The organism is Streptomyces sp. NBC_01446, assembly GCF_026340095.1.
GTDB lineage: Bacteria > Actinomycetota > Actinomycetes > Streptomycetales > Streptomycetaceae > Streptomyces > Streptomyces aureus.
In genome coordinates this window covers 3,914,636-4,028,104 of the sequence record NZ_JAPEPO010000001.1, presented here as the reverse complement: position 1 = coordinate 4,028,104, position 113,469 = coordinate 3,914,636, and the positions used below count along the sequence as shown (strand labels likewise).

Sequence of the window (113,469 nt, the reverse complement as noted above, 5' to 3'; positions counted from 1 at the left end):
CGTTGTGCGCCCAGGGCACGCCGGTCTGGGTGCCGTCGAGGATCCAGCTGCCGGTGCCGGTGCCGGTGCCGGTGCCGGTGCCGGTGTCGGTGCCGGTGTCGGTGTCGCGGCGTGCGCTGACGGCGAGTTGGGCCGGGTCGTGGCCGGTGCGGCCTGCGGAGGCGGCGGTGAGGACGAGTTCACCGCGGGCTGCCCGGGGGAGAATCTGCTCCTTCAACTCGTCGCTGCCGTAGGTCTGTACGGCGACGGCGGTCGCGGTGTGCTCCAGGAGCGGGACGCGGGCGAGTGCCTTGGCGGATTCCCTTAGGACCAGGCAGAGCGTGATGGCGTCCAGGCCCGCGCCGCCGTGTTCGGGGGCGAGCAGGAGGCTGAGCAGGTCGGCGTCGGCGACTTTCGACCAGAGAGCTCGGTCGAAGTCGTCGGCGACCGCGCCGGGGGTGAGGGCCGGGCTCGGCACGCTGTCGGGCGCGACCGGGCCGAACACGGCCTTGGCCGCTTCGACGGCCGCCTGCTGTTCTTCGGTGAAGGTGAAGTCCACTGCCCTGTCCCTCCGTGCACCGGTTCGTCGTGGCGACCGCCAGGATCTGACGGTGCGTCAAGGTAGAACAAGTTCTACGAGAAGGGAATGCACGGAGGGAATGCGAGGGCAGTAGGAGCGTGCTCAGCCGTCAGCCGTCAGCCGTCAGCGGTCAGCGGTCGAAGTCCAGCTCCACCGTCTCCGTGGCCGGGTGGGACTGGCAGGCGAGTACGTAGCCGGCGTCGGTCTCCTCGGGTTCGAGTGCGAAGTTCCGGTCCATGCGCACCTCACCCGAGACGAGGAACGCGCGGCAGGTTCCGCAGACGCCGCCCTTGCACGCGTACGGCGCGTCGGGGCGGTTGCGCAGCACTGTCTCCAAGAGTGATTCGCCGTCGTCGACGGGCCAGGTGCCGGAGCGGCCGTCGAGCTGGGCGGTGACCGTGGAGTGCGCGAGGGCCGGTGTGGGGCGGGCGGGTGCCGCTCCGTCGTCGACGTGGAAGATCTCCTCGTGGATGCGGGCTCTTCGTACGCCGAGGGCGCGCAGTGTGCGCTCCGCTTCTTGTACGAGTCCGAAGGGCCCACACAGGTACCAGCCGGCTACCTCGTCTACGGGGAGCAGCGCGGGCAGGAGGGTCGTCAGGCGGTCCTGGTCGAGGCGGCCGGAGTCGAGGCCGGCCTGCTGTTCTTCCCGGGACAGGACCGTGACCAGCTGGAACCGGTCGGGGTAGCGGTCCTTCAGGTCGGCCACCTCCTCCAGGAACATCGTCGACGCGGCGGTGCGGTCGCTGCGGATGAGGCAGAAGCGGGCGTGCGGTTCGCGGGCGAGCAGGGTGGCGGCGATCGACAGGACCGGGGTGATGCCGCTGCCGCCGACCACGGCGGCGTAGAGCCCGGGGATGGGCTCGAGGATGAAGCGGCCGGCGGGGGTCATGACCTCAAGAGCGTCGCCGACGGTGATCTCCTTGAGGGCGTACGTCGAGAAGGACCCGCCTTCGACGAGGCGGACGCCGACGCGAAGGGTCCGGGGGCCTTCGGGGCCCGGGGCGGGTGAGCAGATCGAGTACGTGCGCCGGATCTCGCCGTCGTCGGCCGGGCGGCGCAGGGCGAGGTGCTGGCCCGGTGCGTGGCGGAATTCCTCGCGAAGGGTTTCGGGGACCTCGAAGGTGAGGGCCACGGAGTCGTCGGTGAGCCGGTCGACCGCGGCTACGCGGAGCTGGTGGAAGCGGGCCATCACAACTCCTTGAAGTGGTCGAAGGGTTCGCGGCAGTCGAGGCAGCGTCGCAGGGCCTTGCAGGCGGTGGAGGAGAAGCGGCTCAGCAGTTCGGTGTCCGTGGATCCGCAGTGCGGGCAGCGCAGAGGGGCGTCGCCTGCCTCGGGGGCGCCGAGGAGCGTGGCGGCGGCCGCGTCTGCAGCTGTGTGCGTGGGTGGTGTGGTGCGGGTGGGGCTCAGGGTGACGGTCACCGGTCCCTGGTGCTCCCGGACGGCGCGGGGTGGAGCTATGCCGAACTCCCGGAGCTTGCGGCGGCCCTCGTCCGTGATGTCGTCCGTGGTCCAGGCCGGTGCGAGCACCCGCCGGACGGTGACGTCCGGTATTCCGCGCTCGTGCAGGACGCGCTCGATGTCCGTGGACATGGCCTCGACGGCCGGGCAGCCCGTGTAGGTGGGGGTCAGCTCCACCTCGACGCTGCCGGGGTTGAGGCAGTGGACGGCGCGGAGCACGCCCAGCTCCTCCAGGGTGAGTACGGGCAGTTCGGGGTCGGGCACGGAGCCGGCGAGGCGGCGCAGCTCAGCTTCGAGCGGCGTCTCCGGTCGGTCGGCGGTGTCCTGGGGGGAGGCCTCGGGGGCTTTGGTCACCATGACGCCCCCGGGTGGCTGCGGTGGAGGTGCTGCATCTCGGCGAGCATCCGTCCGAACGGTTCCGTGTGCAGGCCCTGGCGCCCGGCGCCGGCGCTCCAGGCCCCGGTCCGCGGTCCCTCCGGGACGGCCAGGGTCGCCCGCTCCAGGACGGCGGTGACCGATGCGGTCCAACTGGCTTCGATCTCCGGCCAGTCGATGTCGATGCCGTCGACGGGCTGGAACATCTCTCCCGTGTGGCGCCAGAGTGCGTCGCAGCCTTGCTGCATCCGGTCGTGGCTTTCGGCGGTGCCGTCCCCGAGGCGTACGGTCCACTGCTCGGCGTGGTCCTGGTGGTACGCGACCTCCTTGACCGCCTTGGCGGCGAGACCGGCGAGCGGTCCGTCGGTCTCGGCGAGACGGCCGTACAGGAGGCGCTGGTACGTGGAGAAGTACAGCTGTCGGGCGATGGTGTGGGCGAAGTCGCCGTTGGGCTGTTCGACCAACTGGACGTTGCGGAAGGCGCGTTCCTCTCGCAGGTAGGCCAGCTCGTCCTCGTCGCCGACGAGGGAGAGCAGGACCCGGGCCTGGCCGAGGAGGTCGAGCGCGATGTTGGCCAGGGCGACTTCTTCTTCGAGGACCGGGGCGTGTCCGGCCCACTCCCCCAGTCGGTGCGACAGCACGAGCGCGTCGTCGCCCAGGGCCAGCGCCGCGGCGGCGGTGACGGCGTCGGCGTCGGCGGAAGAGGCGGGGTTCAGGGACGTGGTCACAGGTGCTTCACCCCTTCCGGGATCTCGTAGAACGTCGGGTGCCGGTACGGCTTGTCGGCGGCGGGCTCGAAGAAGGGGTCCTTCTCGTCGGGCGAGGAGGCGGTGATCGAGGTGGACGGGACGACCCAGATCGAGACGCCTTCGCCGCGGCGGGTGTACAGATCGCGTGCGTTACGCAGGGCGAGCTCGGCGTCCGGCGCGTGCAGGCTTCCCGCGTGGGTGTGCGACAGTCCGCGCCGGGAGCGTACGAATACCTCCCACAGCGGCCAGTCCTTCGCGTCGCTCATGCCGTCGCCTTCCCGTTCGCCCCGGAGTCCTGTGCCTCGGCGTGCTTCGCCTCGGAGTGTTTCGCCGCGTGGGTCGCGGCCGCTTCCCTGACCCAGGCGCCCTCGTCGTGCGCCTGCCTGCGCTGGGTGATCCGCTGTTCGTTGCACGGTCCGTTGCCCTTGAGGACCTCCCAGAACTCCGTCCAGTCGATGGCTCCGAAGTCGTGGTGCCCGCGCTCCTCGTTCCACACGAGGTCCGGGTCGGGGAGGGTGAGCCCGAGGGATTCGGCCTGCGGAACGCAGATGTCTACGAAGCGCTGGCGCAGCTCGTCGTTCGAATGGCGCTTGATCTTCCACTCCATCGACTGCGCGGAGTGCGACGACTCGTCGTCCGGAGGGCCGAACATCATCAGGGACGGCCACCACCAGCGGTCGACGGCGTCCTGCGCCATCGCGTGCTGGGCCTCGGTGCCGCGGCTCAGCGCGAGGAGCAGCTCGTAGCCCTGGCGCTGATGGAAGGACTCCTCCTTGCAGATCCGCACCATGGCGCGCGCGTACGGCCCGTACGAGCAGCGGCACAGGGGGACCTGGTTCGTGATGGCCGCGCCGTCCACGAGCCAGCCGATGGCGCCGACGTCCGCCCAGGTCAGTGTCGGGTAGTTGAAGATCGACGAGTACTTCTGACGGCCGCTGTGCAGCTTGTCGAGGAGTTCGTCGCGGCCCGTGCCGAGGGTTTCGGCGGCGCTGTACAGGTACAGGCCGTGGCCGGCCTCGTCCTGGACCTTGGCCATCAGGATCGCCTTGCGGCGCAGCGAAGGGGCGCGCGTGATCCAGTTGGCCTCCGGCTGCATGCCGATGATCTCGGAGTGGGCGTGCTGCGCGATCTGGCGCACGAGCGTCGCGCGATAGGCGTCCGGCATCCAGTCGCGAGGCTCGATGCGCTCCTCCGCCGCGACGGCGGTGTCGAACGCTGTCTGGTACGCGGCGGTGCCCGGCGCTTGGCCCGGGGCGGTGCCGGTGGCGTCGGACGTGGCGTGGGCCGCCTGTGTCCGCGCCGCTTGGTGCGCAGCTGCTGTCGCCATCCCGGTCTCCCTCGACCTTGAGCGAATCTCCCGACCGATCGTTCGGTTCGTTGGATTCAATGGTGGGACGTGGCGCCGTAGGGTGTCAACCCTGCGAGGTCCGGCCTGTGGATAAGTCCCGTGCCTCTGTGCCTCGCGTGCGCGGCTGAGTACCGTGCCGGTGCGGCGGCGGGAGCGGGCCGCGGGGCGAGGAATCGGTTCGGCAAAAGCGCGGACCGGAGGCATCGGGAGACTCGGGGAAACGGGGCGGCATGGACGCGTACGACAAGGGCCCGACCGCCCGGCGTTCCGACCCGGAGCCGCGGCCGGATCGTTTGCGGAGCCCTTCTCCGGACGAGGTACCTGGGGTCGGCCATGTACCCGAGGCCGGCCAGGTGCCTGAGCCGGATCTCCCGTCCCCATCCCTCCCGTCCCCATCCCTCACACCCTCACCACCCCTCACACCCTCGCCCCCCTCCGCCGCACCCCGCATAGGCCTGTCGGCCCTCTCCCTCCGCTACCAGATCGCCGCCGCCTGCGCGCTCGTCGTGGTCGCTCTCGTGGCGTGTGTGCACGTCACGATGGTGTTTCTGCACGTCGCTCCGTCCAACACCGTCTCCAAGCAGTACGGCCGGGCCGTCGACGGCTGGATCTATCCGGAGTTCGAGCAGAACTGGAAGCTGTTCGCGCCGAACCCGCTCCAGCAGAACATCGCGGTGCAGGCCCGCGCGGAGGTCCGCACGGCCGACGGCGGTACGCGTACGACCGGCTGGTACGACCTGTCCGCACGGGACGGCGCCGACATCGACGGGAATCTGCTGCCCAGCCATACGCAGCAGAACGAGTTGCGCCGGGCCTGGGACTTCTATGTGTCCGCGCACGACAGTGAGAACCGCCCGAACGGTCTGCGCGGCCAGCTCTCCGAGCGCTACATCCGCCGCATCGCCGTCCTGCGGCTGTCCCACGAGGACGGGCTGACGGCCGACGGCAAGACGGCCGCCGGTAAGCAGCCCACCATCGCCCGCGTCCAGGTCCGCTCGCGGACCACCAACGTGGCGCCGCCCCCGTGGAGCGACGAGAAAGTGGATCCCAAGCCCCTCTACCGGGAGGTTCCCTGGTGGACGGTGACGGTCGCGGACAGGGCACTCGACAGCAACAGCAACAGCAACAGCAACAGCAACAGCCAGAGCCAGGGCCAGGGCCAAAACGGCAACAGCACGCGCGCGCGTGCTGCCGCTGACGGGACGGATGCCCGGTGAACCGCATCGACCGCGTCACCGGGTCCGCCCTCGGGCCCTACCAGAGCGCAGTGATCCGAATCGGCTTCTCCGCGACCTGGCTGCTGTTCCTGCTGCGCGAGTTCCCCAACCGCCACGAGCTGTACGGGCCCGACGGGCCGTGGAGCTGGGACATGGCACAGCAGCTCATCGCCGGTAACGGCGCCTTCACCGCTCTGATGTGGTCGGACGGCCGCGTCTGGTTCGAGATCGTCTACGCCGCCGCGGTCGTGACCAGCGCGCTTCTGATGCTGGGCTGGCGCACCCGGACCATGTCCGTCCTGTTCATGATCGGCGTGCTCTCACTGCAGAACCGCAGCATCTTCATGGGCGACGGCGGCGACAACGTCATCCATCTGATGTCGATCTATCTGGTGTTCACACGGTGCGGGCAGGTCTGGTCGCTGGACGCGCGGCGAGCGGCACGCGCGCGTGAGCACTTTGCGCGTGAGGACGACATCGGGCCGACCGACGTCGTGGGTCCGTTGCTGTGGTGGCTCGCGGGGCTCGGGCTCTCCGTGATCACGTTCATGGGGGTCGTGAGTGGGGGCTGGCTGGTCGTGTTCTGGGGGCTGTGGGCCGTGCAGGGCCTGTGGTGGGCGGTGAACCGGAGGGACCCGTACAGCGAGCTCCGGCAGCTGCTCGACGTGATCGCGAACCTCGCGCACAACGCCGCGCTTCTCGTGATCATGGCGGAGGCATGTCTGATCTACGCGACCGCCGGCTGGTACAAGATCCAGGGCAGTCGCTGGCAGGACGGGACGGCGGTCTACTACCCGCTCCACCTGGACTACTTCTCGCCCTGGCCGGCCCTCGGTGATCTGCTCGCCTCGCACGGGCTGATGGTGATGCTCGTGTCGTACGGGACGGTCGCCGTACAGGTCGCCTTCCCGTTCACGCTGTTCAACCGGCGCGTCAAGAACGTCCTGCTGATCGCCATGATGTGTGAGCACGCGGCGATCGCCGTGCTGCTCGGGCTGCCGTTCTTCTCGCTCGCGATGATCGCCGCCGACGTGGTGTTCCTGCCGACGGCGTTCCTGAGGCGACTGGGTGGATGGGTGGCACGCACGCGTGGAGGTGTGTTTTCCCGTACGGTCGGCGCCTCTACGGTTCCGGGGCCTCGCGCCGCGGAGAGCCCCGACCAGGCCCACGTAGGCTTCACGCCATGAGCGGGGAGAACGGCGTGCACAAGCACAAAGCGTGAACAGGCAAGCAGCATGAGCAGGCAAGCAGCATGAGCGGGCACACAGCATGAGCAGGGCGCACGGCATGAACGGGCGAGCAGCATGAGCAGGGCAGATAGCGCAGGCGTCGACGAATGGCGCGCCCGTGCCGAGTCGTCCGTCCTCCTCGACGGGTTCCACGCGCTCAAGCACGCCCTGCGTTTCGGTGCGCGCGTGCCCGTGGCTCTGGCGGCCAGCCGTGCCGCCGCGCTCGGCCTGGCCGAGGAGCTCGCCCCGGACGTGCGGGATGCCCTTGACGGGCTTTTGGTGGAGGTGCCGGAGGAGACGCTGCGCGCCCTCGTGCCGCGTCTGCATCCCACGGGGGTGGCCGCGCTGGCGGTGCGGCCCGACCGGGCGGCGAACCTGGCTGCCGTGGCGCACCTGCCGAGGGCCGCCCCCGTCGTCGTCCTCGACAACCCCCGCAACCTCGGCAACGCGGGCGCCGTCATCCGGCTTGCCGCGGGCTTCGGGGCGACGGGCGTCGTCATGACCGGCAGCCTCGACCCCTGGCATCCGACTGTCGTACGCGGTGGTGCGGGCCTGCACTTCGCGACGGCGGTCGAGCGCCTGGCGGTGGAGGAGCTGCCGCCGGGGCCCCTGTACGCGCTTGATCCGGAGGGTGAGGACATCCGGGGGACTGCGCTGCCGGACGACGCGCTGCTCGCCTTCGGCTCGGAGCGCAGCGGCCTGTCGCCCGAACTGCGCGCCCGTGCCGACCACTTGGTGTCGCTGCCGATGCGGGCGCAGGTCTCCAGCTACAACCTGGCGACGAGCGTCGGTATGACGCTCTTCCACTGGAGCACCTGTGGCACGCCGGGCGGTCCCGCGGGCCGCCCGGCTGCCTGAGCTGACGCCGGTCGGAGGCCTCAGGCCTCCTTGCGCACCTCCACCACCCGGAAGCGGTTCGACACGAACGCTCCGTCGCACAGCGCCGCGTTGGCCGCGGGGTTGCCGCCGGAACCGTGGAAGTCCGAGAACGCCGCCGTCTGGTTCACGTACACCCCGCCCGTGAGGTTGATGGACAGCTGGGCGCACTCTTCGAGGCAGACCTCTTCGACGGCTTCGGCGACCTCGTCGGAGGTCGTGTACGCGCCGACCGTCATCGCCCCCTTGTCGCGCACCGTGCGCCGCAGCAGGTCCAGCGCGTCCGTCGTGGAGTCGACGGCGACGGCGAAGGAGACCGGGCCGAAGCACTCGCTGAGGTAGGCGGACTCGGAGTCGGCGCCGTCCCAGAACTTCCGCGCACCGTCCTGCTTGACGATCATCGGCGTACGGACGACGGCGCCCGGGAACTCCGGGTTGCTGATCTCCCGTGAGGCGAGGGCGACTTCACCGAGGCCGGAGGCGGCCTCCAGGCGGGACTTCACGTCCGGGTTCACCAGGGCGCCGAGCAGCGCGTTCGCCCGGGCGTCGTCGCCGAGGAGACCGCCGACCGCGGCGGCGATGTCGGTGACCACCTCGTCGTACGTCTTGGGGCCCTCGTCCGTGCTGATGCCGTCGCGCGGGATGAGCAGGTTCTGCGGGGTGGTGCACATCTGGCCGCTGTACAGGGACAGGGAGAACGCGAGGTTCGCCAGCATTCCCTTGTAGCGGTCGGTCGAGTCGATGACGACCGTGTTGACGCCGGCCTTCTCCGTGTAGACCTGTGCCTGCCGGGCGTGCGTCTCCAGCCAGTCGCCGAACGCCGTCGAGCCCGTGTAGTCGATGATCTTGATTTCGGGGCGCAGGGCGATCGTCTTGGCGATGCCTTCGCCGGGCTTCTCGGCGGCCAGTGCCACCAGATTCGGGTCGAAGCCGGCCTCGGCGAGGACCTCGCGAGAGACCTGGACGGTGAGGGCGAGGGGCAGCACGGCGCGCGGGTGAGGCTTCACCAGGACGGGGTTGCCGGTGGCGAGGGAGGCGAAGAGGCCCGGATATCCGTTCCACGTGGGGAACGTGTTGCAGCCGATGAGGAGCGCGATGCCGCGCCCGACCGGCGTGAACTGCTTGCCGAGGACGAGGGGGTCGCGCTTGCCCTGCGGCTTGGTCCACTCCGCCGCGTCCGGTGTGCGCACCTGCTCGACGTACGCGTACGCCACCGCTTCGAGTCCGCGGTCCTGCGCGTGCGGGCCGCCCGCCTGGAACGCCATCATGAAGGCCTGGCCGCTGGTGTGCATCACGGCGTGCGCGAACTCGTGCGTACGCGCGCTGATCCGGGCCAGGATCTCCAGGCAGACGGCGGCGCGTGCCTCGGCGCCCGCCTCGCGCCACGTGCGCATGCCCGCGCGCATCGCGGGGAGCAGGACATCGAGGTCGGGGTGCGGGTAGGTCACGCCCAACTCGACTCCGTACGGCGAGATTTCGCCGCCCACCCAGTCGTCCGTGCCGGGCTGGCCGAGGTCGATCCGGGTGCCGGAGAGCGCGTCGAAGGCGGCCTTGCCCTCGGGCATGCTCAGGCTTCCGTGCTCTCCGTAGGCCTTGGGGTGCTCGGGGTGCGGCGACCAGTACGCGCGCGTGCGGATCGCTTCCAGCGCTTGGTCAAGGGTGGGCCGGTGCTTGGCGATCAGGTCGTGCGCGGTGACTTCGGCGGCCATGGCGGACCAACTCCTCGTCGAGACGGCTCTTCGTCGAGCCGGCGAGCTGGGCAGGAACAGCTGGGCAGGAACAGGCAGACACGGCTAGAGTAACCGAACGATCGGTCGGGACAAGGGGGTCCGTCGAACCTGTGGAAAACTTCGCGCCCGCCGCTGCGCCCCGACCCCCGGGCCTCCGGCCGTCGTTCCGTGCGGGAGGATCGCGACCATGACAGCACTCGAGCTCGGCAGCCCCGAACGCCTTGTCGGCGTGGTGGGCACCGGCACCATGGGCCAGGGCATCGCCCAGGTCGCCCTGACCGCCGGCCACCCCGTCCGGCTCTACGACGCCGTGCCGGGACGCGCCCAGGAAGCTGCGGACGCCATCGCCGCGCGCCTGGACCGCCTGGTCGACAAGGGCAGGCTCGACGCGGCCGAGCGCGACGCCGCCCGCGCGCGTCTGAGCCCCGCCGAGTCCCTAGAGGAGTTCGCGGGGGCGGCGCTCGTCGTCGAGGCCGTACTGGAGCGGCTCGACGTGAAACAGCAGCTGTTCACCGATCTGGAGGAGATCGTCGGGGACGACTGTCTGCTCGCGACCAACACCTCGTCCCTGTCCGTCACGGCCGTCGGCGGCGCGCTGCGCCTGCCGGGCCGCCTCGTCGGCCTGCACTTCTTCAACCCCGCGCCCCTGATGCCCCTGGTCGAGGTGGTCTCCGGCGCGGCGACCGACGTCACGGCGGCCACACGCGCGTACGAGACGGCCCGCGCCTGGGGCAAGACGCCCGTCGTGTGCGCCGACACCCCCGGATTCATCGTCAACCGCATCGCGCGCCCCTTCTACGCCGAGGCGTTCGCGGTCTACGAGGAGCAGGGCGCCCAGCCCGCCACCATCGACGCCGTCCTGCGCGAGTGCGGCGGCTTCAAGATGGGCGCCTTCGAACTGACGGACCTCATCGGGCAGGACGTCAACGAAGCAGTCACCCGCTCCGTGTGGGAGGCCTTCTTCCAGGACGTGAAGTTCCGGCCGTCCCTCGCCCAGCGGCGCCTGGTCGAGGCCGGCATGCACGGCCGCAAGTCAGGCCGCGGCTGGTACGCGTACGCGGACGGCGAGGAGCGCCCGGAGCCGCACACGGCGCAGCCCGCCCAGGCGCCCGCCTACGTCGTCGCCGAGGGCGACCTGGGGCCTGCCGCCGAGCTCCTCACGCTGATCCGCGAGGCGGGCATCCCGGTGCGCGAGGAGGACGAGGACAACGGCACGCGCCTGGTCCTTCCCAGCGGTGGCCAGCTCGCTCTCGCGGACGGCCAGACGTCCGTCGAGTACCGGGACGTCATCTACTTCGATCTGGCGTTCGACTACCGAGCCGCCACCCGCCTCGCTCTCGCGACCTCTCAGCAAGCGTCGCCGCAGACCCTGCGCGAGGCCACCGGGCTCTTCCAGGCCATCGGCAAGGACGTCAGTGTCATCGGGGACGTACCCGGCATGATCGTCGCCCGCACGGTCGCGCGGCTCATCGACCTGGCGCACGACGCCGTCGCCAAGGGAGTGGCCACTCCGGAGGACATCGACACGGCGATGCGCCTGGGTGTCAACTACCCGCTGGGGCCTGTCGAGTGGAGCAGGAAGCTCGGCAAGAACTGGGCGTACTCCCTCCTCGACGATCTGCACCTGCGCGACCCGTCCGGCCGTTACGCGCCCTCGCTCGCGCTCTACCGCCACTCGTACGCCTCCGACAAGCGGGAGGGCTCCGCATGACCACCGCAAGGCGCGACACCTACACGCCCGAGACCCTCCTGTCCGTCGCCGTGCAGGTCTTCAACGAGCGTGGCTACGACGGCACTTCCATGGAACATCTCTCCAAGGCGGCCGGTATCTCCAAGTCGTCGATCTACCACCACGTCGCCGGCAAGGAGGAACTGCTGCGCCGCGCCGTCAGTCGCGCGCTCGACGGCCTCTTCGGGATCCTGGGCGAGGAGCACGCGCGCGTGGGGCGCGCCGTCGAGCGCCTGGAGTACGTCACCCGGCGCATGGTCCAGGTACTGATATCCGAGCTTCCGTACGTGACCCTGCTGCTGCGTGTGCGCGGGAACACCGACACGGAGCGCTGGGCGATGGAGCGGCGCAGGGAGTTCGACCACCAGGTGGCCGAGCTCCTGAAGGCGGCCGCGGCCGACGGTGACGTGCGGGGCGACATCGAGGTGCGGCTCGCGACCCGCCTCGTGTTCGGCATGATCAACTCGATCGTGGAGTGGTACCGGCCGGGCGGCCGGGGCATGGACGACCGCGAAGTCGCCAACGCCGTCGTGCAGTTGATCTTCGGAGGGCTGCGCAAGGAGGGCTGACGGCCCCCAGGGGCGGGCGCGTCAGGCGTCCGGCTCCAGGTCCTCCTCCTCGAACACCAGCAGCGTCCTCGTGCTCAGCACCTCCGGCATGGCCTGGAGCTTGGTGAGCACCAGTTCCCGCAGCGACCTGTTGTCCTGCGTGTGCACCATCAGGAGCACATCGAAGTCGCCGCTGACCAGCGCGATGTGCGAGGCCTCCGGGAGCCGGCGCAGCTGCTCGCGCACGGTGCGCCAGGAGTTCTGGACGATCTTGAGCGTGATGTACGCCGAGGCGCCCTGCCCGGCCCGCTCGTGGTTGACGCGGGCGCCGAAGCCGCGGATGACGCCGTCGTCGATGAGCCGGTTGATGCGCGCGTAGGCGTTGGCCCGTGACACATGGACGCGCTCGGCGACGGAGCGTATCGAGGCGCGGCCGTCCATCTGGAGCATCTGCAGGATGTCGCGGTCGATCGCGTCCAGCGGGCGCGGCTGGTACTCGGGGCGGCCGTCGGGCGGCCGGCGCGGGGAGTCCGGACGGCCGGCGGGGCCGGTGTCGGGCGCTCGGGGCGAGGATTCGGGGCCATCGCCTCCCGGGCCGTCGGCCATTCGTTCAGATGCCATGTCCCCCCGCCTCCCTACCATGGACGTACTGCGTCCATCCCAGGCTGTGGAGAACCGTTTGTCCACAGCCTGGAGGTGCCTGTAGCCAAAATGTGCCGACGACCGAACAATCGGTAGGTGAGGCGCATCACACCGTCGCGTCTCTCAGCCGCTTCCAACGAGGAGGTGCCGTCATGACGGTCATGGAGCAGCGGGACGCCTACCGGCCCACCCCGCCGCCCGCCTGGCAGCCGCGCACGGATCCCGCGCCGCTGCTGCCCGACGCCGAGCCGTTCCGGGTTCTCGGCACCGACGCCGCGGCCAAGGCCGACGCCCGGCTTCTGCACCAGCTGTACGCGGAGGTGGTGCGCGGGCGCAGGTACAACGCGCAGGCGACCGCCCTGACGAAGCAGGGCCGGCTCGCGGTCTACCCCTCCAGCACCGGACAGGAGGCCTGCGAGGTCGCGGCCGCCCTCGTCCTGGAGGAGCGCGACTGGCTCTTCCCCAGCTACCGGGACACCCTCGCCGCCGTCGCCCGCGGCCTCGACCCCGTACAGGCCCTGACCCTGCTGCGGGGCGACTGGCACACCGGGTACGACCCGCGCGAGCACCGCGTCGCCCCCCTGTGCACGCCGCTCGCGACCCAGCTCCCGCACGCCGTGGGACTCGCGCACGCCGCCCGCCTCAAGGGTGACGACGTGGTCGCGCTCGCCATGGTCGGCGACGGAGGCACCAGCGAGGGCGACTTCCACGAGGCGCTGAACTTCGCCGCGGTGTGGCAGGCCCCGGTCGTCTTCCTCGTCCAGAACAACGGCTTCGCGATCTCCGTACCGCTCGCCAAGCAGACCGCCGCCCCGTCCCTGGCCCACAAGGCCGTCGGTTACGGGATGCCCGGTCGCCTGGTGGACGGCAACGACGCGGCGGCCGTGCACGAGGTCCTCGCCGAAGCCGTGCGCCACGCGCGCGAAGGGGGCGGCCCGACCCTCGTCGAGGCGATCACCTACCGCATGGAGGCGCACACGAACGCGGACGACGCCACGCGCTACCGCGTCGACGCCGAGGTCGACGCCTGGCGCGACCACGACCCGATCCTGCTCCTGGAGCGGGAGTTGACGGAGCGCGGACTCCTCGACGAGGAAGGCATACGGGCCGTGCGCGACGACGCCGAGAAGATGGCCGCCGACCTGCGCGAGCGCATGAACCAGGACCCGGTGCTCGACCCCATGGACCTCTTCCGCGATGTCTACGCCGAGCAGACGACGCAACTGCGCGAGCAAGCAGCCCAGTTGCGTGCCGAGCTCGACGCCGAGGCGGACGGGGCGGACCGATGACGACTGTCGCCGCCAAGCCGGCCACCATGGCGCAGGCCTTCGGCCGCGCCCTGCGCGACGCCATGGCCGCCGACCCTTCCGTGCACGTCCTCGGTGAGGACGTCGGCACGCTGGGCGGCGTCTTCAGGGTCACCGACGGACTGGCCAAGGAGTTCGGTGACGCCCGCTGCACGGACACGCCGCTCGCCGAGGCGGGCATCCTCGGCACCGCGGTCGGCATGGCCATGTACGGCCTGCGGCCCGTCGTCGAGATGCAGTTCGACGCGTTCGCCTACCCGGGCTTCGAGCAGCTGATCTCGCACGTCGCGAAGATGCGCAACCGCACCAGGGGCGCGATGCCGATGCCCCTCACCGTACGCGTGCCCTACGGCGGCGGCATCGGTGGCGTAGAGCACCACAGCGACTCCTCCGAGGCCTACTACATGGCCACCCCGGGCCTCCATGTCGTCACGCCCGCGACCGTCGCCGACGCCTACGGCATGATGCGCGCCGCCATCGCCTCCGACGACCCCGTCGTCGTCCTCGAGCCCAAGCGGCTGTACTGGTCGAAGGACTCCTGGAACCCCGAGCACCCGACGGACGTGGAACCCATCGGGCGGGCCGTGGTCAGGCGGCCCGGCAGCAGCGCCACCCTCATCACGTACGGGCCGTCGGTGCCGGTCTGCATGGAGGCGGCCGAGGCCGCGCGCGCCGAGGGCTGGGACCTGGAAGTCGTCGATCTGCGCTCCCTGGTGCCGTTCGACGACGAGACGGTCAGCGCATCCGTGCGCCGCACCGGGCGAGCCGTTGTCGTGCACGAGTCGGGCGGTTTCGGCGGGCCCGGCGGTGAGATCGCCGCGCGGGTCACCGAGCGCTGCTTCCACCACCTGGAGGCGCCGGTCCTGCGGGTGGCCGGGTTCGACATCCCGTATCCGCCGCCGATGCTGGAGCGGCACCATCTGCCGGGGGTCGACCGGATCCTGGACGCGGTCGCCCGGCTTCAGTGGGAGGCGGGCAGCTGATGGCACAGGTCCTCGAGTTCAAGCTGCCCGACCTGGGCGAAGGCCTCACCGAGGCGTCGATCGTCACCTGGCTCGTCCAGGTCGGCGACGTCGTGGCGGTGGACCAGCCGGTCGTCGAGGTGGAGACCGCGAAGGCGATGGTCGAGGTGCCGTGTCCCTACGGGGGCGTGGTGACAGCCCGCTTCGGCGAGGAAGGCAGCGAACTCCCCGTCGGCTCCCCCCTCCTGACGGTCGCCGTGGGCACACCGGCCGAGGGGGAGGGCGACGACGAGGGATCCGGGAACGTCCTGGTGGGTTACGGCACCGCAGCCGCGCCTGCGCGCCGGCGCCGGGTCCGCCGACAGGACGCCGTCCCTGCGGCTGCGCCCGCGGCACCCATGGAGGCGGCTCCTTCCGTCTCCCCCGCACCGGCTCCGGAGGCGACACCGCGGAGCGGACCCGTGCCGGTCATCTCCCCTCTCGTGCGCAAGCTCGCCCGTGAACACGGCGTCGATCTGCGTGAGTTGCCCGGGTCGGGGCCGGACGGCCTCATCCTGCGGGCCGATGTCGAGAGCGCCATGCGGGAGACGGTGCAGGTACGGACCCACGTGGCCGAAGCGGACGCCGTGGCGCCGGCCGCGTCCCCGACCCAGGCCCCCGCCCAGGCTCCGACCCCGTCGGACACGAGCGCGGACGGCATCCGTGTCCCCCTGCGCGGCATACGAGGCGCCGTAGCCGACAAGCTCACCCGCAGCCGCCGAGAGATCCCCGACGCGACCTGCTGGGTGGACGCCGACGCCACGGAGTTCATGCACGCGCGCGTGGCCATGAACGCGGCCGGCGGGGAGAAGATCTCCGTGCTCGCCCTGCTCGCCCGCATCTGCACCGCCGCCCTGGCCCGCTACCCGGAGCTCAACTCCCGGGTCGACCTGGCGGCCCGCGAGGTCGTGCAGCTCGACACCGTGCACCTCGGGTTCGCCGCCCAGACCGAGCGCGGGCTCGTCGTCCCCGTCGTGAAGGACGCGCACGTGCGCGACGCCGAGTCCCTCAGCGCCGAGTTCGGCCGCCTCACGGAGGCGGCGCGGGCCGGGCGGCTCACGCCCGGGGAACTCACCGGCGGCACGTTCACGTTGAACAACTACGGCGTCTTCGGCGTCGACGGTTCGACGCCGATCATCAACCACCCCGAGGCCGCCATGCTCGGCGTGGGCCGGATCATCCCCAAACCCTGGGTCCACCAGGGGGAGTTGGCGGTGCGACAGGTCGTCCAGCTGTCGCTCACCTTCGACCACCGGGTGTGCGACGGCGGCACGGCGGGCGGCTTCCTGCGCTACGTGGCGGACTGCGTCGAACAGCCGGCGGTGCTCCTGCGCACCCTGTGAGGACGAGCGGCCCGCCCCCGCCCACCCCGATGTGACGTAAATCCTCGCGGGTGCGGGCCGTTTCCGGGGGTCTCAATGATCCTTCGTGCGCCCATACTCGGGGGATGAACGCTGCTCCCGCGCCGAGCCGCCCCGCCCACGACGCCGTCGTGCTCGCCGGCGGCGCCGCCAGACGGCTCGGCGGCACGGACAAACCCGCGGTCCGCGTCGGCGGCAGGCCGCTGCTCGACCGGGTCCTGGCCGCCTGCGCCACGGCCGGCACCACGGTCGTCGTCGCCGAACCCAGACCCACCGCGCGCCCCGTGCGCTGGTCCCGCGAGGACCCGCCGGGCGGCGGGCCGGTGGCCGCGCTCGACGCCGGCCTGCGCGCCACCACGGCCGACCAGGTCCTCGTCCTCTCCGCCGACCTGCCCTTCCTCAGCGAGCAGACCGTACGGCGCCTCCTCGACACCCTGAACGCGGGAACGGCGGACGGGGTCCTGCTCACCGACGCCGACGGACGGGACCAGCCGCTCGTCGCGGCCTACCGCAGCGCACCCCTGCGCCAACACCTCGCCGAACTCACCGCCGCTCACGACGACGGCCTCTCCGGGCTGCCCCTGCGGCTGCTCGTCGGCCGGCTCGAACTCACTCGTATCACCGACCCCGTCGCGTCTTTCGACTGCGACACCTGGGACGACATCGCCGCCGCCCGGTCACGTATCAGGGAGCATGGGCACGTGTTGGATGAATGGATCTCCGCAGCCAAGGACGAACTGGGCATCGAGCTCGACGTCGACACCGGCCTCCTGCTCGACCTCGCCCGCGACGCCGCGCACGGTGTGGCCAGGCCGGCCGCTCCCCTGACGACGTTCCTCGTCGGATACGCGGCCGCTACCGCCGGGGGAGGCCGCGAGGCCGTCGCCGAGGCCTGCGCGAAGGCCGCCGCGCTCGCTGACCGCTGGGCGAAGGAAGCCGCGGACGAGGAAGCGTCGGCGAGCGGCACTACGGGTGCCTCCTCTGACGGTGCCTCCCCTGACGGCACCTCACCCGGTGGCTCCGCCGGCGCGCGGCCGGACGCGGGATGAGCGGTCAGAGCGCCGAGTCGCTGGCCGCGCAGGCCCGCGCGGCCGAGGACGGCGCCGTCGACGAGGCGCTCGCCCTGGTCAACGAGGCTCGGGCAGCGGACGGCCGCGGCGCAGGCGGCGCGGGGGTTCCCGGCGCGGCGGGCTCCGGTGACGGACGCTCCGGCGGGGCAGGCTCCGGCACGGGACGCCCCGGCCCGGAACGCGGTTCGGCAGAGCGCTCCCGGCGCACCGAACCCGCCACCTCCACCTGCCACACGGATCACCCGGACCAGCCGGACCCCACGCGCCACAGCGCCCCTTCCGACCAGCGAACCGGCTCCCGGCACCAGGCTGTCTCCTGGTCCGCCGCGCGAGCCGTCGCCGGGCGGGCCGGGCGCGCGGCCGCCGCACGCCGGGGAACTGCGGCGGAGCGCCGCGTGCCGCTCGACCGGGCGCTCGGTCTGACGCTGGCCGAGCCCCTCGCCGCGCTCTCCGACCTCCCCTCCTTCGACACCTCCGCCATGGACGGCTGGGTCGTCGCCGGGCCGGGCCCCTGGGACGTACGGGCCGAGGGGATACTCGCCGGGCAGGACCGGCCCGAGCCGTTGTCCGACGGTGAGGCCGTCCAGATCGCCACCGGCGCCCGGGTCCCGCGGGACGCGACCGCCGTCATCCGCAGTGAGCACGGCCGCACCGACGACAAGGGCCGGCTGTTCGCCCTCGGGGACGTCGGCCACGGCCAGGACATCCGCCCCCGAGGCCAGGAGTGCCGCTCCGGCGACCAACTCCTGCCCGCCGGAGCCCTGGTGACTCCGGCGGTGCTCGGGCTCGCCGCGGCCGCCGGGTACGACGAGCTGCTGACGGTGGCGCGCCCGAGGGTCGAGGTGTTCATCCTGGGCGACGAGTTGCTGACCGAGGGCCTCCCCCGTGAGGGCCTCATCCGTGACGCGCTCGGCCCGATGCTGCCGGCCTGGCTGAGGGCGCTCGGCGCGGAGGTCACCTCCGTACGACGTCTGGGCGACGATCCGAAGGCGCTGCTCAAGGCCGTACGGGCGTCGGACGCCGACCTCATCGTGACGACCGGCGGCACCGCGTCGGGCCCGGTCGACCATGTGCACCCGACGCTGAGCCGCGTCGACGCCGAGCTGCTCGTCGACGGAGTCGCGGTGCGGCCCGGGCACCCGATGCTGCTCGCCCGCACCAAGGAGGGGCAGCACCTCGTCGGCCTGCCGGGCAACCCTCTCGCGGCCGTCTCCGGGCTCCTCACGCTTGCCGAGCCGCTACTGCGGATGCTCGCGGGACGGCCGGAGCAGGAGCCGTACACCGTGCCGCTCCAGGGGGCTGTGCACGGGCATCCGCACGACACGCGGCTCGTCCCCGTCGTGGTGCGGGGGGAGGACGCCGTGCCGCTGCGCTACAACGGTCCGGCCATGCTGCGCGGGATCGCGGCCGCCGACGGGCTCGCCGTCGTCGCGCCCGGCGGAGCGAAGGCCGGGCGGGAAGTGGAGATCCTCGACCTGCCGTGGTCGTGGAACCCGGCGGGTGACGACGGAGGCGACGCCCCCACCGAGAGGCGTTTCACGTGAAACTTCCCGGCCATGACGCGATGGCCCGCCAGGACGACGAGAAGGTCGTCACCCGTCAGGTGAAGCTGCCCAAACGGGTCGTCGAGCGGCCGCTGCGGCAGGTGGCCGGGCGGCTGCTGATGGCGCTCACCGTGCTGGTCGCGACGGCGATCATCGTCTGGGCCGACCGCTCCGGCTACAACGACAACTCCGACGGCAGCGTCGACCTGCTGGACGCGTTCTACTACGCGACCGTCACCCTCTCCACAACCGGGTACGGCGACATCACGCCCGTCAGTGACGGCGCCCGGATCGTCAACATCTTCGTCATCACGCCGCTGCGTGTGCTGTTCCTGATCATCCTGGTCGGCACCACCCTCGAAGTGCTCACCGAGCGCACGCGGGATGAGTGGCGACTGAACCGCTGGAGGTCCAACTTGCGTGACCACACCGTGGTCGTCGGATTCGGCACGAAGGGCCGGTCGGCGATCCAGACCGTCTGCGCGACGGGGCTGAAGGCGGATCAGGTCGTGGTCGTCGACCCCAGCAGCAAGGTCATCGAGGCGGCCACGGCGATCGGGTTCGCCGGAGTCGTCGGCGATGCCACGCGCAGTGATGTGCTGCTGCGGGCCGAGGTGCAGAGGGCGCGCCAGATCATCGTCGCGACCCAGCGCGACGACACCGCGGTCCTGGTCACCCTCACCGCCCGCCAGCTCAACCGCGCGGCGAAGATCGTGGCGGCCGTCCGTGAGGAGGAGAACGCCCCCTTGCTGCGGCAGTCGGGCGCCGACGCCGTCATCACCAGCGCCAGCGCGGCGGGCCGGCTGCTCGGACTCTCCGTGCTCAGCCCGAGCGCGGGCATGGTCATGGAGGACCTCATCCAGCAGGGCAGCGGCCTCGACCTCGTCGAACGACCGGTCATAAAGGCCGAGGTGGGGCTGAAGGTCCGGGAGACCGAGGACCTGATCGTGAGCGTGGTGCGCGGGCACCGGGTGCTGGGTTACGACGACCGGGCCATCGGCACGCTCCAGTTGACGGACCGCCTGATCACGATCGTCCGCGCCACCCCCAGCACCCGGTCCGTCCCGGACACGCGACGGCTGCCGCAGGACTGACAGTCGGGGGCACCACAGGACTGACTGTTGGGGCGTGCCCGGACGGTGAGTCGGGGCGCCGCGAACTGGCGGCGTGGCACGTGCCGTCCCGCCGTCCGGATCACCGCGAGGAGTAGCCTCGCCGGCATGTATGCGATCACGATTCCGGAACCCGGTGGACCTGAGGCGCTCGTCTGGGCGGAGGTTCCCGATCCCGTACCCGGTGACGGCGAAGTGCTGGTCGAGGTGGCGGCCGGGGCCGTCAACCGCGCCGATCTGCTCCAGCGCCAGGGCCTCTACAACCCGCCGCCCGGCGCGACCGCCATCCCCGGCCTCGAGTGCGCGGGACGCATCGTCGCCCTCGGCGCCGGAGTGTCCGGCTGGTCCGTCGGCGACGAGGTGTGCGCGCTGCTCTCGGGCGGCGGTTACGCCGAGAAGGTCGCCGTCCCGGCCGGCCAGCTCCTGCCCGTACCCGAGAACACCGACCTCGTCACGGCGGCCGCGCTGCCCGAGGTGACCGCGACCGTCTGGTCGAACGTCTTCATGATCGCCCACCTGCGCCCCGGCGAGACCTTCCTCGTCCACGGCGGCTCCAGCGGCATCGGCACGATGGCCATCCAGCTGGCCAAGGCGATCGGCGCCAGGGTGGCGGTGACGGCGGGTAGCAAGGAGAAGCTCGACTACTGCGCCGAGCTCGGCGCCGACATCCTGATCAACTACCGCGAGCAGGACTTCGTGGAGGAGATCAAGCGGGCCACGGACGGCGCGGGCGCCGACGTCATCCTCGACAACATGGGCGCCAAGTACCTGGACCGCAACGTCCAGACGCTGGCCACCAACGGCCGCCTCGCGATCATCGGCATGCAGGGCGGCATCCAGGGCGAACTGAACATCGCCATGCTCCTCAACAAGCGCGGCGCCATCACCGCGACCTCGCTGCGTGCGCGCCCGCTGTCCGAGAAGGCAGCGATCGTCGCGGCGGTACGGGAGCACATCTGGCCGCTGATCGACTCGGGCCGCGTCCGGCCCATCGTCGACCGGAAGCTGCCGATGAGCGACGCGGCGCAGGCGCACCGTGTCCTGGAGGAGAGCGGGCACATCGGGAAGGTGCTGCTCACCGTGGAGTAGGCCGGGCGGCGGGCGGCGGCGTGGCCGGAGTGAGCGGAGTGGCACCAAGGTGCCGGAATTGTTGCGTCATGTGACGCTGATTCCGGGATTCCTCTGATCTTGGTGACTCGATTCCGGGAGGGGCGCGCGGAATGACTCCACGCCTCCGCACCACCGGCCGCCCGCTGCCGCCGCTGCTGTGGCCACTGCTGTTCCTGGCCCTCCTCTCCGGAGCGGCCACCACCGGCACCTACGCGTACGCCGCCGAACCCTCGCCCACGCGCGCCCCCGCCTCTGCCGATGACGAGGCGAAGGCCGGCAGCCGCCCCGGCGAGGGCCGCACGCCGCCGGGGCGGGCCGAGTCGAAGCCGCCGGTCCACGACCGCCCCGAAGAGGCCCCGCCCACGCACCGGCCGCGCCGTAAGCCCTCCGCGGCCGCACCGTCCGCGCCCGACACCGAGAAGCCCTCGGCCAGTGCTTCCCCCGGACGGCCCAGCGCATCCCCCGCCCATCCGAAGGCCCCCTTCGCGGCACCCTCCACGGCCTCCTCCCGCAAGGGCCACTCCGCCCGGAAGAGCCACTCCGCCTCGGCGTCCGCGGCCTCGGACGTGCCGAAGCGCTCCCACGCTCCCTCGGCCTCGGCGGAGCCGTCGCGCACCCGCTCGGCCCACGCCGCGATACCCGTGCCCCCGGAAGAACCGCAGGCCTGGGAGGAAGACCCCGACGAGCAGCAGGTCCAGCCGTCGGTCCGGCCCACAGACGTCCCCGCGGACAACGTCGGCCGCACCCCGCAGCAGGCCGTCGCCGAACCCGTGATCCCCGGCGTGGGCGTCCTGCCGCTGGGCTCCGGCCTCGTCCTGGTCGGCCTCGGCGTCGGATTCCTGGCCCTGCGCCTGCGCCGCACATGAATCGCTGCCGCACATCGCTGCCGCCCATGAGATACGTGCCGCCCATGAAATCCGCCCCGAACCCGAAATCTCCACTGCTCATGACATCCGCGCCGCCCAGGAACTCCACCCCGAACCGGAAATCGCTGCCGCCCATGACATACGCGCCGCCCATGACATACGCCGCCACGGCATCCGCCCCGAAGACATCCGCCCCAAAGACATCCGCCCCGAAGACATCCGCCCTCACGGCACACGCCTCCCGCTCCTTTCAAGCCCGAGGCCGTCCTTCACGACCGGCCCGTGGCCCGCGTTCGTCGCCCCGCCCGCCCCGCAAACCGCCGCCGCCCTCGCTCAGGCCCGTACGCGCCGGGAACGCCGTCGCTCACGGTGGGAACACGCCCGAACACGGTGGATCACTCTCGTATGGGGGCACTACCCAGGTGTGATGGTGCGGTACGAGAGAATGGCGGCATGGAGATGCCGAGGAACGAAAGGTCGCCGGAGAGCCCCCAGGTCCTGGTCGTGGGCCAGGACGGAATGGCGCTCGGTGGCGGTGGAGACGACGACTCCCGCGAGGTCCCGGTGACGGAGATGGTGGAACAACCCGCCAAGGTGATGCGCATCGGCAGCATGATCAAGCAGCTGCTCGAGGAGGTGCGGGCGGCTCCTCTGGACGAGGCGAGCCGGGTGCGGCTCAAGGAGATCCACGCGAGCTCCGTGAAGGAGCTCGAGGACGGTCTCGCGCCGGAGCTGGTCGAGGAGCTGGAGCGCCTCTCCCTGCCGTTCACCGACGAGGTGATCCCGAGCGACGCCGAACTGCGGATCGCGCAGGCTCAGTTGGTTGGCTGGCTCGAGGGACTCTTCCACGGGATCCAGACGACACTGTTCGCGCAGCAGATGGCCGCGCGGGCCCAGTTGGAGCAGATGCGTCGCGCGCTGCCGCCCGGCGTGGGCGGAGAGGATGACGACGACCCGCGGGTGGCCGGCCGCTCCGGAGGCCCGTACTTGTAGAGGTGCCGGGCGCCCCCTACCTGGAACGCCCAGCCCGGTACCTGCAGAGACCCGAATCGAACCCTTAACGCGAAGGCGCCCGGCCGGTCATGGTGACCGGCCGGGCGCCTTCGTATGTCTTGTGCTGGGAGGGTGGCGGCTCAGGCCCCGCCGTCGGTGCCGCCCGGGTCGTTCCCGCCCGGGTCCCCGATGGCGCCACCCGTGGACGGGCCCCCCGTGGGCGGGGTGGGATCGCCCGTGGGCGGCTCCTCGGACGTCGGCTGGGTCTTGGACGGCGTCGGGTCGGACGGCTCGTCGCTCGGCTCGGGCGCGCTGTCGGACGGCGTGACGTCACCCGTGCTGGGCTCCTCCGACGGCGTGTAGTCGGAGCCCCCGCCGGTCCCGGCGCCCGGGTCCGTCGTGGCGCCCTCGGTGGCCGTGTCGTCGGAGCCCCGGGTGGGCTCCTTCTCCTTCTGGGAGTGCGACTGCGTGGGCGACTGGGTGGTGCCGGTGCCGCCCTTGTGATCGCCGCCGCCGGCCATCGCCCAGGCCGCGCCGCCCGCGATGGCGATCACGGCGAGGACCGCGAGGATCCACATCTTGCCGCGGCCGCTGCCGCCGCCTGAGCGGTGCCCGCCGTCGAAGCCGCCGTCGTCGCTGCCCGGGGGCCGCAGCATCGGCTGGGCCGCCGTACCGCCGTCGGACGGGTGCGGCAGCGCTGTCGTGCCCGCGACGCCCATGGCCGGGGTGTTGCCGCCGCTGTGCATGTCCGCGGCGACCGGACCGGTGTTCCAGGTGTTGGTGTGGCCGCCCTGGTCGTACAGCATCTGCAGCCCGTACTGGACGAGGCCGCGCATCTCCTCGGCGGTCTGGAACCGGTCGTCCGGGTCCTTGGCCAGCGAGCGCATGACGAGCCCGTCGAGCTCCGGCGGCGCCACGTCCGAGACCTCGGAGGGCGGTACCGGGGTGTCCTGGACGTGCTGGTAGACGACGGACAGCGGGGTCTCGCCGGTGAACGGGGGCCGCAGCGCGAGGAGTTCGTAGAGCAGGCAGCCGGTCGCGTACAGGTCGGAGCGGTGGTCGACGGCCTTGCCGAGGGCCTGCTCGGGCGACAGGTACTGGGGCGTGCCCATGACCATGCCGGTCTGCGTCATGGTCGACTGCGCGCCGTGCAGGGCGCGCGCGATGCCGAAGTCCATCACCTTCACCGCACCGGTGTGGGTGATGATCACGTTCGCCGGCTTGATGTCGCGGTGCACGATGCCGTGCTGGTGCGAGTAGGCGAGGGCCTCCAGGACGCCGGAGACGATGATCAGGGCCTGCTCGGGTCCGGGCGCCTCGGCGTTCAGGAGGAGGTCGCGGATCGTGCGGCCCTCGACGATCTCCATCACGATGTAGGGGACGACCGAGTGGCCGACGGCGTCCTCGCCGGAGTCGTACACGGCGACGACGGCGTGGTGGTTGAGGCCCGCGACCGACTGGGCCTCGCGCGTGAAGCGGGCCTTGGAGACCGGGTCCTCGGCGAGGTCGGAGCGCAGGAGCTTGACCGCTACGGTGCGTCCGAGTCGGACGTCCTCCGCGGCGAAGACCTCCGCCATGCCGCCCCGGCCGAGTCTGTGGGTCAGCCGGTACCGGCCGTCGCCGACTAGCCCGCCGTTTCCCCACAACTCCGGCGCATCTGACATACCGCCGCCAGCCGCCTCGGGGTCGGACGGGCCCTGAGCGCGCTGCGTCTGTGCCATCAGTCCTCGCCGTCGTTTCTGTCCGCGTTCGTGTCCGCACTGTCGGATGTACGCGCGGTGGTCGTTACGGTCTCCGTCGGGCCACGCTACAGGCTCCGCCCGGCGCCCCGTCCCGAGATGGACCGGCCATCAAACCTTCTGAGGGCAATGCGATGCAAATCGTCTGGGCGGTTCCTGTAACGCTTCCGCGACGCTTCTTGCCCGTACGGTCACGGAACGGGCACCGAGCTTGACGTGCCGGTGCCACGGGGCAGACTTGGCCGGGAATAGTGGTGATCGATCACCGGCCGCGCCGATGGGGGACGTAGAAACATGAGCCAGGACGGCGCACAAGGCCGGTACGCAGGGCGTGCTGTCGCCGGCGGTCGCTACCAGCTGCGTGATCTGCTCGGCGAGGGCGGCATGGCCTCGGTCCACCTCGCGTACGACGCCGTGCTCGACCGCCAGGTGGCGATCAAGACGCTGCACACCGAGCTCGGGCGTGAGCAGGCGTTCCGTGAGCGCTTCCGCCGTGAGGCCCAGTCCGTGGCGAAGCTCACGCACACGAACATCGTCTCGGTCTTCGACACCGGCGAGGACGACCTCGACGGGATGACCACCCCGTACATCGTCATGGAGTACGTCGAGGGCCAGCCCCTCGGCTCCGTGCTCGACGCGGATGTCGCGCACTACGGCGCGATGCCGACCGACAAGGCCCTGAAGATCACGGCCGATGTGCTCGCGGCGCTGGAGATCAGCCACGAGATGGGTCTGGTCCACCGCGACATCAAGCCGGGCAACGTCATGATGACGAAGCGGAACGTCGTCAAGGTCATGGACTTCGGTATCGCCCGCGCCATGCAGTCCGGTGTCACGTCGATGACGCAGACCGGCATGGTCGTCGGTACCCCTCAGTACCTCTCGCCCGAGCAGGCCCTGGGCCGTGGCGTGGACGCCCGCTCCGACCTGTACTCGGTCGGCATCATGCTGTTCCAACTGGTCACCGGGCGGCTGCCGTTCGAGGCGGACTCGCCGCTGGCCATAGCGTATGCGCACGTCCAGGAGGAGCCGGTGGCTCCTTCGTCGATCAACCGGTCGGTGCCCCCGGCGGTGGACGCGCTGGTCGCCCGCGCGCTGAAGAAGAACCCGAACGAGCGCTTCCCGAGCGCCGAGGCGATGCGCGACGAGTGCCTGCGGGTCGCCCAGTCGCTGCAGGCCGCGGCGCCCAGCATCGTGCCGGGCGCGCAGACGTCCAGCGGTGCGGGTGTCGCTTCCGCGGTGTTCCCGCCGGTCGACCAGTCGACGCAGGCGCCGACCGGTCCGGTGCAGACGCCGTACCAGCCGGGCCCCTACGGGAGCCCGGCGCCGGCCACTCCGGGCTACGGATATCCGCAGCAGGGCTACCAGACCCCGCCGCCCACCTCTCCATACGCGCCTCAGCAGCACCAGCAGCACCAGCCGCTGCACCAGCAGACGCCACCGCCGTACACCATCTCGCCCCAGACGACGCCGAGTTCGGCGGTCTCCGGTGGCGGTGGCGGCAAGCGGAACACCGGGGTGATCGTCGGTTCGGTCGTCGTCGCGCTGATCGCGGTCGGCGGTCTGATCACGGCCCTGACGATGAACGGCAATGACGAGAAGGGCGGCGGCGACGCGAAGAAGTCGCCGTCGGCCGTCGCCGGTCACAAGGGTCCCGATCTGACGAAGACGATCGAAGAGGACGAGTGCAAGGAGCCTGACACGGGTTACAACGACCCGGACAAGGTCATGCTCCCGGACTTCACGTACAAGAACATCACGTCGGTCAAGGCCTGTCTGCAGGCCGCCGGTTGGAAGTTCGACATCAGGGACGTCGACGAGAACACCTTCGGTGAGGGCACGGTCATCGTGCAGTACCCCAAGGCGCGCACGGAGATCGACCCGAAGAACCCCGAGTCGATCCAGCTCCAGGTCTCCACGGGCGACCCGGCGACGGGCTGACCCGACCGATCCGGCCGACCCGACCGATCCGGCCGACCCGACCGATCCGGCCGCCGACCGACCCGGCTCACTGGCGGCCGGTCACTCGGCGAACGCGTCCCGCACCGCCCCATACTCGTTTGTCCACCACACGGCGAGCGCCGACGCCGCGGGGAACTGGGGGTCGGCGCGGTGGTCGCCGCGTTCGTAGCGCCAGCGCAGTATCCAGAAGTCGTTGAGCCGCTCCCACCACACGCGGTGGACGGCGGCCGCGAGTTCGTCCGCCCCGGCTCCCGAGGCGCGGCGGTACGCGCGTGCGTAGGCCCGCACCTTCGGCAGGTCGAGGGTGCCGACGGGACGCACGAAGAAGATCACGGCGGCGCGTACGGCCTCCTCGGCGCGCGGCTGCACCCCGAGCCGGTCCCAGTCGACGATCGCGGCCGGTACGCCCCCTTGGTAGAGCAGGTTGAACGGGTGGAAGTCCCCGTGCACCCAGCCGGTCGCCGAGGCCTGCGGAGGTCGGCGCCCCGCGCAGGACTCCAGGAGTGCGCGGCGCTCCACGAGGCGGTGCCGCGCCAGCTCGTCGAACGCGTCGTGCGGCCGATGGCGGCGCACCCGCGCCAGCAGCGTGTCGATGAGCTCAAGAGTGTCCGCGGGATCGGCGCTGGCCCGCCCGCGCGCAGGCGCGGCCCCCATGACCTGCTCCAGACACGCGTGTACGAGTCCCAGGAGCGCCCCGAGCGTGCGGCACTGGGCCGCCGTGAGCTGGGCGCCGCTGCGGTGGCGGCCCTCGACCCAGGGGTGCAGGGCGTAGCTGGCGCCGCTGATGACGGTGACGGTGCGGCCGTCGGCGGCGGGCAGGGGCGGGGCGACGGGGACGCCGAGTGCGGCCAGGCGCTCGGTGGCGCGGTGCTGGCGGGCGATGGCGGCCGGGTCGGCGGTCTCCGGGTCGAAGTGGTGCTTGAGGAAGTAGCGGCCGTGCGTGGTGGCGAGCCGGTAGCCGCGGTTGAGCAGGCCCTGGTCGACGGGTTCGCAGGCCAGCGGTGAGCCGGCGTCGTACTGCCGCAGCAGGGCGCGGAGAGGTGGGGCGGAGTGAGCAGATGAGCGCGGCACGCGCCAGATGTTAGGGCACCCTGGGTAGTGGGTGGCTACAGAACGTGGTGAAAGGGCCGCTTCGGATGACGGGCGCCGGCCGTCGGTTCGTGCGCGGTGACGAACTGGGGCTCGATCCGCGGATGGACGAGGTCGAAGGGCTCCCCGTCGACGAAGCGGGGCGTGGGGCCGAACAGGTCGAGTTCGCCGGGGGCCGGTTCGACGGCCTCGCAGGTGCCGGCGAACTGGACCGACCAGTGGCCGTCGGCGGGGCCGCCGTGGTTCAGGTTGTCGGCGCCGTACGCGACGACGCTGCCGGCGCAGGCCCGGTGGTAGCCGTAGCCCTTGTGCAGCCGCAGGACGACCCGGCCGTCCGCCACGATGTGGCGGGCCGGGGCGAGGAAGGGGAGCGCGCGCATGCTGGTCGCCACCCGGCCGTGGTCCACGCTGTCGATCAGCTCGACGGCGCGCTTCTCCCGGGCACGGTCTTCCTGGAATTCGGAGGGCATGTTTCCAGGTGCGCCGGCGGAAGCGTCCCGCAAAGAGGCCCCGGCCCCGTGTGAAAGGGACGGAGGTCCCGAATTCAGTGGTGCTTCTCGGCCTGCAGCCGTGCCACATACGCGGCGGCCTGCGAGCGGCGTTTCATGCCCAGTTTCGACAGCAGGCTGGACACGTAATTCTTGATCGTTTTCTCGGCGAGGTGGAGGCGCTCCCCGATGACCCGGTTGGTCAGGCCCTCGCCGATCAGGTCGAGGATCTTGCGCTCCTGGTCGGTCAGGTTCGCGAGCCGGTCGTCCTCCTTGCCGCGGCCGCCGTCGCGGAGCCTTTCGAGGACGCGGGCGGTGGCGACGGGGTCGAGCAGGGACTTCCCGGCGGCGACGTCGCGGACCGCGTTCAGGAGTTCGTTCCCCCTGATGGCCTTCAGTACGTAGCCGGATGCGCCCGCCATGATCGCGTCGAAGAGTGCCTCGTCGTCGGCGAACGAGGTCAGCATCAGGCACTTGATCGACTCGTCCTGGGACCGGATCTCGCGGCACACCTCGACGCCGCTGCCGTCCGGGAGCCGCACATCCAGGACGGCGACGTCGGGGCGCGTGGCGGGGATGCGGACCATGGCGTCGGCTGCCGTGCCGGCCTCTCCGACGACCTCGATGTCCGCCTCCGTGGAGAGCATCTCGTGCACTCCACGGCGTACGACTTCATGGTCGTCGAGTAGAAATACGCGAATTTTTCCGTCTTCGGACACGCGGCCAGTCTCACATACTGGCTCTTCCCGTGCCCGAGGTGACCGGGATAACGTGCCCGTGTTCCGGCCGCTTGCCAGGCTTGTGACCGGTGCTCCGAACAGTGCTTTGACCGCGTCTGACCAGCGAGTGTTCCGCAGTTGCTCGATTTACTTGGATATCCAAGCAAAATCGCAGGTCAGATGGGGTTTCGCAGATATGTGGGGCACTGGGTAACGTGCAGGGTGCAGGGCGCTCGCCGGGACACCTGTCACGCCTTTACCCGGCCGAGTCGCACCCACCCCGTGCGCAGGACGGATCAGGCGAGCCTTCCCCAGGCCCTCAAAAGGCCGGGGGGAGACCCCCAGGCTTTCCCGGCGAACCCGGGGGCCGGACCGACGGAGGAGCACACGTGACCGTGGACAGCAATGCCGCCGCGCGTACGCCGCGCAAGCGCACCGCTGCGAAAAAGTCTGCGAAGAAGTCCCCGGGGGCGGGAGCGCCCGACCTCGTTCAGCTGTTGAGCCCCGAGGGCCGGCGCGTGGAGGACCCCGCGCACGCCGAGTACGCCGCGTTCGTCGAGGACATCACGGCCGACGAGCTGCGCGGCCTGTACCGCGACATGGTCCTCACCCGCCGCTTCGACGCGGAGGCCACGTCGCTGCAGCGACAGGGCGAGCTGGGCCTGTGGGCCTCGCTGCTCGGCCAGGAGGCCGCGCAGATCGGCTCGGGCCGCGCCACGCGCGACGACGACTACGTCTTCCCCACCTACCGCGAGCACGGCGTCGCCTGGTGCAGGGGCGTCGATCCGACGAACCTGCTCGGCATGTTCCGCGGCGTGAACAACGGAGGCTGGGACCCGAACAGCAACAACTTCCACCTGTACACGATCGTCATCGGCTCGCAGACGCTGCACGCCACGGGCTACGCCATGGGCGTCGCCAAGGACGGCGCGGACAGTGCGGTGATCGCGTACTTCGGTGACGGCGCCTCCAGCCAGGGCGACGTCGCCGAGTCGTTCACGTTCTCCGCGGTCTACAACGCGCCCGTCGTGTTCTTCTGCCAGAACAACCAGTGGGCGATCTCGGAGCCGACCGAGAAGCAGACCCGGGTGCCGCTCTACCAGCGCGCGCAGGGCTACGGCTTCCCCGGCGTCCGCGTCGACGGCAACGACGTGCTGGCCTGCCTGGCCGTCACCAAGTGGGCCCTGGAGCGGGCCCGCAGGGGTGAGGGGCCGACGCTGGTCGAGGCGTTCACGTACCGCATGGGCGCGCACACCACCTCCGACGACCCGTCGAAGTACCGGGCCGACGAGGAGCGCGAGGCGTGGGAGGCGAAGGACCCGATCCTGCGCCTGCGCGCGTATCTCGAGTCCGAAACTGACACGGACGAGGGATTCTTCGCGGAACTCGAGGCCGAGAGCGAAGCGTTGGGTCTTCGAGTGCGCGAGGTCGTGCGGGCCATGCCGGACCCGGACCGGATGGCCATCTTCGAGAACGCGTACGCGGACGGGCACTCGCTCGTCGACGAGGAGCGTGCCCAGTTCGCCGCCTACCAGGCGTCGTTCTCCGATGCCGAGGGAGGCAACTGATCATGGCGGTACAGAAGCTTCCGCTCGCGAAAGCGATCAACGAGTCGCTGCGCGTGGCGCTCGACACCGACCCCAAGGTCCTCATCATGGGTGAGGACGTCGGCAAGCTCGGCGGCGTCTTCCGCGTCACGGACGGGCTGCAGAAGGACTTCGGCGAGGACCGGGTCATCGACACCCCGCTTGCCGAGTCCGGCATCGTCGGCACGGCGATCGGCCTCGCGCTGCGCGGGTACCGGCCGGTCGTGGAGATCCAGTTCGACGGTTTCGTCTTCCCCGCGTACGACCAGATCGTCACGCAGCTCGCGAAGATGCACGCCCGCGCGCTCGGCAAGATCAAGCTGCCGGTCGTCGTGCGGATCCCGTACGGCGGCGGCATCGGCGCGGTCGAGCACCACTCGGAGTCGCCGGAGGCGCTGTTCGCGCACGTGGCGGGCCTGAAGGTGGTCTCCCCGTCGAACTCGTCGGACGCGTACTGGATGATGCAGCAGGCCATCCAGAGCGACGACCCGGTGATCTTCTTCGAGCCGAAGCGGCGCTACTGGGACAAGGGCGAGGTCGACACCGAGGCGATCCCCGGGCCCCTGCACGGCGCGCGCACGGTGCGCGAGGGCACGGATCTGACGCTCGTCGCGTACGGGCCGATGGTGAAGGTCTGCCTGGAGGTGGCCGCGGCCGCCCAGGAGGAGGGCAAGTCCCTGGAGGTCCTCGACCTGCGCTCCATGTCGCCGATCGACTTCGACGCGGTGCAGAAGTCCGTCGAGAAGACCCGCCGGCTCGTCGTGGTGCACGAGGCCCCGGTCTTCCTCGGTACGGGCGCGGAGATCGCCGCGCGGATCACCGAGCGCTGCTTCTACCATCTGGAGGCGCCCGTGCTGCGGGTCGGCGGCTATCACGTGCCGTACCCGCCGGCGCGCCTCGAGGATGAGTACCTGCCGGGCCTCGACCGGGTGCTCGATGCCGTCGACCGCTCGCTGGCGTACTGAGGAGAGGGCCGTGACGACGATGACAGACGCTGCGCTGGCCGAGTTCAAGATGCCCGACGTGGGCGAGGGACTCACCGAGGCCGAGATCCTCAAGTGGTACGTCCAGCCGGGTGACGCGGTCACCGACGGGCAGGTCGTGTGCGAGGTGGAGACGGCGAAGGCGGCCGTCGAGCTGCCGATCCCGTTCAACGGTGTGGTGCGCGAGCTGCGCTTCCCCGAGGGGACGACGGTGGATGTGGGGCAGGTGATCATCGCGGTGGACGTCGCGGGCGGATCCGGTTCCGCGGCCGCTGCCCCCGCGCCCGTTTCGCTGCCGGAGCCCACGGCGCCCGAGCCCGAGCCCGCGCCTCAGAGGCGGCAGCCGGTGCTTGTGGGGTACGGGGTTTCCGAGGCGTCGACGAAGCGCCGCCCGCGCAAGGGCGACGTGGTGGCGGCCCCCCCGGCGGTCACGCAGCCCGCGCCCGCGCCCGCGCCGGAAGCTCTGGCGAAGGGGAACGGGCGCCCGCTCGCCAAGCCGCCCGTGCGCAAGCTGGCCAAGGATCTGGGTGTCGACCTCGCCTCGCTCACGCCGTCCGGTCCTGACGGCGTCATCACCCGCGAGGACGTGCACGCGGCCGTCGCCCCGGCTCCCGAGCCGGTCGTGACGCAGGTACAGGCACAGGTTCAGGTCCAGGCACAGTCGCAGGAGCCGGTCGCCGCCGCGTCGGCCGGCGTCCAGGACGGCGTCCGCGAGACCCGCATCCCCGTCAAGGGCGTACGCAAGGCGACCGCGGCCGCGATGGTGGGCTCCGCCTTCACCGCGCCGCACGTCACCGAGTTCGTGACGGTCGACGTGACGCGGACGATGAAGCTCGTCGAGGAGCTCAAGGCCGACAAGGAGATGCAGGGGCTGCGGGTCAACCCGCTGCTGCTCGTCGCCAAGGCCCTGCTCGTCGCGATCAAGCGGAACCCCGAGATCAGCGCCGCCTGGGACGAGGCCGCCCAGGAGATCGTCCGGAAGCACTACGTGAACCTGGGCATCGCCGCCGCCACACCGCGCGGTCTGATCGTGCCGAACATCAAGGACGCGCACGCCAAAACCCTGCCCGAACTGGCGACGGCACTGGGCGAGTTGGTGTCGACGGCCCGCGAGGGCAAGACATCGCCGGGTGCCATGCAGGGCGGCACGGTGACGATCACGAACGTCGGAGTCTTCGGTGTCGACACGGGCACCCCGATCCTGAACCCGGGCGAGCCCGCGATCCTCGCCGTAGGCGCGATCAAGCTCCAGCCCTGGGTCCACAAGGGCAAGGTGAAGCCCCGCCAGGTCACCACCCTGGCCCTCTCCTTCGACCACCGCCTGGTGGACGGGGAACTGGGCTCGAAGGTGCTGGCGGACGTAGCGGCGATTCTTGAGCAGCCGAAGCGATTGATCACCTGGGCGTGAGCGAACGACACGGGGCCGCCCCTGAGGGGTGCGGCCCCGTGTCGCGTACCCCTGGGGCTAGCCGCCCGGCCGGGGCCGCGCTCACCGGGTGGCTTGCCGAGCGCGGTTCGGCGCACAGACCTTGGTGCCCACCTGCCTGATCACCCATTTGGGCCGTTCCCCCCGCGCCACGTTGGCAACGTGGTTGTCATGGTGCGGCCGTTCGGCACGTGGGCAGGGGTGCCGTTACGGGCTCAACGCATCTGTGGGCGTGTTCTGCGTCGGGGGCGGGAACGACAAAGGGGGCCTGCCGCGAATCCGCGGCAGGCCCCCTTTGGTATGCGGGTTACTTCTTGAAGCCGTAGTCCATGAGCTTCTTCGCGTCCGCCGTGCGGTTCGTGACGGAGGAGGAGGCGAGGACGGTGCCGATGACCGTCTTGCCGTTGCGGGTGGCGGCGAAGACCAGGCAGTACTTGGCCTCGGGGCCCGAGCCGGTCTTCACGCCGATGGTGCCGGAGTAGCTGCCGAGCAGGTTGTTCGTGTTGGACCACGACATGTAGCGGTAGCCGCCGCTCTTCGTGGTGACCTTCTGCTTCGTCGACGTCGTCTTGACGACCGAGCGGAACGTGGAGTTCTTCATCGCCGAGGACGCGATCTTCGTCAGGTCGCGCGGCGTCGAGTAGTTCGAGCCGCTGCCGATGCCGTCGAACGAGTCGAAGTGCGTGTTCTTCAGGCCCATGTCGGTGGCGGCCTTGTTCATCTTGCCGATGAAGGACTTCACGCGGGCGGCGCGCGTGCTGCCGGAGCCGAATTTGTCGGCCAGCGCGTACGCGGCGTCGCAGCCGGACGGGAGCATGAGCCCGTACAGGAGCTGGCGGACGGTGACCTTGTCGCCGACGATCAGGCGGGCCGACGACGCGCTCTTCGCGACGATGTAGTCGCTGTACGCCTTCTGGATGGTGACCTTGGAGTCCAGGTTCAGGTTCGACTGCGCCAGGACGACCTTCGCGGTCATGATCTTGGTGGTGGAGCCGGTGGAACGGCGGGTGTCGGCGGCCTTGGTGAACAGGCTCGTACCGGTCCCGTTGTTCATCACGTAGCCGCCCTTGGCGACGATCGTGGGGGTGGGCAGCGTGGCCGCCTGCGCGGAGGTGGCGAAGACCCCGCTCGCCAGGACCGCACCGGCGGTCACGGTGGCGGCGGCGGATACGCGGCGAATGCGCTTAATGCGGGTTTTCAAGTTGAACGCTCCAAATGCCCCTGGAATGCGGCCACATGAGGGTGCCGCTCGGTGAAGAGACTCATGAGCGTGCCAGATGGATGTGCCGGGATGCGGAGTATTTGTGGCGAGAGCGCGGCGACCGTCGTTTCGGGGTGCTGCGTCCGCATCCTGGACGGCCTCCGGTGATGCGTACGTGTTGTATCTATGATGTGCGCATGTCTTCAGTGCCCCCGTCCCCCACCGCCGTCAAGCGACCACCAGCGGCCGACCGCGTCTACGACCACGTCAAGCGCAGCGTCCTCGAACGCCGCTACGAGGGCGGGACGTTGCTCACCGAGGGCGAGCTCGCCGAGGCGGTAGGGGTGTCCCGCACCCCGGTGCGCGAGGCGCTGCTCAAGCTGGAGGTCGAGGGGCTGCTCAAGCTCTACCCGAAGAAGGGCGCCCTGGTCCTGGCCGTCTCCGCGCAGGAGATCGCGGACGTCGTCGAGACCCGCCTCCTCGTCGAGGAGCACTCCGTACGCAAGGCGGTCCCCGCGCCCGCGAGCCTGATCGCCCGCCTGGAGGAGCTGCTCTCGCTCCAGCAGGCCCAGGCCGCCGCCGGCGAGTTCGCGGACGCGGCCAGCACCGACCGCTGCTTCCACGCCGAGATCGTGCGCAGCGGAGGCAACGCGATCCTCTCCCGCCTCTACGACCAGCTGCGTGACCGCCAGCTGAGAATGGGCGTCGCCGTGATGCACTCGCACCCGGACCGGATCGCCAAGACGCTCACCGAGCACGAGGAGATCCTCGACGCGCTGCGCGCGGGCGACGCCGAGGCGGCCGTCGCCGTCGTCCGCCGCCACGTCGGCTGGTTCTCGAACCTGGCGCGGGGCGAGGTCCGATGAGCAGCTCCGCCGGCACCGCGTCGCTGCCCGGGGATCCGCCCGGCGGCCGCAGGGCCATGGGCGTCTGGTCCATCGGCGTCGCCGTCTACTTCGTCGCCGTCATCTTCCGGACCTCGCTGGGCGTCGCGGGCCTCGACGCCGTCGAGCGTTTCCACATCAACGCCTCGGCGCTGTCCACGTTCTCGATCCTCCAGCTGCTCGTCTACGCGGGCATGCAGATACCCGTCGGCCTGATGGTCGACCGGCTCGGCACCAAGCGCGTCCTGACGATCGGTGTCGTCCTCTTCACCATCGGCCAGCTCGGCTTCGCGTTCTCGCCCTCGTACGGGACGGCCCTCGTCTCGCGCGCACTGCTCGGCTGCGGCGACGCGATGACGTTCATCAGCGTGCTGCGGCTCGGCACGCGCTGGTTCCCCGCCCGGCGCGGGCCGCTGGTCGCGCAGCTCGCGGGCCTCGTCGGCATGGCAGGCAACCTCGTGTCGACCCTCGTGATCGCGCGGCTGCTGCACGGCGTCGGCTGGGAAGCCGCGTTCGCCGGCAGCGCGCTCGCCGGAGTCGTCGTGCTCGTCCTGATGCTGCTCTTCCTCAAGGACCACCCCGAAGGCTTCGAGCCGGAGCCCGTGCGGCACACCGGCGGGGCCTTCGTGCGCGGACAGATCCTCGCGTCCTGGCGTGAGCCGGGCACACGGCTCGGCCTGTGGGTCCACTTCACGACGCAGTTCCCGGCGATGGTGTTCCTGTTGCTGTGGGGCCTGCCGTTCCTGGTCGAGGCGCAGGGCCTCTCGCGCGGGACCGCCGGTGAACTGCTCACCCTCGTCGTGCTGTCCAACATGCTGATCGGGCTCGTCTACGGGCAGATCGTGGCCCGGCACCACACGGCCCGGCTGCCGCTCGCGCTCGGGACGGTCGCCGGAACGGCGCTGATGTGGGCCGTGACGATCGCCTACCCGGGGGAACACGCGCCGATTTGGCTGCTCGTCATGCTGTGTGTCGTGCTCGGGGCGTGCGGGCCCGCGTCCATGCTCGGGTTCGACTTCGCGCGTCCGGCGAACCCGCCGGAGCGGCAGGGGACCGCGTCGGGGATCGTCAACATGGGCGGGTTCGTCGCGTCGATGACGACGCTGTTCGCGGTCGGGGTTCTGCTGGATGCGACCGGCGACAACTACCGCATCGCGTTCTCCGCGGTGTTCGTCCTGGAGGCGCTCGGGGTGAGTCAGATCCTGCGGCTGCGCCGGCGCGCGGACCGCAGGGAGCGGGAGCGCCTGGTGGCGAGCCGGGTGGAGACGGTGCACGTGCCCGCGTAAGCGGTTCCCGCGTGAGGCTTCTCCGCTGAGACGTGACCGGTCTGAGGCGTACCCGTCCTGAGCCGTACCTGCGTAAGCCGTACCCGCGTATGACGTACCCGCGTAAGTCGTACCCGCGTAAGCGACGGGCCCCGGTTGCCGTCTCCGGCACCGGGGCCTTTCCCGTCCGCTCCGCGGTCCTGGCCCCCGTAAGGGCTACGGCGTTGTGGCCAGCGAGTTCAGGATCGCCTGGGCGAGGTCCAGGTCGCCCTCCGTCTTGATCCGGTCGGACACCGCGTCGGGCGTCACGCGGCCGCAGGCCAGCTTGACGTAGGTCTCCCAGTCGAGGGAGAGCGTCGCGGCCGGACCCAGCGACGGGGCGCCGTCGATCGTGCCGCGCCCGTCCGCGTCGACACGCACCGTGCGCAGGAACTCGACCGGTCCGTGCACGTCGAAGACCACCGCCGAGTTCGCGGGCGCGGACGCGTCCTTCGCGACGACCTTCGGCAGAACGGCGAGCAGCATGTCGCGCGTGACGTACGCGCCCGGGGAGTCGAGGTTGCCCGGCCGGCCGACGGCCACGCGCAGGTCCTGCTCGTGTACCCACACGTCGAACGCCCGCTTGCGCATGGCGAATTCGAGGGTCTCCTCCGTGCCGAGCGGCCCGCGCACCATCGCGCCCGGCTCACGCGACTCGTTGCGCAGCTGCCGGGAGCGCCGGATGATCGTGTACTCCAGCTCGGACGTCATCTCGGGCGCCGTGTGGTGGCGCCGCACGTCGACCTGCATCTCCATGTACCGCTGGTGATCGTTCTGTACGTGGTACAGGTCGCGCGGCAGGGTGTGGATGGGCCGCGGGTCGCCGAGCATCTCGCAGTCGAGGCCGATGACATGGGACACGATGTCCCGCACCGACCAGCCGGGGCATGGCGTGGCCCGGTTCCATTCGCCCTCCACCAGGGGCGTCACCAGCTCGGATATCGCTTCGATGGAATGGGTCCAGGCATCGGCGTAGGACTGAAGACTGGGGTGGAGACTCACGGAACGGGACCCCTCGGGCGGTTGTGGCGCGGGCATTGGGTGTCTTGGAACGCGTCTGCGGGGGTCCGGGGGGAACCCCCGGAAATGCACAGTACGCTGCTGGCAGTCACCCCGGCAGTGCTTTCGTGTGACGATCGTAGGCCTGTGTAGACGGCTCGAATGCCAGGACGGTGGTAGTGTGCGCGCCTCGCTCATCCAGATCCGTGTAGATGATGACGAATCGCCCAATTCCCGTCGGCTGCGGGCCGCTTCGATGGTGCGGGAACAAGCCGGGTCCGCCGACCTCGTCGTCCTCCCCGAGCTGTGGACCACCGGCGCCTTCGCCTACGAGGCCTTCGCGGCCGAGGCGGAGCCCCTGGAGGGCCCGACGTACGAGGCGATGGCGAAGGCCGCGAGCGACGCCGGCGTCTGGCTGCACGCGGGCACGATCCCTGAACGCGACCCGGACGGGCCGCTCTACAACACCGCGCTCGTCTTCTCCCCGGACGGCGAACTCGCCGCCGCCTACCGCAAGATCCACCGCTTCGGCTTCGACAAGGGCGAGGCCGTGCTGATGGGCGCGGGCGAAGAACTCGTCACCGTACGCCTGCCGGAAACCGTCCTCGGCGTCACCACCTGCTACGACCTGCGCTTCCCCGAGCTGTACCGGGGCCTCGTCGACCGGGGCGCCGAGACGCTCCTCGTGTCCGCCGGCTGGCCCGAGCGGCGCCGCGCGCACTGGACGCTGCTCGCCCAGGCGCGCGCCGTCGAGAACCAGGCGTACGTACTGGCCTGCGGCACCGCCGGTACGCACGCGGGGGTGCCACAGGCCGGACACAGCGTCGTCGTCGATCCGTGGGGCCAGATCGTCGCGGAGGCGGGCGCCGACGAGGAGGTCCTCACCGTCGAGTTCGACGCGGCGGGCGTCGCCGCGACCCGCGAGCGGTTCCCGGCGCTCAAGGACCGGCGACTGGGGCTGGAGCCGCCTCGGCGGTGAGGGACCGCATGCCTCTGCCGTCTGCCGCCCGTCGCTCGCCGTCATCTGTCAGCCGTCAGCCGTCACTTGTCAGTCGTCGCCCCGCTCCTTCTCCGCCAGATGGATCACGCACACCGCGATGGCGATGAGCAGCGCCGGGTCCGCGTCCTCACGGATGACGTCGACGCCGTACGTGTCACGGACCCGGAGCCAGCGGCGCGAGATGTGGGCGAGCATCTCGCCGTCGTACTCGACGACGAACTCGCGGTCCAGGATCTTTCCGCTGACGTCGAGCTCGGTGCCGTCGGCCAGTTCGACCCGGTAGTGGTTGCGCAGCAGCGACAGGCGCTTGCGCTTGATCTTGGCGAGGGCCTCGTCGCCGCGCTCGATGACCATCGTGTCGCGCAGGGCGAACATCTTCTCGTGGATGTCGATGAGCACCCGCCCGTCGGGCCCCTTCAGCTCGAAGGTGTCCCGCAGGCGCATCGCCTTTCCGTCGACGAGGAAGGCCTTGTGGCCCTGCTCGTCCTCGATCCAGTAGTCCTCGCCCACCGCGAAGAGCCGCTCTCGAACTTCGTATCTCATACGTCGAAGGGTGCCCAGCCCGGGCGTGAGGACTCGCGCCGGTCACCCGGGCGGCGGTGTCCCGAGCCGGCGTGCGAGGGGCCGTTCATGGGCGAGGACGTATCCCGTGGCGATCCCCACGCAGACGACCGTGAACAGCACGATGAGCCACGACAGCACGGTGAACACCATGCCGAGGGGGCCGAACGCGGCCAGGGAACGGTTCAGCGTGCGCGGCATGTAGAAGCGCGACGCCCAGGCCAGGACGACCACGCCGACGCCGGTCAGGACGGCGCCCGGCAGCAGTGGGAGCCACGCCACCCGGCTGCCGAGCAGCAGATGCTGCGTCCACCACCACAGCAGGATGCTCGACACGCACGACAGGGGCAGGCCGAGCCAGGCACCCGCTCCGAACCCGTCGCGCACCAGCCCCTGGACCACGAGGGCGGCCAGCCACACCAGGAGCCACACCACCCACCGCCACGCGATGAGGCGCAGGCCCGCCGGAGGCAGGTGCCAGGAGCGCTCGCACACGCGTTGCAGGGCGCGGCTGCACGCGGTCGCCGACACCAGCGTGATGACGATGCCGATGCTCCCGGAGGTCTCGCGAGTGGGGTCGTCGGTCGTCCCGAACGCCAGCCGGACCTCGTCGAGGGACGCCCCGGAGAGCCCGAGCGCGTAGGTGGCCGAGTCGACGAGCTGGTCGCGTACGGACGGCGGGGCGAACGCGGCGATGGCGATGAACACCGGGATCGCCGTCAGAAAAGCCTGTGCGGCGAGCCGGGTCGAGGAGTCCAGGAGGCTCACGTCGACCATCTGCCGGGTCAGGTTTGTGATGAACGGCAGCCGTTCGCGCAGTTCGGCGGCCCGCCCGGCGCCCCACCGCGCGACCCTGGTCAGCTTGCCGGGGGGGTCGCTTCGTGAACTGTCGTCCGTCATAGCTGCCAAGCGTCGGCCACGCGCCACCCGCTCCGCCCGCAGACGCGCCGCCGGGGCCCGTGGCGGCTACCGGGATGCGGTCCCGGGGTGCGCCGGCGCGGGCTCCGCGGGGCTCCGGCCGAACCTTCTGCGGTACGCCGACGGGCTCAGGCCCGTTTCCCGGCGGAGCCGGGCGCGCAGGTTCGCGGCGGTGCCCAGGCCGCTGCGGGCGGCCACCACGTCGAGGCGTTCCTCGCCGCGTTCGATGAGGCGGCAGGCCAGGGCGACCCGTTCGCCGGTGAGCCAGGCCAGCGGGGTCGTGCCGAGTTCGGCGCGGAAGCGGCGGTGCAGGGTGGCGGGGCTGACCGCGGCGTGCGCGGCGAGGTCGGCCACGCTCAGCGGCTCACCGATCCGCTCCTGCGCCCACGCGAGCAGCGGCGCGAGGGACTCGTCCGGCACCGCGGGCACGGGCCGCTCCACGAACTGCCGCTGGCCGCCGTCCCGGTGGGCGGCGAACACGAGCCGCCGGGACACCGCGTTGGCGATCTCGGCGCCGTGGTCACGGCGTACGACGTGCAGTCCGAGATCGAGCGCGGACGCGCTGCCGGACGCGGTGAGGATGTCCCCGTCGTCCACGAACAGCACGTCGGGCTCGAGGCGCACCTCGGGGAAGCGGGAGCGGAAGGAGTCCGCCCACATCCAGTGGCAGGCGGCCCGCCGCCCGTCGAGGAGCCCGGCCTCGGCGATGGTGAACGCGCCTGAGCAGAACCCGATGAGCCGGGCGCCCCGCGCGTGCGCTCGGCGCACGGCATCGAGGACGGCGGGCCGCCTCGGCACGTCGGTGTCGGGCCGGTTGGGCACGATGAGCGTGTCCGCGGACTCGACGGTGTCGAGACCGGCCACATCGGTCAGCGTGAAGAACCCGTCCCGCATCACCGTCCGCGCCTGGGGCGAGCAGAGCTGGAAGTCGTACAGCTCACGGCCGAGTTCGGGCCGGCGCAGGCCGAAGACCTCGATGGCGCAGGACAGCTCGAAGGGGTTGGAGTTCTCGTCGACGATCACCACGACGCGGTGCGGCGGGCGCTGCGCCAGGTCCTGTGAGGGGCGCTGCGAGGATTCTTTCGCCATATGCGATTTCTAGCACTCGCCGCGGATCGGTGCCGGGCGCAGGATCGGCGTATGGCCACCCGCGAGAACACGCCGATCGCCCTCGACGAGGCCCTGGCCTCCTTCGACGCCCTGTGGAGCCCCCGCATCGTCACCCGCGTCAACGACTACGACGTCCGCGTCGCGAAGGTCGAGGGGGATCACGTCTGGCACGTACACGACGACACGGACGAGTTCTTCCTGGTCGTCGACGGCGAGCTGACCATCGCCCTGCGCGAGCCGGCGGGCGAGCGGGATGTCGTCCTGCCCCGGGGGTCGGTCTTCACCGTTCTGCGCGGGACGTGGCACAAGCCGCGCTCCCCGAAGGGCGCCTCGATCCTCCTCCTGGAGCCCACCGGCACCCCCACGGTCGGGGACCACCACGACGACGTCCCTGATCATGTGGATGCCACTACGGGGCATGCGCTCGCTTAGTGGCACCCTTGACCCATGAACGATGTCGACCCCGCGCCCCGTCGCGCCCGTGTCCGTGCCCCCGAGCTCATCGGCAAGGGCGGCTGGCTCAATACGGGCGGTAAGCAGTACAGCCTGGCCGATCTGCGGGGACGCATCGTCATTCTGGATTTCTGGACCTTCTGTTGTGTGAATTGTCTGCATGTCCTCGACGAGCTGCGTGAGCTCGAGGAGAAGCACCGGGACACCGTCGTGATCGTCGGGGTGCACTCGCCGAAGTTCGTGCACGAGGCCGAGCACGCCGCCGTGGTCGACGCCGTCGAGCGATACAACGTCGAGCACCCCGTCCTCGACGACCCCGAGCTGGCGACCTGGAAGCAGTACGCCGTGCGGGCCTGGCCCACGCTCGCGGTGATCGACCCCGAGGGGTACGTCGTCGCGCAGCACGCCGGTGAGGGGCACGCCCACGCCATCGAGAAGCTGGTCGAGCAGCTGGAGGCGGAGCACGGCGCGAAGGGGACGCTGCGCCGCGGCGACGGGCCGTATGTCGCCCCCGAGCCGGTCGCGACGGATCTGCGCTTCCCCGGCAAGGCGCTCGTGCTGCCGTCCGGGAACTTCCTGGTCTCCGACACGACCCGGCACCAGCTCGTCGAGCTGGCCCAGGACGGCGAGAGCGTCGTACGGCGGATCGGCTCGCCCGGCCACTTCAACGAGCCGCAGGGCCTCGCGCTCCTCGACGACGCGACCGTCGTCGTGGCCGACACGGTGCACCACTCGCTGAAGGCCGTGGACCTCGTGAGCGGGGACATCACGACGCTCGCGGGTACCGGCCGGCAGTGGTGGCAGGGCGCGCCGACCAGCGGCCCCGCCCTCGAGGTGTCGCTGTCCTCGCCGTGGGACGTCGCCGTCTTCGGCGGCAAGGTGTGGATCGCCATGGCGGGCGTGCACCAGCTGTGGACGTACGACCCGGAGACGAGGAGTGTCGCCGTCGCGGCGGGCACGACGAATGAGGGGCTCGTCGACGGGCCGGGAGCCGAGGCGTGGTTCGCGCAGCCGTCCGGGCTCGCGGCGACCGGCGAGCGGCTGTGGGTGGCCGACTCGGAGACGTCCGCGCTGCGGTACGTCGACCTGGACGGCGCCGTGCACACGGCGGTCGGTACGGGTCTCTTCGACTTCGGGCACCGGGACGGCGCCGCCGAACAGGCGTTGTTCCAGCACCCGTTGGGCGTGACGGCCCTGCCGGACGGCTCGGTCGCGGTCTCGGACACGTACAACCACGCCCTGCGCCGCTACGACCCGGCGACCGGTGAGGTCACCACCCTGGCGACGGATCTGCGGGAGCCCAGTGACGCGGTGCTCGTGGGTGGGGACTCCCCGGACATCGTCGTGGTGGAGTCGGCGCGGCACCGGCTGACGCGGCTGCGGCTTCCGGAGGAGGCCGTGCGGGTCGAGGCGGTCGCGCACCGGACGCAGCGCGCGGCGACCGAGGTCGCCGCGGGCAAGCTGCGGTTGGACGTGATCTTCCAGGCTCCCGCGGGTCAGAAGCTCGATGTGCGGTACGGGCCCTCGACCCGGCTCCTGGTCTCCTCCACCCCGCCCGAGCTGCTGGTCGCGGGGGACGGGGCGGACACGGACCTGTCGCGCGAGCTGGTCCTGAACCCGGAGGTGGCGGAGGGCGTCCTGCACGTGTCGGCGATGGCCGCCTCGTGCGACGACGACCCGGCCAACGAGTACCCGGCCTGCCACGTCCACCAGCAGGACTGGGGCGTGCCGGTCCGGCTCACCGAGGGCGGCGCGGACCGGCTGCCGCTGGTGCTGGCGGGGATGGACGACCGGGGATGACCGGGACTGTCAGGGCTGACCGGGGCTGACGGAGTGCCGGTCAGCCGGCGTACGGGCGCTTGGTGTTCCAGGACAGCACCTCGATGCCGTCGGCGCGCTTGCCGGCGTACTCCACCTCGCCGGGCGTGACCAGCTTCACGGACTCGCTCGAGTCGTCGGGGTTGTTCCTGACCAGGGACAGGCGGATCGACGTGAAGTAGTCGTCCTCGGCCTTCGTCTCCTGGTAGACGTTGATCGCGGAGTAGACCGTGCCGCCGGGCTGGACGACGATCGGCTGGGCGGGCTGCTGGTCGTCCTTGGCGAGCGGCGCGTCGCCGTTGGCCTCGCCCGGGGTCACGACGGGGAACTTCCGCACGGTGCAGGCCGTGGCGGAGCGGTTGACGGCCGTGATGAGCAGGTGGTCGCCCTGCTGCTCGGGGTTCTCGCGCTTGAGGGAGTAGTCGAGGTAGCCGACCTTGCACTCGGGGGTGTTCTTCGCCGCCGTGCCGCCGGTCGTGCCGGTGCCGCCGGCGGTGCTCTTGCCGGTGCCGGTGCCGGTCTGCTTCGCGCCGGCCGCGGCGGCGTCCGTGCCGCCGGAAGCCTTCGACGAGTCGCTGCCCGAGCCGCTGTCGGAGCCGGTGTTGTCGGCGCCGGAACCGGCGGAGTCGGTGGCCGCCTTGTCCGTGGAGGCGGCGCCCGAGTCCTTGGTGCCCTCGCCGCTGTTGCAGGCGGTGAGGGACAGACTCAGGGCCGCGAGGGCGGCGACGGCGAGGACGGTGCGGGAACGGTTGCGGTGGGCGTTCATGGTGGGCTCCCCCGTGTGAATGGTCCGTGCGAAAGCCGCGCGAAAGACCCGTGTGAAGACGGTCCGTGCGTGCGGTCTGCTGGGTGGTCGGCACCGTTGTCTCGGCGCTGACTTCAGCTTCGGGGGCGCCTCTCTCGATCGGCTTGCGTGCCGCTAACGATCCGCTGGCAGCCCGTCCAGGGCCTTCCGCGCGGCCACCACGCCGTCCTCGAAACCCGCCGACTCGGCTGTCCGCAGGGCCTGTCCGAGCAGGTCGGCGGCGTCGTCGGGGCGTCCGAGCGCGGCCAGCGCCTCGCCGCACGCGGTCTGCAGCAGCACGCGCCGGGCGGCCTCGTCGGACGAGGTCATGTCGAGGGCCCGTACGGCGTGCGAGAGGGCCGCCTCGTGGGCGCCGGTGTCGAGGCAGTGCCGGGCCAGGTGGTGCAGCGCGAGCGCCTCCGTCGGCGGGTGCTGGGCCTGTACGGCGAGGGTGACGGCGCGGGACAGGAGGAGCCCGGCGCGGTCGTGCTCGCCGGTGCCGTTGAGCGCGACGGCGAGGTTGACGCAGGCGATGGCCTCGCTGGTGACGTCGCCGGCGCGGGCCGCGAGTCCGGGGGCCTGTTCGAGGTGGACGAGGGCCTCGTCGTCCCTGCCTTCCTCGTGGAGGATCCAGCCGAGCAGGGCGCGGGCCCGCGACTGGGCGTCCGGGTCGTCCTCATGCTCCGCGGAGGCGAGGCACTGTTCGAGCAGTGGGACCCAGCCGTCGCCGACCCGCAGAAGGATCACGGGCCACAGGAGGAGGGCGATCCGCCAGGCCCGGTCGTGCAGTTCTGCGCCGGCGGCCGCGGCGACGGCGCCTTCCAGGCCGGACCGCTCGGCCTCGAACCAGTCGAGTGCGGCGGCGCGGTCGTGGAACTCCCTTACGGCGACGGCCGGCCGGATGTCCGCGGGCAGGTCGCAGCAGGGGCGGCTCTCGGGGTGGGCGGCGGCGGCCGCGGCGAGGGCGGTGCGCAGGTAGTGGTCGAGGAGGCGGCCGAGTGGTTCGGCGGCGGGCTCGGGTGCGAGGGTGCGCGCGTAGAGACGTACGAGGTCGTGGGGTGTGCGGCGGCCTCCGGCCGATTCGGCGACCAGGTGGGCGGCGGCGAGCCGGCCGAGCGCGGTGTCCGCCTCGTCGGGGGTGGTGCCGGTGAGCGCGGCGGCCGTGAAGCGGTCGAGGTCGGATCCGGTGTGCAGCCCGATGAGTCCGAAGAGTTCGGCGGCGGGTGCGGGCAGGTGCCGGACGGTGAGCCGCAGCGCGGCCGATACGCCGGTGTCCTCGATGTCGAGCAGGCTCAGCCGGCGCTGTTCGTCGGCGAGTTCACCGGCCATCGCGGCCAGGGTGCCGTCGGGGCGCTCGGCGAGGCGGGCCGCGGTGACGCGCAGGGCGAGCGGCAGTCCGTCGCACAGGCCCGCGAGGCGTTCGACGGCCGCGGGTTCGGCGGACACGCGCTCGTCACCGAGTACAGCGGCGAGGAGTCCGGCCGCGTCGCCGGGCGGCAGGGGGTGCAGGGGTACGGGGGTCGCGGCGTCGGAGGCGATGAGGCCGCCGAGCCGGTCCCGGCTGGTGATGAGGGTGGCGCAGTGGTCGCCGCCGGGGAGCAGGGGGCGGACCTGGGCGGAGGTGCGGGCGTTGTCGAGGACGACGAGGAGGCGACGGTGTGCGGCGAGGGAGCGGTAGAGGGCGCCCATCGCGGCGGTGGTCTCGGGGATCCGCCGGGCCGGGACGCCGAGCGCGAGGAGGAACTCCCTCAGCACGGTGGGTGCTTCGGGGGCGGGCGTGTCGCTGAAGCCGCGCAGGTCGGCGAAGAGGACGCCGTCGGGGAACCGGTCGTGGCGCGCGTGGCGGCGGTGGGCCCAGTGCACGGCCAGCGCGGTCTTGCCGACGCCGGCGGGCCCGGCCAGCAGACAGACGGGCGCGTCGTCGCCGGCCAGCACCTGGTCGAGGGCGCCGAGCTCGGCCTCGCGCCCGGAGAAGCCACGCGGGAGGCGGGGCAGCAGGTTGGGCGGGGGCGCGGGGGGTTCGGCGGGGGTGTGTACGGGGGTGCGGGCGGCGGGGTGTTCGGGGTAGGGGTCGACGGCGGGACCGGATGCGGTGTCGGTCCGGGGTTTCCGGTCGGACCCGCTGTCGGGGGCGCTCTGGGTTCCCGTCCCGGCGTCGGGCGGCGAGGCCGCTTCCAGGGACGGGGACAGGGACGGTGACAGGGCCGAGGACAGAGACAGGGACGGTGACGGGTCGGGCTCGGTGCCGTCGGCTGCCGGCTCGTCGGACACGGGCCGCGACGGCGGGACGGTGTCCACGGGACCGGCCGACGGCTTCGGTTGCGCCTGCGCCTGCGTCCGCGGCTGTGACGCGAACGCGGCCTGGGGCGGCGCCTGCACCGAAGGCGTCCCCAGGATCGTCCGGTACGCCGCCGCGAGGACCGGCCCGGGATCGACGCCGAGCTCGTCGGCGAGGAGCCGCCGTGTGCGGTGGTAGTGGTCGAGGGCGTCGGACTGCCGCCCGGAGCGGCCGAGCGCGAGGACCAGCGCGGCGGCGAGCGACTCGCGCAGGGGGTGGGCCACCGACTCGGGGCGCAGGACGGCTGCCGCCCGCGCGTGCTCGCCGAGCTGCCCGTACGCCTCCGAGAGTCCTTCCACGGAGGCTATGCGCAGCTCCTCCAGGGCGAGCGCGGCGGCTTCCAGGGGTGCGCTGCGCACGGTGCCGGTGAGTGCAGGGCCCTGCCACAGGGAGAGGGCCTCGCGGAGCATCTGGACGGTGTCGGCGGGCCGGTGCTGGAGCCGGGCGAGGGCGACCAGTTCCTCGAAGCGGTGGGCGTCGAGGAGGGTCTCCGGGAGCTGGAGCGCGTAGGCGGAGCCCTGGGTGGTGAGGCGGACCCCGTACATCTCGGCGTCGTGCGCGGTGAGCAGGGCCCGTAGGCGTGAGACGTGGCTCTGGAGGACGGCCTTGGCGTGGAGGGGCGGTTCGTCCTCCCACAGGGCGGCGATCAGCTGCTCGACGCGGACGACGCTGTTGGGCCGCAGCAGCAGCATCGCGAGGAGGCCGGAGCGTTTGGCGGGGCCCAGCGGCAGTTCACCGGTCTCCGTCGCGACCGCGACGGTGCCGAGAATCCTGAACTCCACGCCCGGTGTCCTCCCTTGGCCCCCCGCACGGCAAAGGTCGAGTTTACCGCCGGGGGGTCTGCGGGCTGCGCGGCACCGGCTGCCGGGGAGGTCAGCCCTCCAGGAACGCGGCGAGGGCGTTCGCGAGGAGGAACGGGTCGTCGGCGGCACACAGTTCGCGGACGCTGTGCATGGAGAGGATCGCGACGCCGATGTCGACGGTCTTGATGCCGTGGCGGGCCGCCGTGATCGGGCCGATCGTGGTGCCGCAGGGCATGGCGTTGTTGGAGACGAACGACTGGAAGGGCACGCCGGCCTTCTCGCACGCGGCGGCGAACACGGCGCGGCCCGAACCGTCGGTGGCGTAGCGGTTGTTGACGTTGACCTTGAGGATGGGGCCGCCGCCGGCGCGCGGGTGGTGGGTGGGGTCGTGGCGCTCGGCGTAGTTGGGGTGCACGGCGTGCCCGGTGTCGGACGACAGGCACACCGTCCCGGCGAAGGCGCGGGCCTTGTCCTCGTAGCTGCCTCCGCGCGCGAACACCGAACGCTCCAGGACGCCGCCGAGCAGCGGTCCGTCGGCGCCGGTGTCGGACTGCGACCCGTTCTCCTCGTGGTCGAAGGCGGCGAGGACCGGGATGCAGGGGAGGTCGCCCGAGGCGGACACGGCGGCGAGGGCGGCCGTTCCCGCGTGCACGGACAGGAGGTTGTCCATGCGGGGTCCGGCGACGAGCTCCTTGTCGCGGCCGAGGTAGGCGGGCGCCTCGACGGGGTGCGTCATCAGGTCCCACCCGGTGACGTCGCCCTCGGCGAGGCCGTGCTCCTCCTCCAGGAACCGGATGAGGCCGCCCTCGTGGACGTCGTCGCCGAGGCCCCAGATGGGCTGCATGTGCTTCTGCTTGTCGAGCTTGAGGCCGTCGGTGTGGACGGAGCGGTCCATGTGGATGGCGAGCTGCGGCACGCGCAGCAGCGCCCGGTCGATGTTCACGAGCCGCGTCGAGCCGTCCCGCAGGGTGAGCCGTCCCGCGAGTCCGAGGTCCCGGTCGAGCCAGGAGTTGAGGAGCGGGCCGCCGTAGATCTCGACGGCGACCTGCCGCCAGCCCTGCGAGCCCATGTCGGGCAGCGGCTTGACGCGCAGGTTCGGCGAGTCGGTGTGCGCCCCGACGATGCGGAAGGGGGTGTGCGGCGCGGCGCCCTCGGGGACGTACCACGCCACGATCGCGCCGCCGCGCGTCACGTACTTGCCGCCCGTCGTCCCGTCCCACGCGTCGGTCTCGGCGACCTGGCGGAATCCGGCCTTCTCCAGGCGCGCGGCGGCGTTCGCCACGGCGTGGTACGGCGAGGGGCTGGCCGCGAGGAAGGACATGAGGTCGTCGGTGTGACCGCGGTCGAAGCGGGAGGGGTTGCTCATGCGGGCCAGCCTAACGAGCCTTCGGCCCGGCGCGCGGGGGGTCCGCGCGGGTGCGGCCGGGGGCGGCCGATCTCGATACGACGGCGCCGCCACCCGGATGTGTCCGGGTGGCGGCGCCGGTGACCACGGGCGGGCCGGGGACTAGAACGCGGCCTCGTCCAGCTCCATCAGGTCGAGGTCGACCTTCTCGGAGAGGCGGCGCTCCAGGCCGACGCCCGGCAGGACGTTCGTGGCGAAGAACTTCGCGGCGGCGATCTTGCCCTGGTAGAAGGCCTGGTCCTTGGCGGAGGCGGTCTCCAGCTTCTCGGCGGCGACGGCGGCGCCGCGCAGCAGCAGGAAGCCGACGACCACGTCGCCGGAGGCGAGCAGCAGGCGGGTGGTGTTGAGGCCCACCTTGTAGATGTTCTTGGTGTCCTGCTCGGTGGCCGCGAGGTCGGTCAGCATGACGCCGACGATGGCCTCCAGCTCGACGGCCGCCTTGGCGAGCGACTCGCGGGCCGGGGCGAGCTCCTCGCCGCCCGTGCCGACCGCGAGGAACTTCTTGATCTCCTCGGCGAGGCCGTTGAGCGCGGCGCCCTGGTTGCGGACGATCTTCCGGAAGAAGAAGTCCTGGCCCTGGATCGCGGTGGTGCCCTCGTAGAGGGTGTCGATCTTGGCGTCGCGGATGTACTGCTCGATCGGGTACTCCTGGAGGTAACCCGAGCCGCCGAACGTCTGGAGCGACTGCGCCAGCTGCTCGTAGGCCTTCTCCGAGCCGTAGCCCTTCACGATCGGCAGGAGGAGGTCGTTGAGGGCGTGGAGCTGCGACGCGTCCTCGCCCGAGGCCTCCTTGACCGCGATGTCGTCCTGGACGGCGGCGGTGTGCAGCACGAGCGCGCGCATGCCCTCCGCGTACGCCTTCTGCGTCATGAGCGAGCGGCGCACGTCCGGGTGGTGCGTGATGGTGACCTTGGGGGCGGTCTTGTCCATGAACTGGGCCAGGTCGGGGCCCTGGACGCGCTCCTTGGCGTACTCCAGCGCGTTCAGGTAGCCCGTCGACAGCGTGGAGATCGCCTTCGTGCCGACCATCATGCGGGCGAACTCGATGATGCGGAACATCTGGCGGATGCCGTCGTGCTTGTCGCCGATGAGCCATCCCTTGGCGGGGTGCTGGTCGCCGAACGTCATCTCGCAGGTGTTGGACGCCTTGAGGCCCATCTTGTGCTCGACGTTCGTCGCGTAGACGCCGTTGCGCTCGCCCAGCTCGCCGGTCTCCCAGTCGAAGTGGAACTTCGGGACCAGGAAGAGGGAGAGGCCCTTGGTGCCGGGGCCGTGGCCCTCGGGGCGCGCGAGCACGTAGTGGAGGATGTTCTCCGACATGTCGTGCTCACCGGACGTGATGAAGCGCTTCACGCCCTCGATGTGCCAGGAGCCGTCCTCCTGCTGGACGGCCTTGGTGCGGCCGGCGCCCACGTCCGAGCCGGCGTCCGGCTCGGTCAGGACCATCGTCGAGCCCCACTGCTTCTCGACGGCGATCTCGGCGACCTTCTTCTGCGCCTCGTTGCCCTCCTCGAAGAGGATGCCGGCGAAGGCCGGGCCGGAGGAGTACATCCAGATCGCCGGGTTCGAGCCGAGCAGCAGCTCCGCGTAGGCCCAGATCAGGGAGCGCGGGGAGGTGGTGCCGCCGATCTCCTCGGGCAGGCCCAGGCGCCAGTACTCGGAGTCCATGAAGGCCTGGTACGACTTCTTGAAACTGGCCGGCACCGGAGCGGTGTTGGTCTCCGGGTCGAAGACCGGCGGGTTGCGGTCGGCGTCCGTGAAGGACTCGGCCAGCTCGTTCTCGGCGAGGCGGGCGACCTCGTCGAGGATGCTCTTGGCGGTGTCGACGTCCATCTCCGCGAACGGGCCGCTGCCGTACAGCTTGTCGCGCCCGAGCACCTCGAAGAGGTTGAACTCGATGTCGCGGAGATTCGACTTGTAGTGCCCCATGGCGACGGCTCCGTTTGGCTGGAAGCGGGATATTCGTAAACACGCACTACTCGCAAGTAGCAAGTGCCTACGATGATGCTACCCGTCGGTAATAACGCGCAACCCCTGATCCGCCAATGTGAGCAGGGTCTAACGGCGCCCGCGCTCCGGCCCCCGCTCGGTAGTCTGGCCCCCATGTACGGCTACGACCAGACCGCGGGACCCGGGCAGCAGTACGCGCCGCCGCAGCAGGGCATGCAGGGCGGGTACGGCCAGCAGGCGCCGCCGCTGTATCCGGAGCCGTCACCTCCGTCGCTGGCGGACGCGGTCCGCGCCTTCACCACGGGCTCGATGTCCGCCGAGGACTTCCAGCAGATCTTCGCCACGTCGAAGGTCTACTGCCCGCGCGGCGACAACCCCGGCTTCCTCGCGCTGCACAACACCCAGCAGCCGGTCATCCCGATGTTCACCTCGCTCAAGGAGCTGCGCAGGTACGCGGGCAAGGAGTCCAAGTACTTCGTGATCACCGGCGCCGAGGTGATCGACCTGCTCCCGACCGGGTACGGCTTCGTCCTCGACATGGAGGGCGAGCACCGGATGGTCTTCGACGCCAAGGCGGTCGAGCAGATGGTCGACTTCGCGATGCGCCGTATGTACGGCTAGCGGTCACCGCACACGCAGGCACCCGCGACGCCCGGAGGGAATTCCCTCCGGGCGTTCCGCGTTCCAGGTGGCAGAAAGTTCTACGTTCAACTAAACTCGGAGCACAAGGAGGTCCCGACATGCCTGCAGTGACCGTCGAAAACCCGCTGACCCTGCCCCGTGTGGCCGCGTCCGCCGACGCCGTGGCCCGCCCCGTGCTGGCCGTGACGACCGCGCCCACCGGATTCGAGGGCGAGGGCTTCCCGGTGCGCCGAGCGTTCGCCGGGATCAACTACAAGTACCTCGACCCGTTCATCATGATGGACCAGATGGGTGAGGTGGAGTACGCGCCCGGAGAGCCCAAGGGCACGCCCTGGCACCCGCACCGCGGCTTCGAGACCGTCACCTACATCATCGACGGCACCTTCGTTCACCAGGACTCCAACGGCGGTGGCGGCACCATCACCAACGGCGACACCCAGTGGATGACGGCCGGCTCCGGCCTCCTGCACATCGAGGCGCCGCCGGAGGCGCTCGTCATGTCCGGCGGGCTCTTCCACGGCCTCCAGCTGTGGGTGAACCTCCCGGCCGCCGACAAGATGAAGGACCCCCGCTACCAGGACATCCGCGGTGGCCAGGTCAAGCTCCTCACCACCGCCGACGGCGGCGCCCTGCTGCGCGTCATCGCGGGTGAGCTCGACGGCCACGACGGCCCCGGCATCACGCACACGCCGATCACGATGGTCCACGCGACCGTCCGCCCCGGCGCCGAGCTGACGCTGCCGTGGCGCGAGGAGTTCAACGGCCTCGCGTACGTCCTCGCCGGCCGCGGCACCGTCGGCACCGACCGCAGGCCGGTCCACATGGGCCAGACCGCCGTCTTCGGCGCGGGTTCCTCGCTGACCGTCCGCGCGGACGAGACGCAGGATTCCAACACCCCGGACCTCGAAGTCGTCCTCCTGGGCGGCCGCCCGATCCGGGAGCCGATGGCGCACTACGGTCCGTTCGTCATGAACACCCGCGACGAACTCCAGCAGGCGTTCGAGGACTTCCAGGCGGGTCGGCTCGGGGTCATCCCGGGAGAGCGGATCCCGCACACGTAAGCGGCATCTGATTGCCCGTCACTCGCGTGGCCCCGTCCGGAAGGTCGGGGCCGCGCGCGCGTGATGCCCTGTGGGGGTGCACACAGGTACAGGTAAGCCGCTTCTTCCCGAACCAGCCCGCCGTACCGCCGCCTGGTGCGCCCTGGCGCTGCTCGTCACCGGGGTGGCGGCCGTCGGTGTCTGGCTGTGCATCGTCTTCAAGACGGCCGTCACGCCCCTGCTGCTCGCCCTGCTCGGCACGGCCCTGCTCGGGCCGGTGCACGGCTGGCTGATCCGCAGGAGGGTCAACCGGGCGCTCGCCGCCGCCCTCACGTGTGTCGCCCTCGTCGCCGTCGTCGGCGGTGCCGGATACATCGTCGTCAGGACCCTCATCGACACCGGTGACCAGATCGTCGACTCGGTGCGGGAGGCCGGCAACTGGATCAAGAGCCACTTCGGTATCACCGTGGCCGACGACCTCGGATCCGCCGCCGGCAGCCTCGAGAAGCTGCTGTCCAAGTGGGGCGCCAGCGCCGCGAGCGGAGTGATCGCCGGGCTCTCCGTCCTCGGCTCGCTGCTCACGACCAGCGTTCTCTCCCTCCTGCTCACCTTCTTCTTCCTCAAGGACTCCGACCGCGCCGCGGGTCTCGCGCACAGCCTCGCGCCCGGCCGTGCCGGGGAAATCCTGGAGGCCATGGGGCGGCGTGCCTTCCAGGCCGTCGAGGGCTTCATGCGCGGGACCACGCTGATCGCGCTCATCGACTCGATCTGCATCACCGTCGGCCTGCTCATCCTGCGGGTGCCCGGCGCGGTCGGGCTCGGCTCCCTGGTCTTCGTCACCGCGTACATCCCCTACCTCGGGGCGACGATCTCCGGCGCGGTGGCCGTCCTGGTGGCACTCGCCGACCGGGGCTGGGTGACCGCCCTGTGGGCGCTCGGCGTCATCCTGGCCGTGCAGCAGCTGGAGGGGCACATCCTTCAGCCGATGATCCAGTCCCGCACCGTGCAGATGCATCCCGCGATGGTGATGCTGGCGATCACGGCGGGCGCCTCCGTCGCGGGCATCCTCGGCATGCTGCTCGCGGTGCCGGTGACGGCGGCCGCCTTCGGGGTGATCGGGGAGGTGCGCGAGCGCTACTCCGCAGGCGAGGGGCCGTCGGCGCCGTCGGGGGGTTCACGTGAAACGTCGGCCGAAGACTCGTAGAGCTCGAACCAGATGCTCTTGCCCTCGCCCTTCGGGTCCACGCCCCAGCGGTCGGCGAGCAGCTCCATCAGGACGAGGCCGCGCCCGGATGACGCGAGCTCGCCCGGGTGGCGCCTGTGGGGCAGGTGGTCACTGGCGTCGGCGACCTCGGCACGCAGCCGCCGCGCGGGCCCGCCGGCGACCTCGGCGACCAGGAGCGCGTCACCGTCCGTGTGGACGAGGACGTTCGTGAGCATCTCCGAGATCATCAGGACCGCCGAGTCGACCTGGTCCTCGTCGGTCCAGTCGTGCAGCAACTCGCGCAGGTGCTGACGTGCGGCGGCGACCCGCTCCGGCTCGGCCTGGGCGACGGTCATCGCGGTGCGGCGCGCGGGCACGGGCGCCTCGGGCAGGCCCGTCCTGGCGAGGAGCAGCACCGCTATGTCGTCCTCGCGCCGGTCGGCGAGCGGGCCCGTCGTGTAGTGCGAGAAGGGGCCGTGCACGGCCCGCACGAGCGCGTCGGCCAGGTCCTCCAGGCGGTCGGGGTCGGTGGCGTGCTCCCCGTGTCCGCCGTGCTCCTCGAGGATGCCGCGGATGCGGGCCCAGCCGGTGTCGAGGTCGTGGCCGCCCGTCTCGATGAGGCCGTCGGTGCAGATCAGCAGGGTGTCGCCGGGTTCGAGGGTGAGCCGGGTCGTGGGGTAGTCGGCGTCGGGGTCGACGCCGAGGGGCAGCCCGCCCGCGGTGGGCCGTACCAGGACCGTCCCGTCGGTCATGCGTATCGCGGGGTCGGGATGGCCGGCCCGGGCGATCTCCAGGATTCCCGTCTTCGGGTCGGCCTCCACGTACAGACAGGTCGCGAAGCGCGGGTCGCCCGCCTCCGAGCCCTTCTCGACGCCCTTGCCGGGGCCGCCCGTGGACCCGTACGTGATGGAGTCGGTGACTCCGTACAGGAAGCGGGAGGCGCGGGAGAGGACGGCGTCCGGGCGATGCCCCTCGGCCGCGTACGCCCGCAGCGCGATCCGCAGCTGTCCCATCAGGCCGGCGGCCCGCACGTCGTGCCCCTGCACATCGCCGATGACGAGCGCGATGCGCCCGGTGGGCAGCGGGATCATGTCGTACCAGTCGCCGCCGACCTGGAGGCCGCCGCCGGTGGGCACATAGCGGGCGGCGACGCTCATCCCCGGGATCTCGGGGCCGAGCGTGGGCAGCATCGAGCGCTGGAGTCCGTCCGTCAGCTCCCGTTCCGACTCGGTGATCCCGGCGCGCGACAGAGCCTGCGCCAGCATGCGCGCCACCGTCGTCAGGACGGAGCGCTCGTCGGGCGTGAACGACACCGGGTAGGCGAACGCGGCCATCCACGTGCCGATGGTGCGGCCGGCCACGATGAGCGGCAGGAACGCCCAGGACTGCCGCTGGAAGCGCTGGGCCAGCGGCCAGGCGGCCTGGTAGCGCAGGCGGTACTGCTCGGGCGACGACAGATAGACGGCGCGGCCGGTGCGGACCACCTCGGCTGCCGGATAGTCGGTGTCCAGGGGCATGTCCGTGAAGGGCCCCTCCTCGCCCGGCTCGTGCCCGTGGTGTCCGATGACCGTGAGCCGGTCGCCGCCGACGCCGAAGACGGCGAGGCCGTCCGGCGAGAACCCCGGCATGGAGAGCCCGGCCGCGACCCGCAGGACCTCCTCGGTGGACCCCGCCTCGGCGAGCGCCCGCCCGGCGTCCAAGAGGAACGCCTCGCGGGAGCGCCGCCAGTCCCCGGTCACGGGGGTGCGCGCCGCGGACCCGGGCGAGGGCTCGCTGACCTCCTGGAGCGTGCCGATCAGCTCGTACGCGTGCGAGTCGCCGTGCACGAGCGGCTTGGAGCGGCTGCGTACGGTCCTGATGACCACGCCCTGATCGTCCATGATCCGCAGCCGGGCCTCGGCGAGGGTGCCCTCGGCGACGGCGAGCTGCACCACGCCGTAGATCTCGTTCCAGTCGACGGGGTGGAAACGGGAGCGTACGGCGGCCTCCGTCAGCGTCACCCGGGACGCGGGCAGGCCGAGCAGCCGGGCCGCCTCCGCGTCGAAGGTGACCAGCCCGGCCCGGTTGTCCCACCGCCACACACCGGTGTCGAGGGCGGCGAGAACATCCCCCACGGGCGGCAGGGGGTCACCAGTGCGCATGGCCCCACTCTAAGAAGAGGTGATCGTGGACGGCCACCGAGACTATTCGCAGAGCGATCTTGAGGCGGCCGGTACCCTGGGGCTTCGGGCATGCCCGGCCAATCCCCAATCGCAAAGACTGGATGAACGACGATGCATCGGTACAGGTCCCACACCTGCGGCGAGCTCCGCGCCTCTGACGTCGGATCCGACGTCCGGCTGAGCGGCTGGCTGCACAATCGGCGCGACCTGGGCGGCATCCTCTTCATCGATCTGCGGGATCACTACGGGATCACGCAGCTCGTCGCCCGCCCCGGTACCGCGGCCGCCGAGGTCCTCGACAGGCTGACCAAGGAGACGGTCGTCCGCGTCGACGGCAAGGTCGTCTCGCGCGGCGCCGACAACGTCAACTCCGAGCTGCCCACGGGCGAGATCGAGATCGAGGCCGCCGAGGTCGAGGTGCTCGGCGCGGCCCAGCAGATCCCGTTCACGATCAACGCGGACGACGGGGTGAACGAGGAGCGGCGCCTGGAGTACCGCTTCCTCGACCTGCGCCGCGAGCGCATGCACCGCAACATCATGCTGCGCTCGTCCGTCATCGCCTCCATCCGCTCCAAGATGGTGGCCCTCGGGTTCAACGAGATGGCGACGCCGATCCTCAGCGCCACCTCCCCGGAGGGCGCCCGCGACTTCGTCGTGCCGTCGCGCCTCAACCCGGGCAAGTTCTACGCGCTGCCGCAGGCCCCGCAGCAGTTCAAGCAGCTGCTGATGATCTCGGGCTTCGACCGCTACTTCCAGATCGCGCCCTGCTTCCGTGACGAGGACGCCCGCGCGGACCGCTCGCCGGGCGAGTTCTACCAGCTCGACGTGGAGATGTCCTTCGTCGAGCAGGAGGACGTCTTCCAGCCGATCGAGAAGCTGATGACCGAGCTCTTCGAGGAGTTCGGCGGCGGCCGCCACGTCACGTCCCCGTTCCCGCGGATCCCGTTCCGCGAGTCGATGCTCAAGTACGGCTCGGACAAGCCGGACCTGCGCGCCCAGCTCGAACTGGTCGACATCTCGGACGTGTTCGAGGGCTCCGAGTTCAAGGCGTTCGCCGGGAAGCACGTGCGCGCGCTGCCCGTCCCGGACACCGCGTCGCAGTCCCGCAAGTTCTTCGACGGCCTCGGTGACTACGCGGTCGAGCAGGGCGCGAAGGGCCTCGCCTGGGTCCGCGTCGCCGAGGACGGGTCCCTCACGGGCCCGATCGCGAAGTTCCTCACGGACGAGAACGTCAAGGTCCTCACCGAGCGACTCGGCCTGAAGGCCGGCCACGCCGTGTTCTTCGGCGCGGGCGAGTTCGACGAGGTCTCCAAGATCATGGGCGCCGTCCGTGTCGAGGCCGCCAAGCGCGCCGGGCACTTCGAGGAGGGCGTGTTCCGCTTCTGCTGGATCGTCGACTTCCCGATGTACGAGAAGGACGAGGACACCGGGAAGATCGACTTCTCGCACAACCCGTTCTCCATGCCGCAGGGCGGCCTCGAGGCCCTGGAGACCAAGGACCCGCTGGACATCCTGGGCTGGCAGTACGACATCGTCTGCAACGGCGTGGAGCTGTCCTCCGGCGCGATCCGGAACCACGAGCCCGAGATCATGCTCAAGGCCTTCGAGATCGCGGGCTACGACCGTGACACCGTCGAGGAGCAGTTCGCGGGCATGCTCCGCGCGTTCCGCTTCGGCGCCCCGCCGCACGGCGGGATCGCCCCCGGCGTCGACCGCATCGTCATGCTCCTCGCCGACGAGCCGAACATCCGCGAGACCATCGCGTTCCCGCTCAACGGCAACGCGCAGGACCTGATGATGGGCGCGCCCACGGAGCTCGACGAGACGCGCCTGCGCGAGCTGAACATCCAGCTGCGCAAGCCGGTGGGCGAGAAGAAGTAGCACCCGCCAGTCGTCCGAAGGGGCCGGAACCGTTGATCGGTTCCGGCCCCTTCGCTGTGCGGACTCACAGCGCATCCCCATGTCCCTGACAGGTGGCGGTCCTAGCTTCGCTTCCCATGACAGAGACTCAGGGACCAGCTGCGGGTCAGAGCAGTCCTGAGACGGCCTTCACCCCCGGCGTAAACGCCGGAACACTGCGAATGAAGCCGGTAGCAGGACTCCGCCTCGGACGTCCTGTCGGCGGTGTCCGTCTCCAGGTCATCCTCGCGGGCGGAGCCGCCATGACGGCCGTCGGCGTCGGGGGCTCCATCGCCGCCAACGCGTTCGCGGGGGGTGAGCACGGGTGGGCACTGTTCGCCTCAGCCTGCGGGCGCTTCTGGTTGGCGATGTAGAGCGGGTGCATGTGGTCCTCCTCGCCGTTGAACTGCTTCAGTTCGGCCTCGAAGTCCGTGCACGCCGCCCGCATGATCTCTGCGGAGCGCTTCATCATCTTGTCCGTGATCGCCTTGCGCCGGTATTCGGTGACGAACACCAAGTGGACATGTGCAGGTGGTGGGCGACGTGCCGGCCGGTTCTGATATCGGGGTTCGGTTTCCATCGTGGTGGCATGGACCGCCGGTAGTATGGTGATCACCGTGGGTGAACTGGGTTGGGTGAAGCGGCAGTTCGGGCATCGTGCCCGACTGGCACTGTCCCCTGCCGCCAATCTCCTCATCGACGAGCAGGCGCACGCGGCCCGCACGGTGTGGAACTGCCTGCACGCGTGGTGGCAGATGATGCCGAGGGACAAGAGGACTCTGGCGAGCGCGGACGCCGCGATACGCCAGGCCCGCAGAGAGATCGATTTCCTCGCCGTTCTTCCTGCGCAGGCCGCGCAGGCGGTCCTCAAGACGTACTTCCAGGCCTGGAAGAACTTCTGGGACGGCCGCGCCAGCGCTCCGGACTTCAAGGGCCGGTTTAGGTCCGTGATGAGCGTGGACATCCCGCAGGGCCGTGACCTCCAGATCAAGCGAGTACACCGCCGCTGGGGCATGGCCAGCATTCCCAAGGCCGGCCGTGTCCGCTTTCGCTGGACCAAAGACCTCCCGGTCGGCAAGCTCGCCAACATGGAGAATCGGATCACCGGGGCACGGCTGGTCAAAGACGGACTCGGATGGCATATCGCCTTCCGCGTCCAGATGCTGGAATCAAAGCCTGAGCCGCACACTGGCCCTGAGATTGGCATCGACGCCGGGGTGAACCTGCCCCTGGCCCTCTCGGACGGCAACCACCGGGACCACGGGCGTGCGCCTCGCCTCCCGGACGGCAGCGCCGACCGTGACAAGTGGCTGAACACCATGGAAAAGAGCAAGCTCTGGCGCCTGGAGCGCCGGGCCGCCCAGCGCAAGACACACCGCAAGCCCGGCGAGCGCACCAGCCGCCGCCTGCACCACACCTATGACCAGATCCGGGGGCTGCGCGCAAAAGCCACGCGACGACACCAGGACTGGCAGCACAAGACGACCACCACCCTCGCCCAGACGTACGGCGTCATAGTGGTCGAAGCACTCACCATCACGAACATGGTCAAGTCCGCTCGGGGCACCACCGCCGAGCCGGGGACAGGCGTCGCCCAAAAGGCCGGACTCAACCGCTCCATCAGCCAGGAGGCATGGGGCAGGACGGTCACGATGCTGACGTACAAGGCCGGCCGGTACGGCGGCACCCTGCACAAGGTGCCCGCCCCGCACACCTCCCGACGCTGCTGCGCCTGCGGCTTCATCACCCCCGGCAGCCGCAAGGACCAGGCCACGTTCGTATGCAGGAACCCGGACTGCGGATGGTCGGGCAACGCCGACCACAACGCGGCCCGCAACATCTTGCACCTGTACCGGACGGGCCACGCGCTCATCCCGGCTGCCGGGAGGGCAGTCGTCAGGCGCACCCGCGGCGTCAAGCCCGCCACCGCAAGGTAGACGGGAATCTCCTTCCCGAGCTTGCGAAGGGAAGAGAACACTTCAAGACCAGAGCGGGACGACGGGCGGCCTGCTGAAACTACGTACGGCAAGGGGCGCATCGCGAAGGGCGTCATCGGGTCGATCACGATGGCGGTGGCACCCGACGAGACGCACGACAGCACGGACACGCAGCCGGGCGCTTCCGCCTCGACGGCTTCCTGACGGGCGCCGCCGCGGGCTGCGCTCAGGTGTCGTACCGGCCGTCCCACGGTTCGCCGAAGCCGAGGCGGTCCGGGTAGAGCTCGGCCCAGCCGCCCTCGTCGTCGTCCTCGGCGATTAGGCCGAACAGCACGCGGTCCACGGCGAGCCGGAACGGGCGGACGGCGATGTCGCCGTAGGCCCGGCCGGGCAGGGCTGCCAGGAGTTTGTCCAAGTGGGCGTGGGCCTGGGCGAGTTCGGCACCCCCGGCCCAGGTCCCCGCGCACCAGATCTCCGAGTCGCGGTACCTGCCGGAGGTGTCGAAGGTGTGGAGCACCGCGTAGAGACGCTTGTGCTCCTCCCAGCCGTCGTCGGGGCGGTAGCCCTCCGGGAAGGCGTACGTCACCGTGGCCAGGAACTGGCCGTCCGCGTACCGGCCGATGGTGGCGGTGCGGTGGTCCGGCTCGTGGGCGATCGGGATGGTTGCGGGAACTGGCATGGCGAAACCCTAATCGCGGTCGTGGACATGCCAGTAGTGGGGTACGGGAAAGGGGTGCGTTACTCCGGAGCGCCGCCGAAGCGCTCGCGGTAGGACTCCAGGTCCTCCTCGGTGATCTTCGCGAAGAGCACCGGCGGGACCGTGAAGGCCGTGCCCGCGGGGACGGTGTCTAGGGCCTTGGCCTGCTCGGCGGTGACCCACGGGGCCGTGTCGTTGGCCAGCGCGAACGCGCCGCGCATCGCCTTCGACGAGGCCGGGATGAAGGGCTCGGACACGACCGCGTACAGGTGGATGAGATTCATCGCCGTACGCAGCGTGAGGGCCGCGGCCTCCGGGTCGGTCTTGATCTCCAGCCAGGGGGCCTTCTCCTCCAGGTAGGAGTTGCCCGCCGACCACAGGGCGCGCAGCGCGGACGCGGCCTTGCGGAACTGGAGGGCCTCCATCTGGGCCTCGTACTCCGCGAGCAGCGCGGCGATCTCCGTACCCAGCTTCGCCTCCGCCTCGCCGGCCTCCTTGCCCGCGGGCACGTCGTCACCGAAGCGCTTGCGGGAGAAGGACAGGACGCGGTTCACGAAGTTGCCGAGGGTGTCGGCGAGGTCCTTGTTCACCGTGGCCGCGAAGTGCTCCCAGGTGAAGGAGGAGTCGTCGGACTCGGGGGCGTTGGCGATGAGGAAGTAGCGCCAGTAGTCGGCCGGGAGGATCTCCAGGGCGGCGTCCGTGAAGATGCCGCGCTTCTGCGACGTGGAGAACTTTCCGCCGTAGTACGTCAGCCAGTTGAAGGACTTGAGGTAGTCGACCTTCTTCCACGGCTCCCGCACGCCCATCTCCGTGGCAGGGAACATGACGCTGTGGAACGGCACGTTGTCCTTGGCCATGAACTGCGTGTAGCGGACGTCGTCGGCCTTGTACCACCACGACTTCCAGTCGCGCTCCGCCGGGTTCTGGTCCGCCCACTCCTTCGTCGAGCCGATGTACTCGATCGGGGCGTCGAACCAGACGTAGAAGACCTTGCCCTCGGCGGCCAGCTCCGGCCACGTGTCGGCCGGGACCGGGACGCCCCAGTCCAGGTCACGGGTGATCGCGCGGTCGTGCAGGCCCTCGGTCAGCCACTTGCGGGCGATGGAGGAGGCCAGTTGCGGCCACTCGCCCGCGGTCTGCGCGATCCACTCCTCGACCTCGACCTGCAGCTTCGACTGGAGCAGGAAGAGGTGCTTCGTCTCGCGGACCTCCAGCTCCGTGGAGCCGGAGATCGCCGAGCGCGGGTTGATCAGGTCCGTCGGGTCCAGGACGCGCGTGCAGTTCTCGCACTGGTCGCCGCGCGCCTTGTCGTAGCCGCAGTGCGGGCAGGTGCCCTCGACGTAGCGGTCCGGCAGGAAGCGGCCGTCGGCAGGCGAGTACACCTGACGGATCGCGCGCTCCTCGATGAAGCCGTTCTCGTTCAGCTTGCGCGCGAAGTGCTGCGTGAGCTCCGCGTTCTGCGCGGACGAGCTGCGGCCGAAGTGGTCGAAGGCCAGGCCGAAGCCGTCGTACACGGCCTTCTGCGCGTCGTGCGCCTTCCCGCAGAACTCGGCGACCGGCAGGCCCTGCTCCTTCGCGGCCAGCTCGGCGGGCGTGCCGTGCTCGTCGGTGGCGCAGATGTACAGGACGTCGTGGCCGCGCTGGCGGAGGTACCGGGAGTACACGTCCGCCGGGAGCATGGACCCCACCATGTTGCCCAGGTGCTTGATTCCGTTGATGTACGGAAGGGCGCTGGTGATGAGGTGTCGAGCCATCGGGGGCTGCTCCCAAGTCGCTGCGTGCGGTGACGGTGTACGTCAGTCGAATCAAGGAATCGTATCCGACACGGCGGGGCCGCCCCTCCGGGTATTTACGGGGTGGACGGCCCTGGGGGTGCGGTGCGGGTGCCGGTGCGGGTGCGGTGCCTAGCGGAAGTCGAAGACCAGCCGGGCCGTGACCCGGCCCGCCAGGATGTCCTCGATCGCCTCGTTGACCTCCTTGAGCCTGCGCTGCTCGCGGATGACGCGGGTACGGCCGAGGCGGTGCAGCTGGAAGACGTCGGCGAGGTCCTGCCGGGTGCCGACGATCGAACCGATCACGCTCTTGCCTTCGAGCACGTGCTCGAACACGGGCAGTTCCAGCTTCCCCCCGGCGGGGAGGGCGACCAGGACGAGCGTGCCGTGCCTGCGCAGGGAGCCGTACGCCGCCCGGAGCGACGCGTTCGACACGGCGAGCCCGATCGCGACGTCGGCGCCGCCGAGGCGCCGCACCGCCTCGGCGACGTCCTGGTCGCGGGCGTCGATGACATGGTCGGCGCCCAGCTCGTGCGCGAGGCGCAGCTTGTCGTCGGTGATGTCCGCGGCGACGGTCTCGGCACCCGCGATCCGCGCGTACTGGAGGGCTAGATGGCCGAGGCCGCCGATCCCGGAGATCAGGACGCGTTTGCCGGGGCCGGCGCCCGACACCTTCACGGCCTTGTACGTCGTCACTCCCGCGCAGGTCAGCGGGGCGGCGTCCAGGGGATCGAGGCCGTCGGGGACCTTCACGACGTAGTCGCCGTGCGCGACGGCGTACTCGGAGAAGGAGCCGTCGACCGAGTAGCCGCTGTTCCGCTGCTTCAGGCAGAGCGTCTCCCAGCCGGATGCGCAGTGGTCGCAGTGGCCGCACGCCTCGCCCAGCCAGGCGATGGCGACGCGGTCGCCGACGTTGATGTGGCCGACCCGCTCGCCCAGGTCCTCGACGATCCCGATGCCCTCGTGGCCCGGGACGAACGGCGGGACCGGCTTGACGGGCCAGTCACCGGCGGCGGCGTGAATGTCGGTGTGGCACAGCCCGCTCGCCTCCATCCGGACGAGGACCTGCTGCGCGGCCGGCCGCGGGATCACGCGGTGCTGGATCTCCAGGGGCCGGGTGAAGTCGGTGACTACGGCGGCCTTCATGGTGCGCGGTCCTTCCCTCGGTGCCGGAATTCCTCCAGCTTCTCCCGATTTGGGGGGAACGGCGCGGGGGGAACGGCGGCGCCCCCTGTCCCGCCGGGGCGGGGACAGGGGGCGCGGACGGGGCGGGGGTCAGGCCTGCTGCGAGCCCAGCCACTGCGGCAGGTCCGCGAGCAGCCCCTCGTAGAGCTCGGCGTCCGTGAGCTCGCGGGGGGTGGGGCCCGCGTGGAAGAACGCGGCGTTGGGCGCCTTCAGCTTGCGCAGGTAGTCGAAGCCCTTGGCCTCGTGCTCGCCGAACGCGACGAACTGGAAGAACAGCGGGTGCCGGGCCGCGTCCGCGAGGGCCTGGTTGGCCGGGCCCTTGGCGTCCGGGGCGCCGTCCGTCTGGAAGACGACCAGGGCAGGGGTCTGCGACTGCGATTTCTCGTGGTGCGCCACGACCTCTTCGATCGCGCGGTGGTAGCTGGTACGGCCCATGTGGCCGAGCGATGCGTGCAGCTCGTCCACGCGGCCCTCGTGCCCGTCGAGGGTGAGCTCGCCGGTGCCGTCGATGTCGGTGGAGAAGAAGACGACGTGCACGGTCGCCTCGGGGTCGGTGTGCGCGGCCAGGGCGAGCACCTGTTCACCGAGCGCCTGCGCGGAGCCGTCCTTGTAATACGGACGCATCGAACCCGACCGGTCGAGCACGAGGTAGACGGTGGCCCGGACCCCGGCGAGGCCGTTCTTCTTGAGCACACTCCCGGCGGCCTTGTAGGCAGCGGCGAGCCCGGGGGCGCGCGACTTGACCCGGGCGAGGGGGAGGGCGGGGGCGGAGACCTTGGCGCCGGCCTCGGCGTCGGCCTCGGCGTCGGCCTCGGGCGCCACCTCGACGACGGGCTCGGCCACGTCGGCCTCGGGCGCCACCTCGACGACGGGCTCGGCTACGTCGGCGTCGGCGGCGACCGACTGGGGGTCGGCGACGACTTCGGGCTCCGACGCGGCGGCGGCGACCGGCTCGACGACGGCCTCGGGCTCGGCGGCGGCCACGGGCTCGGGCTCAGCGGCGGGCGCGGATGCGACCTCGGCCTCGGGCTGCTCGGCGGCGGGCTCGGCGACGGCCACGGCCTCGGGCTGCTCGGTGGCGGCCTCGGCCTCCGGCTCCGTCTCGGCGACGGTCGCCGAATCGGCCTTGCCCTCCGACTCGGTCTCGGCGACCGGCTTGGCCACGGCCTTGGGCGCTGCCTCGGTCTCCGGCTTCACCTTTGGCTCGGAAACGGGCTCTGCGTCAGCCTCCGCCTCAGCCTCCGCTTCCGCCGCGGGCTCGGCGACGGGCTCGGGGCTCTCGGCTGCCGGTTCCGCTTCGGCCTCGGCGACGGGCTCGGCCTCGACGGCGGCCTCGGGCTCGACGGCGGCCTCGGGCTCCGGTTCGTTCTCGGCGACGGGCTCGACGGCGGGCTCGGGGGACACCTCCGCCTCCGTCTTCACCTCCGCTTCCGTCACCGGCTCGGCGACAGGCTCCGCGGCAGCCTCCGACTCCGTCTTCACGTCCGGCTCGGTGACGGGCTCTGCGGCCGCCTCCGCTGCCGGCTCGGTCTCCGCCTCCGCGGGCTCCGTGGCCGGTTCCGCTTCCGCGTCGGCGGCGGCCTTCTCGTCCACCGGTGCCGACGGCTTCGGGACCTTGACGTTGTCGAACGCCGCGGCCACCAGGTCGTCCGCCTCGCGCGTCGACGGCGCGGGCGTCGGCTCGGTCGAAGGTGCGGGCACCTTCGCCTTTGCCTTGGCGGGAGCGGCCTCGGGCGCCTTTGCCGATTCGGCGGGCGCAGCCTTCGGCAGGGTCGCCTCGCCGGCCGGTGCAGGGACCGTCGCCTCGGGTGCGGCGGTCGTCTCCGCCTCGTCACCCCGCGAGGACTTCCGCGGCCTTCCGAACGCGTTCCGCAGGAGATTCCGAATGCCCATGTGCGCAACCCTTCGCATGAGTTGGTTTCCGTAACCCCTGGCCAGGGCGGACACGTAAGGTTAGCCGCCACGTTCCGTGATCTTGGGCAGGGTCGCCCACCCGGGCGAAGGGCATGCAACTGCCGCACGCCCGGCACAGGTTCACCGCTCGTTCACCCGACGTCCCCCTCCGCGCTCGGCCACGCCCCTAGCGTCACGCCCGAGTGACCGTAAAGGGGAGGAAAAGAGTGCGCAAAACGCTGCCGCTTATCGGCTCGCACAACGGGGGTCGTGCCGCGCTGACCTGCCGGTTCCGCTGTGGGGACGCCTGTTTCCAGGAGGTGCCCAACACCAGTTCCAACGAGTATGTCGGTGACGTCATCGCCGGTGCGCTGAGCCGCCGTTCGATGCTGCGCACGGCCGCGGTCGTGACCGTCGCCGCCGCGACGGCCGGTACGGTCGTGAGCTCGGGGGCCCCGCAGGCCGCCGCCGCCACGCCGTCGGGGGCGGCAACGGGCGTAGCGCACAAGGGCGACAAGGGGGCGCGCGGACTGCGGTTCACGCCCGTCGCGCCGAACACGGCGGACCGGGTCACCGTCCCGGAGGGCCACGCCCAGAACGTCGTCATCAGCTGGGGCCAGCCCATCCTGCGCGGAGCACCCGCCTTCGACCCGGACAAGCAGTCCGCGAAGGCCCAGGCAGGACAGTTCGGTTACAACAACGACTTCCTGAGCCTCCTCCCCCTGCACAGTGAGCACGGCCGCCAGGTCCTCGTCGCCAACCACGAGTACACGGACGAGATCCTGATGTTCAAGGGGTACGACCCCGAGAACCCGACGCGCGAACAGGTGGAGACCGCCTGGGCGGCGCACGGCCTGTCGGTCGTCGTCGTGGAGGAGTCCCGGCGCAGCGGCAGGCTGTCGGCCGTCACGCGGCACCAGCTCAACCGCCGCCTCACCGCCACCAGCGAGTTCCGCCTCTCGGGCCCGGTCGCAGGCAGCGCGCTCGTGCGGACGAAGGCGGACCCGCGCGGCCGTACCGTCCTCGGCACGCTCAACAACTGCTCGGGCGGCACCACTCCGTGGGGCACGACGCTGCACGGCGAGGAGAACTTCAACCAGTACTTCGCGAATGCCGCGAAGGTGACCGACCCGGCCACGGCCGCCCGGCTCAAGCGCTACGGCGTGACCGGCGAGGCCTCCGAGCGCAAGTGGGAGCGGTTCGACGACCGCTTCGACCTGGCCAAGGAGCCGAACGAGGCGAACCGCTTCGGCTGGGTCGTCGAACTCGACCCGTACGACCCGGAGTCGACCCCGCGCAAGCGCACCGCGCTCGGCCGCTTCAAGCACGAGGCCGCGCAGCCGCGCCTGACCGACGACGGCCGCCCGGTCGTCTACATGGGCGACGACGAGAAGTTCGACTACTTCTACAAGTTCGTGAGCAGCAAGCGCGTCGCCAAGGGCCGCTCGCGCGCCGCGCACGAGCACAACCTGACGCTCCTCGACGAGGGCACCCTCTACGTCGCCCGGCTGACCGGCAACTCCCCGGCCGCCGAGATCGACGGCACGGGCAAGCTGCCCGCGGACGGCGAGTTCGACGGCGGCGGCGAGTGGCTGCCGCTCGCCACAGCCGGCCCGCACGGCGCGGTCTCGCACGTCGACGGCATGACGGCGGAGGAGGTCTACCTCTTCACGCGGTTCGCCGGTGACAAGGTGGGCGCCACGAAGATGGACCGCCCCGAGGACATCGAGCCGTCTCCGCACTCCGGCAAGGTCTACGTCGCGCTGACGAACAACTCGGACCGCGGCAAGGCCGGCAAGGCGCCCGTCGACGAGGCGAACCCGCGCAACCTCAACAAGCACGGGCAGATCCTGGAGCTGACCGAGCACCGGGGCCGCGCCGAGGCCACCGCCTTCGGCTGGTCGCTCTTCCTCGTCGCGGGCGACCCGGACGACCCGGCGACGTACTTCGCGGGCTTCCCGAAGGACCGGGTCAGCCCGATCTCCTGCCCGGACAACGTCGCGTTCGACCCGCACGGCAACCTGTGGATCTCCACGGACGGCAACGCGCTCGGCACGCACGACGGCCTTTTCGGTGTCGCGACGCGGGGCGAGCGGCGCGGTGAGCTCAAGCAGTTCCTGACGATGCCGAACGGCGCCGAGACCTGCGGTCCGCTGGTCCAGGACCGCCGGGTCCTCGTCGCGGTGCAGCACCCGGGCGAGGTCGACGGTGCGTCGGTCGAGAAGCCGGCGAGCGCGTGGCCCGACGGGCCGGGGAGGATCGTCCGTCCGTCGGTGGTCTCCGTGTGGCGCGAGGACGGCTGCGACATCGGCGTCTGATCCGGCTCGGGTCGCTTCACGTCGCCTCAGGCCGACGCCGCGTCCGGCAGGCGCTCGCGATACGCGGGTGCCTGCCGGGCCGCTTCCCAGTAGGCGTCCTCCAAGTCCCCGTAGACTGCGTCCAGTTCGGCCTCCGTGCGGGCGGCGAGGACGAGGCGTACGCCGATCGGGTCGCCGTCGAGGGGTCTTATGGCCATGTCGGGGCGGGCCCGTGAGGTCGGCTGGCACAGGGCGACGACCTCGCCCGTGGCGACCAGGGACGCCGCCGTGAGGTAGTCGCCGTGCAGGATCCGGGGGTTGAGCCCGGCGGCCCGAAGGACCCGCAGGAGCCCGTGCCACTCGCCATCCACGGTGGGGTCGACCATCCACCGGTCGTCCGCGAGGTCGGCGAGGCGCACGACGCGGCGCCGGGCGGCCGGATGGTCGGCGGCCAGGGACACGTACTGCGGTTCGCGTTCGACCAGGACGCGGCAGCGCAGACCCGGCGGGACGCGCAGCGGGCTGCCCTCGACCTCGTGCACGAACGCCACGTCGAGCTGTCCTTCGCCGACGTGCCGCAGGAGAGCGTTCGCGGAGACGTCCATGCGCAGCGCCGGCTCGCCACCGGGCGGGTGCTCGCGCTGCCGCAGCCGTCGCAGCCAGCCCGGTATGGCCCGGCTCGCCGTGGAGCCGATCCGCAGATGGGGGCCGCCCGCGGCGAGTGCGCCGGCGGCCCTGGTCTCCGTGACGAGAGCGCGCATGCCGTCCACGAGGGGGCGGGCGCGGTTGAGGACGACGCGGCCCAGGGGGGTTGCGCGGCAGCCGGTGCGCTCCCGGGCGAAGAGCGCGCCGCCGAGCGTCTCCTCGATGCGCCTGAGCTGGGTGGACAGGGACGGCTGGGTCATGCCGAGCAGGCGGGCCGCCTTGTGCAGGCTCCCGGTGTCGTCGATGGCGCACAGCGCGCGCAGGTGCCTCACCTCGAGCTCCATGGGCATCGAGCGTAAAGCGGTCACGGAGGTCGCACCAGACGTCCAAATGCGAACCGAAACGGGCGAGTTGGGCGGGTGATAGCTCCGTCCTATCGCCAATTGCCATCATCCCCAGGGGTCCCGGGGGCCTCCACACTCTCCCTCGTACCGAACCGTTCACGTAACCCCCACTCACGGAACGAGGAGGAGCCCCCACATGAAGCTCTCCCTGCGCTACGCCTCGGTCGCGGCCGGCATCGGCATGGCCGCCGGCGCGCTCGCCACCGCGGCCCCCGCGTCCGCCGCCCCGGCCCCGGTCGTCGCCGGCTACACCCACTACGCGGGTTCGGCCGAGGAGGCCGCCGCCAACAAGGCGTTCTTCCAGGCCGTCCTGAAGTCGGTCGCGCAGAAGCGCGCCGCGCACCCGCACGCCGCGTCGGTCACCGTCACGTACGACGCGTCGGGCGCCCCGTCCTTCGCGCAGCAGATAGCCAACAGCACGTCGATATGGAACTCCTCCGTGTCGAACGTGAAGCTCCAGGCGTCCTCGGGCGGCGGTGACTTCTCCTACCGCGAGGGCAACGACTCGCGCGGCTCGTACGCGTCCACGGACGGGCACGGCAGCGGCTACGTCTTCCTGGACTACGCGCAGAACCAGGAGTACGACTCCACCCGTGTGACCGCGCACGAGACCGGTCACGTCCTCGGGCTCCCCGACCACTACGAGGGGCCGTGCAGCGAGCTGATGTCGGGCGGCGGCCCGGGCACGTCCTGCACGAACCCGTACCCGGACGCGAACGAGAAGTCCCGCGTCGACCAGCTGTGGGCCAACGGCTTCGCGAAGGCCGTGAAGTCGCTGGAGAAGTCCGCCAAGACCGGCTGACCCTCACCGACTGACCGTCACCGACTGACCGTCACCGGCTGACCGTCACTGACGTTCCGGAGCCACCCCCCACACTGATGCGGGCCGTCCCCTCCCCGGGGCGGCCCGCATCCGCGTCTCGTACCGGCGTCAGTGCGGTGAGGCGATGGCGCGGGCCGCCGCGACCTCCTGACGTACGGGTTCCAGCACCCCGTCGCGGTCCGCCTCGCTGAAGTCGGCGCGCACTCCCTTCAGGACGTCGGAAGCGCGCAGCCCCTGCGCCAGCTCCCGCAGTTGGTCCGCGGCCTGCACCACCTCGGCGGGCCCCGGCGTCGGCGCCCCCTCCTTGACCCGGACCCGTGCCGCGGTCGTCGCGTCCACGATGCGTTCCACGGCGACGACGAGCGGCCACCAGGCAGCGGCGCGGCGGCCTGTGGGCGGCGGTTCGGTCAGGGCGCGCTGGAACTCGGAGCGGACGACGGACAGGTCGCGGTAGAGCCGGCGGCGCATCCGCGCGCGGGCGGCCGCGACGTCCGGGTCCGCGGACGCCCCGAACGCGCGCTCCACGTACGTCGCGGTGTCCGCGACGGCGTCGGCGAGCCGGTCCCCGATGCGGGTGTGCCAGCTCTCGGGCCACAGCAGATACCCGGCGACCAGCGCGATGGCGCAGCCCATGAGGCTGTCAAGGAGCCGTGGCAGGACGAGCCCGATGCCCTGGTGGCTGAGGGTGTCGGACAGCAGCAGGATGGTCGGCGTGATGGCCGCGGTCTGATAGCTGTAGCCGCGCGGGGTGAGCGCCGGGATGAGCGCGGCGAGGACGATCAGCACGGGCACGTCCCACCACCCGCGGGGCACCACGGCGAGGACCACCGTGGCGAGTACGAGCCCGATCGCCGTGCCGAGCGCGCGCTGGACGGCCCGCGAGAACACCGAGCCGAAGTCGGGCTTGAGGACGAACGTGATGGTCAGCGCCACCCAGTAGGAGCGCGGGACCGGCACCGTCGAGACGAGGACCTGGGCGATGCCGATGCACAGGGCCAGGCGCAGCCCGTAGCGCCAGGAGGCGTCGGACAGCACGACGTTGCGCGCGGCGCGGACGGCGCGCACGCGCAGGACGGCGGGCCGGCCGAGACGGTCGGCGTCGAGGGCGCGGTGGGGGTCCGTGTTCTTGCTGGTGACGAGGTCGGCGGCGTGCCGCACCGCGTGGTCGACGGCGCGGGCGGCGGCTCCTTCGGGTGCGGGCAGGTCGAGGGGCCCCGCGTCGGTGCTGCCGGTGTCGATCGCGTCGGCGAGGCGTCGTACGGCGTCGGGGACGGCGGCGGGGAGCGGCACCCCGTGCTGGTGGGCGGCGGGCGCGGACTCGGCGATCGGGGTGAGCGCGTTCAACAGTGCGAGCAGGCGCACCAGTTCGGGGTTGCGGCCGTGGGAGAGGGCGCGCCGGGCGAGGGCGAGGTCGTAGGCCTGGTTGAAGGACTGGGTGGCGGCGTAGCGGGTCTCGTCGTAGTTCTCGGGGTCGGCGGCCGACGCGAGCAGGTTCGCGACGGAGCGGTACGTGACGGCGACGGCCGCGCGTTCCGGCACCCCGGACCGCAGCGGCCAGGCGAGCAGCGCGAGCGCGAGGACGAGGAGTCCGCCGCCCGTCATCAGGAGCGGCGCGAGCCACCACTCGCCCGGCAGGGGCAGCCCGGCGCCGATCACGCAGTTGAGCAGGAGCAGCAGCCCGGACACCGAGGCGACCGCCCCGATCGTCGAGATCATTCCGGAGATGAGCGCCACGCCCGTGACGGTGGCGACGGTGACCCAGCCGTGCCCGTACACGAGCGTGCCGACCGTCACGCCGACCGCGCCGAAGAGCTGCGGCACCGCGATGTTGAGGATCCGCATCCGGTAGGCGTCGGCGGTGTCGCCGATGACGCCGGACAGGGCGCCCATGGAGGCGAGTGCCCCGTACGCGGGCTGCCCGGCGGCGAGCCCGATCGCGAGCGGCAGCGACAGCGCGAGGCCGGCGCGCGCGACGGCCGCCCAGGGGATCGGCGCGGGGTGCGGACGCAGGCTCTTGACCAGCCAGTCGGGCGGTGCGAGATAGCGGGCCGGGGACTCTGGGCGCATGCCGTCCATTGAACGCTACGGGCCCCGGCGCTCAGGGCGTCGCCGGTCGGTGCATCGTCAGGTCGACCAGGAGGGCGCGGTGGTCGGTGTCGGCCAGCTCGACGAAGCGGGCGGTGTGCGGGGAGAACTCCTCGCTCACCAGCACGTGGTCGATCTGGGTGCCGAGCGGCGGCCGGACGCGCGAGGGCCAGCTCGGGGCGCGGGACTTCCCGGTGAGGCGGGCACTGTCGTGCAGGCCCGTGTCGAGGATGCGGCGGAACGCGGCATGGTCCTGCGTGGCGTTGAAGTCCCCGGCCAGGATGGTCGGCTGCGAGCGGCCCGCGGCGGCGAAGTCGCGCAGCTCGCCCAGCTCGGAGCGCCACAGGCCGACCTGCCGGGGCAGCGGGGGCATCGGGTGCGCGAGCTGGACCCGCACGTCGTGGCCCTTCACATCGGCGACGGCGCCTGGCATGCCCATGGTCCCCGGGACGCCCGCGGCGGCCTTGAGCGGATACCGGCTCAGAATCACCGATCCCTCCGATCCGCCGGCCTCCACGGCCTGCCGGTAAGGGAAGTCGGCGTGCGGCAGCTCACGGCGCAGGGTGTCCTGGCACCCGTAATCACACTCCTCGACGAACACCAGGCCGGGCCGCTCGCGGCGCACCGCGCCCACCAGCGACTCGGTGCCGCGCCCGAACTGGACGTTCGAGGAGAGGACCCGCACCTCCGCGACGGGCGGCCCGCTCGCCTCGACGTCCTTGCCGTACGGCTCGATGTACCAGGCGAGGGCGCCCAGGGCCACGACGCCCCACACCATGCCGAGCCGCCAGCGCGTGAGCGCCGTGAGCAGCAGCGCGGCGCCGGTGGGGGCGAGGAGCCAGGGCAGGAACGCCAGGAGCTGCGGGACGGGGGTGACCCCGTCCACGTCCGCGATCCGGCAGCCCACGACCGCGCTGACCCCGGCGAGGAGCAGGCCCGCGGCCCAGGCGGCCAGGGAGCGGCCTGGCCTGCGGTCCCGGTCGTCGTAGGGGAGGACCGGCGGTGGGCCGGGCGCTTGCGTCACATGCTCCACGGCCCGGGCCCGCCTTCCGCTCGCTCCGGCACCCTGCGGCGCCGGATGCCGGAATCCTCCCTCAAAGACGGGCCGGAGCGGGGAACGGTTGCCCGGTTTCAGGCCCGGGCGGCGTGGTGCGAACTGTCGCTGACCAGCGCCCAGATGACGAAGACGCCGATGGCGATTGCGATGACCGACCAGATGGGCTCGTAGGGCAGGAACATGAAGTACGCGATGATGTACAGGGAGGCGATGGCGACGCCGACGCCGCGCGCCCAGCCGGAGTCCTTGAGGACGCCGAAGCCGGTGACCGCGACGATGACGCCGATGATCAGGTGGATCCAGCCCCACGTGGTGAGGTTGAAGGCGTACGTGTAGGTGCCGAGGTGGGCGTACACGTCGTCCTTGGCGATGCCCGCGATGCCGTTCAGGATGCCCAGGATGCCGCCGACCATCATCAGGACGCCGGCGAAGACCGTGCCGCCGGACGCCCAGCCGCTGCCCGCGCCGTAGCCCCGGGTGGGGTCGGGCCCGGTGGAGCGGTGCTTGTCCGACCAGACGCCGTGGCCGGCGTCGGGACCGGGGGGCGGTGTCGGGGTGGTGGGGGTCTCGCTCATTCAGTCCTCCTCGGTGTCACTGGCATGCTCACCCCGGAAGCGGCGGGGCGCATTTCGGGAGGATCCGGAGGGCCTGGCGGGAACCTGTGGCGCAGGCGCCCCGACAGCCAGGCGCAGACGGCCACGGCGAGGGCCGTGCCGGCCGTCCACAGGGACGCGGTGCGCACCGACGAGCTGAGGGCGTCGTAGGCCGCGCCCGCCGCGGAGCGGTCCACGTCCGAGGGCAGGTTGTCGAGGGTGAGGGAGCGGCACATCGCGAGCGCGACGAGGAGCGCCGCCGCGGCCAGGGCCACGCCGAGCGCCGTCGCGGTGAGGGCCCGGCGACGGCGCCGGGCGAGCGCGAGCCCGGTGGCGGCGAAGGCGAACGCGGCGAACGGCAGCCACGGGCCCGCCCGTTGGAGCAGGTGCAGCGACTGGCGCAGCCGGTCGAGGTCGCGCGAGCTCATCACGGTGATCGTGGTGTGCGTGACGGGGATGCGGTCGGCGAAGGGCACGCCGTCGTCGCTGAGCTGCTGTCTGACCTGCCCGGTGACCGGCGCGAGATCGATGGTGACCGGGCCGTCGGTGCCGTCGTCGATGGCCTGCTGCACGGCGTCGTGCGCGGCCCGGTTCGCCGTGTTCCACGCCTTCTGGAAGGCCTCGGTGCCGGTGAACGACTTCACCGCGTCGTGCACGAACGCGTCGACCGTCGACTGGAGCGGCCCCGCGTCGAGCTGCGTCATGATGGCGTTCGTGACGGCGTCGGCGACCGCGCCCCGTACGGCCGGTTCCGCGGCGAGCGGAGCCATCGTCGCGACGTACCGGTCACTGTCCCCGACCTCGTACTTCGCCCATACGGAGAGCGTGCCGAGCGGCACGAGCAGGCAGGCCAGGGCCAGCAGGACGACGGACAGGGCTCTTCGCATCACCCTCCCAGGCAACGCGCGCGCGGCAGGGGGCGCCAGCGGGGACAGGGCAGATGGCGGGGTCCGCGGGGGAGGGCTCGGCCGAACGGGTGTCACCTGGCGTGGTACTGGTTCACCGGCGCCCGCCCCGTAGTCCTGATGGTCTGTCACTCATGGGTGTAGTAGTGGTAGAACATCGCCGCGAACACACCGACGGCGACCGTCAGGGCCATGATCGTGGACCGCAGGACCGTGGCGTCGGTCTGGCTGTAGAGATAGCCGAACGCGATACCGGCCCACGCGGCCCACGTGACGGCGCGCAGTTCGCGCGGCAGCCGGGACGACGCCCGGTGGATCCCGAAGGTGACCACGGCGACGATGATGCCCGTGAGGAAGCCGAACAGGACGTTGCCCGTGGTGATCGGGCCGGCATCGCGCCGGATGCCCGAGGCCCAGAAGCCGTAGACGATGCCGAGCAGGAGAGGGAGCGCCATCGAGAGCCTGGAGCCGGCCGCCATGGAGCGCAGGCCGGAGGTTCCTGAGGCGGGTGCCGCGTGAGCCATGACGGCTCCTTTCTGCCTTTCCCCCCGCCTTCCATTGACCTCCGTCGCCCTGCGATCCGCAACATTGCGGCCTGTTTCTATGCCGCGGGGATGCGGGCGAACCGCCCGGCGACGTGCAGATCGGCCTCGATGCGCGAGGCCGTGGCGAGCAGCGCGGGAAGGACCTCGTCCGTGACGCGGGCCAGCTCGCGGCGGCTGCTGTGTGTGGCCACGTTCACCGCGGCGACGACCTGCCCGGCGAGGTCGCGCACCGGCACGGCGACGGAGCGCAGCCCCTCCTCCAGCTCCCCGTCCACAAGCGCGTGGCCCTGGTGCCGTACGTCGTCCAGGAGCGCGCCGAGCCGGTCGGCGCCGGTGACGGTGCGCGGGGTGAGCGGGGCCAGGTCGGCGCGGGCGAGGAACGCGGCACGCTCGGCCGGTGCGAGACCCGCGAGCAGGACCCGCCCCATGGACGTGGCGAAGGCGGGGAAGCGGGTCCCGACCGAGATGTTCACGCTCATCACACGGCTCGTCGCGACGCGTGCCGTGTACCGGATGTCGTCGCCGTCGAGCACGGTCAGGGACACCGAGTCGTGCAGCTCGGCGGAGAGAGCCCGCATGTGGGGCGTGGCGATCTCGGCCAGCGTGAGATGGGACAGGGGCGGGAAGCCGAGGGCGAGGACGCGGGGCGTGAGCCGGAAGCCCCGGCCGCGCGAGGCGACGTATCCGAGGTGCTCCAGAGTGATCAGGGCGCGGCGCGCGGTGGCCCGCGCCAGGCCCGTCGCCGCGGCGATGCCGGTGAGGTTCAGCTCGGCCCGCCCGGGCCCGAAGACGGTCAGCACGGCGAGGCCGCGCGCCAGCGACTCGACGAAGTCCCGGCCGAGCCGCTGCTTGGCCTCGGCGGCCCACGCGGCGTCCGGTCCCGTCGCGTCAGGTCCCGTCGGCGCGGGGGCCTCCGGGACGGGCCCGCGCAGCGCCTCCTCCATCTCCGTGACGGCGTCCCGCAGCCGCCCCAGCATCGCCTCGCGCAGCGACGCGGCGGTGTGCCGGCTGGTGTGGCTGACGACGCTGACCACGCACGCGACGTCACCCCCGGGGCCGCGCACGGGCACGGCGAGCGCGACGAGGCCGGGCTCGATGAGCTGGTCGTCGAGGGCCCAGCCGGCGGCCCCCGCGCGCGCCACGCGCTCCTCGAACGGCTCCTTCTCCGCCTCCTGACGGGGCGGCACCGCGGGGAACGCGCGGTCCTCGGGATCCGCGGCCCGGCGCGCCCGCCACCGCTCCCACAGGTCCTCGTCCCACGCACCCGCGAACAGCGGGCCCGGCGCGGTGCGTTCGGCGGGCAGCAGGTCGCCGATGCGGAAGCTCAGCGACATGGCGCGGCGCCGGGTCGCCTGGTGGATGAAGCGGATCCCGTCCCCGTCGGGGACCGCGAGAGAGACCGATTCGTCGAGCTCGTCAGCGAGCCGTTCGGCGCGTGGGCCGAGCAGCGCGGGCAGCCGCAGAGCGCCCAGATAGGCGTTGCCCACGGCCATCAGCGGTGGTGCGAGCGTGGCGTCACGCCCGTCGAGGCGCAGGCACCCCATGTGCGCGAGGGTCGCGCAGATCCGGTCGACCGTGGACCGGGCGAGGCCGGTGGCCCGCGCGAGCTCGCTCAGGCTCAGGGTGCCGCCGGCGTCGGTGAGCCCGCGCAGCACGTCGATGCCGCGCACCAGCGGTGCGACGGCCTCCGCGGGTGCCGAGACGCCGGGGTCGAGGGTGGGAACCGGTCCAGTGGACATGTGCGATGACTGCTCTCCGTGGCGCATTCTCAGGCAACGGTAGAGGAACCCCCCGCCACCCGGCTCCCGGCCGCCCGCGGGTGCGCTCAGCGGGCGAGGAGTTCCAGGATCCGGTCGAGGGCCGCGGGGGCGAGATGGCGGCGGAGGGACTCGACGACCTCTTCCGGGGTGCCCCGGCTGTCGATTTTGATTACGCCGTAATCACGCCGGGCCTTCGGCACGGTCGGCGGGGGTGTGCCGGTGTCGCCGGGGAGCGCCTGCTCCTCCTGGGGGAGGCGGGCGATGCGGCGGGCGTCCTCGACCGAGACGCGTCCGTCGGCCAGCGCCTCCTGGAGGTCCTCGCGCAGCTTCATCAGGGACAGGCGCTGCGACACGAAGCCCTGCGTCTTGCCGATGCGCGCGGCGACCTGGCGCTGCGAGTAGCCGTAGCTCTTGATCAGCCCCTGGATGGCCTGGGCCTGCTCCAGCTCGGTGAGGTCGTCGCGCTGGACGTTCTCGATCAGGGCGTCCTCGTCGGTGCGGGACGCGTCCTCGCGCACCAGGACGGGCACCTCGTCCAGGCCCGCCATCCGGGCCGCGGCGAGCCGCCGGTGGCCGTGCAGGACGATGTACGGGGCCCGGCCCACGGCCTCCTCGTGGTGCGGGTGCGCCGCGAGGAACACGGCGCGGGGGACCACCCCGAGCGCCTGGAGCACTCCGCGCTCGCGCACCGTCTCGGTGAGCCCGTCCAGGTCGCGCAGCTCGTGGCGCGGGTTGTCGGGGTTCTCGGCGAGGTCGGCGAGCGCGACGGTGACGGGGTGCGCGGTGTCGCGGGCGGCGGGCGGGGTGCCTTCGCCCGCTGTTTCCGTGGCCGTGGCCGTGGCCGGGGCGCCGGAGGACAGCAGGGAGGACAGATCGGTACGGCGCCCCATCAGACGGTCACCTTCTTGGCGTTCCCGGCGTTCCCGGCGTTCCCGGCGCTCTTGGCCTTGGTGCCCTTGACCGTCGCGGCCTGCGCATCCTGCTTCCGCGCGCCCTTCCTCGCAGGCGTACGGGTGCTGCTCGCGGAGCGTTTGGCGGGGGCCGGGATCGCAGCGAGGCCCACCTCCAGGGCGAGGCGGAAGAAGTCCTCGCGGGCCTGGAGCGCGACTCGGTTCGCGCCGTACTGGGTGACGACGAGGCCGTCCGCGGAGGCGCGCGTGTGCAGCTTGTAGTGCCGTACGACCGTGCGGGCCAGTGGCCAGTCCTGGGCCTCGACGAAGGCGCGCGTCTGCTCCAGGTCGGCCTTGCCGTCGCGCGGGTCCCAGTTGTTGATGACCACGCGGTAGGGCAGACCGCGTGGCTTCACGACGCGCTCGATGGTGCGCTGCGTGGGCTGGAAGCCGAGCGGCTCGGGCTCGATCGGCACGATCACGTCGTGGGCGTTGGACAGGACGGCGCGCAGTGCGTCCGCGGCGGCGCCCTTGCCGAGCGGGTCCTCGCCGGCGGACTCGGCGAGGTCGAGCCAGCCCGGGGTGTCGACGAAGACGTGCTGGGCGGAGGGGATGCGGGAGAGCGCGGCGAGCCCGGCCAGGTCGTCGTGGGCCTGCACGAAGTCGAAGGGGAGGCCGTCGCCGACGCGCTCCGACCACCACACGGCGGAGCCCTGCGGGTCGATGGAGACGGCGACGACGGGCGGTTGACCGCCCTCGGTCCCCGCGCCGAGCACGTCCGCCGTCACGGCGGCGAGGTTGACGGCGAGCGTGGACTTACCCACGCCGCCTTTCTGATTGAGGATCACGTGCACGTGGGCCATGCTCACCACACTCCCTGGGAGACCGGCGTAACGCACTAAAATTATGAAACGCGCGAAACGGGTGATTCTGTACCTGGTCACTGTGGCAGTGCGGGCGGGGGCGAGCGGAGCGAACACGCCGTGGACGGCGGGTGGTTAAGCCCAGACATCCACCTGCTCGTACCCCACGGCCCGCCCCTCGGCGTCCAGGAGCCGCCCCATCAGCTTCACCGCGCGCAGGGCGACGGCGCGGTCGGCGATGCGCAGGTGGGGGAGTTTTTCGGCGAGTCTTACCTCCAGGAGCTGTGCGTCGAGCAGGGACGCGACCCAGACCGTGGCGATCAGGTTCTGCGGCCCCGCGGTCCCCACGCAGAGCCGGATCTCCGGGAGCTTCGCCAACTCCCGCGCCGTGGCGTCGAGATGCTCGGGCGGTACGGACCCGAAGAAGGTGACGGAGGCGGGGGAGCCGGACAGGGAGCGGGCCAGGTCGCAGCGCAGGACGAGGCGGCCCGAGTCGAGGAGCCGGCCCAGGCGCCGGCTCGCGGTGTTGACGCCGACGCCGAGGCGCGCGGCGAAGGACGGCGTGCCCTACAAGGACACGGACGGCCTCGTGGCCTGACCGTCACCTGTCACCCGAATGGACGCGGCCCACGGGCCGCGTCCATTCGGGCGCTGATATCCACGAAGGAGCACATCACCGCACCTGTGGGGGGCTTGACCGCCCGGCGCGGCAGCGCGTACGGGCCCCAGCGAGTGGAGGACCACTCATGCCCAAGCTCACCGACACCACCCCACTCGCCGTGGACTTCACGGGGGGCCTCAACGACGCCTGGTCGAAGGTCGCCCAGTTCGTGCCGAAGCTCGTGGGCTTCGTGATCGTTCTGGCCATCGGCTGGTTCATCTCGAAGATGATCGCCCGCGTGCTCGACCGGGTCCTGCGCAAGGTCGGCTCGGAGAGACTCGCCGAGCGCGCCGGCGCGGCCCGCATGCTCGAGGGCTCCAAGTACGACATGACGGCGATCGTCTGCAAGGTCGTGTACTACGCGCTGCTGCTGATCACCCTGCAGATCGCACTCGGCGTCTTCGGCCCGAACCCCGTCAGCAACATGATCAACGGCATCGTGGCCTGGCTGCCGCGCGCCATCGTCGCGATCGTCCTGGTCGTCCTCGCCATGGCCATCGCCAACGTCGTGCGCGACATCGTCACCAACTCCCTGTCGGCGGTCTCGTACGGCAGGACCATCGGCACGGTCGTCTGGGCCTGCATCGTCGCGCTCGGTGTGATCGCGGCGCTCGGCCAGGCGGGCATCGCCACGTCCGTCACCCAGCCGGTCCTGATCGCGGCGCTCGCCGCCGCCGTCGGCATCGTGGTCGTCGGAGTGGGCGGCGGTCTCATCGTCCCGATGCGGCAGCGCTGGGAGCGCATGCTGAACAGCGCCGAGCAGGAGACGGCCAAGGCCCGCGGCATCTCCCCCTACCAGGCGGGCCGCGAGGACGCGCTGACGAACCAGCCCGTCCAGGAGCGCGAGCGCACCGACGACATGTGACGCGCGCCCGTCAGGTTCTCTTACGCGAGATCGTGCCGTCTCACCAGCCAGCTGATGGCGGTGAGGCGGCACACCGCGTAGTCGTGTCCGACGGGCTCGCGCCAGCCGTTCTCCGCGAGGGCGTCGAGGAAGCCGAGCGCGTAGTCCGAGAGGACCTCCCGGTCGGGGGCCTGCGGCTGAAGCGCGCCCCCGCCCGCCTCCAGCTTGTCCCGCAGCTCCGCGACATGCTGGTCGACGGCGGCCGTGAAGCCGGGCTCGAACGCGAACTCCGCGAAGCGCGGGGTGTACGAGGTGCTGATGCGGGCCAGGGGAGACATGCGCTCCACCGTAAACGGGGCATAGTGCCCTGGAACAGGCCTTTTGCCATGCCGTAGGTCACAGGCGCGGGCACCGCGCGGTCAGGCGTCCGGCGACGGCCCGCGAGTGATCAGAAGCCGGGCAGCGAGGCCTGTACGGCGGCGGAGCCGTCCGCGCCGTAGCGGGAGCTGTTCGCGGCCCCGCCGACGAGACCGAGCACCAGAAACGCTCCGACCAGCACCTTCGCCCCCGTCCCCAGGAACAGCGGCCGCGTCGCGGACGGGCCCGCGATGGTGCCGACGACGGCGTCCGGCGCCGACTGGTCGCCGAAGAGCCGCTTCGGATACGCGGGGGACAGCAGCAGCACATACGCGCCGAGCCGCATCCGGTAGCGCAGGACCGCCGCCGTCGCCTCGAACAGCGGCAGCGGCATCCGGCCGAGGAACAGCACGACGAGCCACGACAGCGCGGAGACGGCCCACCAGCCGGCGGTGGCCACCACCTCGACGAGCGCCGCGGGGATCACCAGAAGCAGCCGGAACAGCACGGCCGGCCGGTTGAGGTGCACGGACTGCTGCACGCGCACCCGCACCGGGCAACCCATCGGTTCGCCGAGCTCGAAGGGCGGATAGCGGCCGGTCAGGAGCATCGCGGAGGCGTTCACGCGGGTGTCGTAGCCGAGGAACCCCGCCAGATACCGCTCGACCGGAGCGGGCAGCCGCCCGAGCAGCAGCGCCGCGAACCAGCCGGCGACCACCGCGAAGAACGTCACCACCGACAGCACGGCCAGCACGACGAAGTGCGGCAGGAGCAGCAGGAGCCGCACCAGCACGGAGAGCCGGTTCTGCCGCCCCGGCTGCGGGATGTCCAACTCGGGCAGGGCCTCGGCGCCCGGAAACAGCGGGACCGTGCCGTAGTGGGGTTCCATGCCGGTAACTCTGCCGACGGGAGGGGGTACAAGCACCCCGGGTCGTCCGCCCGGGTGCATGCCCGTCCACCGGCCCCTCTGCGAGGTGTCAGTTCACCCCCCGGTCCCGGCCCTCCCAGTACGGCGCCCGCAGCTTGTACTTCTGGAGTTTGCCCGTCGCCGTGCGGGCCAGTTCGTCGCGGAACTCGACCGACGTGGGCGCCTTGAAGCCGGCCAGGCGTTCCTTGCAGTGGCGGATCAGTTCGTCCTCCGTGACCGTCGAGTCGGGGGACCGGACCACGAGCGCCTTGATCGTCTCGCCCCACCTCTCGTCCGGGACACCGATGACGGCGACCTCGGCGACGCCTTCGTGACCGAAGAGGGCGTCCTCCACCTCGATGGACGACACGTTCTCGCCACCGGTGATGATCACGTCCTTCTTGCGGTCGCTGATCGTCAGATAGCCGTCCTCGTCGACCGTGCCGCCGTCGCCCGTGTGGAACCAGCCGCCCGCGAGGGCCTTCGCGCTCTCCTCGGGCTGCTCCCAGTAGCCCTCCAGGATCACGTTCGACCGGGCGAGCACCTCGCCCTCCTCGTCGGTGCGCAGCGTCACGCCGAGCGCGGGCGCCCCGGCCCGTACCAGCTTCTCCGCGCGTGCCGACGGGTCCAGCTCGTCCCACTCGGCGCGGCCGCGGTTCACCGTGAGCAGCGGCGACGTCTCGGTGAGGCCGTAGATCTGGATGAACTCCCAGCCGAGTTCGGACTCGACGCGGGCCACCGTGCGGGTGGGCGGCGGCGCCCCGGCGACGATGATGCGGACCCGGTCGCGCCCCGGGATCGCGCCCTTCCAGGAACGGGCGGCGTCCAGGACGGCGTTGACGACGGCGGGCGCTGCGCACATCACGGTCACGCCGTGTTCGTCGACGCGGCGCAGGATCTCGGCGCCGTCGACCTTGCGCAGCGCGATCTGGCGCACCCCGAGCGCGGACATGGCGAACGGCATGCCCCAGCCGTTGGCGTGGAACATCGGCAGCGTGTGCAGGTAGACGTCCCGGTCGGTGACGCCCGCGTGCAGGGCGAAGGTGACGGCGTTGACCCAGATGTTGCGGTGGGTGATCTGGACGCCCTTGGGCCGGGCGGTCGTGCCGCTCGTGTAGTTGATCGTGGCGGTGGCGTTCTCGTCGGGCGTCCAGGGGCTGGGGTCCGTGCCGAAGCGGTAGAGCTCGGAGTCGGCGGCCGCCCCTATGGTGAAACGGTGCTTGGCGGGGACGTCGGCGAGACGGTCCGTCAGTTCGGGGTCCACGAGGAGGACGTCGGCGCCCGAGTGGGAGACGACGTAGCTCACCTCCTCCGCGCTGAGGCGGAAGTTGACCGGTACGAGGACGCGGCCGTAGCCGCTCACCCCGAAGAACGAGGTCAGCAGCCGCGCGCTGTTCGGCGACACGACCGCGACACGCGCGCCGAGCGGCACGCCGAGCGCGTCGAGCCCGGCGGCCTGGGCGCGCGCCAGCTCGGCCACCCGGCGGTAGGTGAGGTCCTCCCAGGGTTCGGCCGGCTGGACCGGTTCGTCGACGACACCGATCCGGTCCCCGTAGACGGTGGCGGCACGTTCCAGAAAATCAAGGGCCCCGAACGGGACGAACATCCTGGCCTCCCGAGCACAGACGATGAACAACGGATCAGGTTCTGTCCGACCACAGCATGGGTGAACCGGGCCCGCGAGGCATTACCTCCGGCGTAATCGACCCCCGTCCGCCCACCCGGCAGGCTGAGGACATCCGGAACCCGGGCGGCGCACTCCTCCCGGGCTCCGGACCCTCAACCGACCTGGCTGGAGGCCGATTCGTATGTCCGTCATCCCCGTTCACGAAACCGCCGTCGCCCGCTACTTCGAGGCCTGGAACGCCGAGGGCGACGACGCCCGCGCCGAGGCCGTCGCCGCCGCGTGGAGCGAGGACGGCAGCTACACCGACCCCCTGGCCGACGTGGCGGGGCACGAGGGCATCGCCGCCGTGATCGCCGCGGCCCGCGAGCAGTTCCCAGGCTTCGCGTTCCGGCAGACCGGCACCGTCGACGCGCACCACGACATCGCCCGGTTCACCTGGGAGCTGGTGTCCGCCGCGGACGGCTCCGCGCCCGTCGCGGGGTCGGACGTGATCTCGCTGGCCAAGGACGGCCGGATCCGTACGGTGCACGGGTTCCTGGACCGGATCCCGGCAGCGTGACGACTCCCGCCGGCGCTCCCGCTAGCGCAGCGTCACCGTGAGGCTCCGCCCGTACGTGTGGCGGGTGTCCACGTCCAGGCGGGTGCCGCCGTGGACGCGGGTCACCCGCACCTGCGGGTCCGCGGTGACTTCGCTCAGGGGGCGCCCGTGGAGCAGGACGGTCACGGTGTCGCGCTGCGTCGTGGGGTCCGCGACCGCGACGGTGACCGGGTCGCCGTGGCGCCGCCCGCGCCGCACGAGCACCGACGCGGGGCCCTCGACGCGCAGGCCCGCGGTCTCGTGGCGGCCGGGCGTGAAGGTGTTCGCGGCGGTCAGGCCGAGGCCCTCGTGGGTGACGGCCTGGAGGCGCGGTGTGTTCGCGTGGACCGTCAGCGGGCCGTCGTGGCGGGTGTACGAGCGCAGGGCGGCCTCCGCCGCGTTCGGCACCAACGCGTAGGCCAGGCAAGCCGGTCCGGCACCCGCCGCACGGTCGACCGTCACTCCGAGGACCGTGCGGGTCACCGCGGTGTCCGGGTTCGCGGTGCGCACCACGCGGCGGCTGCGGGTGACCTCGTCGAGGGCGACCCGCACGCGCGGGGTGTCGAGGAAGACGTAGCCGAGCGAGGTGCCGCGGGTGGTGTTGGCGTAGCGCAGCCAGTGCAGGTCGCCGGTGCCCGGGCCGCTCCACGGACGGCCGTCGCGCAGCGCTCCGGTGACCGTGGTCAGGTCGTCCGGCGCTGCCGTGCGGGAGTCGACGGTCGTCGTCACGGCCCGCCCGGCCGCGTCGCCGACATCCGCCGCGAGGACCACGATCTCGTCGTCGAACAGGAACCACGACTTCGTCGACGTCGCGTTGCCGTAGACCACGAAGTCGCCGGGCAGGATGCCCTTCTGCTTGTCCCGGTAGGGGACGTCGTCCGACTGCACCATGGCGGCCGCGCCGTACGCGCCGAGCACGGCGCCGCCCGAGTGCGGGCCGGTGCCGCACGGGAAGTAGACGTACGTGTTCTGCGACTCGGACGACGACGTGAAGTTCAGCGGGTGGCCGGGGTTGTCGTAGTACGGCTTCCCGTAGAGCTCGGGGACGGTGCGGCGTTCCTCGACCGGTGCGGTGACCCCGGCCAGCGCGTACGGCGAGACCGTCGTGAAGTAGTCGACGCCATACGCCTGCGTCTGGTCCTGGCCGGACAGGTACAGGTAGTACGCGCCGTCGCCCTGGAACCACGGCATGAGGTTCTCGCCGCTCATGTACTCGTACTTGCTGATGCGGCTCGAACTCCGGGCGAGCGCGAAGGCGTAACCCGGCCTGCGGTGCACGGTCCGGTCCATGGCGTTGAACGCGACCGTGCGCGACGCGGGGTTGAGGTCCTCGGCGGGGACGGACGCGTCGCCGGTGATGTCGGCGTAGCGCGTGATGCTCACGGGGGAGACGAACGAGGACGGGTCGAGGGCGGCGCGCGAGGTGGCCCGGATGTGTTTGACGTAGCTCTTGAGGGCGGTGGCGTCGGCGCCGGTGGTGTCCTCGGCGAGTGACGCCAGATCCACGACCGCCTCGACGACGATCGCGACGTCGGTGTAGCCGGTGTCCGGGCGGGACACCGCCCGGCCCTTGACGATCTCCATCATCCAGCCCTCGAAGATGAGCGGCGCGAAGCCGTTCCGCACCCAGCCCACCACGGTCGGCACCAGCTCCCCGCCGTGCGCGAAGCCCGTGCCGTCGAGGATCTTGAGGGTCTGCACGACCCGCGTGAGCAGGCCCTTCCCGTACGATCCGGTGTAGGCGACGGACGCGTGCTGGATGAAGGAGCCGTCGGCGTAGTAGCCGTCCGTGACCCCGTGGTCGAGTGCGTACGGGTCGATCGTCGCGAAGACGGTGAGCTGGTCGGTGAGGGCCTTGCGGATACGGGCCTCGCCGTCGGGGGCGCCGCCGCCGTCCCCGATGAGGAGCGCGCCCTGGAGGATGCGGTTCGTGGTGATGTCGGCGAGGTTGGCGCCCGTGTGGAAGCGCGAGTCGAGGTTCACGTCGCCGTCGGTGCCGTTGCGCAGGTACGCGTCCATGGAGGCGACGTAGGTGCGCAGGAGGTCCGGACGGTAGGCCTTCACCTCGTCGGCGAGGAGGACGAGGGTCTTGCTGATGAACTGGGAGAGGCCGATCTCCCAGTAGAACCAGTTGCCGTAATAGCCCTTGGACTGGTCGCCGTAGTAGCGCTCGTGCAGCCACGCGAGGCCGTCGACGACGCGGCGTTGCACCGCCTCGTCGCCGTACAGGTCGGGGGCAGCGCCCGGCGCGCGCGTCGCGAGGGCGATCTCGTACAACTGCTTGTACGCCGTGTTGAGTCGGCCCTCGTCGGTGCCGAGGACGAGCCCGGCGAAGAGTTCGCCGGGGCCGGCCGCGTCCATCGACTTCAGGTTCGCGCGGGCGGCCTTGCCGATCGCGGCGCGCTTGGCGGCCGTCTCCGTACGGGAGTTGGAGGCCTCGGTCCCCGCGAACACGCCCACGGTGTTGGCGAGGAGCCGAGCGCTGTCCGCGGCCGCGTCGGCGGCGTTCGCCCGTCCGGTGGGGATCACCGTCAGGAGACCGGCGGCTGACAGGGCGGACAGCAGGCGTCTGCGGGTGATCTCCATGGCTTCCTCCGCCGGTGAGTTGGCGTGCTGGCGCGCGGAGTCAAGCAGATGGGCCCGAGGGCGACAAGAGGTCCACGGGCCCGGAGGGGAAAGCGCGTACTGGCCTGTCTTGTACGGGTCCCGGCGCGGCGCTCAGACGGGAAGCCAGTCGGCGCCCTCCCCCGCCCCGTCCGGGACGACCTGTCCGAAGACGACGTCCGCGAAGTGGATGCCGAAGCCGAGGGTGCCCGGCTGCTGGAGTTCGCTGATCAGCCTGCGCCGGTGGCGCTCCGTCTGGGCCGGGTCGCCCTCCGACACCGTGAACCACTCGGGGTGGCGCACCTGGAGCGGCGAGTGCAGCGCGTCCCCGAACGCGAGCAGGCGACGGCCCCGCGAGGTGATCGTGAAGCCGGTGTGGCCCGCGGTGTGGCCGGGCAGCGCCAGCGTCTGCACGCCCGGGAAGATCTCCTCGCCGGGGACGACGAGCCGCAGCCGGCGCTCCAGCGCGGCGAGCGCCCCGGCGGTCAGCCCCGGCACCTGATGGCGGTTCTCCCACTCGCTCTTCGGCACGGCGAACGCGGCCGCCGTGAACACCGGCGGATCCGCGCACGCCCAGCCGATGTGGTCCCGGTGCAGATGGGTGAAGGCCACGACCTCTATCTCGTCGGGCCGCGCCCCGAGCCGCGCCAGATTGTCGAGCAGCGAACCGCCGTGCACCGCGCCGATGTACGGGTGGTCGGGGTCCTCCGGTACGGAGTGCGGGCCGAACCCCGCGTCGATGAGCAGCGCCCGCCCGTCGGACTGGACGAGCAGGCCGCCGGTGTTGGCGACGAGATGGGCGGTGTCGTTGAGATAGGCGGCGCCGAGGCCCGCACGCGGCGGCTCTGGCGGCTTGAACAGCATGGCGCCGTCAGGTACGTAACTGACCTTCAGATCGCCCACCTGCACGGAACACACGGCAGAGGGTCTGCGCAGTCGCCTGTCGTTCACGGGTCGGTCTCCTTGGTGATGTTCCGAAGGGGCGCCGCGAGTCCGGCCCGCGGCGCGCGGCCCGCAGAACGACAGCGCCGGCACCCCGGATAAGGGGCGCGGGGAACTGCGCAACCGGCACGCATGTTCCCCGCGACCAAATCTCCGCACCCCGCGTGCGGCCAGGGCCTCTCGTTTGGATCATGCTGGGCTCGCGGGGTCTGGCACGCACATCTGCGGCGTTGTCGTCACTCGCCGACGCTCCGCGTCGACTCCCTCCTCCGCCTTGCAGCTGCACGCACCAGACCCCGCTCCCTGATCCAGCCCGATCCAAACGAAAGACCTTAGGCGCGCTTGCGCAGCACAGTCGCCGCAAGCCCCGCACCCACCAGGGCGACCACACCCGCGGTGACCATGCCGGCGTGCAGCCCGCCGAGCGTGGCGGCCGCATCGGGACCCGAACCGCCCGCGAGGGCGTTCGTGCGGGCGGCGGCGATCGCGCTGAGACCGGCGACGCCGATCGCGGCGACGTACTGCGGGAGCTGCGACAGGCCGCCGACGACGCCCTGGTCCTCCTCGCTGACGCCCGTCGTCATCACGGTGATGAAGGAGACGACGCTGAAGACGTGGCCGAGGCCCATGACCGAGGACGTGATGATGAGCGGCGCGATGTTGCCGCTCTGCGGCAGGGTGAACATGGCGACGGTGCCGGCGCCCTGGATCAGCAGACCGGCCGCGAGGACCCGCTCGCCGCCGAACCGGCCGAGCAGCTTGGCGACGTACATGCCGCCGAGCATCGCGGCCGCGCCCTCACCGAGGTAGCTCAGACCGGCCTGGAGCGGGGTGAAGCCGAGGACGTCCTGCATGTAGAGGCTGAGCAGCACGGTCGTGCCGGCGCACATGCCGAAGGTGACGACACCGAACAGGCCGGACCACTTGACGGTGGGGCGGCCCAGGACGCTGAGCGGGATCAGCGGCTCGGGGTGGCGCCGCTCGACCAGGAGGAACGCGCCGAGCAGGACGAGGCCGCCGACGATGGAGCCGAGCGAGTCCGCGCGGACCCAGCCCTTGTCGCCTCCGGTGGAGATGCCGAAGACGAGACCGAACAGGCCGAGCGTGGCGAGGACCGCGCCGGGGATGTCCATGCGCTTGGCGGCCGCGGACTCCCGCATCACGGGCAGCGCGAGCGCGCCGGCCAGGGCGACGGCGCCCATGACGCACAGCACGACCATCGTCCAGCGCCAGCTGAAGCCGCTGGTGATGACGCCGCCGCCGAGCGCGCCGAGCACGAAGCCGAGCGACATGACGGCGCCGTTGAGGCCCAGGGCGCGGGCGCGCTGCGGGCCCTCGGGGAAGTAGCCCGTCATGAGGGCGATGGCGGCGGGGGCGATCATCGCGGCGGCCGTGCCCTGGCCGACGCGGGTGGCGATCAGGACGCCGGGGCTGCCCGCGAGGGCGGCGCCCAGCGAGAACAGGGTGAACAGGGCCACGCCGAACGTGAAGAGCTTCTTGCGGCCCACGAGGTCGGCGACGCGGGCGAACAGCGGCAGCAGGCTCGCGGAGGGCAGCAGGCTCGCGGTGGCGACCCACTGGAGCGTGCCGGGAGAGGAGAAGCCGAGGCTGCTGCCGATGTCGGGCAGGGCGACGGTGACGATGGAGAAGTCCAGGCCGCACATGAACGTCGCGCAGCACAGGGTGATCAGGACGAGCCAGCCCCGCGTGCTGAACGAGCTGTCGGCGGAGCCCACGTCGGCGACCGGCGGTGGCGGGGCGAGGACGTCGGTCTCGGTGGGGGGAGAGGACTCGGTGACGGCCATCAGGGGTGTCCTTTCGTATGTGATCGGGCCTGACCAGCATCGAATCGGGGCACCTGCGCAACAAGAACGATCTGTGCAACGATCGATTCGCCGGGCTCATCGTTCGAGGTGAGCGGGTTGGTGAGGGGTATGAGGCCGAGGACGGGGAGGGCATGGAACGCCAGGAGATCGAGATTTTTCTGACGCTGGCGGAGGAACTGCACTTCGGCCGGACCGCCGAACGCGTGGGTGTCTCGCAGAGCCGTGTCAGCCAGACCATCGCGCGCGTCGAGCGCCGCATCGGCGCGAAGCTGTTCGAGCGCAGCAGCCGCCGCGTGACGATGACGGCCATCGGGGAGCAGTTGAGGGACGGGATCGGCCCTGCTCAGCGCCGTATCGAGCAGGAGATCGCGAAAGCCACGGCGGCCGGCCGGGGGATCACCGGCACGCTGCGGATCGGCTTCTCGGGGGCGTTCACCGGCCATCTGCTGCACAGCGTCGCTGCGTTGTTCGCGAGCCGTCACCCGGGCGTGGACGTGCAGATCCGCCAGGTGCAGATATCCGACCCGTACGGGCCGCTGCGCGCCGGGGACATCGATCTTCAGGTCACCGAACTCCCCGTGGCGGAGGCCGACTTGACGACGGGGCCGGTGCTGTTGTCGCAGCCGCGGGTGCTCCTGATGCTGTCCACGCACCCGTTCGCGCGGCGCGAGACGCTGAGCGTGGAGGATCTGGCGGAGGCGACGCTGCTGACGGTGACGAGGCCGGTGCCGGCCCACTGGCTGGACCATCACTTCCCGCGGCAGACGCCGTCGGGGCGGCCCATTCCGCACGGCCAGGCGATCACGCACTGGGAGGACGCGCTGTCGCTGGTCCTCGCGGGCAAGGGGGTGACGCCGGTCGCGGCCGCGGGTGTGCGGTACTACGCGCGCCCCGGCCTGGTGTTCCGGCCGTTCAGTGATGCCCCCCGCATCGAGTACGCGTTCATCTGGCCCACCGACCACGAGACGGGCCGGCTGCGGGCGTTCGTGGGTGCCGCGCTGGAGCATGTGCGCTCGCTGGGCGGGCCCACCAGTGCGCTGGAGACCCTGTGGGAGTCCGAGGGCGGCGCCTGAGGGACGTCAGGGCCGCGGACGGTGGTGCGAGCAGGGTCAGCGGACGGCTCCCGCGGCGGACAGATAGCGCTGGTCGGGGCGGTCCTGGAGCATCGCGTGGTGCAGGGACCTGGTGGTGGGCGACGGCGTGATGCCGAGGTCGTCGCTCATGCGGCGGCGCAGCGACTGGTAGACCTCGAGCGCGGCGGCCCGGCGGCCGGACGCGTACAGGGCGCGCATCAGCTGGGCGTGCACGTTCTCGTGGTACGGGTGCTCCTCGACGAGGGCGACGGCGTCGCCCACGGCCTCCTGGAACCGCCCGGCCGACAGCAGCGCGTCGACCCGAACCTCGCAGGCCGCGAGATGGGCCTCGTTCAACACCCGTGACTGGGCGGTGAGTTGGCTGCCCGCCTTGACGTTGCAGAACGGGGTGCCGCGCCACATCGCGAGGGCCTCGCCGAGCACCTCGGTGGCGCGCTGCGCCTCGCGCTCCTCCATCAGGCCGCGCGCCTGGAGGACCAGCTGCTCGAAGCGGGGCCGGTCCCATTCGGTGTCGGCGAGCTTCAGGGCGTAGCCGTTCCCGTCGGTGACGAGGCGGTGTTCGGCGATGTGGCGCGCGGTGGTGCCGGTCGCGGTGGCGAACGTCTTGCGCAGGGACCCTATGTAGGTCTGCAGCGCGGTGGTGGCGGTGCGGGGCGGCTCGTGGCCCCACACCTCGTTGAGCAGGGTCGGTACGGACACCCGGCGGTTGGCTCTGGCCAGGAGCAGGGCGAGTACCTGCCGTTGTTTGGGTGCGGTGGGCGTGATGTCGCGCCCCTGCTCGGATACGTCGATCGGACCAAGGAGTCGGAACTCCACAGTCCCTCCCTCGTGATGGACGCGCAGTCCGTGTCGGCGGACGGCGAGTGGGTGGACGAACAGGTCGTGGTCCCTACGGTGCGGTGCGGTGCGGGGTGTGCGGACACCCGCCGTGGCCGAGCCTGCGCTGCGCGGACGCGGCGGAGACCAGCGTCGCGTGGCGGTGCCAGCCGGCGTAGGAGCGGCCGGCGAAGTCGTGCAGTCCGAGTTCGGTCTCGGCGGCTCCGGCCCGTGCGGCGGCGCGCTCCGCGATGAGCGCGCCCGCCTGGAAGTGGCGGTCGGGGTGCAGGTTGGTCAGCCAGGTCCGGTCGGGCCGGATGGACGACGATGTCCATTCACCGACGAGCAGGCAGGGCCGGTCGCCGCCGGGCAGCGGCACCAGCGTGGACAGCGCGCCGAGGCGGGGGCTGCCGCGTTCCGTCCGGGCGGCGGTACGCGGTGCGTGCCGGCGGACCAGGGTGCGTACGGTCTCGAGCGGCGGCCGGGGGGCGGCGCTCTGGGCGGGCGCGAGGGCGAGGCGGAGGGTGTCGGGCACGGCGACGATCCAGTCGTGGCCGCGTGCCTCCAGGCCCTCGATGAGTGCTTCGGCATCCAGGTGGCCTTCGGGGTCGATGACGACGGGCGCCCGGTGGGTGGTGGTCCGCGCGAGCCGGTCGAGCAGCGCGAGGCAGAGCCCGGCGGCGTCGGTGTAGCCGGTGGAGCCGGGGATGCGGGCCTGCTCGCGCAGCCGGCTGTCCGCGGTCCATTCGCGCGGCAGGTAGAGCTGCCAGTCCACGGAGACGTCGCCGAGCCCGGAGGTCAGGAACGCGCCCAGCGCCAGCTGGCAGTTGACGGTGCGTCCGAGGCCGGGCACGAAGCGCCGGTGGACCCCGGCGGCGAGGCTGCCCCGCTTGGGTATCACCACGGGGGCCACGGTCCAGGCGCGCACCGGTGTGTGTCCGGCGACCCAGCGGGTGAGCTCGGCGCGGACCGGACGCCATTCCCACGGGCTGACGTTGACGAACTGCTGGAGCGACTGTGATGCCGTCGGGGACGGGGTGACGGAGGCCGCCATCCGCCGCAGCGACTTCTTGCCCGGGGTGGTGAGCAGCCCCTTCACATAGACCTCGGCCCACCGGCGCTGGTCGGCGCGCGGCAGGTGGGCGAAGAGGCGGTGCACGGGCGGCGCGGGGGCCGCGACGGTGGTCGGTGCGCTGTCGTCGAACGTCCGGTCCATGGGTGGGCTCCTCTCCCTCGACGTGGCCGCCCAGGAAATATAGCGAACGTTCTCTATTTTTCTAGCCCAGTTCTCGGGGAGGGCAGGGGAGAGCGCGGCGGGAGCGTGCGCCGCGGTCCGGCGGCAGGGGTTCTGAGCTGGGAAGAGGGCGCGCTCAGGGGTGCGCGGAGGGGAAGTTGAATATTTGGGTGCGGGGGCGGTCAGACCCGCCGCCGGGTGTCGCCGTGCGTACCATCCGTGCCCGGAACGGTGCATTCAGTTGATGTGCGAGCGCCCGAGGAGCCTTGTCCCGTACGTGAGTCGAGGGCGCCGACCGGCGAACGCCGGTCCCGTCAGAGGGGCTTGGCCGGGGACGCGAGCGCGCTCAGCGCCTGGAGCGCCTGCGCCAGCTCGTCCTGGGGGTCGGCGCCGTACGCGTCCCGCAGGGCGCCCCGGGCCGACGTGGTGGCCTCGACGCCGGCCATGACATACGTGAGCAGCGCGGCGGCGGAGACCGGGGTCAGTCCGGAGCCGGGGCGCTCGTCGGGCCAGCCGCGCTCCAGGCTGTCGCGCAGGTGCGGGACCCAGGCCGCGTACCAGTTGGACTCGGTGTCGCGGCCCTCGCGGGTGAAGCGCGCGGCGGCCCTGATGCTCGGGGTGCTCTCCAGGGCCTCGGCGAGCGCCAGGGTATCGACGAGCACGCCCCGCAGTCCCGGGTCGGCCTCGTCGCCGTGCAGCACCGCGCGCGTGGCGGCGGCCCCGGCTTCCTGGACCGCGTCCGCCAGGGCGGACTTCGACGAGAAGTGGAAGGTCAGGGCGCCCATGGTGACCCCGGCCGACTTCACGATCCCGAGCAGGGAGGTGCCGGCGTACCCGTGCGCGGCGAACTCGGCGGCAGCGGCCTCGATGAGCCGGCGCCGGGTCAGTTCTGCTCTCTCCTGGCGTGCCATAGATCTACCGTAGGTCAAGACTTTCCCAAGAACACCCCATGGGCGGCACCCCGGAACGTTCTTGGCAGGTCGGTCGGGCCCGAGTGGCGAAATGCCGTCTCCCGGCCTTCACCGTCACCTGCTTGACTGCCCGTCATGATCAAGGACGTACGTGACATGGACGGCCGGGTAGTGATGATCACGGGGGCTTCGTCGGGCATCGGCGCGGCGGCGGCGCGCCTGTTCGCCAAAAGGAACGCCCCCGTGGTGCTCATGGCCCGCAGACAGCAGCAACTCGACGCGCTCGTGGGGGAGATAGCGGCGGACGGGGGAAGGGCGGTGGCCGTCGTCGGTGACGTGCGCCGCGGCGAGGATGTGGAGCGGGCCGTCGCCACCGCCGTGGAACGCTTCGGCAGGCTGGACGCCGCCTTCAACAACGCCGGTCACGCCACGCTCGGCAAGGACCTGCACGAGACGCCGGACGACGACTTCGACGCCGTGATGGACATCAACGTGCGGGGCGTGTGGAACTGCCTGCGCCACCAGATCGGCGCCATGCTCCCCACCGGTGGCGGTTCCATCGTGAACACGGCGAGCACGGCGGGCCTCATCGCCACCGGCGTCGGAGCCCCCTATGTCGCCGCCAAGCACGCGGTGATCGGCCTGACGAAGGCGGCCGCCGCCGAGTACGGGACGCGTGGCATACGCGTCAACGCGCTCGCCGTGGGCAGCACGCTGACCGAGATGATGGAGTCCGTCATCGACCAGGCGCCCGGCATCGAGAAGACGTTCTTCGCGCGGGCCGTCCAGCAGCGCTTCGCCGCGCCGTCCGAGGTCGCCGAGGCGGCGATGTGGCTGTGCAGCGACGCGTCGTCCTTCGTCACCGGGGCGACCGTGCCCGTGGACGGCGGAGTCCTGGCCGTCTGATCCGTCAACGCCTGTGCTCCGGCCGGTCCCTGGGCCGGCCGGAGCGTTCGCGTCAGGGGAGCCGACCGCTCAGACCCCCGCGCCCGCAAGCCCCTTGGACACGTCACCCGCGTCCGCGCCGCCGCCCCGCCACACCGTGCCGGCCGCCGCCTCCGTGTCCAGCGTGCGCAGCAGGGCGTCGTCGATCTCGTGCAGGGAGCCGACGAGGTGGCGTACCCCGGTCTCTCGCATGAGCTCCGCCTGATGGCTGTGCTCGAAGGTGCTGGGGTGGCCGATGAACGGCACGTCCAGCGCCCTGGCCGTCTCGGCGACCCGCGCCACGTCGTCGATGAACAGCACCTCGCCGTGGTCGAGGCCGAAGTGCGCGGTGATCTCCTTGAGGCCGGGCCGCACCTCGTTCGTGCAGATGTACTGCGGCTCGGCGAACAGGTGGGCGTACGCGCCCAGATGCTCGTCGAAGTGCGACTTGTCGAGCCCGCCGTAGCAGACGAAGGGCAGGCCCGCGGCGCGCAGCCGGTCGAGGAGGCCGAGCGCCCCGTCCATGATCTCCACGGGGTGGTCGGCGAGATAGCCGGCGCGCTCCTCGAAGTACGCCTGAAGAGCCTGCGGGCCCGTCATGTCCTGCGGCACCGACTCCGCCATGGCCTGCCCCGCGACGGCCTGGCGCTGGGAGAAGACCCGGCGCTCGACGTCGGCCGAGTACACGCCGCCGCGGCCGGTGACGAACCGGTGGATCAGCGGACTGAACGTGTCGTTGAGCAGCACGCCGTCGATGTTGACGGCGGCGAGCCGCAGCCGGCGAGGCAGGTCAGTCATCTTCGCTCCCCTTGTCGTGCGCGCCCAGGGTGGTCCACAGGGACTTCGCGCGCTCCTGGCTGTTCTCGATTCGGCCGAGGGTCCGGTCGGTGGCGACGCCGGGCAGCAGCAGCTTCCACATGTTCACCGTGCGCCGCGGCAGGTCGGCCCGCTTGGAGACGACCTGCGCGTACTCCTGCATGCCGGTGCACGCGCCGACGACGAACTCGGCGAGCTCGCCGGGTTCCACGTGCTCACGCAACTCGCCGCTTTCGCGGGCCACTTCGAGACACTCCTCGAAGCTGCGCGCCCAGACCGCGTACGGGGAAGCGTCCTGGAGGCCGAAGCTGGCCTGTTCGCCCGTGAGGCGCACGCCCGCCCGCAGCAGCGGGTCGGCCTGGAGCGAGTGCGACCAGATGAGGGTGATGTCCACCAGGCGCTGGAGTCCGGTGGACGGCACATGCGGCTCGATGGTGGTGCGCTGGGCGTGCATGACTTCCAGCGCGAGGTCCTGCTTGTTCTTGAAGTGGAAGTAAAGAGCCCCCGCCGTCACACCCGCCCGCTGGAGAATCTTGTTGATCCCCGCGCCGGCGTAGCCGTACTCGTCGAAGACCTCGGCCGCAGCCCTCAGAAGCTGCTCCCGGGTCTGAACTGCGCGTTCCTGCTTCGGTGCTGCCATGCCACGTCCCGGTCTCGACAAAAAAAAGAACGCCCTCTATGTTACTGGCTGTGGCGCGGATCCGCTACCGCGTCGGGGGCAGCGCATGACAGCGCTCACTCACAGGGGGATCACTGATGAACGACATGGCTTCGACGATCACTTCGATACCTGCTCGCGTCACCAAGGAACTTGTCCACAAACACGCCGCCTCCCAGGTCCTCCTCACGGACCTCAAGCGCATCGGCGACGACGAGTTCCTGATCACCGCAGACTGGACGGACACCGGCCGCCTGATGAGCACCCAGGACAGCCGCCGCGACGACGCGGTGCTGCTCACCGAGACGATCCGGCAGACCTTCCCGCTGCTCGCGCACGCGGGTTACGAGGTCCCGTTCGGCCACCACCTGCTGTGGGACGAGTACCGCTACGCGCTCGGCCTCGAGGCGCTCGGCCGCGGCGGCGCCGGCGGCAGGCCCCAGCTGCACATCAAGTGCTACGACATCGTGCGCCGCCGGGGCGTCGTCTCGGCGCTCTCCCTCGACATCACGGTCCTGCGTGACGGCGAGCAACTGGCCACCGCGCACACCCGGTTCGACATCCAGCCCGCCGCGATCTACCGGCGCCTGCGCGGCGCCCGCGGCGACGCCCTGGAGATGCTGGAGCTGGCCCGCAGCCGCCCGCTGCCGCCCCCGGTCTCCGGGGCGAGCGAGGAGTTCCGCGACGCCGTCCTGTCACCCACCGACGAGCGCGACCGCTGGCAGCTGCGGATCGACACGCACCACCCGATGTACTTCGACCACCCCAGCGACCACGCGCCGGGCATCCTGCTCCTGGAGGCGGCCAAGCAGGCGGCCCGCGCCGTGCGGCACCCGAGGGCGGGGATCACCGAGGCGATGGAGACCGTCTTCCACCGCTACGTCGAGCTGGACAGCCTGTGCCGGGTGGACGCGCAGCCCCTGCCGGACGACCAGCAGGGCCGCGCCCGCATCCTGGTGACGATGCACCAGGAGGACAAGCTCTGCTTCACCGCGCTGGTGTCGGTCGCGAAGGCCCCGTCCGGCCGATAGCCCGGTCGTCCCCGGCGGCCGCACCCGGCCCGATCCCGGGCAGCGTGCGGCCCCCCGCCTCCGTGACATGGGCCCCGAGCACCAGGTCGTCGCCGACGGCCACCGGGTGCCCCACGGAGCGCAGCAGATCCAGGTCGGAGGCGTGGTCGCCGTAGGCGGCGGCGCGCGGTGCGGACACCGCGCGCCGCGCCATCAGTTCCCGCGCCTGGCGGCCCTTCTCCGGGCCGATCACGGGACGTTCCAGATGTCCGGTGAAGTGGCCGCCGACGATCTCCGGCTCGCTGCACAGGATCTCGTCGGCGCCCAGGAGCCGCGCGACGGGTTCCAGACACGGCCTGAACGAGCCGGAGACCAGGACGATCGTCGTGCCCTCGCCGCGGTGCCGGCGCAGGGCCTCGACCGCGGGCGGGTGCAGGAGCGTGCCGCCCGCGAGCTCCGCGTCGAACCAGGCGCGGCCGTGCGCGAACACCTCCTCGGCCGGCCGTCCGGCGAACAGCCGGTAGTACTCGCGGTTCGTGTCCCTGCGGGACACCCCCGCGGCGGACCTGGCCCGCAGGTCGCCGGCCGCTCCGGCGTACGCCGACGGCGGCAGCCCGCGCTCCCGGAAGTGGAACTCCAGGAATCGGAACATGCTCTTGACGGTGATCAGGGTCTCGTCGACGTCGAAGAACGCGATGTCGATGGCCGAACCGCCGCTGCTGTCAGGAGAGATGGGGACATCCGGCATGTGAGCCGCCTTCCGTACGGGGGCTGGGGCGGGGTGTGTGGGGCCGCCGGGTCAGGCCGCGACCGCGGCGGGAGCGGGGGCCGCGGCACGTGCCGTCAGATACGCGCGCACTCCCTTGCCGGCCGTCTTGCGGCCCAAGTGCTGTGCGGCGACGAGCTGTTCGAGCAGTGCGGCGGGCGCCGGTGTCCACAGGGACGGTTCCGCGTGGAGCCGCCGCTGCACCTCCAGGGCCACATCGGCGCCCACGGTGTCGAGCAGCCGTACGGGACCGAGCGGCTGGCCGCCCACCGACTTCAGCGCCAGGTCGAGCGTCGCCGTCGTGGTCTCACCGGCGTCGAGGAGGGCCAGGGCCTCGTTCAGATACGGGAAGAGCAGGGCGTTGACGATGAACCCGGCCCGGTCGCCGCACTCCACCGTCTGCTTGCCGAGCCGCTCGGCCACGGCCCGGGCCCGGGCGAGGGTGTGCGCGCTGGTGCGCTCGCCGGGGACTAGCTCCACCAGCGGCATCAGCGGCGCCGGGTTGAAGAAGTGCAGGCCGAGGACGTGCGCGGGCCGGCCCGCGGTCTCCGTGCAGGCGCCCACCGGCAGACTCGACGTCGACGTGGCGAGCAGCGTGTTCGGCGGGCACACCTTGCCCAGCTCGGCGAACAGCCGCCGCTTGACCTCCAGGTCCTCCACGACGGCCTCGACGAGGATGTCCGCGGAGGCGAGCACGGAACGGTCGCTCGTCGCGGTCCAGGAGGCCGGCCCGGTCTCGTCGGAACCGACATCTGTGGAGGCGGAGTTGCGCTGGAGCGCGAAGTCGATGCGTTCGGCGGCGGCCGCGGCCTTCTCCTCGGACCGGGCGAGCAGCGTCGTGCGGAACCCGCCGCGCGCACACGCCTCGGCGATCCCGGTGGCCATGGTGCCCGAGCCGATGACGACGACGTTGCGTCCGGGCGGGGCCGTGGGGTGGACGGTCCGCCGCTGGGCGGCCCCTTCCCCGTAACGGTGGAAGCCGCGGCCCGACTTGGCGCCGAGCGCGCCCTGCGCGACCAGTTCGTCGAGGACCGGGGCCGGGGCGCGCAGGCCGCCGCCGAGGTCGCCGAGGCGGGCGAGGACATCGCGCGCCGTGTCCAGGCCGATCGCGTCGAGCGCGGCCAGCGGCCCGTCGCTCCAGCCGCAGCCGAGCCGCACCGCCGTGTCGACGTCCTCGGCGCTCGCGTACCCGTCGTGGACCATCCACGCGGCCTCGTTGAGGAGGCCGAGGAGCAGCCCCGGCGCGAGGGAGCCGGGCCGGTCGCCGACCTGATGGGCCTTGATCCCGGCCGCCGTGAGGACCTCCGCGACCCTGGCGGCCGCGGCGTCCCCGGCACGCGGGGCGCGGGCCAGCTCCACGGTGTCGAGCGCGTCGGAGCGCAGGAAGCGCAGCGCGAACAGGTCGGGTCCCGCGGCGTCCTCGAGGTCCCCGAGCGGGGTGGTGAGCGCGGTGGTGAGGACGGGCGTCCCGGGCCGGCGCTGCTCGCGCAGGGAGGCGAGCACCGCCCGTTTCAGGGCCGGGGGTTCCGGTACGGCCTCGATGACCAGGTCGGCCGAGGCGACGCCGGCCGGGAAGCGGGTCAGGGTGCGCGGGCGCTCCCCGGGGCTCAGTCGCAGGGCCCTGACCAGGGCCGCGGGGTCGTCGTCGATGCCTGTGACGCGAAGCCCCGCGCGGGTCAGGCGGCGCGCGAGGGCGAGCCCGGTGCCGCCCAGGCCGACAACGGCCACGGTGAAGGGCGGCGGCGCGCCCTCGGCGGAGGGAACGGAGTCGGTGGTGGGAGTGGTGCGGGGGTGGTCGGCCATGGTGCTGCTCCTGCCTTCGCGGGTGGGGGCATCAGTAGCGGCTGCCGGTGGCGGCGGGCGCGGCGTCCAGGTCGCGCAGGTCCTGGAAGGTGAGGCGCAGGCCGGCCGCGGCCAGGTTCGCCGTCAGATAGCGCAGCTGCTTGGTGCCGGGGATGGGGACGACGTGGTCGCCCTGGGCGAGCGTCCAGGCGAGCGCGACCTGGGCGGCGGTGGCGCCGTGCCGGGCGGCGACCTCTTCGACCGCGTTCACGATGCGCAGGTTCGCGGTGAACGCCTCGCTCTGGAAGCGCGGGTTGGTGGCGCGGAAGTCGCCGTCCTCGAAGTCGTCGGGCCGGGTGTAGCGGCCGGTGAGGAAGCCCCTGCCCAGGGGTGCGAAGGGCACGAACGCGGCGCCGTTGGCGGCGCACCACGTGGCGATTCCGGTGTGCGGGTCGAGCGGTTCGCGGGTCCACAGGGACAGTTCGGACTGGACGGCCGCGACGGGATGCGCCGCGTGGGCGGCGGCCGCCTCCGTGGGGGTGACCTCGGAGAGGCCGAGATGGCGGACCTTGCCCTGTCGCACCAGGTTGGCCAGGGCGCCCCAGGATTCGGCGAGCGGGACTTCGGGGTCGACGCGGTGCAGGTAGTACAGGTCGATGACGTCGACGCCGAGGCGGCGCAGCGACGCGTCGGCCGAACGCCTGATGTGCTCGGGGGAGCCGTTGCGGCTCAGGGTGCGGGTGGTGAGTTCGTCCACGACGATGCCGGTCTTGGTGGCCACGACGGCGTCGTCGCGGCGCCCGGCGAGGGCCCGCCCGACGAGGGTCTCGTTGTGGCCCGCCCCGTAGGCGTCGGCGGTGTCGACGAGGAGGGGGCCGGCGTCGAGGGCGCGCCGGATCACGTTCACCGAGGCCGCGTCGTCGCGCAGCGACTCGGCGTAGCCCCAGCTCATTCCCATACAGCCGAGGCCGACGGGGGTGACCTCGAGGCCGGTCGTGCCGAGCTGACGCGTCTCCACGCGAACTCCCTTGTCAGTAGAGGTGTGTGGGGGTGGTGCCGGGCCGGGGCGCCGGTGCCCCGGCCCGTTCAGGCGGCGGTGAGGACGAGGGCGGCGTTGTGCCCCCCGAACCCCAGCGACGTACTCGCGGCGACCTGGATCCTCTTCTGCCGCGCCTGGCCCGTCACCACGTCGATGTCGACGTCGATCGAGGGGTCGAGCGAGTCCACGTTCGCGGTGGGCGGCAGGGCGCCGTGGTGCAGCGCCAGCGCCGTGTACGCGGCCTCGACCGCGCCGGCCGCGGCCAGCGTGTGCCCGGTGACCCCCTTGGTGGAGGTCACCGCCGCCCGGTCACCGAGCACCGAGTGCAGCGCGCGGGCCTCGGTGAGGTCGTTCATCGGGGTCGACGTGCCGTGCGCGTTCACGTGCTCCACCTCGTCGGGGAGCACCCCCGCGTCGTTGAGGGCGTCCCGCAGGGCTCGGGCCAGTCCCGCGCCCTGCGGGTGGGGCGCGGTCGCGTGGTGCGCGTCCGACGTCGCGCAGAACCCGGCGATGTCGGCGTAGCGCCGCGCGTTGCGGGCGGTGGCGTCCTCGCACCGTTCGAGTACGAGGATGGCCGCCCCCTCACCGGCCACGAAGCCGTCCCGGTCGTGCGCGAAGGGACGGGACGCCGCGGCCGGGTCGTCCGTGCGGGACGACAGGGCGCCCATGCGGGACAGGCCGTTGAGGGTGCCCGGGCTGATCGCCGACTCGGTGCCGCCGGCGAGGACCACGTCGCACAGGCCGGACAGCAGCCACTCGCGGGCGGTGCCGATGGCGGACGCCCCGGAGGCGCAGGCGGTCGCCGTGACGAGGCTGGGTCCGTGGATCTTCTGGTCCATGGCCACGTACCCGGCGACCATGTTGACCATCCCCATCGGGATCATCAGCGCGGACACGTCGTCGGGTGTGCCCTCGAAGTACGTCCGCAGCTGCTTCTCCAGGGTGGCGACGCCGCCCAGCGAGTTCCCGATGACGACGCCGACGCGGGTGCCGTCCCAGGACCCGCAGTCGAGCCCCGCGTCCGTGACGGCCTGCCGCGCGCTGACGATGGCGAGCTGGGCGAACCGGTCGAGCTTCCAGGCGTTGCGCCGGCCCAGTTCGGCCGTGGCGTCGAAGCCGGGGACGCGGCAGGAGATGTCGACCCGTTCGCCCTTGAGCTCCGGGTCGGTGGTGGCGGCGGACACGCCCGACAGGACGCGCCGCCAGTTCTCGTCGACGCCGATGCCGGCGGGGGTGACGAGGCCTATACCGGTGACCGCGACTCCGCGGCCCCGGGCCACCCCGCTCATGCCTGGTCCGCCTTCGCGGCGATCACGGCGACGGCTTCGTCGAGGGTGAAGGACGACTTGAGCTCGCCCTCGACCAGGACGATGCCCATCTCCTTGCGGAGGATCAGGCTGAGCTCGACGAGTATCAGCGAGTCGATGTCGAGCTCGTCGAACGTGGCGCCCGAGAGCAGTTCCGCCTCGTCGAGGCCGAACTTGTCGCTGATGAGGCCGGAGACCTGGTGCTTGAGGGAGAACTCGACGGAAAGAGCGGTCATGACTGACTCCTGAATTCTGTGAAATGGGTGGTGTGTGCGGTGAGTTGAGGCTTTGGGGGCCATGGGCTACGGCTGCGTGACCGGTTCGATGTCCGGCCAGACCAGCGCGGCCGAGCCCCAGGTGAGGCCGCCGCCGAAGCCCGTGAGGACCACGCGGTGGCCCGGTACGAGGTCGCCTGCGGCGGCCGCGTCCGACAGGGCGAGCGGGATCGAGGCGGCGACGGTGTTGCCGACCCGGTCCAGGTTCACCACGATCTGCTTCTCCTCCAGGCCCAGCTGCTCGCCGACGGCGTGCAGGATGCGGACGTTGGCCTGGTGCGCCACGACCTTGTCCAGGTCGGCGGGCGTCCAGCCGACGCGGTCGAGGAGGCGCTGCGAGGACTCGCTCATGTTGATCACGGCCTCGGTGAAGACGGGCCGCCCCTCCATGGCGAAGTACTGGTCGCCCTCGGCGGGCGGTTCACCCGTCGAGCGCTGGCGGGAGCCGCCGGCGCGCACCGTGATGAGGTCGGCGCCGCCGCCGTCGCTGCCCAGGTCGAAACCGAGGAGCGCGCCGGGTTCGCTGGACTCGCCGGCCCGCAGGACCACGGCTCCCGCGCCGTCGCCGAAGATGGCGCGGGTCGTGCGGTCGACGGGGTCGAGGATCGTCGAGAAGGTGTCCGCGCCGATCACCAGGGCCCGCCGGGCGACCCCCGCCGTGATCATGGAGGCGGCGGTGGCCAGGGCGTACACGAACCCGGTGCAGACCGCCGCGACGTCGAACGCGGGGACCGTGCCGAGCCCGAGCCGGTGGGCGACGCCCGGCGCGGTGCCGGGGCAGGGGCGGTCGGGCGTGCTGGTCGCGAGGACCACCAGGTCCACGTCGGCCTCGGTGTCGTTGTCATTGCCCGTCCTGCGGGCCGACTCCAGGGCGCGCTCCCCGGCCGCGACGGCCAGGTCGGAGGTGGACTCGCCCGGCGCGACGACGTAGCGCAGGCCGATGCCCGTACGCGTACGGATCCACTGGTCGGACGTGTCCAGCTGGGCGGCGAGTTCCTCGTTGGTGACGGCGGTCGCGGGCAGCGCGCCGCCCAGACCGCAGACCACGGCGGCGCGGCTCATGAGGCCAGCTCCTCGACCTCGTGGGCGGCCGGCGCGGGCTGCGCGGGCACGGTCCGTACGGGACGCGCCATGGCCTTGAAGGAGCTGCCCGCCCGGCGCAGCGCCGAGCGCACCTCGGCCGGTTCGGGCGCGGTCAGTGCCGCGATATGTCCGTCGGGCCGTACGAGTACGGCCTTGGGGTCCTTGCCCAGGAGCGGGGCGAATCCCGGCCAGGCGGAGATGTCCCGCACGTGAACGCCCTCGGGCGCGGCGGCCGTCAGCGCTTCCCGGCCCGCCACCCAGCCGGAGTCCTGGCGCTCGCCCGCCCACAGCAGCAGCGAGAGCCGCGCCGGGTCGATCGAGGGCCAGCGGTCGGCGCCCTTCTGGGGGGTGCCGTGCGCGGCGAACACGGGGAGGCGGTCACCGGCGCGGACCTTGCGGGTGAGGCCGGGCAGCGTGTCGCGCAGGGACTCGGCGGGCCGGTAGCTGACGTCGTGCTGCGCCATCAGCGGGGCGCCGAAGCGCTGGAGGAGACCGGTGCGCGAGGCCAGGCGCAGGGCGCCGTCGCGGGCCGCTATCTCGTGGCGCCGCTTGAACAGGCCCCAGCTGGTCTGCTTGGCGGTGGTCAGGACGATGCGCTCGGCGGCCAGGTGCCGGTCGGAGTCGTACGTGTCGAGGATGCCCGGCTCGAACAGGCCGTTCACGACCCCGGCGAGCTTCCAGGCGAGGTTGACCGCGTCCTGGATACCGGTGTTCATGCCCTGCGCGCCGGCCGCGCTGAACACATGGGCGGCGTCGCCCGCGAGGAACACGCGCCCCGCGCGCATCGTCTCGGCGACCCTGCGCCGGGCCCGGAAGATCGTCGACCAGTCCAGCTTGCCGACCAGGCCGGGGCGCGGCGAGCGCTCGTCGAGGAAGTGCTGGAAGAGTTCGCGCGGCGGGCTCTGCTCCTTGTCCCAGTCCGGCACGCTGATCGCGAGCCGGAACTGCCCGTTGCCGAACGGCGCGATGCCGAGGGCGCCGGTGCGTGAGTAGCAGTAGACGAGCGAGTGGGGGTCCATGTCGCCGTCGACCGGACCGTCACCGATGGCGAAGAGCACGTCGTTGCCGGTGCCGAGGAGCTCGATGCCGGCGAACTCGCGGACCGCGCTGCGGGCGCCGTCCGCGCCGATCACCCAGTCCGCCTCGATCTGCTCGACACGCCCCTCGGCGCCCTCCACCTCGGCGACCGGGCGCGGCCCGGACGTGTCGAGGCCGGTGAGCGTCCCGAACTCGATCTCGCCCCCGTACGCGGCGAGCCGGGTGCGGACGACCTCCTCGGTGGTGTCCTGCGGGATGACCACGCCGAACGGGTACGGGGTGTCGGTCAGCCGGCTCATCTCGATGGCGCCGATGGCCCGCTTGTCGGAGTAGTACTGCACGGAGTCGAGGCGGTTGCCCGCGTCGACGACGCCCTGGGCGGCGCCGATCCGGCCGAGGAGCTCCAGGCTGCGCGGCCAGACCACGCTGGCCCGGGAGTGCTGGACGGGCCCGGCGGCCGAGTTGTCGATCAGTCTCACCGGGACGCCCTGGCTGAGCAGTTCGGTGGCGAGCACCAGGCCCACGGGGCCCGCGCCCACGACGAGGACGGGACGTCGTCCGCCGGGGCCCTCGCGCAGAGGGATCGTCATGACAGGTGTGCCTTTCGTCGAGTAGGTGGCTACGGCGGTCAGGGGCGGTGCACCACGACGGCGCTCCAGGTGAATCCCGCGCCGGCGCTCAGCACGGCGGCGTACTCGCCGCGTTGGAGGCGGTACGGGCTCGCGCCCGCGGACAGTGCGGTCAGGTTGGACAGGAGGTCACCCGCGCCGAGGTGCCCGGTGCGGTCGCCGAGGTCGGCGACCGGCGCGTTCGTGACCTCGGCGACGGCCGGCCCGTACACGTCGCGGGCGGTGGCCCGGCCGAGCCTCGGGAGCAGTACGGTGCGCAGCTCCCGCTCGCCCCGGCCGATGCCCGCGTCGCGCAGTGCGTCGGCGAGGACCTCGCTGGTCTCGCGCCGCAGCCGGCCGAGGAACTCCGGTTTGCCCTGCGTGGCGAGGAAGGCCTTCTTGGTGCGGCGCACGTCCACGGCGGTGCTGCTCGTGTGCGGCGCCGGGTGGAACGCGCCGGTGTCGCGGTGGGCGGTCTCCAGTGCGGGGACGGCCCGGGTCCGCAGGGCGCGCAGGGTGAGCGCGCCCTCCGGTACGTCGTCGGCGGTGGCGGCCCGTGCGACGACGGCCGCGGTGGCGCCGTCGCCGTACCAGACGCCGTAGTCGCCGGCCCAGCGGTCGAAGCCCGGCCGGGCGAAGCGGTCCGCCGTGGTCACGAGGACCGGTGAGCCGCCGCCGTCGGCCGCGATGCGGTCCACCGCGGTGCTCAGGGCGGCCGCCGCTCCGTTGCACATCTGCTGGATGCCGGTGGGGATCGCTCCGTGAGCGCCGGTTCCGGCCGCCACGTAGTGGGCGGGCGACCAGAAGTCGTGGCCCTGGTAGTAGGTCCAGGCGTGCAGGGTGGCCGACAGGTCCCCGGCCTTCGCACCGACCCGCGACAGCGCGCGGTGCGCGGCCCGTACGGCCATCTGCGGCGCCGACTCGTCGCCGGACACGGGCAGTTGCTCGTACCCCATGGCGTCGGCCTCGGAGGCTGTCACCCGGCCGTCGGCGAGCGCGTCGACCGTCTTCTCGGCGGTGGGCGGCAGCCACTGGGCGGCCGACAGCCACACGTGGCCGGGGATCACAGGCACTCCTCCCCCTCGGGCAGCGCGGTGACCGCCGCGGACGTCGTGGTGTGCATCCGGCCGGAGGCGATGACGTCGCCGTCCTGCACGAAGTCGATGTAGAAGGTCCGCAGGTCCGGCAGCATCAGGCTGAGGTTGTCCTCGTGCGCGTACGGCTCGGTCTTGCGGATGTGGACCGTGGTGGGCGCGTCCAGTTCGGCGTAGCGCATGAAGTCGAAGTCGAAGCCGGCGACCGTGGTGCGGCTGACGGAGGCGCCCCACAGGTCGGAGACGCCGAGCAGGCACAGCTGGCGGGCGGCCTCCATGAGGACCATGCCGGGCACGTGGTCCTGGCCGTGGTCGAACATGCTGCGGTTGTCGAGGGGGATCCGCACCGTGGCGTGCGCGTTGTCGGTGTTGACGGTGGCGGAGGCGAGGACCACGTTCGACGGGGAGCTGCGGCCCACGAGGTGCGGGGCCACATAGGCGTTCTCGCGCGGGATGTCCTTGAAGGGGACGAGTGGCCTGCCGCGGCCCTGGACGCGCACGGCGTCGTAGACCTCGGCGGGTATGTAGCCCACGTCCATCCTGACGAAGCCGAGGCAGCGCTTGGCCAGCTTCATGTCGATGCCGAACGTCAGCCGGCGCACATCGCCCGGCGTGCCGCGTCGGTTGCTGGTGCGCACCGAGATCCGCAGCTCGCCCGGCGTCTCCTCCTCGGGCAGGGTGAGCAGGCCCGGCAGCTCCATGGACCAGGACCGCAGCAGGAACTTGCTCTTGCGCGACACCCCGGCGAACTCGTGCCCGCCGTACGTTTCGGCCTGCCGGCAGCACTCCAGGAGCAGCATCGGGTCGGGGGCACCGAGCCGCGAGGTGTGCTCGGTGTAGTAGGCGTGGGACGGGGGGAGCTGGGCCGCGGCGAGGTAGTCGTCCTCGCCGGTCTGCCGGCTGTCCGTCAGGAAGACCTCGGAGAGCGCCCAGCGGTGGAGAAGGGAACGGTCCACGGTGCGCATGAATTCGAGGTTCGCGGCGCCCGGCAGGCAGGTCTTGACTGCGGGGGATTCGGCGGTCTCGGTGTTCATATTCGTCCTCCTGATGCGGCGCGAGGCGAGCGGGGAATTCTCCCGAACTCCGGGATTTCCTTTTCTCTTTCCTCGCTTGATTCCATTGTCGAGGGGGGTGGCAAAGCGTTCACTAAAGGCGGCCTCAAGGGGCCGGCCGACCTGGCTCAGGCCGCCCAGGCGAGCGGGCTGCGGTAGCCGTCGGCGGGCCGGTCCCACGCCGCGCGGGCGGGCACCACGGGGGCGTCCTCGCCGGCGTCGGCGCGTGAGCGCAGCGTCGCGGTCAACACCGCTACGAGCGCGGCCAGTTCATGGGGGCTCGGGTTGCCGCGCACCACGTGGAACGCGGCCTCCCGCAGCACGTCGGAGCCGCTCGCGGCGCTCACAGCGGGGTGATCCCGTGCTTGCGCTGCGGCAGCGCGCGGTGCTTGGTGCGCAGCATGGCCAGCGACCTGGCGAGCACGGCCCGGGTCTCGCCCGGCTCGATGACGTCGTCCACGAGGCCGCGTTCGGCCGCGTAGTACGGGTGCATCAGCTCGGCCTTGTACTCCTTGACCATCTGCTCGCGCATCGCGGCGGGGTCGTCGGCGGCGGCGATCTGCCGCCGGAAGATGACGTTGGCGGCGCCCTCGGCGCCCATCACCGCCACCTCGTTCGTGGGCCAGGCGAAGGAGAGGTCCGCGCCCACGGAGCGCGAGTCCATCACGATGTACGCGCCGCCGTACGCCTTGCGCAGGATCAGCTGGATGCGCGGGACGGTGGCGTTGCAGTACGCGTACAGCAGTTTCGCGCCGTGCCGGATGATGCCGTTGTGCTCCTGGTCGACACCCGGCAGGAAGCCGGGCACGTCGAGCATCGTGACCAGCGGGATGTTGAAGGCGTCGCACACCGACACGAACCGCGCGGCCTTCTCGCTGGCCTTGATGTCGAGCACGCCGGCGCTGGACATCGGCTGGTTCGCGACCACGCCGACGACGTGCCCGTCGATCCTGGTCAGCGCGCACACCACGTTGTTCGCCCAGTCGGGCTGGATCTCGAAGTACTCGCCGTCGTCGACGGTCTCCTCGATCACGGCCTTCACGTCGTAGCCGCGGGCCGGGTCGGCGGGCACCAGGTCGGCGAGCGCGTCGGTGCGCCGGTCCGGCGGATCGTCGGTGGCCACCGCGGGCGGCGCCTGCCGGTTGTTCGACGGCAGGAAGGTGAGCAGATAGCGCACGTCCTCCAGGCAGGACACCTCGTCGTCGTACGCGAACGCCGACACACCCGAGACCGACGCGTGCACGTCCGCCCCGCCCAGTTCGTCCATGCTCACGCGCTCACCGGTGACCGCCTGCACGACGTCCGGGCCTGTGATGAACATCTGCGCCACACCCCGCACCATGAACGTGAAGTCGGTCAGCGCCGGCGAGTACGCGGCGCCTCCCGCACACGGCCCGAGGATCACGCTGATCTGCGGGATCACTCCCGAGGACAGCGCGTTGCGGCTGAAGATCCCGCCGTATCCGGCGAGCGCGGTGACGCCCTCCTGGATGCGGGCGCCGGCGCCGTCGCAGAGGCTGACCAGCGGGGCGCCGGACGCCTCGGCGAGGTCCATCAGCTTGTGGATCTTCGCCGCGTGGGACTCGCCGAGCGCGCCGCCGAAGATACGGAAGTCATGCGCGTAGACGAAGACCTGACGGCCCTCGACCGTGCCCCAGCCCGTGATCACCCCGTCGGTGTGCGGCCTGCGCTTCTCCAGTCCGAAGCCGGTCGCGCGATGCCTGCGCAGCGGCTCCAGCTCCGTGAACGAGCCCTCGTCCAGAAGGAGTTCGATGCGTTCGCGAGCCGTCAGCTTGCCCCGGTCGTGCTGTGCCCGGGTCGCCCGCACCCCGGGTCCCGCGTGGACCTCGGCGCGCAGCCGGCGCAGCTCCTCGACGCGCACATGCACGCTGTCGGGCCGCTCCGGCTCACGCTCCCCGGAGATGTCCGGGCTTTGTGCGACGGGTTTCTCGACCACAGTGGTCATGCCATGTCCTCCCATCCGACCGGCACCCGAATGGCGCCACCCGGGGAAAAGGATTCGGGGCGGGCGGCAATGCGCGACTCAAGGCCGGGAAAAACAGCATTCCTTTTCCACGCCTTGAGCGGGCAGGCCGCACGATGCATACCGACCGCCACCGGAAGGGAAGATCATGACCACGCACCTCCACGAGTCGTCCGACTCCTCGCCGCGCTACGCCGTCCTCTTTCCCGGACAGGGAGTTCAGCGGCCCGGGATGGGTGAACCCTGGCGCGCCACCGAGTCCTGGGAACTCGTCGAGTCCGTCTCGCGCGCCTCCGGCTTCGACGTCGCCGAGCTGCTGCTCACGGCCGACCAGGAGACGCTGTCGCGCACCGACCACGCGCAGATATCGGTGTTCACGGCCTCCCTGCTCGCGTGGTCGGAGCTGCGCAGGCGCGAGTCGGACGCCCGCGTCGTGGCGGTCGCGGGCCACAGCCTCGGCGAGTACACGGCGCTGGTCGCGGCCGGTGTCCTCTCCGTCGCCGACGGCGCCTGGCTGGTGGGCGAGCGCGGCCGTGCCATGGCCGAGGTCGCCCGGCGCCGGCCGGGAGCGATGGCCGCCGTCATGGGCGGCGACGTCGACGAGGTCGCCGCCCTCGTCGACACCTTCCGGCAGGAGGGCGCGGACCTGTGGGTGGCCAACCACAACAGTCCCCAGCAGACGGTGATCGCGGGCAGCCGTACGGCGATCGACGCGGCGGCGTCACGCGCGGCGGACGCCGGCCTGCGCTACAGCGTCCTGCCGGTGTCGGCCGCCTGCCACAGCCCCTACATGGAGCCCGCGAGCGCGGCCCTGCGCCGGGCCCTCGAACTGACCCACTTCGCGGCGGGCGTGCTGCCGGTCGTCGCGAACGTGGACGCCCGCGCGCACTACGGCGGCAGCCAGTGGCAGGAACTCAGCACCCGCCAGCTCGTCAGCAGGGTCCGCTGGGTCGAGTCCCTGAACACGCTCCACGAGGAACTCGACTGCACCGCGTTCCTGGACATCGGCCCCGGCGGCACGCTCGCGGGCCTGACCCGCAGGGCGCTGCCGGGCGTGCCGGCCCACAAGTTCACGGCGCCCGCGCCACTGGCGGTGGCGGCGTAGCAGACACTTACGTCCGTACGTGCGCCGGTACGTGCGTCCGTACGCGCAGAGGCCCGGCCCGGGGGTCAGAACCCCGGGCCGGGCCTCGGTCGGTGCGGCGGAACTCAGCTGATGCAGAGAAGGCCGAGCACGCAGATAGGCTCGGGTGACGCCGTGCTGGGAGCGGGCGCGGGCGCCGTCGCCTGGTCCCCGCCGGACGACCCCGAACCCGTACCCGTACCCGTACCCGTACCCGAGCCGGAACCCGTCCCCGTGCTGCCGCCGGACTGGCCGGCCGATGCGGGCGAAGAGGTCTGCGGGGCAGGGGCGGCGGGCTCGGCGGTGTGCGCGGCGGCGGCCGGCGCGGCGGCGGCGTGCGGCGCGGCGCTCCGGGCCGGGGCGGCGTGGCGCGGGGCGCCGGTCGGTGCGGTGGACGCCGCCGGTGTGGGCGTGTTGGCCGGGCGGGCGTGGCGCGGGCCGGTGGACTTGTGCGCACGGTCGCTGCCGCTCCGCGAGGCCCGGTCGTCCGGGGTGTCCGTCGCGACGTCCGTGTTGGCCAGGGCCGGCGAGGTGGCGACCGGGTCCGGGGCCGCGGAGGCGTGCGTGCGGTCGGGGGCGGCGTCGTTCGGCAGCGCGGCGATGGTGAGCCCGCCACCGACGATCGCGACGGCGGTCGCGGCGACGGCCCGGCGCTTGTTCTTCTTCCACTGCGCCAGCTTCCGCCGCCGTGCGGCGCGGCCGCCCTGCGAAGCGGCCACGGGCGCCGGGGCGTCCACGGAACCGGCGGCGGCCTCACCGCCGGCGTCGGCCACGTCGAAGGCCTTGGCCGCGGAGAAGGGGTCGAAGTCGTCGAACGGCTCGGCGGAGCCGGAGGCGGCGTACGCCCCGGAGGCACCCGCGGGGCCGCCGCCGTGGCCACGGCCGGCGGCGGGGGATCCCCCGAAGAACGACGAGGAGGCCGAGGCCGAGGCATGTGCCGAGGGGACCGAGGACGAGGGGAGGGACGAGAGCGACGTCGTCGCCGGCGGGGCTATGTCCGGGGCGTACGCGCCACAACCCGGGCACACCAGCGCCCCGTTGAGGGTCCGACGGCAGGAGGAGCAGTAGTCCATTTCGATCTTTCTGTGGCTGACTGCGCCGCCGGGACGCCGGGCATTTGGTCACGTTCGCACGCGAGATCGAGCGGCCAGCAACGCTATCGACGCTTTCCGAAGGCGATGCGCGCACGGTGTGATGCTCCTGCGAAGATGTGTGACCGCTGTGACGGGAGGGGCCCGGACCGCAGCAGCGATCCGGGCCCCTCACCTCACAAGCTCCTCACTTCTCCCCCCTCAGACCAGCGCGTTCTTGTAAAAGATGCTGGAACGCCGGTCGCCCTCGTCACCGGAGGCGAAGCCGAGGAAGAGACGGGACTCACCCGCGTCGGTGCGGTAGATCGCGAGCCCCTCGGGCTCCCGGTAGACCAGCGTGGAGCCGGCCTTGGTCAGGGTGGGGCCCTGGGCGATGGCACCGGTGTTGATGTTGATGCTGGTGATGTACGTGTTGCCCGGGTCGGGGTTGGACGCCGAGTAGCCGTCACCGGTGATGAAGTACATGTAGGAGCCGTAGAGCGTGTATCCCTGCGGCGTACCGGCGATGGCCGGCGGGGTGAACATGGCGACGGGCGAGCTGAAGTCGCCCTTGTCGGTGTCCGCGAGGTCATAGACGGCGATGTGCTTGGCGCCGTCCTTGTGGTAGCGGACGATCATGCGGTTGTAGACCGGGTCGATGGAGCAGGTGTACTCGGTGGCGCCGGAGACCGGCTGGAACTTCCCGAACCCCTGCGACGCGGCGTCGACGGTGGTCCCGGCGTTGTACCCGATGAAGGCGAGCTTGGTGCCGTAACCGTTGCCGTTCGCGTCGGTCTCGATCCACAGGTTGCTGGTGCTGCCGACGGGCCGCACGCCGAAGGCGACGCCGTGCCCGAAGCCGTTGAGGTGCATGTACGACACGTAGTTGCCGGCGAAGTCGAGCTGGCTGATGCACAGGTCACCGGCCGACTCCGGGCTGTCCAGCCGCTTGGCGGCGACGAACAGGCGCTTGTTGACCGAGTCGAACGCGAAGCTCTGCTGGACGCGGTTGCTGTGCAGGTTCTTGTCGCGGAACAGGTCGTACGACGGCTGCGACAGATCGAACCGCGAGGTCGCGCCCACCGAGGCGGCAGCGCTCGCGGCCCCGTACCCGACCCCGAACGCGGCGAGACCCACCCCGGTAGCGGTGCGCAGCAACCCTCGACGGGTCAGTGACGTACGGGAGTTGTGCTCCATGAGGGAACTCCTGAGGAAGAGCGGAATCCGAGTTCCCAGACTTTACGCAAGGGGGATCCCGTGCTCTTCGGCCGTACGCCTACCGGTTGCCGCTCGCGCTGAGTGACCGTCACGCGGTCAGTGGCTCAGTGGCTCAGTGGGTCAGTGCGTTAGCGGTTCAAGGGTTCAGCGGTTCAGGTCAGGACTGGAGAATCCTGCGCTTCTGCTCCTCGAATTCGCTCTCGGTGAGCACGCCCTGGGCCTTGAGATCGCCGAGCTGCTTGAGCTGGTCGATCTTGCTCGTCATATCGGTGGCCGGGGGAGGGGCCGGGGGCGCGGCCGGAGGTGCCGCGGCGGGCGGTGCCGGAGCTTCGTACTCCTGCTGGGCGGCCCAGCGCCCCTGCTGGCGGCGGCTCACACGATTCGACACGGCGGTCGCCGTTCCGGCGACCACAGCCGTGCGCGCGACCCCACGGAGTAGACCTGGCATGGCGGATTCCCTTCTGCTCGTCGGCGGCTGTCGGAAGCCGCTCAGTGAGCGGCTTCCGTGCTGTCGAGCGCGGCCAGGATGGCGGGCACCGGGATCCGTCCGGAGGCGACCATCCTGGCGCCGCCGCGGCTGAGAGCTGCGGCGAAGGGCGCGGCCCAGCGGTTCTCGTAGATCAGGACGCCGGCGGAACTGCCGGGCTCCAGGGCCCTTGCCGCCTCCTCGATGTCGTCCTGGCCCAGGAGGCCGGACGACGCGCCTTCGAAGACGGCCAGGTCGAGTTCGCCGTCGCCGGTGAGGTCGGCGATCTCCAGGCCGCTCACGGAGCCGTCCTCCTCCTTCCTGACGAACGTCAGGTCGAGGATGCGAATGAGGCCGCGGTCCACGAGATCGACCAGGAGGGGCAAGCCCTCTCCCGTCATGCGGTTGCCTGGGAACTCCACGACCAGATAGTCGATCGGCCCCAGTTCTTCGACTTCCTCGTTCACGGCGCAACCCCTGTGTTCGTAAGCCCTGGTGTTTGTAGCCCCTGGTGTTCGTAAACGCGGTTCGTAACCCTCGGTGTTCGGGGCTCTCCCGGTAGCTAGCCCCATTGCATCACCGGACCAGTGCCCTCGCACGTCGGTGCGCGTTCACCCGGCCGCCCTCGACCGGCGGGTCGGGACCGGCCCCCCAGTTCATCTGCCGGCTGTCGAATGTGGACGGCGACAGTACGGACTCCGTCTCACTGCGGCATGCGTAATTCCACGGCGAATTGGCCAGTCGGTCCGAACTCGCCGGACATGATGGATGGTCATGGTGCTTACGCAGCCGGGATTCGCGAAAATTCCCGGTGGGCCCGGCCTTCTCGGCCCTCTTGCGTGCCGCTGGATCTCCAGCGCAGTTGCGTCGCCCATATGGGTGACTAAAGTGGATTTGGCTCTATGTGAGAAACTGGCCCAAGGGGATAGTTATGCTCGCAATGAAAAGAAAGCGGGTCGTCCTGAGTTCGGTCTTCGTCGCCGCGACCATTGGTCTTGCGCCCCTCGGGTGGACGCAGGCTTCCGCGGCCACACCGAGCGAGACCCACGTCAGCACAAGTACGACCGCCAAGGTTCCCACGTCGCACCAGGACTACCGGCGCGGCTTCAAGGACGGCTTCAGATCCGGGTTCCGCCAGGGATCGCACAGCTGTAACCGGCACGGTCACGGGCATGGCAACGGGGACGGGAAGGGCCAACAAGCCGCTACCGTCGTGCACAAGGACGCACAGCGGGACTACCGGCGCGGCTTCAAGGACGGCTTCAAATCCGGACTCCGCCAGGCACAGAGGTCGTGCCACCGCTGAATCTGTAGGAACCTGTCGTAATTCCTCGAACCCGCGCGAACCAACTGAATGCCAGTGGGCTGCTCTAGCTGCTCTCTTCGACTGCCCCGGGAGTCCTTCCGGGGCAGTCGCTGGTTCGGAAGACGAGTCGGGTCGGTACACAGGTCGGAAATGCGGGGGCCGCCGCAGGATCGTCTGTTCCGGGCAGGCTTACGGAGGTGTGGTAGATGTCAGAGCAGAATCCAGAGGACCGGACCGCCCACGAGGGCTCTTTGCCGCCCGAAGTCAAGGTGCTGCAAGAGGTCACTCCACCCTTCTTTCCCGAAGGCGGTTCCGGAATGACCATCCTCGTCGAATGGCCTCCCGGTCACCCCGGGCTCCCTCCGCATCGCCACTCGGGCCCGTCGTTCGGCTACGTGATGGAGGGTGCGCTCCGGTTCGAGCTCGAGGGTGAGCCGGAGCGGGTGGTCAAGGCGGGTGGGACGTTCTGGGAGCCAGGCGGTGACGTGATCCACTACCAGGATGGCAACGCCCTGTCGGACGCACCGACCAAGTTCGTGGTGACCATGGTGTGCGCGCCGGATCAGCCGATGCTCAGGTTGGTCGAAGAGGACGAACTGAAGGAACGGGCGCACCTGCGCGCCCCACGCCCCTCCGAAGGCTGACCCGCGAGCTCGAAAAGGAAACGGAGCCCGGAACACCGATCTGAACGGCTGTGAACGTAGCTGAATGCGAGGGGAGCTGAGGCGGACGTGGTCAGGGGTCTTGGGCGCCCCGGCAGGCCCGTGGCTCCGGGGCAGAGCAACGCGCGACGGCATGAGCATGACGG

The 113,469-nt window shown here is 71.6% G+C and carries 101 protein-coding genes (1 of these 101 running past the window's edge); 38 read left to right on the top strand and 63 right to left on the bottom strand.

The annotated features are described in order from the left end of the window. The 6 genes from OG456_RS18040 to paaA form a co-directional block, all read right to left on the bottom strand. Positions 1-538: the 5' end (the start) of an acyl-CoA dehydrogenase family protein gene (locus tag OG456_RS18040; protein WP_266562231.1), read on the bottom strand. 644 nt of this gene lie to the left of the window's left edge; the window shows 538 of its 1,182 coding nt (coding positions 1-538); its start codon is at positions 536-538; its stop codon lies off the left edge, out of view. A gap of 151 nt (positions 539-689) precedes the next feature. Next, positions 690-1,748 carry a 2Fe-2S iron-sulfur cluster-binding protein gene (locus OG456_RS18035; RefSeq protein WP_266562229.1) on the bottom strand — a complete coding sequence of 353 codons (1,059 nt, stop codon included), beginning with the start codon at positions 1,746-1,748 and terminating at the stop codon, positions 690-692. After that, positions 1,748-2,374, bottom strand: a complete 627-nt coding sequence (gene paaD / locus OG456_RS18030; RefSeq protein WP_266562227.1) for a 1,2-phenylacetyl-CoA epoxidase subunit PaaD — start codon at positions 2,372-2,374, stop codon at positions 1,748-1,750. The genes OG456_RS18035 and paaD overlap by 1 nt, the downstream gene beginning before the upstream one ends. Then, the gene (paaC, locus tag OG456_RS18025; protein WP_266562225.1) at positions 2,368-3,120 is read right to left on the bottom strand and encodes a 1,2-phenylacetyl-CoA epoxidase subunit PaaC; all 753 of its coding nucleotides are present in this window, start codon (positions 3,118-3,120) and stop codon (positions 2,368-2,370) included. The genes paaD and paaC overlap by 7 nt, the downstream gene beginning before the upstream one ends. Further along, a complete protein-coding gene (gene paaB / locus OG456_RS18020; RefSeq protein ID WP_116512039.1) occupies positions 3,117-3,407 on the bottom strand; it encodes a 1,2-phenylacetyl-CoA epoxidase subunit PaaB in 291 nt (96 codons plus the stop codon). Before paaB ends, paaC begins: the two co-directional genes overlap by 4 nt. Further along, a complete protein-coding gene (gene paaA / locus OG456_RS18015) occupies positions 3,404-4,468 on the bottom strand; it encodes a 1,2-phenylacetyl-CoA epoxidase subunit PaaA (RefSeq protein WP_266562222.1) in 1,065 nt (354 codons plus the stop codon). The genes paaB and paaA overlap by 4 nt, the downstream gene beginning before the upstream one ends. 251 nt (positions 4,469-4,719) lie before the next feature. Here paaA and OG456_RS18010 point away from each other — a divergent pair, with 251 nt between their 5' ends. The 3 genes from OG456_RS18010 to OG456_RS18000 all read left to right on the top strand — a co-directional run bounded on the left by OG456_RS18010 (position 4,720) and on the right by OG456_RS18000 (position 7,793). Next, positions 4,720-5,706, top strand: coding sequence for a DUF5819 family protein (locus tag OG456_RS18010; protein ID WP_266562220.1), 987 nt, complete (start codon positions 4,720-4,722; stop codon positions 5,704-5,706). After that, entirely contained in the window at positions 5,703-6,893 is a 1,191-nt protein-coding gene (locus tag OG456_RS18005; RefSeq protein ID WP_266562218.1) for an HTTM domain-containing protein, read from the top strand. Before OG456_RS18010 ends, OG456_RS18005 begins: the two co-directional genes overlap by 4 nt. 117 nt (positions 6,894-7,010) lie before the next feature. Then, positions 7,011-7,793, top strand: coding sequence for an RNA methyltransferase (locus tag OG456_RS18000; RefSeq protein ID WP_266562212.1), 783 nt, complete (start codon positions 7,011-7,013; stop codon positions 7,791-7,793). A 20-nt stretch (positions 7,794-7,813) separates the two neighbouring features. On the opposite strand, the gene paaN is transcribed toward OG456_RS18000, so the two are convergent. Further along, entirely contained in the window at positions 7,814-9,520 is a 1,707-nt protein-coding gene (paaN, locus tag OG456_RS17995; RefSeq protein WP_266562210.1) for a phenylacetic acid degradation protein PaaN, read from the bottom strand. Positions 9,521-9,728: 208 nt separating this feature from the next. Here paaN and OG456_RS17990 point away from each other — a divergent pair, with 208 nt between their 5' ends. Both OG456_RS17990 and OG456_RS17985 read left to right on the top strand, forming a co-directional pair. Beyond that, the gene (locus tag OG456_RS17990) at positions 9,729-11,252 is read left to right on the top strand and encodes a 3-hydroxyacyl-CoA dehydrogenase (RefSeq protein ID WP_266562208.1); all 1,524 of its coding nucleotides are present in this window, start codon (positions 9,729-9,731) and stop codon (positions 11,250-11,252) included. After that, positions 11,249-11,839, top strand: coding sequence for a TetR/AcrR family transcriptional regulator (locus OG456_RS17985; RefSeq protein ID WP_266562206.1), 591 nt, complete (start codon positions 11,249-11,251; stop codon positions 11,837-11,839). Before OG456_RS17990 ends, OG456_RS17985 begins: the two co-directional genes overlap by 4 nt. A 21-nt stretch (positions 11,840-11,860) precedes the next feature. Here the strand turns inward: OG456_RS17985 and OG456_RS17980 are convergent, their stop codons facing one another. Then, positions 11,861-12,439, bottom strand: coding sequence for an Lrp/AsnC family transcriptional regulator (locus tag OG456_RS17980; RefSeq protein ID WP_266562204.1), 579 nt, complete (start codon positions 12,437-12,439; stop codon positions 11,861-11,863). A 173-nt stretch (positions 12,440-12,612) separates the two neighbouring features. On the opposite strand from OG456_RS17980, the gene pdhA (OG456_RS17975) reads away from it, so the two are divergent. The 9 genes from pdhA (OG456_RS17975) (at position 12,613) to OG456_RS17935 (ending at position 22,824) form a co-directional block, all read left to right on the top strand. After that, positions 12,613-13,749 carry a pyruvate dehydrogenase (acetyl-transferring) E1 component subunit alpha gene (pdhA, locus tag OG456_RS17975; protein ID WP_266562202.1) on the top strand — a complete coding sequence of 379 codons (1,137 nt, stop codon included), beginning with the start codon at positions 12,613-12,615 and terminating at the stop codon, positions 13,747-13,749. Further along, positions 13,746-14,750 (top strand): alpha-ketoacid dehydrogenase subunit beta, encoded by a 1,005-nt coding sequence (locus OG456_RS17970; protein ID WP_266562200.1) that lies wholly within the window; start codon positions 13,746-13,748, stop codon positions 14,748-14,750. Before pdhA (OG456_RS17975) ends, OG456_RS17970 begins: the two co-directional genes overlap by 4 nt. Next, a complete protein-coding gene (locus OG456_RS17965; protein ID WP_266562198.1) occupies positions 14,750-16,111 on the top strand; it encodes a dihydrolipoamide acetyltransferase family protein in 1,362 nt (453 codons plus the stop codon). Before OG456_RS17970 ends, OG456_RS17965 begins: the two co-directional genes overlap by 1 nt. Positions 16,112-16,215: 104 nt before the next feature. Then, positions 16,216-17,178, top strand: coding sequence for an NTP transferase domain-containing protein (locus OG456_RS17960; RefSeq protein WP_266562196.1), 963 nt, complete (start codon positions 16,216-16,218; stop codon positions 17,176-17,178). Next, the gene (locus tag OG456_RS17955) at positions 17,175-18,743 is read left to right on the top strand and encodes a molybdopterin molybdotransferase MoeA (protein WP_266562194.1); all 1,569 of its coding nucleotides are present in this window, start codon (positions 17,175-17,177) and stop codon (positions 18,741-18,743) included. Before OG456_RS17960 ends, OG456_RS17955 begins: the two co-directional genes overlap by 4 nt. Next, positions 18,740-19,837: a TrkA family potassium uptake protein gene (locus OG456_RS17950; protein ID WP_266562192.1), complete on the top strand. Its 1,098-nt coding sequence runs from the start codon at positions 18,740-18,742 to the stop codon at positions 19,835-19,837. Before OG456_RS17955 ends, OG456_RS17950 begins: the two co-directional genes overlap by 4 nt. A gap of 126 nt (positions 19,838-19,963) precedes the next feature. Further along, positions 19,964-20,944: an NAD(P)H-quinone oxidoreductase gene (locus OG456_RS17945; protein WP_266562189.1), complete on the top strand. Its 981-nt coding sequence runs from the start codon at positions 19,964-19,966 to the stop codon at positions 20,942-20,944. Positions 20,945-21,075: 131 nt separating this feature from the next. Then, positions 21,076-21,831, top strand: coding sequence for a hypothetical protein (locus tag OG456_RS17940; protein ID WP_266562187.1), 756 nt, complete (start codon positions 21,076-21,078; stop codon positions 21,829-21,831). A gap of 453 nt (positions 21,832-22,284) precedes the next feature. Beyond that, the gene (locus OG456_RS17935) at positions 22,285-22,824 is read left to right on the top strand and encodes a bacterial proteasome activator family protein (RefSeq protein WP_266562185.1); all 540 of its coding nucleotides are present in this window, start codon (positions 22,285-22,287) and stop codon (positions 22,822-22,824) included. Between the two features lie 140 nt (positions 22,825-22,964). Here OG456_RS17935 and OG456_RS17930 read toward each other — a convergent pair whose 3' ends face one another. Continuing rightward, positions 22,965-24,545 (bottom strand): protein kinase, encoded by a 1,581-nt coding sequence (locus OG456_RS17930; RefSeq protein ID WP_266562183.1) that lies wholly within the window; start codon positions 24,543-24,545, stop codon positions 22,965-22,967. A gap of 312 nt (positions 24,546-24,857) precedes the next feature. On the opposite strand from OG456_RS17930, the gene OG456_RS17925 reads away from it, so the two are divergent. Beyond that, positions 24,858-26,504: a protein kinase gene (locus OG456_RS17925; protein WP_266562181.1), complete on the top strand. Its 1,647-nt coding sequence runs from the start codon at positions 24,858-24,860 to the stop codon at positions 26,502-26,504. Between the two features lie 81 nt (positions 26,505-26,585). Here OG456_RS17925 and OG456_RS17920 read toward each other — a convergent pair whose 3' ends face one another. The 3 genes from OG456_RS17920 to OG456_RS17910 form a co-directional block, all read right to left on the bottom strand. Beyond that, a complete protein-coding gene (locus OG456_RS17920) occupies positions 26,586-27,596 on the bottom strand; it encodes a phosphotransferase (protein WP_266562179.1) in 1,011 nt (336 codons plus the stop codon). 35 nt (positions 27,597-27,631) lie between these two features. Next, positions 27,632-28,084, bottom strand: a complete 453-nt coding sequence (locus tag OG456_RS17915) for a pyridoxamine 5'-phosphate oxidase family protein (RefSeq protein ID WP_266562177.1) — start codon at positions 28,082-28,084, stop codon at positions 27,632-27,634. A 74-nt stretch (positions 28,085-28,158) separates the two neighbouring features. Next, positions 28,159-28,821, bottom strand: a complete 663-nt coding sequence (locus tag OG456_RS17910) for a response regulator transcription factor (protein ID WP_266562175.1) — start codon at positions 28,819-28,821, stop codon at positions 28,159-28,161. Between the two features lie 389 nt (positions 28,822-29,210). Here OG456_RS17910 and pdhA (OG456_RS17905) point away from each other — a divergent pair, with 389 nt between their 5' ends. Genes pdhA (OG456_RS17905) through OG456_RS17895 form a run of 3 tightly spaced genes read left to right on the top strand, consistent with a single transcriptional unit; the run spans position 29,211 to position 32,798 of the window. Then, complete coding sequence (pdhA, locus tag OG456_RS17905; RefSeq protein WP_266562173.1) at positions 29,211-30,389, top strand: pyruvate dehydrogenase (acetyl-transferring) E1 component subunit alpha; 1,179 nt, start codon at positions 29,211-29,213, stop codon at positions 30,387-30,389. Between the two features lie 2 nt (positions 30,390-30,391). Continuing rightward, a complete protein-coding gene (locus OG456_RS17900; protein ID WP_266562171.1) occupies positions 30,392-31,372 on the top strand; it encodes an alpha-ketoacid dehydrogenase subunit beta in 981 nt (326 codons plus the stop codon). Between the two features lie 10 nt (positions 31,373-31,382). Beyond that, positions 31,383-32,798 (top strand): dihydrolipoamide acetyltransferase family protein, encoded by a 1,416-nt coding sequence (locus OG456_RS17895; protein ID WP_266562170.1) that lies wholly within the window; start codon positions 31,383-31,385, stop codon positions 32,796-32,798. A gap of 325 nt (positions 32,799-33,123) precedes the next feature. Here the strand turns inward: OG456_RS17895 and OG456_RS17890 are convergent, their stop codons facing one another. Continuing rightward, complete coding sequence (locus tag OG456_RS17890) at positions 33,124-34,017, bottom strand: D-alanyl-D-alanine carboxypeptidase family protein (RefSeq protein ID WP_266562168.1); 894 nt, start codon at positions 34,015-34,017, stop codon at positions 33,124-33,126. A gap of 197 nt (positions 34,018-34,214) precedes the next feature. Between OG456_RS17890 and OG456_RS17885 the strand changes: the two genes are divergently transcribed. Further along, positions 34,215-34,883 carry a GntR family transcriptional regulator gene (locus OG456_RS17885; protein WP_266562166.1) on the top strand — a complete coding sequence of 223 codons (669 nt, stop codon included), beginning with the start codon at positions 34,215-34,217 and terminating at the stop codon, positions 34,881-34,883. After that, the gene (locus OG456_RS17880; protein WP_266562164.1) at positions 34,880-36,187 is read left to right on the top strand and encodes a nitrate/nitrite transporter; all 1,308 of its coding nucleotides are present in this window, start codon (positions 34,880-34,882) and stop codon (positions 36,185-36,187) included. The genes OG456_RS17885 and OG456_RS17880 overlap by 4 nt, the downstream gene beginning before the upstream one ends. A gap of 195 nt (positions 36,188-36,382) precedes the next feature. Here OG456_RS17880 and OG456_RS17875 read toward each other — a convergent pair whose 3' ends face one another. Next, positions 36,383-37,207: a maleylpyruvate isomerase family mycothiol-dependent enzyme gene (locus OG456_RS17875; protein ID WP_266562162.1), complete on the bottom strand. Its 825-nt coding sequence runs from the start codon at positions 37,205-37,207 to the stop codon at positions 36,383-36,385. A gap of 178 nt (positions 37,208-37,385) precedes the next feature. On the opposite strand from OG456_RS17875, the gene OG456_RS17870 reads away from it, so the two are divergent. After that, positions 37,386-38,183 carry a carbon-nitrogen family hydrolase gene (locus OG456_RS17870; RefSeq protein ID WP_266562160.1) on the top strand — a complete coding sequence of 266 codons (798 nt, stop codon included), beginning with the start codon at positions 37,386-37,388 and terminating at the stop codon, positions 38,181-38,183. 69 nt (positions 38,184-38,252) lie between these two features. On the opposite strand, the gene OG456_RS17865 is transcribed toward OG456_RS17870, so the two are convergent. The 3 genes from OG456_RS17865 to OG456_RS17855 all read right to left on the bottom strand — a co-directional run bounded on the left by OG456_RS17865 (position 38,253) and on the right by OG456_RS17855 (position 40,772). Further along, entirely contained in the window at positions 38,253-38,747 is a 495-nt protein-coding gene (locus OG456_RS17865) for an LURP-one-related/scramblase family protein (protein WP_266562159.1), read from the bottom strand. A gap of 42 nt (positions 38,748-38,789) precedes the next feature. Further along, complete coding sequence (locus tag OG456_RS17860; RefSeq protein ID WP_266562158.1) at positions 38,790-39,665, bottom strand: YhjD/YihY/BrkB family envelope integrity protein; 876 nt, start codon at positions 39,663-39,665, stop codon at positions 38,790-38,792. Positions 39,666-39,731: 66 nt separating this feature from the next. Beyond that, positions 39,732-40,772 (bottom strand): GlxA family transcriptional regulator, encoded by a 1,041-nt coding sequence (locus OG456_RS17855; protein ID WP_266562157.1) that lies wholly within the window; start codon positions 40,770-40,772, stop codon positions 39,732-39,734. A 51-nt stretch (positions 40,773-40,823) separates the two neighbouring features. On the opposite strand from OG456_RS17855, the gene OG456_RS17850 reads away from it, so the two are divergent. Together OG456_RS17850 and OG456_RS17845 are read left to right on the top strand one after the other, a co-directional pair. Then, on the top strand, positions 40,824-41,225 hold the full coding sequence (locus tag OG456_RS17850) for a cupin domain-containing protein (protein ID WP_266562156.1): 402 nt from the start codon (positions 40,824-40,826) through the stop codon (positions 41,223-41,225). A gap of 15 nt (positions 41,226-41,240) precedes the next feature. Beyond that, the gene (locus OG456_RS17845) at positions 41,241-43,046 is read left to right on the top strand and encodes a thioredoxin-like domain-containing protein (protein ID WP_266562155.1); all 1,806 of its coding nucleotides are present in this window, start codon (positions 41,241-41,243) and stop codon (positions 43,044-43,046) included. 40 nt (positions 43,047-43,086) lie between these two features. Here OG456_RS17845 and OG456_RS17840 read toward each other — a convergent pair whose 3' ends face one another. The 4 genes from OG456_RS17840 to OG456_RS17825 form a co-directional block, all read right to left on the bottom strand. Then, complete coding sequence (locus OG456_RS17840; protein WP_266562154.1) at positions 43,087-43,830, bottom strand: DUF4232 domain-containing protein; 744 nt, start codon at positions 43,828-43,830, stop codon at positions 43,087-43,089. A 153-nt stretch (positions 43,831-43,983) separates the two neighbouring features. Beyond that, positions 43,984-46,968: a BTAD domain-containing putative transcriptional regulator gene (locus OG456_RS17835; RefSeq protein ID WP_266562153.1), complete on the bottom strand. Its 2,985-nt coding sequence runs from the start codon at positions 46,966-46,968 to the stop codon at positions 43,984-43,986. Between the two features lie 91 nt (positions 46,969-47,059). Then, a complete protein-coding gene (locus OG456_RS17830; protein ID WP_266562152.1) occupies positions 47,060-48,355 on the bottom strand; it encodes a M18 family aminopeptidase in 1,296 nt (431 codons plus the stop codon). Between the two features lie 141 nt (positions 48,356-48,496). Further along, a complete protein-coding gene (locus tag OG456_RS17825) occupies positions 48,497-50,323 on the bottom strand; it encodes an acyl-CoA dehydrogenase (RefSeq protein WP_266562151.1) in 1,827 nt (608 codons plus the stop codon). Positions 50,324-50,497: 174 nt separating this feature from the next. Here OG456_RS17825 and OG456_RS17820 point away from each other — a divergent pair, with 174 nt between their 5' ends. The 3 genes from OG456_RS17820 to OG456_RS17810 all read left to right on the top strand — a co-directional run bounded on the left by OG456_RS17820 (position 50,498) and on the right by OG456_RS17810 (position 53,230). Further along, on the top strand, positions 50,498-50,965 hold the full coding sequence (locus OG456_RS17820) for an SseB family protein (protein WP_100596474.1): 468 nt from the start codon (positions 50,498-50,500) through the stop codon (positions 50,963-50,965). A gap of 119 nt (positions 50,966-51,084) precedes the next feature. After that, complete coding sequence (locus tag OG456_RS17815) at positions 51,085-52,047, top strand: pirin family protein (RefSeq protein ID WP_266562150.1); 963 nt, start codon at positions 51,085-51,087, stop codon at positions 52,045-52,047. Positions 52,048-52,123: 76 nt separating this feature from the next. After that, a complete protein-coding gene (locus OG456_RS17810; RefSeq protein WP_266562149.1) occupies positions 52,124-53,230 on the top strand; it encodes an AI-2E family transporter in 1,107 nt (368 codons plus the stop codon). Here OG456_RS17810 and OG456_RS17805 read toward each other — a convergent pair. Further along, positions 53,161-55,371, bottom strand: coding sequence for a SpoIIE family protein phosphatase (locus OG456_RS17805; protein WP_266562148.1), 2,211 nt, complete (start codon positions 55,369-55,371; stop codon positions 53,161-53,163). The genes OG456_RS17810 and OG456_RS17805 overlap by 70 nt on opposite strands. A gap of 132 nt (positions 55,372-55,503) precedes the next feature. Between OG456_RS17805 and aspS the strand changes: the two genes are divergently transcribed. Then, positions 55,504-57,273, top strand: coding sequence for an aspartate--tRNA ligase (aspS, locus tag OG456_RS17800; RefSeq protein WP_266562147.1), 1,770 nt, complete (start codon positions 55,504-55,506; stop codon positions 57,271-57,273). A 145-nt stretch (positions 57,274-57,418) separates the two neighbouring features. Here aspS and OG456_RS17795 read toward each other — a convergent pair whose 3' ends face one another. Then, positions 57,419-57,805 (bottom strand): transposase, encoded by a 387-nt coding sequence (locus OG456_RS17795; RefSeq protein WP_266562146.1) that lies wholly within the window; start codon positions 57,803-57,805, stop codon positions 57,419-57,421. A 103-nt stretch (positions 57,806-57,908) separates the two neighbouring features. Here OG456_RS17795 and OG456_RS17790 point away from each other — a divergent pair, with 103 nt between their 5' ends. Beyond that, positions 57,909-59,228, top strand: coding sequence for a transposase (locus OG456_RS17790; RefSeq protein ID WP_266562145.1), 1,320 nt, complete (start codon positions 57,909-57,911; stop codon positions 59,226-59,228). A 226-nt stretch (positions 59,229-59,454) separates the two neighbouring features. On the opposite strand, the gene OG456_RS17780 is transcribed toward OG456_RS17790, so the two are convergent. The 4 genes from OG456_RS17780 to OG456_RS17765 form a co-directional block, all read right to left on the bottom strand. After that, on the bottom strand, positions 59,455-59,907 hold the full coding sequence (locus tag OG456_RS17780) for a hypothetical protein (RefSeq protein ID WP_266562144.1): 453 nt from the start codon (positions 59,905-59,907) through the stop codon (positions 59,455-59,457). Positions 59,908-59,966: 59 nt separating this feature from the next. Then, complete coding sequence (metG, locus tag OG456_RS17775) at positions 59,967-61,679, bottom strand: methionine--tRNA ligase (RefSeq protein ID WP_266562143.1); 1,713 nt, start codon at positions 61,677-61,679, stop codon at positions 59,967-59,969. Between the two features lie 150 nt (positions 61,680-61,829). Further along, positions 61,830-62,843 carry an alcohol dehydrogenase AdhP gene (adhP, locus tag OG456_RS17770; RefSeq protein ID WP_266562142.1) on the bottom strand — a complete coding sequence of 338 codons (1,014 nt, stop codon included), beginning with the start codon at positions 62,841-62,843 and terminating at the stop codon, positions 61,830-61,832. Between the two features lie 129 nt (positions 62,844-62,972). Continuing rightward, positions 62,973-64,775 carry a VWA domain-containing protein gene (locus tag OG456_RS17765; protein WP_266562141.1) on the bottom strand — a complete coding sequence of 601 codons (1,803 nt, stop codon included), beginning with the start codon at positions 64,773-64,775 and terminating at the stop codon, positions 62,973-62,975. Positions 64,776-65,002: 227 nt separating this feature from the next. On the opposite strand from OG456_RS17765, the gene OG456_RS17760 reads away from it, so the two are divergent. Next, positions 65,003-67,093, top strand: a complete 2,091-nt coding sequence (locus OG456_RS17760; protein ID WP_266562140.1) for a PhoX family phosphatase — start codon at positions 65,003-65,005, stop codon at positions 67,091-67,093. 26 nt (positions 67,094-67,119) lie between these two features. Here the strand turns inward: OG456_RS17760 and OG456_RS17755 are convergent, their stop codons facing one another. Then, a complete protein-coding gene (locus OG456_RS17755; protein WP_266562139.1) occupies positions 67,120-68,061 on the bottom strand; it encodes a LysR family transcriptional regulator in 942 nt (313 codons plus the stop codon). A 196-nt stretch (positions 68,062-68,257) separates the two neighbouring features. Here OG456_RS17755 and snpA point away from each other — a divergent pair, with 196 nt between their 5' ends. Continuing rightward, the gene (gene snpA / locus OG456_RS17750) at positions 68,258-68,923 is read left to right on the top strand and encodes a snapalysin (RefSeq protein WP_266562138.1); all 666 of its coding nucleotides are present in this window, start codon (positions 68,258-68,260) and stop codon (positions 68,921-68,923) included. A gap of 129 nt (positions 68,924-69,052) precedes the next feature. Here snpA and OG456_RS17745 read toward each other — a convergent pair whose 3' ends face one another. From OG456_RS17745 to OG456_RS17705, 9 genes are all read right to left on the bottom strand, one after another. Then, positions 69,053-71,020, bottom strand: a complete 1,968-nt coding sequence (locus OG456_RS17745) for an FUSC family protein (protein ID WP_266562137.1) — start codon at positions 71,018-71,020, stop codon at positions 69,053-69,055. Positions 71,021-71,042: 22 nt separating this feature from the next. Beyond that, entirely contained in the window at positions 71,043-72,053 is a 1,011-nt protein-coding gene (locus tag OG456_RS17740; RefSeq protein ID WP_266562135.1) for an endonuclease/exonuclease/phosphatase family protein, read from the bottom strand. Positions 72,054-72,160: 107 nt separating this feature from the next. Continuing rightward, complete coding sequence (locus OG456_RS17735; protein WP_266562133.1) at positions 72,161-72,661, bottom strand: hypothetical protein; 501 nt, start codon at positions 72,659-72,661, stop codon at positions 72,161-72,163. Then, complete coding sequence (locus tag OG456_RS17730) at positions 72,658-73,566, bottom strand: hypothetical protein (protein WP_266569319.1); 909 nt, start codon at positions 73,564-73,566, stop codon at positions 72,658-72,660. The genes OG456_RS17735 and OG456_RS17730 overlap by 4 nt, the downstream gene beginning before the upstream one ends. A gap of 146 nt (positions 73,567-73,712) precedes the next feature. Beyond that, entirely contained in the window at positions 73,713-74,108 is a 396-nt protein-coding gene (locus OG456_RS17725; protein ID WP_266562131.1) for a hypothetical protein, read from the bottom strand. A 77-nt stretch (positions 74,109-74,185) separates the two neighbouring features. Beyond that, complete coding sequence (locus OG456_RS17720; RefSeq protein ID WP_266562129.1) at positions 74,186-75,868, bottom strand: IclR family transcriptional regulator C-terminal domain-containing protein; 1,683 nt, start codon at positions 75,866-75,868, stop codon at positions 74,186-74,188. A gap of 86 nt (positions 75,869-75,954) precedes the next feature. After that, a complete protein-coding gene (locus tag OG456_RS17715) occupies positions 75,955-76,779 on the bottom strand; it encodes a ParB/RepB/Spo0J family partition protein (RefSeq protein ID WP_266562127.1) in 825 nt (274 codons plus the stop codon). After that, positions 76,779-77,642 carry a ParA family protein gene (locus OG456_RS17710; RefSeq protein WP_266562125.1) on the bottom strand — a complete coding sequence of 288 codons (864 nt, stop codon included), beginning with the start codon at positions 77,640-77,642 and terminating at the stop codon, positions 76,779-76,781. Before OG456_RS17710 ends, OG456_RS17715 begins: the two co-directional genes overlap by 1 nt. A gap of 135 nt (positions 77,643-77,777) precedes the next feature. Continuing rightward, entirely contained in the window at positions 77,778-78,020 is a 243-nt protein-coding gene (locus tag OG456_RS17705; protein ID WP_266562123.1) for a hypothetical protein, read from the bottom strand. Between the two features lie 10 nt (positions 78,021-78,030). Here OG456_RS17705 and OG456_RS17700 point away from each other — a divergent pair, with 10 nt between their 5' ends. Together OG456_RS17700 and OG456_RS17695 are read left to right on the top strand one after the other, a co-directional pair. Next, positions 78,031-78,240 (top strand): hypothetical protein, encoded by a 210-nt coding sequence (locus OG456_RS17700; protein WP_266562121.1) that lies wholly within the window; start codon positions 78,031-78,033, stop codon positions 78,238-78,240. A 148-nt stretch (positions 78,241-78,388) separates the two neighbouring features. Beyond that, positions 78,389-79,168, top strand: coding sequence for a hypothetical protein (locus tag OG456_RS17695; protein ID WP_266562119.1), 780 nt, complete (start codon positions 78,389-78,391; stop codon positions 79,166-79,168). Between the two features lie 20 nt (positions 79,169-79,188). Here the strand turns inward: OG456_RS17695 and OG456_RS17690 are convergent, their stop codons facing one another. From OG456_RS17690 to OG456_RS17680, 3 genes are all read right to left on the bottom strand, one after another. Continuing rightward, positions 79,189-79,485, bottom strand: a complete 297-nt coding sequence (locus OG456_RS17690) for a DUF6401 family natural product biosynthesis protein (RefSeq protein WP_227296263.1) — start codon at positions 79,483-79,485, stop codon at positions 79,189-79,191. 110 nt (positions 79,486-79,595) lie between these two features. Beyond that, complete coding sequence (locus OG456_RS17685) at positions 79,596-80,393, bottom strand: DUF4389 domain-containing protein (RefSeq protein ID WP_266562113.1); 798 nt, start codon at positions 80,391-80,393, stop codon at positions 79,596-79,598. 88 nt (positions 80,394-80,481) lie between these two features. Next, entirely contained in the window at positions 80,482-82,017 is a 1,536-nt protein-coding gene (locus OG456_RS17680) for an AMP-binding protein (protein ID WP_266562111.1), read from the bottom strand. A gap of 202 nt (positions 82,018-82,219) precedes the next feature. Here OG456_RS17680 and OG456_RS17675 point away from each other — a divergent pair, with 202 nt between their 5' ends. Then, positions 82,220-82,597, top strand: coding sequence for a nuclear transport factor 2 family protein (locus tag OG456_RS17675; protein ID WP_266562109.1), 378 nt, complete (start codon positions 82,220-82,222; stop codon positions 82,595-82,597). A gap of 21 nt (positions 82,598-82,618) precedes the next feature. Here OG456_RS17675 and OG456_RS17670 read toward each other — a convergent pair whose 3' ends face one another. From OG456_RS17670 to OG456_RS17660, 3 genes are all read right to left on the bottom strand, one after another. Continuing rightward, on the bottom strand, positions 82,619-85,201 hold the full coding sequence (locus tag OG456_RS17670) for a polysaccharide lyase family 8 super-sandwich domain-containing protein (RefSeq protein WP_266562104.1): 2,583 nt from the start codon (positions 85,199-85,201) through the stop codon (positions 82,619-82,621). Between the two features lie 132 nt (positions 85,202-85,333). Beyond that, a complete protein-coding gene (locus tag OG456_RS17665) occupies positions 85,334-86,170 on the bottom strand; it encodes an MBL fold metallo-hydrolase (protein WP_266562100.1) in 837 nt (278 codons plus the stop codon). Positions 86,171-86,493: 323 nt separating this feature from the next. Continuing rightward, positions 86,494-87,966, bottom strand: a complete 1,473-nt coding sequence (locus OG456_RS17660; protein WP_266562098.1) for an MFS transporter — start codon at positions 87,964-87,966, stop codon at positions 86,494-86,496. A gap of 152 nt (positions 87,967-88,118) precedes the next feature. Between OG456_RS17660 and OG456_RS17655 the strand changes: the two genes are divergently transcribed. Further along, positions 88,119-89,060 (top strand): LysR family transcriptional regulator, encoded by a 942-nt coding sequence (locus OG456_RS17655; protein ID WP_266562096.1) that lies wholly within the window; start codon positions 88,119-88,121, stop codon positions 89,058-89,060. A 36-nt stretch (positions 89,061-89,096) separates the two neighbouring features. Here the strand turns inward: OG456_RS17655 and OG456_RS17650 are convergent, their stop codons facing one another. The 3 genes from OG456_RS17650 to OG456_RS17640 all read right to left on the bottom strand — a co-directional run bounded on the left by OG456_RS17650 (position 89,097) and on the right by OG456_RS17640 (position 92,042). Beyond that, positions 89,097-89,897: an AfsR/SARP family transcriptional regulator gene (locus tag OG456_RS17650; protein WP_266562094.1), complete on the bottom strand. Its 801-nt coding sequence runs from the start codon at positions 89,895-89,897 to the stop codon at positions 89,097-89,099. 73 nt (positions 89,898-89,970) lie between these two features. After that, positions 89,971-91,113, bottom strand: coding sequence for a transposase (locus tag OG456_RS17645; protein WP_266562092.1), 1,143 nt, complete (start codon positions 91,111-91,113; stop codon positions 89,971-89,973). Between the two features lie 332 nt (positions 91,114-91,445). Further along, positions 91,446-92,042, bottom strand: coding sequence for a TetR/AcrR family transcriptional regulator (locus tag OG456_RS17640; RefSeq protein WP_266562090.1), 597 nt, complete (start codon positions 92,040-92,042; stop codon positions 91,446-91,448). A 135-nt stretch (positions 92,043-92,177) separates the two neighbouring features. Here OG456_RS17640 and OG456_RS17635 point away from each other — a divergent pair, with 135 nt between their 5' ends. After that, the gene (locus OG456_RS17635) at positions 92,178-92,948 is read left to right on the top strand and encodes an SDR family NAD(P)-dependent oxidoreductase (protein WP_266562088.1); all 771 of its coding nucleotides are present in this window, start codon (positions 92,178-92,180) and stop codon (positions 92,946-92,948) included. Positions 92,949-93,017: 69 nt separating this feature from the next. Here the strand turns inward: OG456_RS17635 and OG456_RS17630 are convergent, their stop codons facing one another. Together OG456_RS17630 and OG456_RS17625 are read right to left on the bottom strand one after the other, a co-directional pair. Continuing rightward, a complete protein-coding gene (locus tag OG456_RS17630; protein WP_266562086.1) occupies positions 93,018-93,764 on the bottom strand; it encodes an HAD family hydrolase in 747 nt (248 codons plus the stop codon). Continuing rightward, the gene (locus OG456_RS17625) at positions 93,757-94,422 is read right to left on the bottom strand and encodes a ScbR family autoregulator-binding transcription factor (protein ID WP_266562084.1); all 666 of its coding nucleotides are present in this window, start codon (positions 94,420-94,422) and stop codon (positions 93,757-93,759) included. The genes OG456_RS17630 and OG456_RS17625 overlap by 8 nt, the downstream gene beginning before the upstream one ends. Positions 94,423-94,538: 116 nt before the next feature. Here OG456_RS17625 and OG456_RS17620 point away from each other — a divergent pair, with 116 nt between their 5' ends. Next, complete coding sequence (locus tag OG456_RS17620; RefSeq protein WP_266562082.1) at positions 94,539-95,471, top strand: ScbA/BarX family gamma-butyrolactone biosynthesis protein; 933 nt, start codon at positions 94,539-94,541, stop codon at positions 95,469-95,471. Here OG456_RS17620 and OG456_RS17615 read toward each other — a convergent pair. The 11 genes from OG456_RS17615 to OG456_RS17565 form a co-directional block, all read right to left on the bottom strand. After that, entirely contained in the window at positions 95,428-96,198 is a 771-nt protein-coding gene (locus OG456_RS17615) for an HAD family phosphatase (RefSeq protein ID WP_266562080.1), read from the bottom strand. The two genes, OG456_RS17620 and OG456_RS17615, sit on opposite strands and share 44 nt — an antisense overlap. Before the next feature lie 51 nt (positions 96,199-96,249). Next, positions 96,250-98,019 carry a 3-hydroxyacyl-CoA dehydrogenase family protein gene (locus OG456_RS17610; RefSeq protein ID WP_266562079.1) on the bottom strand — a complete coding sequence of 590 codons (1,770 nt, stop codon included), beginning with the start codon at positions 98,017-98,019 and terminating at the stop codon, positions 96,250-96,252. Positions 98,020-98,050: 31 nt separating this feature from the next. Then, positions 98,051-99,016, bottom strand: a complete 966-nt coding sequence (locus OG456_RS17605; protein WP_266562077.1) for an aldo/keto reductase — start codon at positions 99,014-99,016, stop codon at positions 98,051-98,053. Positions 99,017-99,084: 68 nt separating this feature from the next. Continuing rightward, positions 99,085-100,326 carry a beta-ketoacyl synthase gene (locus OG456_RS17600; RefSeq protein WP_266562075.1) on the bottom strand — a complete coding sequence of 414 codons (1,242 nt, stop codon included), beginning with the start codon at positions 100,324-100,326 and terminating at the stop codon, positions 99,085-99,087. Beyond that, a complete protein-coding gene (locus OG456_RS17595; protein ID WP_266562073.1) occupies positions 100,323-100,580 on the bottom strand; it encodes an acyl carrier protein in 258 nt (85 codons plus the stop codon). The genes OG456_RS17600 and OG456_RS17595 overlap by 4 nt, the downstream gene beginning before the upstream one ends. 66 nt (positions 100,581-100,646) lie before the next feature. Beyond that, positions 100,647-101,681, bottom strand: a complete 1,035-nt coding sequence (locus OG456_RS17590; protein ID WP_266562071.1) for a beta-ketoacyl-ACP synthase III — start codon at positions 101,679-101,681, stop codon at positions 100,647-100,649. Then, entirely contained in the window at positions 101,678-103,330 is a 1,653-nt protein-coding gene (locus tag OG456_RS17585) for an FAD-dependent monooxygenase (protein WP_266562069.1), read from the bottom strand. The genes OG456_RS17590 and OG456_RS17585 overlap by 4 nt, the downstream gene beginning before the upstream one ends. Before the next feature lie 38 nt (positions 103,331-103,368). After that, complete coding sequence (locus OG456_RS17580; RefSeq protein ID WP_266562067.1) at positions 103,369-104,415, bottom strand: 3-oxoacyl-ACP synthase; 1,047 nt, start codon at positions 104,413-104,415, stop codon at positions 103,369-103,371. Next, positions 104,412-105,476: an AfsA-related hotdog domain-containing protein gene (locus OG456_RS17575; RefSeq protein ID WP_266562065.1), complete on the bottom strand. Its 1,065-nt coding sequence runs from the start codon at positions 105,474-105,476 to the stop codon at positions 104,412-104,414. Before OG456_RS17575 ends, OG456_RS17580 begins: the two co-directional genes overlap by 4 nt. A gap of 146 nt (positions 105,477-105,622) precedes the next feature. Then, entirely contained in the window at positions 105,623-105,841 is a 219-nt protein-coding gene (locus OG456_RS17570; protein WP_266562063.1) for an acyl-CoA carboxylase subunit epsilon, read from the bottom strand. Beyond that, positions 105,838-107,460 carry an acyl-CoA carboxylase subunit beta gene (locus OG456_RS17565; RefSeq protein ID WP_266562061.1) on the bottom strand — a complete coding sequence of 541 codons (1,623 nt, stop codon included), beginning with the start codon at positions 107,458-107,460 and terminating at the stop codon, positions 105,838-105,840. The genes OG456_RS17570 and OG456_RS17565 overlap by 4 nt, the downstream gene beginning before the upstream one ends. A 166-nt stretch (positions 107,461-107,626) precedes the next feature. Between OG456_RS17565 and OG456_RS17560 the strand changes: the two genes are divergently transcribed. Then, positions 107,627-108,583 carry an ACP S-malonyltransferase gene (locus OG456_RS17560; protein ID WP_266562059.1) on the top strand — a complete coding sequence of 319 codons (957 nt, stop codon included), beginning with the start codon at positions 107,627-107,629 and terminating at the stop codon, positions 108,581-108,583. Positions 108,584-108,687: 104 nt separating this feature from the next. Here the strand turns inward: OG456_RS17560 and OG456_RS17555 are convergent, their stop codons facing one another. From OG456_RS17555 to OG456_RS17540, 4 genes are all read right to left on the bottom strand, one after another. Continuing rightward, positions 108,688-109,674 carry a hypothetical protein gene (locus OG456_RS17555; protein WP_266562057.1) on the bottom strand — a complete coding sequence of 329 codons (987 nt, stop codon included), beginning with the start codon at positions 109,672-109,674 and terminating at the stop codon, positions 108,688-108,690. A gap of 219 nt (positions 109,675-109,893) precedes the next feature. Further along, positions 109,894-110,868, bottom strand: coding sequence for a teichoic acid biosynthesis protein C (locus tag OG456_RS17550; RefSeq protein ID WP_266562055.1), 975 nt, complete (start codon positions 110,866-110,868; stop codon positions 109,894-109,896). A gap of 178 nt (positions 110,869-111,046) precedes the next feature. After that, positions 111,047-111,337: an SHOCT domain-containing protein gene (locus OG456_RS17545; RefSeq protein ID WP_266562053.1), complete on the bottom strand. Its 291-nt coding sequence runs from the start codon at positions 111,335-111,337 to the stop codon at positions 111,047-111,049. Positions 111,338-111,378: 41 nt separating this feature from the next. After that, positions 111,379-111,822, bottom strand: coding sequence for a DUF6325 family protein (locus OG456_RS17540; RefSeq protein WP_266562051.1), 444 nt, complete (start codon positions 111,820-111,822; stop codon positions 111,379-111,381). Positions 111,823-112,867: 1,045 nt separating this feature from the next. Between OG456_RS17540 and OG456_RS17535 the strand changes: the two genes are divergently transcribed. Then, positions 112,868-113,305 (top strand): cupin domain-containing protein, encoded by a 438-nt coding sequence (locus OG456_RS17535; RefSeq protein ID WP_266562049.1) that lies wholly within the window; start codon positions 112,868-112,870, stop codon positions 113,303-113,305. Positions 113,306-113,469: the final 164 nt, after the last annotated feature.

Coding starts and splice junctions, on each gene's coding strand:
- OG456_RS18035 (WP_266562229.1), bottom strand. CDS start 1,748: ATGGCCCGCTTCCACCAGCTCCGCGTAGCCGCGGTCGACCGGCTCACC.
- paaD (WP_266562227.1), bottom strand. CDS start 2,374: ATGGTGACCAAAGCCCCCGAGGCCTCCCCCCAGGACACCGCCGACCGA.
- paaB (WP_116512039.1), bottom strand. CDS start 3,407: ATGAGCGACGCGAAGGACTGGCCGCTGTGGGAGGTATTCGTACGCTCC.
- paaA (WP_266562222.1), bottom strand. CDS start 4,468: ATGGCGACAGCAGCTGCGCACCAAGCGGCGCGGACACAGGCGGCCCAC.
- OG456_RS18010 (WP_266562220.1), top strand. CDS start 4,720: ATGGACGCGTACGACAAGGGCCCGACCGCCCGGCGTTCCGACCCGGAG.
- OG456_RS18000 (WP_266562212.1), top strand. CDS start 7,011: ATGAGCAGGGCAGATAGCGCAGGCGTCGACGAATGGCGCGCCCGTGCC.
- paaN (WP_266562210.1), bottom strand. CDS start 9,520: ATGGCCGCCGAAGTCACCGCGCACGACCTGATCGCCAAGCACCGGCCC.
- OG456_RS17990 (WP_266562208.1), top strand. CDS start 9,729: ATGACAGCACTCGAGCTCGGCAGCCCCGAACGCCTTGTCGGCGTGGTG.
- OG456_RS17985 (WP_266562206.1), top strand. CDS start 11,249: ATGACCACCGCAAGGCGCGACACCTACACGCCCGAGACCCTCCTGTCC.
- OG456_RS17980 (WP_266562204.1), bottom strand. CDS start 12,439: ATGGCATCTGAACGAATGGCCGACGGCCCGGGAGGCGATGGCCCCGAA.
- pdhA (WP_266562202.1), top strand. CDS start 12,613: ATGACGGTCATGGAGCAGCGGGACGCCTACCGGCCCACCCCGCCGCCC.
- OG456_RS17970 (WP_266562200.1), top strand. CDS start 13,746: ATGACGACTGTCGCCGCCAAGCCGGCCACCATGGCGCAGGCCTTCGGC.
- OG456_RS17965 (WP_266562198.1), top strand. CDS start 14,750: ATGGCACAGGTCCTCGAGTTCAAGCTGCCCGACCTGGGCGAAGGCCTC.
- OG456_RS17960 (WP_266562196.1), top strand. CDS start 16,216: ATGAACGCTGCTCCCGCGCCGAGCCGCCCCGCCCACGACGCCGTCGTG.
- OG456_RS17955 (WP_266562194.1), top strand. CDS start 17,175: ATGAGCGGTCAGAGCGCCGAGTCGCTGGCCGCGCAGGCCCGCGCGGCC.
- OG456_RS17945 (WP_266562189.1), top strand. CDS start 19,964: ATGTATGCGATCACGATTCCGGAACCCGGTGGACCTGAGGCGCTCGTC.
- OG456_RS17940 (WP_266562187.1), top strand. CDS start 21,076: ATGACTCCACGCCTCCGCACCACCGGCCGCCCGCTGCCGCCGCTGCTG.
- OG456_RS17935 (WP_266562185.1), top strand. CDS start 22,285: ATGGAGATGCCGAGGAACGAAAGGTCGCCGGAGAGCCCCCAGGTCCTG.
- OG456_RS17930 (WP_266562183.1), bottom strand. CDS start 24,545: ATGGCACAGACGCAGCGCGCTCAGGGCCCGTCCGACCCCGAGGCGGCT.
- OG456_RS17925 (WP_266562181.1), top strand. CDS start 24,858: ATGAGCCAGGACGGCGCACAAGGCCGGTACGCAGGGCGTGCTGTCGCC.
- OG456_RS17915 (WP_266562177.1), bottom strand. CDS start 28,084: ATGCCCTCCGAATTCCAGGAAGACCGTGCCCGGGAGAAGCGCGCCGTC.
- OG456_RS17900 (WP_266562171.1), top strand. CDS start 30,392: ATGGCGGTACAGAAGCTTCCGCTCGCGAAAGCGATCAACGAGTCGCTG.
- OG456_RS17885 (WP_266562166.1), top strand. CDS start 34,215: ATGTCTTCAGTGCCCCCGTCCCCCACCGCCGTCAAGCGACCACCAGCG.
- OG456_RS17880 (WP_266562164.1), top strand. CDS start 34,880: ATGAGCAGCTCCGCCGGCACCGCGTCGCTGCCCGGGGATCCGCCCGGC.
- OG456_RS17865 (WP_266562159.1), bottom strand. CDS start 38,747: ATGAGATACGAAGTTCGAGAGCGGCTCTTCGCGGTGGGCGAGGACTAC.
- OG456_RS17860 (WP_266562158.1), bottom strand. CDS start 39,665: ATGACGGACGACAGTTCACGAAGCGACCCCCCCGGCAAGCTGACCAGG.
- OG456_RS17855 (WP_266562157.1), bottom strand. CDS start 40,772: ATGGCGAAAGAATCCTCGCAGCGCCCCTCACAGGACCTGGCGCAGCGC.
- OG456_RS17850 (WP_266562156.1), top strand. CDS start 40,824: ATGGCCACCCGCGAGAACACGCCGATCGCCCTCGACGAGGCCCTGGCC.
- OG456_RS17845 (WP_266562155.1), top strand. CDS start 41,241: ATGAACGATGTCGACCCCGCGCCCCGTCGCGCCCGTGTCCGTGCCCCC.
- OG456_RS17840 (WP_266562154.1), bottom strand. CDS start 43,830: ATGAACGCCCACCGCAACCGTTCCCGCACCGTCCTCGCCGTCGCCGCC.
- OG456_RS17830 (WP_266562152.1), bottom strand. CDS start 48,355: ATGAGCAACCCCTCCCGCTTCGACCGCGGTCACACCGACGACCTCATG.
- OG456_RS17825 (WP_266562151.1), bottom strand. CDS start 50,323: ATGGGGCACTACAAGTCGAATCTCCGCGACATCGAGTTCAACCTCTTC.
- OG456_RS17820 (WP_100596474.1), top strand. CDS start 50,498: ATGTACGGCTACGACCAGACCGCGGGACCCGGGCAGCAGTACGCGCCG.
- OG456_RS17815 (WP_266562150.1), top strand. CDS start 51,085: ATGCCTGCAGTGACCGTCGAAAACCCGCTGACCCTGCCCCGTGTGGCC.
- OG456_RS17805 (WP_266562148.1), bottom strand. CDS start 55,371: ATGCGCACTGGTGACCCCCTGCCGCCCGTGGGGGATGTTCTCGCCGCC.
- aspS (WP_266562147.1), top strand. CDS start 55,504: ATGCATCGGTACAGGTCCCACACCTGCGGCGAGCTCCGCGCCTCTGAC.
- OG456_RS17780 (WP_266562144.1), bottom strand. CDS start 59,907: ATGCCAGTTCCCGCAACCATCCCGATCGCCCACGAGCCGGACCACCGC.
- metG (WP_266562143.1), bottom strand. CDS start 61,679: ATGGCTCGACACCTCATCACCAGCGCCCTTCCGTACATCAACGGAATC.
- adhP (WP_266562142.1), bottom strand. CDS start 62,843: ATGAAGGCCGCCGTAGTCACCGACTTCACCCGGCCCCTGGAGATCCAG.
- OG456_RS17765 (WP_266562141.1), bottom strand. CDS start 64,775: ATGGGCATTCGGAATCTCCTGCGGAACGCGTTCGGAAGGCCGCGGAAG.
- OG456_RS17755 (WP_266562139.1), bottom strand. CDS start 68,061: ATGGAGCTCGAGGTGAGGCACCTGCGCGCGCTGTGCGCCATCGACGAC.
- snpA (WP_266562138.1), top strand. CDS start 68,258: ATGAAGCTCTCCCTGCGCTACGCCTCGGTCGCGGCCGGCATCGGCATG.
- OG456_RS17745 (WP_266562137.1), bottom strand. CDS start 71,020: ATGGACGGCATGCGCCCAGAGTCCCCGGCCCGCTATCTCGCACCGCCC.
- OG456_RS17735 (WP_266562133.1), bottom strand. CDS start 72,661: ATGAGCGAGACCCCCACCACCCCGACACCGCCCCCCGGTCCCGACGCC.
- OG456_RS17730 (WP_266569319.1), bottom strand. CDS start 73,566: ATGCGAAGAGCCCTGTCCGTCGTCCTGCTGGCCCTGGCCTGCCTGCTC.
- OG456_RS17725 (WP_266562131.1), bottom strand. CDS start 74,108: ATGGCTCACGCGGCACCCGCCTCAGGAACCTCCGGCCTGCGCTCCATG.
- OG456_RS17720 (WP_266562129.1), bottom strand. CDS start 75,868: ATGTCCACTGGACCGGTTCCCACCCTCGACCCCGGCGTCTCGGCACCC.
- OG456_RS17715 (WP_266562127.1), bottom strand. CDS start 76,779: ATGGGGCGCCGTACCGATCTGTCCTCCCTGCTGTCCTCCGGCGCCCCG.
- OG456_RS17710 (WP_266562125.1), bottom strand. CDS start 77,642: ATGGCCCACGTGCACGTGATCCTCAATCAGAAAGGCGGCGTGGGTAAG.
- OG456_RS17695 (WP_266562119.1), top strand. CDS start 78,389: ATGCCCAAGCTCACCGACACCACCCCACTCGCCGTGGACTTCACGGGG.
- OG456_RS17690 (WP_227296263.1), bottom strand. CDS start 79,485: ATGTCTCCCCTGGCCCGCATCAGCACCTCGTACACCCCGCGCTTCGCG.
- OG456_RS17685 (WP_266562113.1), bottom strand. CDS start 80,393: ATGGAACCCCACTACGGCACGGTCCCGCTGTTTCCGGGCGCCGAGGCC.
- OG456_RS17680 (WP_266562111.1), bottom strand. CDS start 82,017: ATGTTCGTCCCGTTCGGGGCCCTTGATTTTCTGGAACGTGCCGCCACC.
- OG456_RS17675 (WP_266562109.1), top strand. CDS start 82,220: ATGTCCGTCATCCCCGTTCACGAAACCGCCGTCGCCCGCTACTTCGAG.
- OG456_RS17670 (WP_266562104.1), bottom strand. CDS start 85,201: ATGGAGATCACCCGCAGACGCCTGCTGTCCGCCCTGTCAGCCGCCGGT.
- OG456_RS17660 (WP_266562098.1), bottom strand. CDS start 87,966: ATGGCCGTCACCGAGTCCTCTCCCCCCACCGAGACCGACGTCCTCGCC.
- OG456_RS17655 (WP_266562096.1), top strand. CDS start 88,119: ATGGAACGCCAGGAGATCGAGATTTTTCTGACGCTGGCGGAGGAACTG.
- OG456_RS17645 (WP_266562092.1), bottom strand. CDS start 91,113: ATGGACCGGACGTTCGACGACAGCGCACCGACCACCGTCGCGGCCCCC.
- OG456_RS17640 (WP_266562090.1), bottom strand. CDS start 92,042: ATGGCACGCCAGGAGAGAGCAGAACTGACCCGGCGCCGGCTCATCGAG.
- OG456_RS17635 (WP_266562088.1), top strand. CDS start 92,178: ATGATCAAGGACGTACGTGACATGGACGGCCGGGTAGTGATGATCACG.
- OG456_RS17630 (WP_266562086.1), bottom strand. CDS start 93,764: ATGACTGACCTGCCTCGCCGGCTGCGGCTCGCCGCCGTCAACATCGAC.
- OG456_RS17625 (WP_266562084.1), bottom strand. CDS start 94,422: ATGGCAGCACCGAAGCAGGAACGCGCAGTTCAGACCCGGGAGCAGCTT.
- OG456_RS17620 (WP_266562082.1), top strand. CDS start 94,539: ATGAACGACATGGCTTCGACGATCACTTCGATACCTGCTCGCGTCACC.
- OG456_RS17615 (WP_266562080.1), bottom strand. CDS start 96,198: ATGCCGGATGTCCCCATCTCTCCTGACAGCAGCGGCGGTTCGGCCATC.
- OG456_RS17610 (WP_266562079.1), bottom strand. CDS start 98,019: ATGGCCGACCACCCCCGCACCACTCCCACCACCGACTCCGTTCCCTCC.
- OG456_RS17600 (WP_266562075.1), bottom strand. CDS start 100,326: ATGAGCGGGGTGGCCCGGGGCCGCGGAGTCGCGGTCACCGGTATAGGC.
- OG456_RS17595 (WP_266562073.1), bottom strand. CDS start 100,580: ATGACCGCTCTTTCCGTCGAGTTCTCCCTCAAGCACCAGGTCTCCGGC.
- OG456_RS17590 (WP_266562071.1), bottom strand. CDS start 101,681: ATGAGCCGCGCCGCCGTGGTCTGCGGTCTGGGCGGCGCGCTGCCCGCG.
- OG456_RS17585 (WP_266562069.1), bottom strand. CDS start 103,330: ATGACGATCCCTCTGCGCGAGGGCCCCGGCGGACGACGTCCCGTCCTC.
- OG456_RS17575 (WP_266562065.1), bottom strand. CDS start 105,476: ATGAACACCGAGACCGCCGAATCCCCCGCAGTCAAGACCTGCCTGCCG.
- OG456_RS17565 (WP_266562061.1), bottom strand. CDS start 107,460: ATGACCACTGTGGTCGAGAAACCCGTCGCACAAAGCCCGGACATCTCC.
- OG456_RS17560 (WP_266562059.1), top strand. CDS start 107,627: ATGACCACGCACCTCCACGAGTCGTCCGACTCCTCGCCGCGCTACGCC.
- OG456_RS17555 (WP_266562057.1), bottom strand. CDS start 109,674: ATGGACTACTGCTCCTCCTGCCGTCGGACCCTCAACGGGGCGCTGGTG.
- OG456_RS17550 (WP_266562055.1), bottom strand. CDS start 110,868: ATGGAGCACAACTCCCGTACGTCACTGACCCGTCGAGGGTTGCTGCGC.
- OG456_RS17545 (WP_266562053.1), bottom strand. CDS start 111,337: ATGCCAGGTCTACTCCGTGGGGTCGCGCGCACGGCTGTGGTCGCCGGA.
- OG456_RS17535 (WP_266562049.1), top strand. CDS start 112,868: ATGTCAGAGCAGAATCCAGAGGACCGGACCGCCCACGAGGGCTCTTTG.